The organism is Ruegeria sp. HKCCD7303, from assembly GCF_013111185.1.
Lineage (GTDB): Bacteria > Pseudomonadota > Alphaproteobacteria > Rhodobacterales > Rhodobacteraceae > Ruegeria.
In genome coordinates this window covers 114,319-229,661 of sequence record NZ_WVRE01000005.1, presented here as the reverse complement: position 1 = coordinate 229,661, position 115,343 = coordinate 114,319, and the positions used below count along the sequence as shown (strand labels likewise).

General features: G+C 57.2%; 103 protein-coding genes (2 of these 103 only partly in view). 62 read left to right on the top strand and 41 right to left on the bottom strand.

Annotated features, from left to right (window positions below; all coding sequences use genetic code 11):
* From GS630_RS14815 to GS630_RS14800, 4 genes are all read left to right on the top strand, one after another.
* Nucleotides 1-3,550, top strand: the 3' portion of a protein-coding gene (locus GS630_RS14815; protein ID WP_171712095.1) for a PA14 domain-containing protein. The gene continues 26 nt to the left of window position 1, outside the view; the window shows 3,550 of its 3,576 coding nt (coding positions 27-3,576); its start codon lies off the left edge, out of view; it ends in the stop codon at nt 3,548-3,550.
* 747 nt (nt 3,551-4,297) lie between these two features.
* Nucleotides 4,298-5,188, top strand: coding sequence for a dihydrodipicolinate synthase family protein (locus GS630_RS14810; protein ID WP_171180659.1), 891 nt, complete (start codon nt 4,298-4,300; stop codon nt 5,186-5,188).
* Nucleotides 5,189-5,221: 33 nt separating this feature from the next.
* A complete protein-coding gene (locus tag GS630_RS14805) occupies nt 5,222-6,184 on the top strand; it encodes an isopenicillin N synthase family oxygenase (RefSeq protein WP_171712093.1) in 963 nt (320 codons plus the stop codon).
* A gap of 62 nt (nt 6,185-6,246) precedes the next feature.
* Nucleotides 6,247-7,503: an Hsp70 family protein gene (locus GS630_RS14800; protein WP_171712091.1), complete on the top strand. Its 1,257-nt coding sequence runs from the start codon at nt 6,247-6,249 to the stop codon at nt 7,501-7,503.
* Between the two features lie 278 nt (nt 7,504-7,781).
* On the opposite strand, the gene GS630_RS14795 is transcribed toward GS630_RS14800, so the two are convergent.
* Nucleotides 7,782-8,012, bottom strand: coding sequence for a hypothetical protein (locus GS630_RS14795; RefSeq protein ID WP_171712089.1), 231 nt, complete (start codon nt 8,010-8,012; stop codon nt 7,782-7,784).
* A gap of 2,223 nt (nt 8,013-10,235) precedes the next feature.
* Between GS630_RS14795 and GS630_RS14790 the strand changes: the two genes are divergently transcribed.
* Together GS630_RS14790 and GS630_RS14785 are read left to right on the top strand one after the other, a co-directional pair.
* Nucleotides 10,236-21,242 carry an autotransporter outer membrane beta-barrel domain-containing protein gene (locus GS630_RS14790; RefSeq protein WP_171712087.1) on the top strand — a complete coding sequence of 3,669 codons (11,007 nt, stop codon included), beginning with the start codon at nt 10,236-10,238 and terminating at the stop codon, nt 21,240-21,242.
* A gap of 18 nt (nt 21,243-21,260) precedes the next feature.
* Nucleotides 21,261-21,740 (top strand): invasion associated locus B family protein, encoded by a 480-nt coding sequence (locus GS630_RS14785; protein ID WP_171238725.1) that lies wholly within the window; start codon nt 21,261-21,263, stop codon nt 21,738-21,740.
* A 168-nt stretch (nt 21,741-21,908) separates the two neighbouring features.
* Here the strand turns inward: GS630_RS14785 and GS630_RS14780 are convergent, their stop codons facing one another.
* Entirely contained in the window at nt 21,909-22,169 is a 261-nt protein-coding gene (locus GS630_RS14780; RefSeq protein WP_253740683.1) for a helix-turn-helix domain-containing protein, read from the bottom strand.
* Between the two features lie 54 nt (nt 22,170-22,223).
* Between GS630_RS14780 and GS630_RS14775 the strand changes: the two genes are divergently transcribed.
* Nucleotides 22,224-23,162 carry an NAD(P)/FAD-dependent oxidoreductase gene (locus tag GS630_RS14775; RefSeq protein WP_253285954.1) on the top strand — a complete coding sequence of 313 codons (939 nt, stop codon included), beginning with the start codon at nt 22,224-22,226 and terminating at the stop codon, nt 23,160-23,162.
* Nucleotides 23,163-23,305: 143 nt separating this feature from the next.
* Here GS630_RS14775 and GS630_RS14770 read toward each other — a convergent pair whose 3' ends face one another.
* Both GS630_RS14770 and GS630_RS14765 read right to left on the bottom strand, forming a co-directional pair.
* Nucleotides 23,306-25,180: an adenylate/guanylate cyclase domain-containing protein gene (locus GS630_RS14770; protein ID WP_171621387.1), complete on the bottom strand. Its 1,875-nt coding sequence runs from the start codon at nt 25,178-25,180 to the stop codon at nt 23,306-23,308.
* Between the two features lie 237 nt (nt 25,181-25,417).
* A complete protein-coding gene (locus GS630_RS14765; protein ID WP_171180665.1) occupies nt 25,418-26,296 on the bottom strand; it encodes a LysR family transcriptional regulator in 879 nt (292 codons plus the stop codon).
* A gap of 163 nt (nt 26,297-26,459) precedes the next feature.
* On the opposite strand from GS630_RS14765, the gene GS630_RS14760 reads away from it, so the two are divergent.
* Nucleotides 26,460-26,723, top strand: a complete 264-nt coding sequence (locus GS630_RS14760) for a DUF4242 domain-containing protein (protein WP_171180667.1) — start codon at nt 26,460-26,462, stop codon at nt 26,721-26,723.
* 346 nt (nt 26,724-27,069) lie between these two features.
* Here the strand turns inward: GS630_RS14760 and GS630_RS14755 are convergent, their stop codons facing one another.
* Nucleotides 27,070-28,413: a lipopolysaccharide assembly protein LapB gene (locus tag GS630_RS14755; RefSeq protein WP_171621386.1), complete on the bottom strand. Its 1,344-nt coding sequence runs from the start codon at nt 28,411-28,413 to the stop codon at nt 27,070-27,072.
* A 440-nt stretch (nt 28,414-28,853) separates the two neighbouring features.
* Here GS630_RS14755 and GS630_RS14750 point away from each other — a divergent pair, with 440 nt between their 5' ends.
* The 3 genes from GS630_RS14750 to GS630_RS14740 all read left to right on the top strand — a co-directional run bounded on the left by GS630_RS14750 (nt 28,854) and on the right by GS630_RS14740 (nt 32,683).
* Nucleotides 28,854-30,107: a DUF3179 domain-containing (seleno)protein gene (locus GS630_RS14750; RefSeq protein ID WP_171621385.1), complete on the top strand. Its 1,254-nt coding sequence runs from the start codon at nt 28,854-28,856 to the stop codon at nt 30,105-30,107.
* A gap of 20 nt (nt 30,108-30,127) precedes the next feature.
* Complete coding sequence (locus GS630_RS14745; RefSeq protein WP_171621384.1) at nt 30,128-31,795, top strand: sulfatase-like hydrolase/transferase; 1,668 nt, start codon at nt 30,128-30,130, stop codon at nt 31,793-31,795.
* A gap of 69 nt (nt 31,796-31,864) precedes the next feature.
* Nucleotides 31,865-32,683 carry a hypothetical protein gene (locus GS630_RS14740; protein WP_171180676.1) on the top strand — a complete coding sequence of 273 codons (819 nt, stop codon included), beginning with the start codon at nt 31,865-31,867 and terminating at the stop codon, nt 32,681-32,683.
* 87 nt (nt 32,684-32,770) lie between these two features.
* On the opposite strand, the gene GS630_RS14735 is transcribed toward GS630_RS14740, so the two are convergent.
* The 3 genes from GS630_RS14735 to comD are packed head-to-tail and all read right to left on the bottom strand — an operon-like array spanning nt 32,771 to nt 34,984.
* Complete coding sequence (locus tag GS630_RS14735) at nt 32,771-33,916, bottom strand: alpha-hydroxy acid oxidase (RefSeq protein ID WP_371809128.1); 1,146 nt, start codon at nt 33,914-33,916, stop codon at nt 32,771-32,773.
* A gap of 10 nt (nt 33,917-33,926) precedes the next feature.
* Nucleotides 33,927-34,481 carry a sulfopyruvate decarboxylase subunit beta gene (gene comE, locus GS630_RS14730; protein WP_171180678.1) on the bottom strand — a complete coding sequence of 185 codons (555 nt, stop codon included), beginning with the start codon at nt 34,479-34,481 and terminating at the stop codon, nt 33,927-33,929.
* On the bottom strand, nt 34,478-34,984 hold the full coding sequence (gene comD, locus GS630_RS14725; RefSeq protein WP_171095649.1) for a sulfopyruvate decarboxylase subunit alpha: 507 nt from the start codon (nt 34,982-34,984) through the stop codon (nt 34,478-34,480). Before comD ends, comE begins: the two co-directional genes overlap by 4 nt.
* Nucleotides 34,985-35,108: 124 nt before the next feature.
* Here comD and GS630_RS14720 point away from each other — a divergent pair, with 124 nt between their 5' ends.
* Nucleotides 35,109-36,002 (top strand): LysR family transcriptional regulator, encoded by an 894-nt coding sequence (locus GS630_RS14720; protein WP_171621383.1) that lies wholly within the window; start codon nt 35,109-35,111, stop codon nt 36,000-36,002.
* An 18-nt stretch (nt 36,003-36,020) separates the two neighbouring features.
* Here the strand turns inward: GS630_RS14720 and GS630_RS14715 are convergent, their stop codons facing one another.
* Entirely contained in the window at nt 36,021-37,289 is a 1,269-nt protein-coding gene (locus tag GS630_RS14715; protein ID WP_171180682.1) for an MFS transporter, read from the bottom strand.
* Nucleotides 37,290-37,764: 475 nt separating this feature from the next.
* On the bottom strand, nt 37,765-38,367 hold the full coding sequence (locus GS630_RS14710) for a helix-turn-helix domain-containing protein (protein WP_171180684.1): 603 nt from the start codon (nt 38,365-38,367) through the stop codon (nt 37,765-37,767).
* A 147-nt stretch (nt 38,368-38,514) separates the two neighbouring features.
* Between GS630_RS14710 and glyA the strand changes: the two genes are divergently transcribed.
* The 15 genes from glyA to GS630_RS14635 all read left to right on the top strand — a co-directional run bounded on the left by glyA (nt 38,515) and on the right by GS630_RS14635 (nt 54,506).
* Nucleotides 38,515-39,768 (top strand): serine hydroxymethyltransferase, encoded by a 1,254-nt coding sequence (gene glyA / locus GS630_RS14705; RefSeq protein WP_171712085.1) that lies wholly within the window; start codon nt 38,515-38,517, stop codon nt 39,766-39,768.
* 11 nt (nt 39,769-39,779) lie between these two features.
* Complete coding sequence (gene lpdA / locus GS630_RS14700; protein ID WP_171621381.1) at nt 39,780-41,159, top strand: dihydrolipoyl dehydrogenase; 1,380 nt, start codon at nt 39,780-39,782, stop codon at nt 41,157-41,159.
* 14 nt (nt 41,160-41,173) lie between these two features.
* A complete protein-coding gene (gene lipA, locus GS630_RS14695; RefSeq protein WP_171236655.1) occupies nt 41,174-42,118 on the top strand; it encodes a lipoyl synthase in 945 nt (314 codons plus the stop codon).
* A 24-nt stretch (nt 42,119-42,142) separates the two neighbouring features.
* A complete protein-coding gene (locus GS630_RS14690; protein WP_171236656.1) occupies nt 42,143-43,561 on the top strand; it encodes a sodium:alanine symporter family protein in 1,419 nt (472 codons plus the stop codon).
* 79 nt (nt 43,562-43,640) lie between these two features.
* Complete coding sequence (locus GS630_RS14685; RefSeq protein ID WP_171236657.1) at nt 43,641-44,063, top strand: universal stress protein; 423 nt, start codon at nt 43,641-43,643, stop codon at nt 44,061-44,063.
* A gap of 16 nt (nt 44,064-44,079) precedes the next feature.
* Nucleotides 44,080-45,174, top strand: coding sequence for a glycine cleavage system aminomethyltransferase GcvT (gene gcvT / locus GS630_RS14680; RefSeq protein ID WP_171712083.1), 1,095 nt, complete (start codon nt 44,080-44,082; stop codon nt 45,172-45,174).
* An 18-nt stretch (nt 45,175-45,192) separates the two neighbouring features.
* Nucleotides 45,193-45,558 carry a glycine cleavage system protein GcvH gene (gene gcvH, locus GS630_RS14675; protein WP_171181988.1) on the top strand — a complete coding sequence of 122 codons (366 nt, stop codon included), beginning with the start codon at nt 45,193-45,195 and terminating at the stop codon, nt 45,556-45,558.
* 149 nt (nt 45,559-45,707) lie between these two features.
* Nucleotides 45,708-48,563 carry an aminomethyl-transferring glycine dehydrogenase gene (gcvP, locus tag GS630_RS14670; protein WP_171621555.1) on the top strand — a complete coding sequence of 952 codons (2,856 nt, stop codon included), beginning with the start codon at nt 45,708-45,710 and terminating at the stop codon, nt 48,561-48,563.
* 198 nt (nt 48,564-48,761) lie between these two features.
* Nucleotides 48,762-49,916, top strand: coding sequence for a phosphoserine transaminase (locus GS630_RS14665; protein ID WP_171180411.1), 1,155 nt, complete (start codon nt 48,762-48,764; stop codon nt 49,914-49,916).
* Between the two features lie 99 nt (nt 49,917-50,015).
* Nucleotides 50,016-51,611: a phosphoglycerate dehydrogenase gene (serA, locus tag GS630_RS14660; RefSeq protein WP_171180410.1), complete on the top strand. Its 1,596-nt coding sequence runs from the start codon at nt 50,016-50,018 to the stop codon at nt 51,609-51,611.
* 121 nt (nt 51,612-51,732) lie between these two features.
* Complete coding sequence (locus tag GS630_RS14655) at nt 51,733-52,461, top strand: metallophosphoesterase family protein (protein ID WP_171180408.1); 729 nt, start codon at nt 51,733-51,735, stop codon at nt 52,459-52,461.
* A gap of 35 nt (nt 52,462-52,496) precedes the next feature.
* Nucleotides 52,497-53,375 carry a phosphoserine phosphatase SerB gene (gene serB / locus GS630_RS14650; RefSeq protein ID WP_171236134.1) on the top strand — a complete coding sequence of 293 codons (879 nt, stop codon included), beginning with the start codon at nt 52,497-52,499 and terminating at the stop codon, nt 53,373-53,375.
* Between the two features lie 42 nt (nt 53,376-53,417).
* Complete coding sequence (locus GS630_RS14645; RefSeq protein ID WP_171620122.1) at nt 53,418-53,747, top strand: helix-turn-helix transcriptional regulator; 330 nt, start codon at nt 53,418-53,420, stop codon at nt 53,745-53,747.
* Nucleotides 53,735-54,163, top strand: a complete 429-nt coding sequence (locus GS630_RS14640; RefSeq protein ID WP_171620120.1) for an SRPBCC domain-containing protein — start codon at nt 53,735-53,737, stop codon at nt 54,161-54,163. Before GS630_RS14645 ends, GS630_RS14640 begins: the two co-directional genes overlap by 13 nt.
* Nucleotides 54,164-54,185: 22 nt before the next feature.
* Complete coding sequence (locus tag GS630_RS14635) at nt 54,186-54,506, top strand: YciI family protein (RefSeq protein ID WP_171180399.1); 321 nt, start codon at nt 54,186-54,188, stop codon at nt 54,504-54,506.
* Between the two features lie 5 nt (nt 54,507-54,511).
* On the opposite strand, the gene GS630_RS14630 is transcribed toward GS630_RS14635, so the two are convergent.
* Complete coding sequence (locus GS630_RS14630; RefSeq protein WP_171180397.1) at nt 54,512-55,510, bottom strand: asparaginase; 999 nt, start codon at nt 55,508-55,510, stop codon at nt 54,512-54,514.
* 178 nt (nt 55,511-55,688) lie between these two features.
* Here GS630_RS14630 and GS630_RS14625 point away from each other — a divergent pair, with 178 nt between their 5' ends.
* The 4 genes from GS630_RS14625 to GS630_RS14610 all read left to right on the top strand — a co-directional run bounded on the left by GS630_RS14625 (nt 55,689) and on the right by GS630_RS14610 (nt 58,834).
* Nucleotides 55,689-56,225, top strand: a complete 537-nt coding sequence (locus tag GS630_RS14625; RefSeq protein WP_171180396.1) for an invasion associated locus B family protein — start codon at nt 55,689-55,691, stop codon at nt 56,223-56,225.
* Nucleotides 56,226-56,393: 168 nt separating this feature from the next.
* Complete coding sequence (locus GS630_RS14620) at nt 56,394-56,561, top strand: hypothetical protein (protein ID WP_171180394.1); 168 nt, start codon at nt 56,394-56,396, stop codon at nt 56,559-56,561.
* Nucleotides 56,562-56,736: 175 nt separating this feature from the next.
* The gene (gene rlmN, locus GS630_RS14615) at nt 56,737-57,924 is read left to right on the top strand and encodes a 23S rRNA (adenine(2503)-C(2))-methyltransferase RlmN (RefSeq protein WP_171180392.1); all 1,188 of its coding nucleotides are present in this window, start codon (nt 56,737-56,739) and stop codon (nt 57,922-57,924) included.
* 286 nt (nt 57,925-58,210) lie between these two features.
* Complete coding sequence (locus GS630_RS14610) at nt 58,211-58,834, top strand: cytochrome P460 family protein (RefSeq protein ID WP_171180390.1); 624 nt, start codon at nt 58,211-58,213, stop codon at nt 58,832-58,834.
* Nucleotides 58,835-58,840: 6 nt separating this feature from the next.
* Here GS630_RS14610 and GS630_RS14605 read toward each other — a convergent pair whose 3' ends face one another.
* From GS630_RS14605 to GS630_RS14595, 3 genes are all read right to left on the bottom strand, one after another.
* A complete protein-coding gene (locus GS630_RS14605) occupies nt 58,841-60,499 on the bottom strand; it encodes a U32 family peptidase (RefSeq protein ID WP_171236128.1) in 1,659 nt (552 codons plus the stop codon).
* Between the two features lie 63 nt (nt 60,500-60,562).
* Nucleotides 60,563-60,901 (bottom strand): hypothetical protein, encoded by a 339-nt coding sequence (locus GS630_RS14600; protein WP_152459322.1) that lies wholly within the window; start codon nt 60,899-60,901, stop codon nt 60,563-60,565.
* A complete protein-coding gene (locus tag GS630_RS14595; protein ID WP_171620118.1) occupies nt 60,898-61,818 on the bottom strand; it encodes a DnaJ C-terminal domain-containing protein in 921 nt (306 codons plus the stop codon). Before GS630_RS14595 ends, GS630_RS14600 begins: the two co-directional genes overlap by 4 nt.
* A gap of 159 nt (nt 61,819-61,977) precedes the next feature.
* Between GS630_RS14595 and GS630_RS14590 the strand changes: the two genes are divergently transcribed.
* Nucleotides 61,978-62,361, top strand: a complete 384-nt coding sequence (locus GS630_RS14590; RefSeq protein WP_171180384.1) for a hypothetical protein — start codon at nt 61,978-61,980, stop codon at nt 62,359-62,361.
* Here the strand turns inward: GS630_RS14590 and GS630_RS14585 are convergent, their stop codons facing one another.
* Together GS630_RS14585 and GS630_RS14580 are read right to left on the bottom strand one after the other, a co-directional pair.
* Nucleotides 62,362-63,459: a cystathionine gamma-lyase gene (locus GS630_RS14585; protein ID WP_171180382.1), complete on the bottom strand. Its 1,098-nt coding sequence runs from the start codon at nt 63,457-63,459 to the stop codon at nt 62,362-62,364.
* Nucleotides 63,460-63,462: 3 nt separating this feature from the next.
* The gene (locus tag GS630_RS14580) at nt 63,463-64,305 is read right to left on the bottom strand and encodes a TIGR00730 family Rossman fold protein (protein WP_171180380.1); all 843 of its coding nucleotides are present in this window, start codon (nt 64,303-64,305) and stop codon (nt 63,463-63,465) included.
* A gap of 79 nt (nt 64,306-64,384) precedes the next feature.
* Between GS630_RS14580 and GS630_RS14575 the strand changes: the two genes are divergently transcribed.
* From GS630_RS14575 to dapD, 3 genes are all read left to right on the top strand, one after another.
* Complete coding sequence (locus tag GS630_RS14575; RefSeq protein WP_171180378.1) at nt 64,385-65,296, top strand: threonine/serine dehydratase; 912 nt, start codon at nt 64,385-64,387, stop codon at nt 65,294-65,296.
* A gap of 44 nt (nt 65,297-65,340) precedes the next feature.
* The gene (locus GS630_RS14570; protein ID WP_171180376.1) at nt 65,341-65,940 is read left to right on the top strand and encodes a GntR family transcriptional regulator; all 600 of its coding nucleotides are present in this window, start codon (nt 65,341-65,343) and stop codon (nt 65,938-65,940) included.
* Between the two features lie 109 nt (nt 65,941-66,049).
* On the top strand, nt 66,050-66,877 hold the full coding sequence (gene dapD, locus GS630_RS14565; protein ID WP_171105853.1) for a 2,3,4,5-tetrahydropyridine-2,6-dicarboxylate N-succinyltransferase: 828 nt from the start codon (nt 66,050-66,052) through the stop codon (nt 66,875-66,877).
* Nucleotides 66,878-66,934: 57 nt separating this feature from the next.
* Here dapD and GS630_RS14560 read toward each other — a convergent pair whose 3' ends face one another.
* A complete protein-coding gene (locus GS630_RS14560; protein ID WP_171180425.1) occupies nt 66,935-67,270 on the bottom strand; it encodes a cupin domain-containing protein in 336 nt (111 codons plus the stop codon).
* Nucleotides 67,271-67,386: 116 nt separating this feature from the next.
* On the opposite strand from GS630_RS14560, the gene GS630_RS14555 reads away from it, so the two are divergent.
* Nucleotides 67,387-67,731, top strand: a complete 345-nt coding sequence (locus GS630_RS14555; RefSeq protein ID WP_171180372.1) for a hypothetical protein — start codon at nt 67,387-67,389, stop codon at nt 67,729-67,731.
* Here GS630_RS14555 and GS630_RS14550 read toward each other — a convergent pair.
* Nucleotides 67,728-68,786 (bottom strand): transporter substrate-binding domain-containing protein, encoded by a 1,059-nt coding sequence (locus tag GS630_RS14550; RefSeq protein WP_171180370.1) that lies wholly within the window; start codon nt 68,784-68,786, stop codon nt 67,728-67,730. The genes GS630_RS14555 and GS630_RS14550 overlap by 4 nt on opposite strands.
* Nucleotides 68,787-68,996: 210 nt before the next feature.
* Between GS630_RS14550 and dapE the strand changes: the two genes are divergently transcribed.
* Genes dapE through rnr form a run of 3 tightly spaced genes read left to right on the top strand, consistent with a single transcriptional unit; the run spans nt 68,997 to nt 73,021 of the window.
* Entirely contained in the window at nt 68,997-70,136 is a 1,140-nt protein-coding gene (dapE, locus tag GS630_RS14545) for a succinyl-diaminopimelate desuccinylase (RefSeq protein ID WP_171620116.1), read from the top strand.
* 3 nt (nt 70,137-70,139) lie between these two features.
* The gene (locus GS630_RS14540; RefSeq protein ID WP_171180366.1) at nt 70,140-70,715 is read left to right on the top strand and encodes a TIGR04282 family arsenosugar biosynthesis glycosyltransferase; all 576 of its coding nucleotides are present in this window, start codon (nt 70,140-70,142) and stop codon (nt 70,713-70,715) included.
* Nucleotides 70,716-70,762: 47 nt separating this feature from the next.
* Nucleotides 70,763-73,021, top strand: coding sequence for a ribonuclease R (rnr, locus tag GS630_RS14535; RefSeq protein ID WP_171712081.1), 2,259 nt, complete (start codon nt 70,763-70,765; stop codon nt 73,019-73,021).
* Here the strand turns inward: rnr and GS630_RS14530 are convergent.
* The gene (locus GS630_RS14530) at nt 73,012-73,398 is read right to left on the bottom strand and encodes a DUF1801 domain-containing protein (protein WP_171620112.1); all 387 of its coding nucleotides are present in this window, start codon (nt 73,396-73,398) and stop codon (nt 73,012-73,014) included. The genes rnr and GS630_RS14530 overlap by 10 nt on opposite strands.
* Entirely contained in the window at nt 73,395-74,090 is a 696-nt protein-coding gene (locus GS630_RS14525; protein WP_171180359.1) for a glutathione S-transferase family protein, read from the bottom strand. Before GS630_RS14525 ends, GS630_RS14530 begins: the two co-directional genes overlap by 4 nt.
* A gap of 84 nt (nt 74,091-74,174) precedes the next feature.
* Here GS630_RS14525 and GS630_RS14520 point away from each other — a divergent pair, with 84 nt between their 5' ends.
* Both GS630_RS14520 and GS630_RS14515 read left to right on the top strand, forming a co-directional pair.
* Nucleotides 74,175-74,888 (top strand): YafY family protein, encoded by a 714-nt coding sequence (locus GS630_RS14520; protein ID WP_171620110.1) that lies wholly within the window; start codon nt 74,175-74,177, stop codon nt 74,886-74,888.
* Nucleotides 74,889-74,975: 87 nt separating this feature from the next.
* Nucleotides 74,976-76,268 (top strand): lytic murein transglycosylase, encoded by a 1,293-nt coding sequence (locus tag GS630_RS14515; RefSeq protein ID WP_253285882.1) that lies wholly within the window; start codon nt 74,976-74,978, stop codon nt 76,266-76,268.
* 399 nt (nt 76,269-76,667) lie between these two features.
* Here GS630_RS14515 and GS630_RS14510 read toward each other — a convergent pair whose 3' ends face one another.
* Together GS630_RS14510 and GS630_RS14505 are read right to left on the bottom strand one after the other, a co-directional pair.
* Nucleotides 76,668-78,065, bottom strand: a complete 1,398-nt coding sequence (locus GS630_RS14510) for an aspartate aminotransferase family protein (protein WP_171620106.1) — start codon at nt 78,063-78,065, stop codon at nt 76,668-76,670.
* Between the two features lie 74 nt (nt 78,066-78,139).
* A complete protein-coding gene (locus GS630_RS14505) occupies nt 78,140-78,823 on the bottom strand; it encodes a GntR family transcriptional regulator (RefSeq protein WP_253285881.1) in 684 nt (227 codons plus the stop codon).
* A 140-nt stretch (nt 78,824-78,963) separates the two neighbouring features.
* On the opposite strand from GS630_RS14505, the gene GS630_RS14500 reads away from it, so the two are divergent.
* The 5 genes from GS630_RS14500 to GS630_RS14480 all read left to right on the top strand — a co-directional run bounded on the left by GS630_RS14500 (nt 78,964) and on the right by GS630_RS14480 (nt 84,256).
* A complete protein-coding gene (locus GS630_RS14500; protein ID WP_171620102.1) occupies nt 78,964-80,049 on the top strand; it encodes a polyamine ABC transporter substrate-binding protein in 1,086 nt (361 codons plus the stop codon).
* A 76-nt stretch (nt 80,050-80,125) separates the two neighbouring features.
* The gene (locus GS630_RS14495) at nt 80,126-81,253 is read left to right on the top strand and encodes an ABC transporter ATP-binding protein (RefSeq protein WP_171620100.1); all 1,128 of its coding nucleotides are present in this window, start codon (nt 80,126-80,128) and stop codon (nt 81,251-81,253) included.
* The gene (locus tag GS630_RS14490; protein WP_171236111.1) at nt 81,253-82,143 is read left to right on the top strand and encodes an ABC transporter permease subunit; all 891 of its coding nucleotides are present in this window, start codon (nt 81,253-81,255) and stop codon (nt 82,141-82,143) included. Before GS630_RS14495 ends, GS630_RS14490 begins: the two co-directional genes overlap by 1 nt.
* Nucleotides 82,140-82,958, top strand: a complete 819-nt coding sequence (locus tag GS630_RS14485) for an ABC transporter permease (protein ID WP_171180347.1) — start codon at nt 82,140-82,142, stop codon at nt 82,956-82,958. The genes GS630_RS14490 and GS630_RS14485 overlap by 4 nt, the downstream gene beginning before the upstream one ends.
* Complete coding sequence (locus GS630_RS14480; RefSeq protein ID WP_171712074.1) at nt 82,955-84,256, top strand: FAD-binding oxidoreductase; 1,302 nt, start codon at nt 82,955-82,957, stop codon at nt 84,254-84,256. Before GS630_RS14485 ends, GS630_RS14480 begins: the two co-directional genes overlap by 4 nt.
* 9 nt (nt 84,257-84,265) lie before the next feature.
* Here GS630_RS14480 and GS630_RS14475 read toward each other — a convergent pair whose 3' ends face one another.
* The 3 genes from GS630_RS14475 to GS630_RS14465 are packed head-to-tail and all read right to left on the bottom strand — an operon-like array spanning nt 84,266 to nt 87,075.
* Nucleotides 84,266-85,135 carry a phosphotransferase gene (locus GS630_RS14475; RefSeq protein WP_371809141.1) on the bottom strand — a complete coding sequence of 290 codons (870 nt, stop codon included), beginning with the start codon at nt 85,133-85,135 and terminating at the stop codon, nt 84,266-84,268.
* Nucleotides 85,136-85,185: 50 nt separating this feature from the next.
* A complete protein-coding gene (locus GS630_RS14470; protein ID WP_171620096.1) occupies nt 85,186-85,848 on the bottom strand; it encodes a flagellar hook capping FlgD N-terminal domain-containing protein in 663 nt (220 codons plus the stop codon).
* A gap of 3 nt (nt 85,849-85,851) precedes the next feature.
* Nucleotides 85,852-87,075 carry a flagellar hook-length control protein FliK gene (locus tag GS630_RS14465; protein ID WP_171238709.1) on the bottom strand — a complete coding sequence of 408 codons (1,224 nt, stop codon included), beginning with the start codon at nt 87,073-87,075 and terminating at the stop codon, nt 85,852-85,854.
* Between the two features lie 111 nt (nt 87,076-87,186).
* Between GS630_RS14465 and GS630_RS14460 the strand changes: the two genes are divergently transcribed.
* Together GS630_RS14460 and GS630_RS14455 are read left to right on the top strand one after the other, a co-directional pair.
* Nucleotides 87,187-87,462, top strand: coding sequence for a rod-binding protein (locus GS630_RS14460; RefSeq protein ID WP_171236107.1), 276 nt, complete (start codon nt 87,187-87,189; stop codon nt 87,460-87,462).
* A complete protein-coding gene (locus GS630_RS14455) occupies nt 87,452-87,811 on the top strand; it encodes a flagellar export chaperone FlgN (protein ID WP_171620093.1) in 360 nt (119 codons plus the stop codon). The genes GS630_RS14460 and GS630_RS14455 overlap by 11 nt, the downstream gene beginning before the upstream one ends.
* Before the next feature lie 67 nt (nt 87,812-87,878).
* Here the strand turns inward: GS630_RS14455 and GS630_RS14450 are convergent, their stop codons facing one another.
* Nucleotides 87,879-88,031 (bottom strand): hypothetical protein, encoded by a 153-nt coding sequence (locus GS630_RS14450; protein ID WP_171236105.1) that lies wholly within the window; start codon nt 88,029-88,031, stop codon nt 87,879-87,881.
* Between GS630_RS14450 and GS630_RS14445 the strand changes: the two genes are divergently transcribed.
* The 4 genes from GS630_RS14445 (at nt 88,021) to GS630_RS14430 (ending at nt 90,876) form a co-directional block, all read left to right on the top strand.
* Nucleotides 88,021-89,232: a flagellin gene (locus GS630_RS14445; RefSeq protein ID WP_171236104.1), complete on the top strand. Its 1,212-nt coding sequence runs from the start codon at nt 88,021-88,023 to the stop codon at nt 89,230-89,232. The two genes, GS630_RS14450 and GS630_RS14445, sit on opposite strands and share 11 nt — an antisense overlap.
* A 77-nt stretch (nt 89,233-89,309) precedes the next feature.
* Nucleotides 89,310-89,684, top strand: coding sequence for a flagellar biosynthesis regulator FlaF (gene flaF, locus GS630_RS14440; RefSeq protein ID WP_171236103.1), 375 nt, complete (start codon nt 89,310-89,312; stop codon nt 89,682-89,684).
* A complete protein-coding gene (gene flbT, locus GS630_RS14435; RefSeq protein ID WP_171238705.1) occupies nt 89,684-90,085 on the top strand; it encodes a flagellar biosynthesis repressor FlbT in 402 nt (133 codons plus the stop codon). The genes flaF and flbT overlap by 1 nt, the downstream gene beginning before the upstream one ends.
* Nucleotides 90,082-90,876, top strand: coding sequence for a DUF1217 domain-containing protein (locus GS630_RS14430; RefSeq protein WP_171620091.1), 795 nt, complete (start codon nt 90,082-90,084; stop codon nt 90,874-90,876). Before flbT ends, GS630_RS14430 begins: the two co-directional genes overlap by 4 nt.
* A gap of 80 nt (nt 90,877-90,956) precedes the next feature.
* On the opposite strand, the gene GS630_RS14425 is transcribed toward GS630_RS14430, so the two are convergent.
* The 3 genes from GS630_RS14425 to GS630_RS14415 all read right to left on the bottom strand — a co-directional run bounded on the left by GS630_RS14425 (nt 90,957) and on the right by GS630_RS14415 (nt 93,598).
* On the bottom strand, nt 90,957-92,531 hold the full coding sequence (locus tag GS630_RS14425; RefSeq protein ID WP_171236100.1) for a DUF427 domain-containing protein: 1,575 nt from the start codon (nt 92,529-92,531) through the stop codon (nt 90,957-90,959).
* A 106-nt stretch (nt 92,532-92,637) separates the two neighbouring features.
* Nucleotides 92,638-93,339 (bottom strand): helix-turn-helix domain-containing protein, encoded by a 702-nt coding sequence (locus tag GS630_RS14420; protein WP_171238703.1) that lies wholly within the window; start codon nt 93,337-93,339, stop codon nt 92,638-92,640.
* Entirely contained in the window at nt 93,311-93,598 is a 288-nt protein-coding gene (locus GS630_RS14415) for a hypothetical protein (RefSeq protein ID WP_171180322.1), read from the bottom strand. The genes GS630_RS14420 and GS630_RS14415 overlap by 29 nt, the downstream gene beginning before the upstream one ends.
* A gap of 176 nt (nt 93,599-93,774) precedes the next feature.
* On the opposite strand from GS630_RS14415, the gene GS630_RS14410 reads away from it, so the two are divergent.
* The 4 genes from GS630_RS14410 (at nt 93,775) to GS630_RS14395 (ending at nt 97,691) form a co-directional block, all read left to right on the top strand.
* Nucleotides 93,775-94,233 (top strand): hypothetical protein, encoded by a 459-nt coding sequence (locus tag GS630_RS14410; RefSeq protein WP_171238702.1) that lies wholly within the window; start codon nt 93,775-93,777, stop codon nt 94,231-94,233.
* 109 nt (nt 94,234-94,342) lie between these two features.
* Nucleotides 94,343-94,960: a ribonuclease HII gene (locus GS630_RS14405; protein WP_171620161.1), complete on the top strand. Its 618-nt coding sequence runs from the start codon at nt 94,343-94,345 to the stop codon at nt 94,958-94,960.
* 107 nt (nt 94,961-95,067) lie between these two features.
* Nucleotides 95,068-96,168: a site-specific DNA-methyltransferase gene (locus tag GS630_RS14400; RefSeq protein WP_171188606.1), complete on the top strand. Its 1,101-nt coding sequence runs from the start codon at nt 95,068-95,070 to the stop codon at nt 96,166-96,168.
* Nucleotides 96,169-96,308: 140 nt separating this feature from the next.
* Nucleotides 96,309-97,691, top strand: coding sequence for an adenylate/guanylate cyclase domain-containing protein (locus GS630_RS14395; RefSeq protein ID WP_171238701.1), 1,383 nt, complete (start codon nt 96,309-96,311; stop codon nt 97,689-97,691).
* Nucleotides 97,692-97,770: 79 nt separating this feature from the next.
* Here the strand turns inward: GS630_RS14395 and GS630_RS14390 are convergent, their stop codons facing one another.
* Together GS630_RS14390 and mutY are read right to left on the bottom strand one after the other, a co-directional pair.
* The gene (locus tag GS630_RS14390) at nt 97,771-98,907 is read right to left on the bottom strand and encodes an alkane 1-monooxygenase (protein WP_171620089.1); all 1,137 of its coding nucleotides are present in this window, start codon (nt 98,905-98,907) and stop codon (nt 97,771-97,773) included.
* Nucleotides 98,908-98,968: 61 nt separating this feature from the next.
* A complete protein-coding gene (gene mutY / locus GS630_RS14385; RefSeq protein ID WP_171620087.1) occupies nt 98,969-100,024 on the bottom strand; it encodes an A/G-specific adenine glycosylase in 1,056 nt (351 codons plus the stop codon).
* Between the two features lie 81 nt (nt 100,025-100,105).
* Between mutY and GS630_RS14380 the strand changes: the two genes are divergently transcribed.
* The gene (locus GS630_RS14380; RefSeq protein WP_171188610.1) at nt 100,106-100,612 is read left to right on the top strand and encodes a DUF721 domain-containing protein; all 507 of its coding nucleotides are present in this window, start codon (nt 100,106-100,108) and stop codon (nt 100,610-100,612) included.
* A 13-nt stretch (nt 100,613-100,625) separates the two neighbouring features.
* Entirely contained in the window at nt 100,626-101,288 is a 663-nt protein-coding gene (locus tag GS630_RS14375) for a DsbA family protein (protein ID WP_171236093.1), read from the top strand.
* A 37-nt stretch (nt 101,289-101,325) separates the two neighbouring features.
* Here GS630_RS14375 and lpxK read toward each other — a convergent pair whose 3' ends face one another.
* From lpxK to GS630_RS14350, 5 genes are all read right to left on the bottom strand, one after another.
* Nucleotides 101,326-102,327 (bottom strand): tetraacyldisaccharide 4'-kinase, encoded by a 1,002-nt coding sequence (gene lpxK, locus GS630_RS14370; protein WP_171620085.1) that lies wholly within the window; start codon nt 102,325-102,327, stop codon nt 101,326-101,328.
* The gene (locus GS630_RS14365; protein WP_171620083.1) at nt 102,314-103,552 is read right to left on the bottom strand and encodes a 3-deoxy-D-manno-octulosonic acid transferase; all 1,239 of its coding nucleotides are present in this window, start codon (nt 103,550-103,552) and stop codon (nt 102,314-102,316) included. Before GS630_RS14365 ends, lpxK begins: the two co-directional genes overlap by 14 nt.
* Nucleotides 103,549-104,349, bottom strand: a complete 801-nt coding sequence (locus GS630_RS14360; RefSeq protein WP_171620081.1) for a 3'(2'),5'-bisphosphate nucleotidase CysQ — start codon at nt 104,347-104,349, stop codon at nt 103,549-103,551. The genes GS630_RS14365 and GS630_RS14360 overlap by 4 nt, the downstream gene beginning before the upstream one ends.
* Nucleotides 104,336-105,682 carry a TldD/PmbA family protein gene (locus tag GS630_RS14355; RefSeq protein ID WP_171620079.1) on the bottom strand — a complete coding sequence of 449 codons (1,347 nt, stop codon included), beginning with the start codon at nt 105,680-105,682 and terminating at the stop codon, nt 104,336-104,338. Before GS630_RS14355 ends, GS630_RS14360 begins: the two co-directional genes overlap by 14 nt.
* A gap of 164 nt (nt 105,683-105,846) precedes the next feature.
* On the bottom strand, nt 105,847-107,361 hold the full coding sequence (locus tag GS630_RS14350) for a DUF2125 domain-containing protein (protein ID WP_171712072.1): 1,515 nt from the start codon (nt 107,359-107,361) through the stop codon (nt 105,847-105,849).
* 142 nt (nt 107,362-107,503) lie between these two features.
* Between GS630_RS14350 and GS630_RS14345 the strand changes: the two genes are divergently transcribed.
* The 3 genes from GS630_RS14345 to GS630_RS14335 are packed head-to-tail and all read left to right on the top strand — an operon-like array spanning nt 107,504 to nt 109,586.
* Nucleotides 107,504-108,247, top strand: coding sequence for an SDR family oxidoreductase (locus GS630_RS14345; RefSeq protein WP_171236087.1), 744 nt, complete (start codon nt 107,504-107,506; stop codon nt 108,245-108,247).
* The gene (locus GS630_RS14340) at nt 108,244-108,852 is read left to right on the top strand and encodes an enoyl-CoA hydratase/isomerase family protein (RefSeq protein ID WP_171620075.1); all 609 of its coding nucleotides are present in this window, start codon (nt 108,244-108,246) and stop codon (nt 108,850-108,852) included. Before GS630_RS14345 ends, GS630_RS14340 begins: the two co-directional genes overlap by 4 nt.
* The gene (locus GS630_RS14335) at nt 108,849-109,586 is read left to right on the top strand and encodes a VOC family protein (protein WP_171620073.1); all 738 of its coding nucleotides are present in this window, start codon (nt 108,849-108,851) and stop codon (nt 109,584-109,586) included. Before GS630_RS14340 ends, GS630_RS14335 begins: the two co-directional genes overlap by 4 nt.
* Here GS630_RS14335 and GS630_RS14330 read toward each other — a convergent pair whose 3' ends face one another.
* Nucleotides 109,587-109,883: an HNH endonuclease gene (locus GS630_RS14330; protein ID WP_171180292.1), complete on the bottom strand. Its 297-nt coding sequence runs from the start codon at nt 109,881-109,883 to the stop codon at nt 109,587-109,589.
* A gap of 48 nt (nt 109,884-109,931) precedes the next feature.
* Here GS630_RS14330 and GS630_RS14325 point away from each other — a divergent pair, with 48 nt between their 5' ends.
* Nucleotides 109,932-111,116, top strand: coding sequence for a TIGR03862 family flavoprotein (locus GS630_RS14325; RefSeq protein ID WP_171236084.1), 1,185 nt, complete (start codon nt 109,932-109,934; stop codon nt 111,114-111,116).
* Between the two features lies 1 nt (nt 111,117).
* On the opposite strand, the gene holA is transcribed toward GS630_RS14325, so the two are convergent.
* From holA to GS630_RS14305, 4 genes are all read right to left on the bottom strand, one after another.
* Complete coding sequence (holA, locus tag GS630_RS14320; protein WP_171620071.1) at nt 111,118-112,146, bottom strand: DNA polymerase III subunit delta; 1,029 nt, start codon at nt 112,144-112,146, stop codon at nt 111,118-111,120.
* Nucleotides 112,143-112,646 (bottom strand): LPS assembly lipoprotein LptE, encoded by a 504-nt coding sequence (gene lptE / locus GS630_RS14315; protein ID WP_171180286.1) that lies wholly within the window; start codon nt 112,644-112,646, stop codon nt 112,143-112,145. The genes holA and lptE overlap by 4 nt, the downstream gene beginning before the upstream one ends.
* Nucleotides 112,633-115,167: a leucine--tRNA ligase gene (leuS, locus tag GS630_RS14310; protein ID WP_171620069.1), complete on the bottom strand. Its 2,535-nt coding sequence runs from the start codon at nt 115,165-115,167 to the stop codon at nt 112,633-112,635. Before leuS ends, lptE begins: the two co-directional genes overlap by 14 nt.
* Before the next feature lie 72 nt (nt 115,168-115,239).
* Nucleotides 115,240-115,343, bottom strand: the final stretch of a protein-coding gene (locus GS630_RS14305) for a DUF3576 domain-containing protein (RefSeq protein ID WP_171180282.1). It continues 382 nt past the right edge of the window; the window shows 104 of its 486 coding nt (coding positions 383-486); its start codon lies beyond the right edge, outside the window — the gene reads right to left on this strand; the stop codon is at nt 115,240-115,242.

Below are 115,343 nucleotides of genomic sequence, written 5' to 3'. Positions count from 1 at the left end.
GGGGCTGACTTCTGCCATGTCAAAGGACCCGAGCGACAAGGAGGCATTTGCTTCCGAAGTTGCCAAAACCGGACAGATCACACCCCAAGATCAAAGCCGAAGCACACTGCATACCGGCGACCACCAAGAGGGCAGCCTGCCAGCACGCGGAGCTACCAAAGGGGCTCAGTCGCAATCGACGGATCATGGCAGTACCCAGGTGCGCGAAAGCCAGAATGCGACGGAAAACCCAAAGACTGATTTATTGCCCGAGGCATTGGTGCCGGACGCGCTTCAGGACGCTCACGTCGAAAGTCCAAAAGCCACAAATACCGTTCTCCGACAAAAGGATGGTGACATATCTGGTCTTGAGCAGAAGGATAGGGTTTCAATCGATGCGTCAGAGTCAGCCCGCAGCACGCCCGCTCAGCGCGCGAAGCCGGTTGAACTGGAGAGCCACGAAGGCGCCGAAGAACCTTTAGCGGAGATCAAGCCATCCGATACTACTTCCCCCGGAATTTCGCTTGGCGGCAATGTTGTCGCTGAAAATGCTGATGGCGCAGTGGTGGGCGTTCTGTCCTTATCAGATATAGGGGATCACCACAGCTTGTCTGTCTCTGATAACCGGTTCGAGGTTGTTGATGGTGAATTGAAGCTTAAGGATGGTATTTCGCTGGATTACGAAGTCGAAGCGCAGATTGGCATAGAGATCACCGTCACCGACAAGGCAGGTTTTTCGCGTACGGAAAATTTCACGGTCCAAGTCACAGACACCAATGATGCGGTCAGCGGCGTGACCCTTTCAGACGCTTCAGTTGATGAAGCCGTCAAGGGGGCCGTCGTAGGCACTTTATCACCGCAGGATCAGGATGAAGGGGACAGCCACATCTATTCCGTTTCCGATGAACGGTTCGAAGTTGTCGATGGCACATTGAAACTGAAAGACGGGATCGCGCTGGATCATGAAGCCGAAACGCAGGTCGATGTTCTGGTCACCGTCACCGATTCCGGTGGAGCTTCGCATACTGAAGAATTGACCATCGACGTAAGTGATCAGAACGAAGCGCCAACTGGTCTGAGACTGAACATAATCACTGACAACCTAGTTCAAGACGGCAGCTTCGAGGAGTTTGACCTTGATCCAGGTCGATGGAGCACCTTCAGTAATAACGGTTCAGGTCCCTGGGACAGCCAGGCTGGAATGGAAATTTGGGATAATCTGGCAGGGACCAAGGCTTCGGACGGTCAACAGCTTCTGGAGATGGACGCAGGCCGCGGCGTCGACAGCTTCAGCCAGACGATCCAGACCAGTAAAGGTCAGGTCTATGACCTGGGGCTTGATCTAAGGGAACGTCTGGCCAACGGGACGGATACAGTAGAAGTCTACTGGAACGACGTTCTAGTGGCCGAGCTTAATCCGGATACCACGGACTGGACCTCGTTTGACATGCAGGTGATTGGTACCGGCGAAGACCAGTTGGAGCTGCGAGAGGCAGCTGACGAGAATGATACATACGGAGCGTTGGTCGACAACATTACCCTGACTGCAACACCAAATACCATTGCCGAGAATACCAGCAGTGTAATCGTGGGTGAGTTGCGCTTCAATGATCCGGACGTGAATGACATCCACACCTATACAGTGTCCGACGATCGGTTTGAAGTTGTCGATGGTGTCTTGCGCCTTAAAGACAGCGCGGCATTGTCCTACGAAGACGACAGCACTGTGGAGGTCACAGTGACCGTAACGGATGCAGGCGGCTCTTCCACGTCCGAAACTCTTGAAGTGAACTTGGTGGACACGCCTGAGTTGCTCATTTCGACCGGATTTCAGGCGCAGTATTTCGACGTGGATCATCGATTGTCTTCACTGGAAGATATCGATTGGGCGTCGGAACCTACGCATCAGGAACTGGTTGCTGAAATTGACTACAAAAACAGCAGTCATTCATTTTGGGAGGACGGTTCCCGAGACACTTTTGGTGTCCAGGTCAGCGGCGCGGTTCAGGTTGAGCAAAGCGGAACGTATCGGTTCGACCTAAGCGGAGACGATGGAGCGCAACTGGTGGTCAATGGGAAGGTTGTGGTCGAAAACGATGGATTACATGCCTATCAGACCAAATCAGGTGAAGTTCACTTGGATGCAGGGGCGCATCACATCGAGGTGCGGTATTTCGAAAACTACGGCCGCGCTGGGCTGAAGCTGGAATGGGACGGTCCAGGCATGAATGGCCCGGAGCTTGTAGCACCTCCGGATATGGTTTCGGCTCAAACGGTTTCAGGCATGCCCATTGCGATAAATGTTGCCCACCCTGCTGCTGATCAGCATGCGGTTTCAACGCTTGCTTTGAAAGGGTTGCCTGAAGGTTCTGTCGTGGCATCTGGTCATCAGAGCGTGGTGGTGGGTGACAATGGACACGCCGAAATCACAGGGTTTGGCGCAGAAACGCTTTCCATCACTCCACCTTTCAATTTTGTTGGTCAAATTGACGTTCTCATTGTCATGTCGGGCGATGGACTGACCGAAATCAGTCAACCTGTCAGTTTCAATGTGGATGCGGCGCAGATTGCCGAGCCTAGCGCGGCTTTGAAAGGGGGATTCCACGCAGAGTTTTTCGACACAGACCATCGGATCGGGAAACTGGATGATGTGAACTGGGACGCCGATCCGACCCATTACGAGGTCACGCCGAACATCGACTACGATAATGGGCACGGGTCTTTCTGGGAAGAGGGTTCAACCGACACGTTTGCGGCCCGCTTTCAAGGGAAAGTGTCGGTTGAAGAGGAGGGTACCTATACCTTTTTCACGTCTGCGGACGACGGTGTCGTGCTTTATGTCAATGGGCATGAAGTTGTCAAAGACGACGGAAACCACGGCTATCGGACCGAATCTGGCCAGGTCGCATTGGAGCCCGGCACACATGACATCGAATTGCGATATTTTGAGAATTACGGCCGCGCTGGACTAAAGCTGGAATGGGACGGTCCAGGTCTAGATGGTCGCCAACCTGTTCGGGCAGATCAAGAGATCGCGGTTGATGTGAACGAAACAGCTTGGGTTGCAATCGATATTGGCCCCTCCAGCGAAGACACGACGGTTAGCGTTGAAGGCTTACCAGCTGCCACAATACTAAGCAGCGGAGAGGATGCCATGGTTACAGATGGGGGGCCTGCTGATCTGTCCGGCTGGAATCTGGATGCGCTGGAAATCTCTCCACCCCCCGGTTTTGCCGGAGTGATAGGCGGCGAAATCACGATTGATTCTACAGCTTTTAACGGTGCTCCTGTTACGTCCACATCAAACTTCGCAATTGCGGTTGGAGACATGCAATCCAACCCAGAGGCCGACGTTTCAGGTGAAACCGAAACTTTGCCAGACACGGGTGTCGCTGCGTCTCATGTCGGTTCAGAGATTGCTTGGGATGTCGCATTGGACGACACCGACGCGGCAGTTCAAAAAGCTCTGGATGGATCGCAAACGGACGTCATGGCGGAACCGGTGCTGGTTCAAGAGAGTTCCGACGTTCTGCAAATCAGTACAGACACGTATGAACGCGTGGAGTGGTAGGAACAGAGCCGCCGAACAAGATCGAACCTTTAACCGCTTAGCAAAACAGGTTGTCTCTTTGAGTCGGTCGCTGACCCATTTGAGTTTGACAGTTATCCCTCAAACGGATGTGCAGGCGTTTGTTGCCTGTCTTGCGAGCAATGTCAAAAACGTACCTGCCTCTTCAAATAAGGGTCGGTCAAATTGCGTTCAATCGACAGCTACAAATGGATCGGCAATGGCAACATTCGATGGTTTGATCCCGCAGATTGAAACGGCTCTCGCACTCAAAACAGACGCAACTACGTTCAACTGCTGTGCCGGGTCTGGTCAGCAGGGCCAAATCGATTTATCTCGCGCTATAAGCATCGCAAGTTCGATGCGGGTGGATGCAACTCATCCAGCGATTTTCTTTAGTTGGTTACGATCAGCATGCCGAGCTTTAACGTCAATGCGGATGCCCCCGTATTCGAGTAGCGAGAGCGACCATGACCATTCCGATTTCAGCGCTTTCAATCGGTTCTACAGGTGGGCGAGTGCTGCGCTAACGTTCTATTGCTTCTTCCTCTTTAACTCTGGCCGAATTGCTTCCGTATTGTTTGCGGGGTCCTGACTGGTCGTTTCAGTGTCAGCCAGTTGGCTTGTTCCAGCTACATCTGTGGCTTGAGCCCTGATCCGCTTGAGCTTACCAATCAAACTGTGAGCGGTAGGAAAATGCGCAAATCCCAGGTTGGATGATCTGAAATACAAGGAATGAAGGAGGCGTACATGAGCTTTAACGTCAAACTGTCTGGCGTTATGCCAGCGTTGGTCACCCCCTTTGGGGCAGATGGCGGGATCGATTTTGTTGCTTTCGAAAACCTGCTGTCTCATTTTCGCGATGCGGGTGTCGCGGGTTGGGTTCCGAACGGCTCGACCGGCGAGTATTTCAGCCAATCGACACAAGAACGTCGTCAGGTGCTGCAATTTGTGAAGGATTTCGCGAACGCAGATGAGATTTTGATCGCGGGCACCAACGCCCCGGCCACCCGCGAAGTGATTGAGCAGACGGCGATTGCCAAGGATATTGGCTATGACATCGTTTTGCTGGCGCCACCGTTCTACACAAGACCTACTCAGGACGAACTGATCGATCATTATGAAACAGTCTTGGCCGAGGTAGATGTCAACATTGTGCTTTATAGCTATCCGTTGAAGGATGGGGCGGATATTTCTTTCGATCTGATGGACCATTTCGCTGACAACCCGCGTGTCATCGGCATCAAGGAAAGCTCTGGTGTTTTGCAGCGGGCTATTGACATCGTGTCGCGGTATGAAGGCAAGATCCAATTGATCTCGGGCTCAGACGACATTGCGCTGGATTTCATGTTCTGGGGTGCCGACAGTTGGATTTGCGGCCCATCTAATTGCATGGCCAAGGCTTGCTGCGAGTTAGACCGTCTGTACAAAGCAGGCGAGCTTGTGGCGGCCAGAGACCTGATGAAAAAGCTATACCGGGCCATGAACATTCTTGAAAGCGGCAAGTTCGTACAGAAAATCAAGTTTGGGGCCGAATTGCAGGGGTTGGATGTGGGGCAATGCCGTGCGCCGCTGGGGCCGCTGACCGAAGCGGAAAAGGCCGAGTTCACCGAGGCCATGCAGCCCATTCTGGCGATGTGAATCTTGTACGGGTCGAAGGACCAAAAACCTGAGATGACCGAATTTACAGAAATACCGGTGCTTGATCTGGCACCGCTGATCCGTGGCAAAGACACAACCCAACTGGCGCAGGCATTCCTTGAGGCCTATGGTCAGACCGGGTTTGGCTATGTGATTAATCACGGCGTGGATCCCAGTTTGCGCGCCGCCATCTTTGATGCGTCAAAGCGTTTTCATGCTTTACCAGTGGATGCGAAACAGTCGATCGCACTGGACAAAAACCATCGCGGTTATATTGCGATCAACACGTCAACAGATGTGAATTCCGATCTGGCCGAGGTCACAAAGCCTAACCAGTCGGCATCATTCATGATGATGCGCGAGGATGCAGAGGTTGACCCCGATGTCTACCTATCGGGGCCAAACCAGTGGCCCGATCTGGAAGGGTTTCGCGAAACCTGTGAAGCCTACGCGCGGGCTATGACTGAGTTGGGTCACAAGCTGCTGGGATTGGCGCTGGCTTCAATTGGGTCCGCAGATCGTTCGATCATGGCCGCGTTTGAAGAGCCAACGATTTGGTTGCGGCTTTTGCACTATCCGCCGCAGTCTGCGCACGCTCCGGAGGATCTTTTCGGATCGGCGCCTCATAAGGACTTTGGGGTGCTGACGTTGCTGGCGCAGGATGATGTTGGTGGCTTGCAGGTTCAGACTCCGGCGGGCCATTGGGTCGACGCGCCGCCGATGGAAGACGCGTTTGTGGTCAATGTCGGAGACATGTTGCACCGGTTATCCAATGGCAAGCTCTTGTCTACGCCGCACCGAGTAATCAATTCCAGCGGGCAAGAGCGCTATTCGATTCCATTCTTTTTTGACCCGCATGTCTCCGTTAATATCGCACCACTCGCCGGGACCGGTGCGCCCAACTTCTCGGCTTTGAACTTTGGCGATTTTCTGAAGAACGAACTGGAAGCCAGTTATGAGGCGCATCAAGAGGGCGCCCCTGGCACATCGGGTTGACCATGGCTTAAGAACACTTTACGCCCGGCGTCCTTTGCTCAGACAATTCGGAGATAAGCGCCATGGCACCTTTCCGCCCGTGGATTGGCATTGACTTTGGTACGTCAAATTCAGCCGTTGCTTACGTTGTCTCAGATGTGCCCCGTCTGGTGCATTTCGATGCCAAGGCGCAAACACTTCCAACCACTTTCTTTTTTGATTTCGAAACGCGCGAAAGCCTGATTGGCGAACCCGCCAACAGGGCGCTTCTGGATGGTCTCGAGGGGCGTTTCATGCGGGCGCTCAAACGGGTATTGGGCACCACGCTGATGCATGAAAAGCGACAAATTCTGAATGAGCGCCTGACATTTGTTGAAATTATTGGGTCATTTCTGCGCAAGCTTAAGGAACGGGCCGAGGCCGAGCTTGGCGTGTCATGTACCCGCGTCGTCTCTGGGCGTCCCGTGGTCTTTCACGGGCAGAACGATCCGCGCGAGGAGCAAGCCGAAGCCGACCAGCGAGCCTGCTACGATGCCGCTGGGTTCACAGAGGTTCGTTTCTGCCCGGAACCCGCTGCGGCGGCCATCGCAACTGGTGTGGCAGGGCATGGGGCTTTCACTGGCTTGGTTGTTGATATTGGTGGCGGAACATCCGACTTTTCGGTGTTTCACAGCAGCACTGCGGGGATTGAGATTCTCGCCAATCATGGCGTGCGAATTGGAGGCACCGATTTTGACCGTGCGATCAGCATAGACCACGTGATGCCCCTATTGGGCAAAGGCTCGATGATCCGGGATGTTTTTGGAAGTGGGAGTTCACAAGCCCCCAATGCTATTTTCAACGACCGTGCAACTTGGGAGGTGATCCCGTTTCTGTACACGGCGCAAAACCGACGCATGGTCGAAGATATGCTAAAACTGGCCGAGTCCCCTGAACGGTTGGCCCGGCTCGCCACAGTGCTTCAGCACGAGCTGGGGCATGAACTGGCTTTTGCGGTCGAGCGTGGCAAAATCGCGGTGAACGCAGGGGCGCAGGATCCTGCAATCAAACTTGATATGCTGGAGGCCGGATTGGCGGCTCGGCTCAGTGATGCTTTGGTGGCCGAAAGCCTTTCAGATCATGCACGGCGGCTGGCGTCTGGTGCGCATGCAGTGCTGCTTCAAGCTGGAGCGACCGCCGCCCAAATTGATCGGGTGGTCTATGTCGGCGGCTCCAGTCTGATGGGGGTCGTGCCGGAAACGATGCGAAACATTTTCCCTGCGGCTGAGCATTCCTTTGCCTCAGTTTTTACCGCCGTTGCGGAAGGGTTGGCCATCATGGCTGCTCAAGAAGCGGCATAGCTGTGACAGCAAGATTGCCTTGCAAGCGAAGATCCGGTTTGAACCAGACAACCCGCAATTCTCGAAGTTGGCACTGAGTTCTAAGTCTAAACCAATTGTCATCCAGCCCCGGAGGCAAAGTCAATCTGTGGTTGTGGACAGAAAGTAGTTGAGGTTAAAGCATCGCTTAGCGCTCGGGCCCCAAAGCTCTGAGAAATCGGAAAATATCAATTTGATATTAAAGATGTTGTAATTTCGCAATTGTATTAACAAAATGTATATGCGTGAACTAATTCACATTAATCACCTTTAAATTGTAGATATTCTTCACGAAATGGTGATGGGGAGCGCTCGATTTGCAGGTGTCTGTATTTCGGGAACGCACTTGGTCGCCGTGTTAATTGATTGCGATGGTTGTGAGGCTCCAGGGTGACTAAGAAATCGAATTTGCTGGTTGCCGTTTCGTTTTTAGCATTGATTTCAAATCCTTTGTTTGCTGCACCGACAGCATCATCAAAAGTTGGTGACACAGTCGCAAACCCTGTGACGGGTAAAGATACAACCGTAAGTGCACTGATCGTGGACCCTGCATCCAAGCCAACAGCGGGCACAACCGCTTTTGTTGAAACGGCGGACGGCTACGTTTTTTTAGTCAAAAGCGCCGGTGACACGATTTACAATTCGGACAATCCTCCGCTTGCTTTTAGCATTGTTTCTATAAGCGGAACGACTGCTCAAATCAGCGGTGGCGGGGCAACAGGAACGGCAAGTCTTTCCACCCAACTGACGTTGTCGCAGTACAACAGCAACTTCAACAGTACCGGCACAGCAGGCACCGTTACGCCACCCGTGAATGTCTCTGGCCCCAACGGAGTGAGCCAAGTTGTTTATGGCCAGAATGGCAGCAATGGGCGCGACGGCGCATTGGTGGTTCCACCAGGCTCCGGAGGCGATGGCAAGGATGGCCCGCTTCAGTCTCAATCCTTAAGTAGCGATGTCAACGCCACCAGCAATATCGGGTGGGAAATCGGAAGCGTTGGAGGAGATGGCGGAGACGGTGGAGATTCCTACCTGAGCTTCTGGGATGGCCGTGATGGTGGTGACGGTGGAAAGGGTGGGACGGTTAATGCCACGCAAACCTCGAGCAGCACAATCCAGACGTCAGGTGTTGGCAATGAAGGTATTTTTGCGTTCAGCCGCAGCGGTCAGGCCGGTAATGGCGGAAGCGGCTTTGCAGCGCCCGGTGGCGGCACTGGAGGGCACTCGGCCGATGGCGGAAATGTGACACTCACCCAAAGCGGGTCGATTTCGACCAGCGGAGACTTTGCCGACGGTATCTATGCGCTGAGTGTGTCGAACAATGGCGGCAATGGCGGTTCGCAATGGGGATTGGTTGGATCCTCTGGCAGCGGCGGTTACGGCGGCAGTGGTGGCAACGTGGTGGTTAAAACGACTTCCACGGGTAGCATCCTGACCACGGGCAACTTCGCTAATGGTATTCTGGCGCAATCAGTCGGTGGTTCTGGCGGCTCTGCCGGGACAAATGGCAACCTTTTGGTCTCGTTGATTGGTGGCGCGGACAACGGCGGCAACGGCGGGCAGGTGTCGGTCTCGCATGGAGGGGCCCTTGAAACACGGGGCAATTTCTCTCGTGGGATCGTTGCCCAGTCCATCGGTGGCGGTGGCGGTTCCGGTGGAACAGCAGGGGGCCTTGTGTCCCTGTCGCTGGGTGGTGTCGGATCAAATGGGGGCAGCGGTAGCGCCGTCAGCGTGTCGGTGCTGGGTTCGGGCAGCATACTGACACTTGGTGCCGGAGCTGACGGGGTGATGGCACAGTCGATTGGCGGCAGCGGTGGTACCGGTGCAAATTCTTACGGTTTGGTGGCGATCGGCGGCACTGGGTCTCGCGGCGGTACAGGTGCGGCTGTCAGCGTCAGCAACTTCGGGCGCATCGTCACCCAAGGGGATGGCGCGCGTGGCATCATCGCTCAATCCATTGGCGGCGGTGGCGGTGACGGGGGATCGTCCGGCGGCATGGTGTCTGTTGGCGGCAACGGCAGCGGCGGCGGCAGCGGTTCGACCGTGACCATTGTAAACGATGGAATCATCACCACGGGTGGCGACGATGCGATGGGCATCTTGGCCCAGTCTATCGGCGGCGGCGGCGGTAATGGCGGTTCGTCCGGGTCCGTTGGGGCCTTTGTAGGCGTCGCCATCGGTGGCGATGGCGGAGCTGGTGGCAAAGGTGGTGACGTCAACGTCACCCTTTCCAACACAGACGGCAGCCAGCCTTCGGCGATCCAGACGTCGGGCGCGCGATCCACAGGTGTTTTTGCGCAATCTGTTGGTGGCGGTGGCGGCAACGGCGGCGGGGCCGTTTCGGTTGCTGTAGGCGCTTTTGGCGCTGCCTCAGTTTCCGTCGGCGGATCGGCGGGCAGTGGTGGGGACGGCGGCAATGTAACGCTTGCTGGCGGCGGTTCGGCTTCGGTGCAAACCGGAGGAGACGATTCAACCGGCATCATGTTACAGTCTGTCGGCGGTGGTGGCGGTAATGGCGGATACGCGGTTTCGGTTGCGGTATCCGGCGGTCCGGCGGTCCGGTTTCTGGCTCTCTGGCAGTTGGCGTTGGAGGTGACGGCAGTACAGGTGGCAAAGGCGGTAACGTCACGGTTGGTCAGTTTGACAGCAGTGGCGCAGCCGTTGCCGCGGGTTTCGAAGGTACGGTTGTCACAACAGGGAACCGGTCAACCGGCATGCTGTTCCAGTCTGTTGGCGGTGGTGGAGGCAATGGCGGTTTGGCTGTTGCGGCAACCGGCGGTGCGTCAGCGCTGTTTTCCGGCAATGTCTCGGTCGGAATTGGTGGCCAGGCTGGCAGTGCTGGGAATGGCGGGATCGTAAAGGTCTCGACCAGTGCGGATGTGACGACGACCGGCACAAACTCAAGCGCGATTATTGCGCAATCCGTCGGTGGCGGCGGTGGTAACGGTGGCGGTAGCATCGCGGCCGGGATCAGTGCCAGCGGCGGAGCATCCGCTGGGGTCAAAGTCAGCGTTGGTGGAAATGGAGGCGGGGCCGGGACCGGGGGCAAGGTCACTTTGGTCGCGGGTGGCTCATACATCGAGACCAACGGCGCGTTTTCCAGCGGTGTTGTTGCGCAATCCGTCGGTGGCGGCGGTGGTAATGGCGGTTACAGCATCGGGGCCAGCGCCAATATCGGCGGCGCAGCTGCCGGGTCCGTGAACGTCGGCCTGGGTGGCAAATCCGGCGGTGGCGGCATCGGCGGCACCGTGACCGCGCAGGTCGGTGCAAATGTTACAACGCGTGGAAACGATTCCGGGGCGGTTGTCGTTCAGTCCATCGGTGGCGGTGGCGGCAACGGTGGGTTCAGCGTCGCGGCAGGTTTGGCGGCTGGTGGTGCGGGTGCTGGAACAGTCAACGTCGGGCTGGGAGGCTCGGGTGGCAACGGGGGCAACGGTGGCACTGTTTCAGGTATCCGTGTCAATGGAGATGTCCGAACCGAGGGTCTGCGTTCGACGGGTGTGGTGGTGCAATCCATCGGCGGCGGTGGTGGTAACGGTGGTTTCAACGTCACCGCAGGTGTCGCCGCGGCGGGGGCCGGAGCCGGTACGATTGGAGTCGGGCTGGGGGGCAATGGTGCCTCGGGCGGTGATGGCGGTATCGTAGAAGGCCAGGTTGCTGGAAACGTTACAACACTGGCTGATGCGTCAAGTGGTGTGGTGTTTCAGTCCATCGGCGGCGGTGGCGGTAATGGGGGTTTCAACGTCACAGCCGGAATAGCGGGTGCTGGTGCGGGTGGCGGTGCCGTTTCCGTTGGCTTGGGCGGCGGCGGCGCAGGCGGCGGTGTCGGTAAAACCGTGACCGGGCAAGTTACGGGTACAGTCCGCACAAGCGGCGAGGATTCTACTGCGGTTCTGGCGCAATCGGTCGGTGGCGGCGGCGGCAACGGTGGTTTCAACGTCAGCGCGTCCCTGGCAGGTGCAGGTGTGGGCAGCGGTGCTGTAAGCGTTGGTTTGGGCGGTGATGGTGGCACTGGTGCGATCGGTGGCACTGTCACCCTGACCACAACCAATTCAATAGAAACGGCTGGGGATCGTTCCTCGGGCGTGGTCGCGCAATCGATCGGCGGCGGCGGCGGCAATGGCGGCTTCAACGTTTCGGGCACCGGGGCTGGTGCGGGCGTCGGGTCAGGCGCGGTGAGCGTTGGCTTGGGTGGTACCGGCAGTGGCGGTGGCAACGGTGGCGCAGTTACTTTGACTTCTGGCGGCACGGTATTGACGCGGGGCAACGGATCAACGGCCATTCTGGCGCAGTCTATCGGCGGTGGCGGCGGCAATGGCGGCTTCAACGTCAGTGCGTCAGTCCAGGGATCGGGCACCGCTGGCGGCGGAGTGTCTGTCGGCTTGGGTGGAAATGGTGGTGGTGGAGGCGACGGCAGCACCGTCAAAGCCACGTCAAACAACGCTGTTGAGACGCGCGGAGATCAATCTTCGGGTGTCGTCGCGCAATCCATCGGTGGCGGTGGCGGCAACGGCGGGTTCAACGTGGCTCCTGTTCTCTCGGGTGCGGGTACCGCCAGTGGCGCGGTCAGCGTCGGTCTGGGTGGATCGGGTGATACCGGCGGCAATGGTGGTGCTGTCACTTTGACGTCCAACGGCACCATTTTGACCAAAGGTTTCGCGTCCAGCGGGTTTGTTGCGCAATCGCTTGGAGGCGGCGGCGGCAATGGTGGTTTTAACGTTTCTCCAACCGCCTCAGGCGCTGGCACCGGCGCGGGGTCGGTTTCGGTCGGTCTTGGGGGCTCTGGCGCGGGTGGTGGTGACGGTAGCACTGTCACGGCCAGTTCCACTGAAAACGTGGTGACCATGGGTGCTGCTTCGGTAGGTATCCTTGCACAATCCGTCGGTGGCGGCGGTGGCAATGGCGGCTTTAACGTCTCACCAGCACTGGCCGGAGCAGGCACAGGCGCAGGTGCGATCACCGTTGGATTGGGCGGATCCGGCGGCAGCGGCGGCACCGGTGGGGTAGTCGGGCTTACAGTTGCCAACAGTGTCCGCACCGAAGGCAACCAATCCAGCGCGGTTGTCGCCCAATCCATAGGTGGCGGCGGTGGCAACGGCGGTTTCAATGTTTCAGCTTCTGTAGGTGGCGCAGGTACCGGTTCTGGCGCGGCTGCAGTGGGCTTGGGTGGTCGCGGAACCGGTGGCGGCAATGCTTCATCGGTCACGGCGAACGTCACTGGTAACCTTGTTACCTTAGGCGAAACCTCTTCCGGGTTATTGGCTCAATCCGTTGGCGGCGGTGGCGGCAATGGCGGCATGAATATCTCGGTCGCGGTGGCTGCGGCTGGAACGGGTTCGGGTGGTGCATCTGTCGGTCTGGGCGGTGCGTCCGGCACTGGCGGCGATGGCGGAACGGTACAGGCAACGCTGACAGGCGACGTCTCGACCCAAGGCAATGAATCCGGAGGGTTCATTGCGCAAAGCCTTGGCGGCGGCGGTGGCAATGGCGGCATGAACGTCTCAGCGACAGTGACTGTCGCCGGAAAAGGAAGCGGGGGTGCATCCGTAGGGCTTGGCGGCAGCGGTGGAAGCGGTGGTGATGCCAACACTGCTACGGGCACTGTTGTGGGCAACGTGAATACGGCGGGCAACAACTCGGGCGGTGTTCTGGTGCAATCTGCTGCTGGTGGAGGCGGCAACGGCGGGCTGAACGTCTCTGCGGCTGTCAACCTCTCGGGCACAGGCGGCGGCGCTGTTGGCGTCGGCATTGGCGGGTCCGGTGGCAGTGGCGGAAATGCCAATGCTGCAACCGGTACGGTCACGGGCGATGTGACAACGACGGGCGACACGTCGACCGGCGTTTTGGTGCAATCCGTTGGCGGTGGAGGCGGCAACGGTGGCGTCAATATCTCGGGCGCGCTTAGCATTGCGCGTACAGGTTCTGGTGCTGCAGGCATCGGCGTTGGCGGCTTTGGGGGCAGCGGCGGAACAAGTGGCACAGTTAACAGCACGGTTGCGGGAAACATCAGCACCTCTGGCACACGGTCTGCGGGTGTCATCGCCCAGAGCCTTGGCGGCGGCGGCGGCAACGGCGCAACCAACGTTTCTGGTGCGATTTCAGTGGCCAGCAACTATTCGGGCGGCCTCGGTGTTGGCGTTGGCGGATTTGGCGGCAACGGCGGTGCGGCGGACAATGTCACGCAGCAGGTCACGGGCAATGTGACAACTGCTGGGGATGATTCAGTTGGTATCCTGACGCAGAGCCTTGGCGGCGGCGGTGGCAATGGCGGTGTGAACATATCATCCGCGCTGTCCCTGTCCCGGTCGACCAACGCGGCCGTGGGTATCGGGGTGGGCGGCTTCGGCGGCGGCGGAGCAGACGCAGGGGTATTGACTCAATCGACTGTGACGGGCGGCGTGCGCACTGACGGCGACCGTAGCACTGGTGTTTTGACCCAAAGCCTTGGCGGTGGTGGTGGCAATGGCGGCACCAATGTTTCGGCATCCGTGAGCATTAGCCAGCAGAACGGAGGCGGGATCAGCCTTGGCGTTGGTGGCTTTGGCGGTGGTGCTGGGAATGCCGGAGATGTGATCAGCTCCCTGCGGTCCAGCACAAACGCTGGCGGAACCAGTTCGATTGTCACAACTGGTGCGGATAGTATCGGGGTTATTGCGCAATCCGTTGGTGGAGGCGGCGGCAACGGCGGTCTGAATGTTTCCGGCGCGGTAAGCTTGTCAGGCAAATCCGGCGCGGCCGTGGGTCTGGGCCTCGGCGGTTTCGGCGGCGGCGGCGGAGACGCAGGCACCGTTAAACTGGACGTGCAAAGCGACGTCGTCACGGCCGGAGACGGCTCGCATGGTCTGTTTGCGCAAAGCGTTGGCGGTGGTGGCGGAACCGGTGGCACGAATGTCTCGGGGACGCTGTCGCTGACCAAACCTTCGGGTTCCAGCACGATCTTTTCGGTCGCGGCGGGTGTTGGTGGTTTTGGTGGCGCGGGCGGCAACGCACAATCTGTCGATCTGGATTACACCGGCAATGTTCAGGCGGTGCCAATGGTCATATCCAACGGCACTTCGACTGTTGATCAAAGCAAAGGAGCCAGTGGCATCATTGCGCAATCGCTTGGCGGCAGCGGCGGCGATGGCGGGATAAATGTATCCGGCGGTTTGGCGATTAGCGGCAAACCCGGCGCGGGTCTGACCGATCAAAGCAAGTCCTACGCTGCTGTTGTTGGGGTTGGCGGTTTTGGCGGTGGCGGCGGCGACGCTGGGGGCGTCTCGATTGATATTGGCGCCGGCAGCACGATCCGGGCGCATGGTACGGGGCAGTCCGGTCTGCTGGCACAATCCGTTGGCGGCGGTGGCGGCAATGGTGGCATGAACGTTTCGGGTGGGATCGTATCAGACAGTTCCCTGATCGTGGGTGTCGGCGGGTTCGCGGGCAATGGCGGCAAAGCGGGTGACGTCACTGTCACGTCGCAGGCAAACATCACGGTCACGACAAACCCTGATGACATCTCGATCCCCAACACAACGACGTTCGAGGACAAGCTGCGCGATTTCCTGGGCAACACTATTGTCGATCAAACTCAGGAACTGACCTCGACTTTCGGGCTTGAGCGTCTGTTTATCGACATGGGTGTCTTCAATGAAGAAAAGCAGGATACAGACGGGTCGGCTGGTCTGCTGGCGCAATCCATTGGTGGCGGCGGTGGCAATGGCGGCTTGAACGTCTCGGGCGGTATCGCGCTGAGCAAAGACGGCAAGATCCCCTCGGTCACATTCGGGGTTGGCGGCTTTGGCGGCAACGGCAATATCTCTGGCAATGTAGCGGTGGATCATGCGGGCGCGGTTTCGGTTGCGGGCAACTGGAAGCACGGTGTTCTGGCGCAATCCATTGCGGGCGGCGGCGGTAACGGCGCGCTGAACGTGACCGGGCAGTTGAACTATGGCGATTCCAACAATTCCAGCGGCAAGACCGATCTCAGCATCGTTGGCGGCCTTGGCGGCCACGGTGGCACCGGCGCAGATGCGGGCGACGTAACTGTCACGCAAACCGGCAATATCTCGACAAACGGGTATCACGCACGTGGCCTTTTTGCGCAAAGCATTGGCGGCGGTGGCGGAACCGGCGGGATCAACGCGACGTTCGTGGGCACCAAGGATAGCTCGCCAATCGCGATGGGCATTGGTGGTTTTGGTGGCGGCGGCGGTGACGCGGGCAATGTCACCGTAGCGCGCGGAACGTCGACAGCGGCAGCGGGTACCATCACAACCGATGGGGCCGGATCGCACGGGATCGAGGCGTCCAGCATCGGTGGCGGCGGCGGTGACGCCGGGATCAACGCGGTTGTTGGTTTCAGCAAGACTACCGGCAGTCAGAGCAACGGCGGCACGGGTGATTCAAGTGGCCGTAAAACGCCCACGAACACAGGTGTCGATGACTCAGTCATCGCAAACTACAATGCGGTACTTGATGAGCTTGAGGGAAAGGTGAACCCGGCGGATTCCTCGGGTAATAAGACGGGTGTGTCGGCTGTGGTGGCCATTGGCGGGTCTGCCGGAACTGCGGGCGATGGTGGCACGATTGATGTGGACCATTACGGCAATGTCCTGACCAAGCAGGACGGCAGCCACGGGATTTTTGGGCAATCCATCGGTGGCGGGGGCGGTAACGCAGCCCTGAACCTGGGGATGACCTACGAGTTGGCCTCGGACGCGACCAACAAGGGCTTTGGGCTAGCGATTGGCGGCGGGGTCGGCAACGGTGGCGACGGCGGCACGGTTGATCTGCGCCATACCGGTGACATCACAACACAAGGGGCAAATTCCCACGGTTTGTTCGCCCAATCAGTTGGTGGTGGGGGCGGCAACGCCGGATACAACTCTGCCTCTACCTCGGTGGACGGAGGCAACGTCAACATCCAGATCGGTCGCGTTGGCGGCACGGGTGGAATGGGCGGCAACGTCTATGCCAGCTCGAACGGAATCATCGCTACGCAGGGCAACAGCTCTTATGGCTTCTTTGCACAATCGATCGGTAATGGGGGCGGAAACTCGACCTCGACCTCGGTCAGCATCGGTACGCCCAAAACCGGCGACAGCAAAGGCAACAAGGCCAGCTTGTCTGTCGGGCTTGAAGGCGGCACCGGAGGTGAAGCGGGCGATGTCACGGCTGTTGTGGCCGGTACGGTCTCAACCCAAGGTACGGATGCCCATGCGGTGTTTGCCCAAGCCGTAGGCGGCGGAGGCGGCACCGGCGGCAAGGCCAGCAACTCGGCTGGCAAGGGCACATCGATTGCCCTGTCCATCGGCGGCAGCGGCGGCACGGGTGGCCTGGGTGGCAAGGTTGACCTTACCAATACCGCGCGGATCGCAACCTTCGGCGACCGGTCGAACGGGCTGTTGGCGCAATCCATTGGCGGCGCGGGCGGCACCGGCGGTATGGTTCAGGCAGGGCAGTCGAACCTCGACACCATCAAGGCTGTGGTCAACCCGTCGACGGTTGGCACAACCGCTTCGATCAACGTCGGCGGCACCGGCGGGGACGGTATGACCTCGGACACTGTAACTGTGGACAGCGATGGGATTATCACGACCCAAGGCACAATGTCTCACGGCATATTTGCGCAATCCGTCGGCGGCGGCGGCGGTATGGGGGGTGTTGTCGAGAACCGCATCATCAGCCTGCGCAAAGACATCGGCAACACGGCAACGCTGTCAATTGGCGGCAATGGCGGTACTGGCGCGACCTCGGCGGCGGTTGCGATCACGAACCGGGACCTGATCCAAACCGTTGGTGACAAATCCGTTGGTGTCTATGCACAGTCGGTCGGCGGCGGCGGAGGAGACGCGCAACAGGTCCGCAACATCATATTGGGCCGATCCTCGGATGGGGCAACGACGAATGCCATTCTGATTGGTGGCACAGGCGGTACTGGGGGCGCTGGCAGTACAGTAACGGTTGTGAATACAGTCGATGGTACGATCCTGACTGACGGCGCTGAAAGCCACGGAATATTCGCTCAATCCGTTGGCGGCGGCGGCGGCACGGGCGGTTCGACCATTTCGGTTGACGGCCGCTATGGCGGTGCCGAGGCCAGCACACGAAGGGCACTGCAATTCGGCCTGGGCGGATCAGGTGGCACGGGCGGCATTGGCAGCACCGTTTCGGTAACCAATGCGGGTACAATTTTGACCAAGGGTGCGGGCGCACACGGAATTTTTGCACAGTCCATTGGCGGCGGCGGCGGTTCCGGTGGCAGCTCGATTACGGGCACGCTGCGGCTGAAAACCGGGAGCAACAGCTCGCCGACAGCACAGCTGAATATTGGCGGTTCCGGTGGCAGCGGTAATGTTGCGGGCAATGTGATCGTCAGCAACAGCGGTGACATTCAGGTCGATGGCGCAGGGGCTTATGGTGTCAAGGCGCAATCCGTCGGCGGCGGTGGCGGCAGCGGAGGGCTGGCCGTTTCCATAGATGTGAATGACCTCAACAACACTATGACCGGCAAGTCTTATTCCAAGATTGCCATTGGTGGCTCGGGCGGATCGGGCGCCGATGGAGGAGATGTCACGGTCAACCATACCGGCACCATTGTGGTGAACGCCCAAAACGGGTTTGGCATCCATGCGCAATCCGTTGGCGGCGGTGGCGGCAATGCGGGCTATTCGGTTTCCTCCCCACTGATTTCGGCACTGGATTACACCATCTCGCAGGCGCTGGGTGCCCGCACGGGAACGACCGGTTCCGTCGGCGCTGTAACGGTAAATTCAACCGGAGATATTCTAGTCAACGGTGAAGGCGCGCAGGCGGTGTTTGCCCAGTCGGTGAACGGTGGCGGAGGCAATGCCAACACTACGGTCGATTTCACAGCGCGGACATCGGGCGCGACTGGCTCGGTCGTGCATAGCGATATCGCTCTTGGTGGTGACGATGTGTCGGGCACGTCAGGCAATCAGGTTGCGCAGACGCACAACGGCAACATCGCGACGACGCGTGACAGATCGACGGCCTTGATGCTGCAGAGCGTTGGTGGTGGTGGCGGAGCCGCAGCAACCAATGTGGATGTCGAAGACGGCGACGCCATAGACATCTCGGCACGTCTGGGTGCGATAAACACTAATGATGCGAGTGGCGGTGATGTGACCGGCAGCAGAACCGGCGATGTTGGCACCGGTGGGGCATTCTCGTCGGCGGGCACAGTACAGTCCATCGGCGGGGGCGGTGGTAAACTGGTGCTGAACAGCAACGGCAGCGGTGTGGCAGGCACCGAGAGGGCCGCTTCGGTAATCCTGGGAGCGGATCCCAGCTTCAACAACGATGGCGGCGCGATCAGCCTGTCGCTGGACGGTGACGTCTTTACCAGCGGAGACCGCGCGTTTGGTCAAACAATACAAAGCATCGGTGCGGGCGGTGGCGAGGTTGTGATATCAGGGCTTGGTGCCACCGATGTGACCCTGGGCGCGCAGGATGGATCGACCGGGGACGGCGGCAATGTCGATTTCACCAATATCGGCGATATGACCACAAGCGGCCAAGGCTCTCATGGCTTCGTCATTCAGAGCATTGGCGGCGGCGGCGGTATTGTCTCGACCAACATGGCGCAAAGCCGGATCACCGTGGGTCTGTCGACTAACAATGGCGGCAATGGCGGCGATATCGATTTCACGCAGACCGGGAGCATCGTGACCACCGGTCAAGACGCGATTGGTGTGCTTGCTCAGTCTCTGGGCGGCGGTGGCGGCATGGTGGACTCGGTCTTCCGTGGTGCCGCAGGCGGTGCAGGTTCCGGTGGGGCCATCGACATGGCGTTGAGCGGCAATATCATGTCGGTTGGCGCAGGCGGTATCGGTGTTCTGGCGCAATCCGACGGGCGGGATGGTGCAGGTGCCATTACCCTCGGCTTGGATGGTGTGGTCATGGGTGGCACTGGGCAGGCGGATTCTGTTGCTTCGATCATTGTAGATGGCGGAACGAACAACACGCTGTCACTGTCGGCGAACAGCGTCCTGTTGGCCGGGAACAACCAGTTGCTGAATGGGGGTGATGGGAACGATCTGGTCACGCTCTCGGGCGCGGCCCTTGGCAACCTGAACCTTGGCGCAGGCTCTAACGGACTGACCCTTGCAAATGGGGGTGCGCTTTATGCGCTGGATGTAATCGATCTGGGCTCCGCTGGGTTCATGCAAGTGAACGGCGATTTCGTTCTGGGTGCCAACTGGGGGCTGAACACAGCCTTCACTTCGTCCGTGCAAGCCAGCAACTTTGCCTTTTATGGAAATGTCAGCCAAACGCTGGACCTGATCGGCAGCCTAGCCTTCGGCAACACTGCAACGTCGACCTTCGATGTGTATTTCCTGACCTCAGGCGCGTCAGGCGGCAACAGCGATCTGATCAACGTGACCGGAAACGCAACAATTGGAGGTACGTTGACGCCGCAGTTGAACACGCTGCAACGGGCCTTGCCTTTGGTGATCATCAACCCGAATGGCGCCGCAGCAGATGCGGGGACAACAATTCGGGACACTGTGGTTCTGGACTATTCAATTGGCCTGAATGGTTCGACGTCTGACGGCAGCTCAATCGATTTGGTGGTTACGCCCGATTACTCGACCCAGGGAATGAACGTCAATCAAGCGGCCATTGGTGACTATATCAACCAGGTACTCAACGGGCAGGGTTCGGTTGCACAGGGCGAGCTGTTCGCCCTAATCGGGAACATGCAATCCGAGGCCAACGTCATCGCCGCGATAAACTCTCTGTCGACTTCTGATTATGCCTCTGATCTTGTGGATGCCTATTACGGTACCCGCGTGTTTGCCGACACGCTGCACAATTGCGAGCGGTTTACCGATTATCAAATCGGAAATAACCCGCGCAATTGCGCATGGTTCTCAGGCGGGAGGTCCTTTTTGGACCGAAACCAGACTGGCGTCTACGATGCTCTGGACATCAATGCGACCAACCTGTCCGCCGGGGTTCGTATGCCCGTGGGTGATGAGCTTTATGCGGGTTTTGCAGTGGGTCACGACCAGATGAGCCTGAGCAACGGATCGTCTTACAACGCAACCGGCGATCGATTCAATCTGGGTGCGTCGCTGACCAAATACACCGGCGCGTGGTCCTTCGCGGCGCAGCTGTCTGCCGGTTGGTCAGACTACGATACGCTGAGCGCAGGCGGGATTGTTGGAGTGCTGCCCGGTGGCACGGTTGTCAACACCACTGGGGTCAGTGAGATCACCCATAAGACCAACCACCAAAACCTGCGGTTGAGCTTTGCCTACGACCACCGGTTTGACGGTGGTCGGTCTTACCTGCGGCCCGAACTGTCTTTTGATGCAATGCGTCTCGCAACCGAAAGCAACGGCCAGGCGACCCTGTCTGGTGTTACTTTGCAAGACGACAGCAACATGATCTATTCGTTGATGCCGACAATTGAGTTGGGGACCGAGCAGATCCTGAGCGGTACCCAAAAACTGCGTGCTAGCCTGCGCGCGGGTGCCATTCTGTCGTCAGATGATACAGTCTCGGTTACGGCTGGGTTCGCGGGGGCCAGCGCGGCTGATGGCGGATTTGTCAATACCAGCTATGTAGGGGACAGCCATGGGGTGATCTCGGCCCGGCTGGGATTGTTTGCCTTGGATGACAGCCGCTTTATCAATCTGAGCGTCGATCATATGTTAGGTGATTCAACCGAGGCCTTACAGGTTGGGCTTGGCCTTGGAGTACAATTCTAATCCATGAGGAACAGAAGAATGAAAACTTGGATTTGCGCTTTTGGTTTCTCGCTGGGGCTGGCGTTTCCGCTCGCGGCGCAGGAAAATGAAGCACCGCTTTGGTCGGTCAATTGCAGCAATCTGGTCAGCGATGGTGAATTGGTCTGCGAAATGACGCAGAGCATTGTTCTGACCGAGAACAATCAGCGTCTGACTTCGATCGCTTTTGTAAAATCCGCTGGAAAAGACGAGGTTGAAGCTGTGTTATCCTTGCCGTTTGGCCTGCTGTTTGCCGAAGGATTGGTGGCAAGCGTGGATGGTTCCGAAGTTGCGCAGCCAGCGTTTTTGACGTGTGAGGCGCAAGGGTGTTTTGCCCGGTCGCCCGTGTCCTCGGACTGGATGTCCGCTATGCGCGCCGGGGATCAGTTGACGATTGCAGGTGTCAATCGAGTTGGCGAGCCTATCTCGTTTACCTATGATCTGGCTGGTTTCAGCGCGATTTCTGATCTTTTGCCGTAGGATCAGGACGCATTGATTTTCAACGCGCTGCAAGCCTGACGGCTGGGAAACCAGAGCTGTGACAAAAACGATCTTTTCTGGCCGACCGGCGAGCAGATGGCTAGGTTTTTCCTTTCTTCCTACAGCCGCCCTCGCAGGAACTGTCATCTATTGGTTTAGATCCTGACCTTAACTTGGAATGGTCTTTGGGTTCGGTAGTTTGTCTGCATTCTGCGCAGCCCACTCGTGCATTTCATGCAGCAACGGGATCAGGTTTTGGCCCAGTTGTGAGAGGCTGTATTCTACGTGTGGCGGAATAGTCTTAAAGCCTTTCCGCAAGACAAATCCTGTCTCCTGCAACTCGGTGAGTTGGCGCGTCAATGTGCGATGCGTGATGCGCCCGAGGTTGCGTTGAAGCTGGTTGAAACGGCAGCTACCCTGATCGAGCAACGCGAAGCCTTTGTGCAGCCTCCGGCAGCAATCCGTGCGCTGGTAGAACCCACCTTGCTGGATCAGATCATTTTACCTTACGACAACTTGCTGAAATCAGGCAATGTTGTGCGGGGTCGTGCAGTGTCAATCTGTCAATCAGAGGTCACGTTAGACTCTGGCACATCCTGTCCGGCGGACTTGATCGTGATTGCCACCGGATCGTCATATGCCGCCCCTTTTAAACCATCGGGCGACAGTATCGCTGATTTTCTTCAAGCCAGCAAAGAGGTCATTGCTCGTTTGGCCAAGGCGAATTCAGTGGTTATTGTCGGGGCGGGGGCCGTAGGAACGGAACTTGCGGGCGAGATTGCCTCAGCGCAGCCAGGTAAACTCATTACATTAATCGCGTCAGACGATGCCTTGTTTCCAATGTATCCAATCAAGTTTGGCGCACAACTCAAACGCAAGCTGGAAGGCCTTGGTGTCACGGTCATTCTTGGCCAAAGAGCGCAAGACCTTCGCCATTTGGATAGGCCTTACGAGGGATCGGTGACACTTACGGACGGCCGGGTGATTGCGGCTGATCTTGTATTTCCGGTGATCGGATCAAAGCCTCAGACGTCATTGGTGCAATGCCTTCCGGGGGTGACTTCGGGATCTGAGGGTAGGGTCAGGACTGATAAGTGGCTGCGACCGTCCGACTATCCGAACGTTTTTGTGGCAGGCGACATCGCCGACGTGGGAGACGGCATGACGATTGTAGCCACGACTAGGCAAAACCCATGGCTTATCAAAACACTGAAAAAGGTGTCGGAGGGTTCAGCCGTTGAAAACCTGAAACCATACAGCCCTTGGAAAAAAGCCCCAATTCTGGTGCCTTTGGGTCCAATGATCGGCAATAGCTGGCTGTTTGCAACAGTTGGTGACTGGATAACTCGTAAAATGAAGGGGCAAAATCTTTTCATTCCCAAATATCGAAAGGCATTTGGTGTTGTTAATACGAGAAAGTAGTTCTGATTATTGGAAACGAATTGTCCGCTCGCTCATAAAAAAACCGGCATGCCAAGCCAACGAAATTAGGCAAATCGTGTGCCACGAAGACCTCTTGAGGTTGCGTGCTATGGCGTGCCCGCACGGAAGAGCTCAAAAACGAGTCATTCCTTCGATTCAGGCACACCCAGTTTTCGCAGATCTTCTACCCATCGATTAAGATACGCCTCACTCTCGAATGGCGCATTTTTCGCCTCTTGGATAGTGAATTCTGGATTGGCCGTCAGAAACTCATCGATAATGATCTGCGCATCACTGGAAAGACCAAGACGCAAAAGAACTGGCGCGTAGGTGCGCTTCAATCCGTCCGGTATTTCGTTCATCTGTTCAATCGAAGCCTTTGCCTCTTCATACCTTTCAGCGAAGTACTGGGCCCAACCCAAGTTCCAAAGATACCAGTCTTGGTGGTGTGGGTTCAGTCGGATCGCCAGTTTCATGCGCTCAACGGCCTCAGGTGCTTTGCCGTCATAGACGAGTGGGTCAATGGAATCTGCAAGAACGGATGCCGAATTTGGATTCAGCGATATGGCCTTGTCATAAAGCGAAGCAGCCCGCTCGAGGTTCCCACTCTGAGTAGTTGCATTGGCCAAGACCCAATGACCCTTGAAATTGAAGGGTTCCAATTCAATGGCTTTCCGCGCCATCTCAAATGCGCGGTCCAGCGACTCCTCGCGTGTCAAAGAGTTCGTCCATCCCCAACGATACCCGTTGATGTGGGCCCAAGCGTTTTCGACATACGCCCCGGCAAAGTTCGGATCGAGCGCAATCGCTTTTGCACTGAGCTCCTCTGCCCTGATGTTTCCTTCTTTCGTGAAGGTAAACCACTCTTCTTGTGCGCGTTTGCGCAATTCATATGCACCAAGGCTTTCGGTTGGTTGATGCTTGAGGCGGCTATATTCCGCAAGATCAATGTTCGTAGAGAGAAGCGAAGCCACCGTTCGCGTTATCTCATCCTGTACTGAAAAGATGTCCTGTAGGTCTCGGTCATAGCTGTCTGCCCAGATGTTCTGGCCTGTCGTCGCATCAATGAGTTGGGACGTTACACGCAAGCGATCACCAGCAATCTGGACGCTCCCCTCAACGATGTAGCGGACACCTAATTCTTCTGACACTTTCTGTATATCTGCCGGAGTGTCCTTGTACGAAAACGTCGAGTTTCGGGCGACCACGAAGAAATCGGAAAAACGGGACAAAGCGGTCAGGATGTTCTCACTAAGTCCGTCGCTCAGGTAATCTTGGCTCGGGTCGTTGTTGAGATTGTCGAACGCCATGACCGCGATGGAGGGTTTGCCAGACAGGGCCACGGCGTGTTCATTCGAGTCCGGAAATTGCACCGCGGACCAAGGTTGCAGCCATGCGGTGACCAACAACGCCAGGAAAATTACGGCGCAACCCAACATGATCAGGCGATTTGTTGGCCTGTTCGAAAGTGGCACGATAGGAGAAACGATGGCTTGCGCCTTGTCATCCAGTTTTAGGCTGTACACGTGAACGGGGTCCGAGATGTTCTTGACCTCTCGCTTCCCCAAATCTTCGATAGTGAGATCAAGCTTGGAATGGACTTGTTCGAAAATACTGGCTGACATGTAAATGCCATCCGGAACAGCCAGACTTTCAATGCGTGCGGCGACATTTACACCATCCCCGTGAATGTCATCCTGATCTACAACGATATCGCCAACATTGAGACCGATCCGGTATCGCACTTGTGAGTCTTGAGGCAGGTCCGCGTTGGCGATCCCTATATAGTGCTGCATGTCCACTGCACACCGAACGGCCTCAACTGCACTTGCAAACTCAAGGAGCAAGCCATCGCCCATCAATTTAACGATGCGCCCATGTCGTGCAGCAACAACTGGTTCAAAGATCTGCTCGCGATGGGCCTTGACCCTTGCAAGCACACTCGCCTCGTCATTTCGAATAAGACGACTATAGCCAACCACATCGGCGGCAAGTATCGCTGCCAGACGTCTTTCCAAAGACTGAACTCCCAGAGTGGGCATCACGCTAAACAGGTTATTACATCTATGCCAGACGCACTAGTCGAACACATATCTCCGATGAGGCGATTTTTCAGTCGTTTGCAGAATTGTCGGCCGCAAAGTTGCGCCTGATAACGACGAGCGGTTATTCAATGAATGTCGGTTTCGGGACTGCCTATAGTCTATGACGGGAGGCAGTCGAGAACGGTGCTGCCGAGACCAAAGCCAACGTGCTTACCCCGGCCAAGCGAAAGTTTGCGACGACCTCATTAGGGCTTCAAGTGCGGGCGAGTGTTTTCGACCTGGAACTGTGAAAGCTGCAATCGTTCTTGAAACTTCCGGCTCTACAAGCGGGCGCTGTAACAAGCCCGGTAAACTAACCGAGTACTCAGGCATAAAGGCAAAACCAATGCCTGCAGCGACCATCGCTTGCACCCAATCTTCTCGCTCAGAGCGGAAGCGAGCGTACAGTTCCACGCCCTTCGACTGGCAGACCGACATCACCATCTCACGCAGCTCACAGGCCAGGCGATCCACGTAGTTTTCTTGCGATAAGTCTTGCAGCGAAACCGAATTGAGTTGTCCAAGACGGTGCTCGGGAGGGAATACAACCACATATCTTTCGACGTATAGTGGTCTCGCCCTGAACTCTTCTTCCAACTCTTCAGTCAGCGTCATCAAAGCGACATCGATATCGCCATCTGAGAGTTTTTTCTTTAAGTCAGGCGCGCTTGCTTCATTGACTGACAACTCCAAGCCGCTGTGGTTTTTCTCGAATTGAGCCAGAAACCGAGCCAGGCGAACATGCCCAATTGTGGATAGGACACCCAAGCGCAATGGCACCTTTTCGAGTAAGCGAAAATTCTGAGCCAGTGCTTGTGTAGCTGCTGCTTCGTCAACGATGTGCTGTAGATGCGGCAGCATTGACTTCCCAAAGTCGCTGACCAAAATTTTTCGACCTTCCCGATGAAAAACCTGTGCACCTAGTTCTGCTTCCAGAGACTTGACGCCCTTGGTCAACGCTGGTTGGCTCACGTTGCACTCTGCGGCAGCTTTGGTGAAATTCAGGTGTTTTGCCGCGGATAAAACGTATCTAATCTGAGACATCTCCATTTTGAGGCACCTCGTCACTTATGGCGATAGTCAACTATACCGCAGAATACACCGATTTATCCAAACCTGGAGTTATTAAGTCATAAGGTATCGATAGTTCCCTGCGTTACAGACCCGTGATGCAATAGACGCACTGGTTTTGACAGTTTGGAAAGGGAGCGAGATGTCTGTTTTTATGGTCGAAAGAAACCTCAAGGGTATAAGCATGGATGACTTGGGTGCTGCCCAGAAGGCAGCGATAGCGACAGCACAAAAAATGACCGCAGAAGGGGATAAGATAAGCTATGTCCGCTCAACTTTTGCCCCGGAAGACGGTCGTTGCATGTGCTTGTTTGATGGCGAAAGTGCTGAACAAGTTCGTCGACTGAACGATACCGCAGGTCTGCCATACGAGAGTGTTGTTGCAGCCATGGACTTGTCTGCATAACGACCATTTGGGTGTAAAATTCTTTTTTGATTGGGCCCAGAGCAAATGCTCTGAGGCCCTTAGAAAAGTTTAAACGGCTCGACATAGTACGGCAGGTTCGTCCGCTGAGCTGCTCGTCCCTGAACTGTAAATTGAAGCCGTCGTGTCATCCATTCTCATACGGGTTACCAGTTTCGACGTAAGTCGTCTTGGCGCTGACGGCGGCAATCCAGTCGCGGACAGCCTGGATAACAAATTCCGACCGGTGACACTTTGGGAATGAAGTTGTGTCAGAGACCATGGCTGCCTGCGAATGCATTTGAACCTTACGGGGCGGGGAACTGTTCTGAGAAAATATTCAGTTCCTTTATTTACCTGCTTGCTGCGTCGCAATCTGGGCAAGCGCACTGATAATGTCTTCGGCGTGGCGCTGATCTGCAAACAGCGCACGAAGCAAAGACGGCAAAGGGTAGTCAGGCCAAGCCTCCTCCAACAGAAGGACTGTTGCCCTTGCGCGGTCGTGTTCTCCCATCTTTTGATAGGCGGCGGCGAGGTACCCGATTGATATGGCGCTGACAGGATCACCCAGCCTGATGGACGTGTTGAACTGGTCAACGCAGCCCTGATAGTCCCCTAGATGAAAACTCGCTGACGCCAAAACGCTTCGGTAAGGGAACCTCCGATTGGTCGTATCGTCGTTTTGCGCGCGTCTGGCTGACGCGATGGCGCGTTCGAAGTCGCCGCCAAACAAGGCAAACAACGCGTCAAAATTTGTGACATGGATGTCTTCAGGTGCAAGGCTGACCGCGCGGTTTGATTGGGCGAGGGTCGTGTCGAAATCCCGCTGGGCAAAGGAGATAAGTGCAAGGGCAGAGTGGCTCCACCCTTCATCCGGTGCCAGTTCGACGGCTTTGTCGGCATGCGTTTTGGCCAGATCCAGCAAAGTGCGCCTTTCTTCGCTGGGCGGAGTGGTAATCGCAAGAATACCCAATGCTTGTGCTGACCCCGCGTAGCCACCAAAATACGACCCGTCCAGCGCAATGGCGCGCTTGAACATACCGCTGACGGCCTGCAACCGTGCGCGATCCAGAACCGGAAACATCAAGGGGCGCGCTTCTTCAGCAAGGTTAACCGCCTGTAGTTTGATGGGATTGGTGGAAAACAGCGCTTCTCGGACTGCTTGCTGTTTCCTTTCGGTTTCAGATTGGGAAGTGGTCACCGTTGATGCCTGAGGTTTGAGCTGAAGGTAAAGGCCGGTTGCGCACAAAGCGAATACGGTTGCTACAGCGGCGCCGTGCCACCAATAGCGTCGTAAAGGACGTGGCGATCCGTTTTCCTGATCAGGTGAAAGTACCTCAAATCGGGGTACATACCCTCCGGGATCAACATGAATGCGCAAACACTCATCCTTGCCGGAGTTCGAATAATAGTTGGCTAATCGTCTGCGCATACGACCGGCATCGACACGTACAACGGCCATTGGATCGCCGCGCCCACCCAATGTTCTGCCATATACGTCCTCGGCCACAGACTTGGCCCGGATGTCGTCGGCGTGGCCAGCTAACATAGTTTCAACAACATAGCGCAGAAAGGACTGAAGACGTTCAGCGCCGTCAAACTCCGGGCTGTTCAAAATCGAATCCAACGCCTGTTGGATCTGGATTTCAGTCAGGTTTTTCGGGATGGGATTGGGCCCCGATTCTGAACGCAAGCCTCTTGAAGTCATCGCATCTGTCGCTGTTGATTGTTTCGTAAGCACCTGAAAATAAACATGTTACGTCGTAACATACGTTAAGATACCTGAATATGTAAATGAATTTTGTGTATACTCCTTTTTAAAGGAGGGGGATTTGCCTTTTCGCTGAGGCCTGACCGAGATCAGACAGCTTGGGGATGGATATGAACTCATTGACATTAGTATTTCCAAACCAAGCGAATGAAATCGGTCGATTGCGCAGTTCGGACACGGTGTTTGCTCAAATCTGTGCAGATTATGAGAGTTTGATAGCACTGCTGCCCTGTGATGCTAGCGATCCAACTTATGCAGACTTAACCGATAGCCTTCGGGGGCTTGAGGACGAAATTCGGCTTTACCTCGCGTCCAAGTCCAAATCTCCCGAGGGCTAACCACACGTAAGAAAGGCGATCTGAATGCTGGCCAACATTTTGTTTTATTTGGGTCTTGTCGTTTCGCTGACCATTGGGTTCATGTATTTTCGCGACCTTGGAGACATCAGCCAGATGGTTTTGAAGGTAAAGCGGAACAACATGATCCGTTTCATTCGAAACGAAAACGCCTATATCGCTGCGGGCGTAAGTGGGTTGGCTTTGATGCTGGTTGGCCATTTTATGGGCGGCGGACCAGGCTGGTTGTTCTTTCTGGGTGTGCCTGCAGTAACTTTATTAATTTTATTCCTGTTCGTCTTCCCGTGGGTCTGGGTTCACGTCGGTTTGCGTAACCAGCAAGACAGCGCCCGGTATTATCCGATCTCGGAAGCTAAGGACTTCATTAATCCGTCGGCCAGCGTTTTGGTGATCGAAAACAACGGCCATGCCCGCGCGCATTCCGACGGGCAGTTGATGCGCCCCCACCTGGCTGGCAATGCCGATGGACTTGGAGGCGATGACATCGTCATGACGTATTGCGCCATGGCGAACCTGGGTCTGGCCTACAAACCGCAGATAAATGGTAAGCGGCTTGATCTGGAAGTCATGGCCCAGCACGGCAACAACCTGATCCTGCGCGACAACCTCACTGGCGAACCCATTCAGCAGATCTATGGTCACTTTGATAGCGATACGTCCAAACAATCCGCCATGCAGCCCTGGCCCACTTTCCGGATGAGTTTTCGGGGATTTCAAAAGGCTTTTCCGGACGGCGAGGTGTTTTTGAACAAGCCTTCTTCGAACCCGTTTCTAAAACTCTTCGATCTATTCACAGAAACTGTGTTCGCCTCGGGCATTGCGAAACAGCATCAAGAGGCAGCGCCGGTCATGGATAACATGAGCCACAGCGACGACCGGTTGCCCAACAAGACCTATGTCTGGGGTGTGACAGTGGGTGACGATGCTGTGTGCTGGACCGATGAGTTCATTGCCGAGCATAAGGGGTTGATCAACGCTACCGTGGGCGGTCGTGATCTCGTCGTTGCCTATGATCCAGCCTATGAAAGCGTAGGGGTCTGGTACAATGACAGCGGAGAACCGGTAACCGAAATCGACTTCTTCGGAAATTCGGACCAAGGAAATCTCAGTCGTGTCGAGACTCTAAGATCCGGAATGTTCTGGCATGTCTGGGTCGAGTTCTTCCCGGATACTGACATCAATCGCATCGGACCTCAGACCTTGGATGCAGAAGAGATGCAGAAACCCCCAAAACCCGAAACGCACACAGAACCGGAATAGAGCCAATGAGCAGGAGCGACATGAGAAAAGTTATTTTTCTTTCGGCAAGCCTTTGTTTTGCAGCCCAAATGGTGACGGCGCAGGAAGCGCCCATCATTCACGACGCTGAGTTTTACATACTGCAAGCCCAGCACGCCGAAAAATGGGCCGAGGATGATGCTGCGGTTGACGCGCTACTTTCCGAGTTTCGGGAGCGCAATAAAGGCAATCCGCCAAATATCGTTTCCATCCTGATTGATGATCTCGGTTTCGGGGATATGGGCATACCGGAACTCAACGCAGTACGCGGCATCGAAACTCCGAACATCAACCAATTCTCGGACGAAGGTATGCGGATGGTGCGAATGTACACCGAACCATCCTGTACTCCGACACGGGTTGCTCAAATGACTGGGCGTCTTCCAGTACGCATGGGAATGGGGAACACGACTGTGGATATAGCTGGCTTCGGTCTTCCAGGAAAGGAAGTCACTCTTGCTGAGGTTCTTAAAGAAGCTGGCTATGCTACCAGCCATGTAGGTAAATGGCACATGGGTGACATCGCTGAGAGCTGGGCGATGAACCAGGGTTTCGATTACGCACAACATGCGATCCACCAACAAGGTCAGCTTACGATTTTCAACGACGATGCCATTCGCGAGCAAGTCTCAGTTGGTATCGGAGATTTTGTCCCTGAGTACGTGCTCGACGAATGGTTCCGCCCAGACGCTTCAGCAATGATGACCGTCATCGAAGGCGAGGCAGGTGGACCAATCCGGGAGATTAGAATGCAACCTGGTGAACGTTGGGGCGCATTGAAATACGATGAGATGAACCAAGCGTATCAAGACAAGACGATAGAAGAGCTAAGACGTCTTGCAACCGGTGAGCAACCGTTCTTCCTTCAATACTGGCCGATGATCCCACTACATAACACGCGCACCGGAAGAACTGGGCCAGAGTCACCCAATGGTGGCCTCTACGCCGATAAGCTCCAGTTGCTCGATGAATACCTCGGGGAAATCTTCGCCGAAATGGAAAATCTGGACGTCGCGAATAACACTGTCGTTGTTGTCATGGGTGATAACGGACATTTCACCAAATACTCACCTCAATCCGGCTTCACGCCTATGATCTACAAAGGTGGCAAAGGCGACACCACCGAAGGCGGGGTTCGAGTTGACGCCTTTATTCGCTGGCCTGGTGTTATCGGCCCAGATTCAATGGTTAATAACATCTTACACGTCTCCGATCTCTATACGACACTGTCACGTATCGCTGGCGCAGATGGGTTCATCCCGCGCGATCGGCTGGTAGATGGCGTCGATCAGTCAGCTTCGATTTTGTTCGCTGATGAATCCAAAGGTCGCCGAGACTCGTTGATTGTGTATAACATTGATAAACCCGGAGCCATCATTAAGGATAAATTCCGAATGAACCTGCCGAAGGACCTCACAAACGGTATTTTGGCAGACTTCATAGACATTTATCGCGACACTCATGAAAAGTACCCTGTCTCGACTGAAGTCGGTGCTTGGGGAGGTCAGGAATTCGTTCGAATTCTCGCTCGTCACCAAGCCCGGAAGGAAAAATTCCCTGACGAGAAACCCGCATTCGGCATACCTTACGAGGGGATTGAAAACATTCGCCCTGAAACCGCCGCGGCAGTTGAGGCATTCAAAATCAAGCAATCCTCGGTCAGCAAATGAGGTGCGATTTGTCGAAGCATCACCAGCGTGGCCTGTTCCTGTGGAAGTGAAAAGCTAGGAGATTGGCACATGAACTTCAAAAAATCTGCTTGCGGCGCAAGCACAATTACTCTGACCTGTCTGCTGGCTTCTGCAGCGTCCGCTCAATCCTTGCCCCCGCCAGGGCAGGATGACGAGGGTTGGCGGCACACGCTTGGCTTTTACCTATTCACACCACTCAGGACCACCGGAACGTCCACCGTTGCGGGTGTCTCGGCTGATCTTGATCTTGATCTGGGTGATGTTTTGGAGGTTCTCGATTTCGCCGCCGCCGGGCGTTACGAGTCATGGAATGGCGATTTTGGTATCATTGTTGACGCCAATTATGTGGGCATAGAAGAAGACGCGACACTGCCCGGACCGATTGGGGCCTCGGTGAACGTAGATGTACGTCAAAAATGGTTCGGAATCTTGGGGGCTTATCGTATTGCGGATGGCACCTATGGCGCGGCCAATCAACGCTATACCATCGATCTTCAGGGGGGCATTCGGTACAACTCGATCCGGCAGGAGATTGACATCACAACACCGGGCCCAACAACACCACCGGTATTGGGCGGTGATCCGGGATGGGTCGAGCCCGTTATCGGTGCCCGCGGCATGTGGAGACTGAACGACCGTTGGACGGCTATCACGTCCCTTGATCTTGGTGGCTTCGGTGCGGGTGGTAACGATCTGCAGATCGGGGCGAATATCGGTTTTGACTACCAGCCGTGGGAAAGAACAGCGATCACATTTGGCTATCGGTACTTCAGTGTTGACTTCAGCGACACGCTGAGCACCGGTGCTTTCGCCTATGATGTTACCCAACATGGACCGTATTTTGGATTGAAAGTCTTCTTCAATTAAACGCCAAATGGCGAGGCCGACACGGCATCTTGCCTATTCATTTCACAAACCGCGCGGGGCAGGTGTATGGACTGGCGCCGCGTGCAGTTACGTTTTGCTCTCTTGAAGCAAAAATTGCGAACGATCCAGGCTCTGGCCAAGCTGAGCCGGTCTGGGTGTTGTTGCGCCAATCTGGGCAAGGGTCAGGCTCGTCTCCTGCGACAGCACATCCCAAAGGGTTCGCAACCCAGTCTCTCCTCCAGCAGCGATTGCATATAACAGAATGCGCCCCAGAAAGGCAAAATCAGCACCTGACGCCAGCACCTTCACAACGTCTTCACCGCTGCGCAGCCCACTGTCGTAGAACAATGGAAAATCCGAGCCAACCGCCTGACGAATGGCGGGCAGCGCGAGAGCGGGAGGGATTGCAGCATCTAGCTGCCGACCACCGTGGCTGGACACCTGTATGGCATCCACTCCCGCTTGTTTGAGGCGCTGTGCATCTTCGGCATCCAGAACGCCTTTGACGACCAGCTTGCCTGGCCATCGGTCACGCAACCGACTGAGATAGTTCCAATCGGCACGCGCGCGGGATTCGGTGCGATCAAAGGTGCCGTCTGGAAAATTTGCCATCTGTGGCTTGCCGCGGAACAAAGTGTTCAGCGACCAGCGTGGATGCAGCGCGAAATCGAAAAACTGCCTGGGCCCGATCCGAAACGGCATCTTGAAACCGTGGCGCAGTTCGCGCGGACGTCTGCCAACTTCTGGTACATCCAGTGTCAGAACTAGTGTGCGATAGCCTGCCGCTTCGGCCCGGTCCACAAGACCCATAGCGCTGCTGCCGTCGCCGCTGAAGTACAGTTGGAACCAGGCGTGCCCTTCAGCCACTTCGATGATCTTTTCCAACGGCGTCGAGGCTACGGTCGAAACCCCGTGCGGGATTTCGTAGTCAGCTGCCAGGCGCGCCAGCATAAGGTCCGCGTCGGGCGCAGCCAGATTGCACATCCCCATTGGAGAGATACCAAAAGGCCGTTTGGCAGCATGGTCAAAGACAGCCAAATCCAGGCTGCGCTGGCTGACATCCACCAGAACCCGCGTGCGCAGGCGAATGTCCTGCAAGGCGCGCCGGTTTAACTCCGCGCCGTGTTCTTCACCCGCGTTGCCATCCATGTAATCAAACACCATCCAAGGCAGACGCCTGCGGGCTATCCGCCGGGCATCTGCGCTAGAATGGATCTGGCCGGACGGCAACATGTTCGGGACCTCAGGCCTGAACAGCTTTCATGAACCGATCACGGATTACCACCGGGTCCATGGTGATGACGGGCATCTTGGCATTGCCGCTTTCGCATTTGGCCACGATGATGGTCATCTTGTTCCCGGCCAGAGCGTCTTCGATCGCCTGTTTTGTATCCTCGGCCCGGCATTCGACAACGTTTTCGCAGCCGCAGGCCGAAGCGACTGCCGCTAACGAGGTTTTCTGCCCCGCATAGGTCGGCTGATCACCGGTCGAACCATATGATCCGTTATCAACGATCAGCAGGATGAAATTGTCGGCCACGTTGTTCGCGATCGTGGGTAGAGTGCCGAAATTAGTCAGAACCGAGCCGTCACCGTCGATGGCAATCACCTTTTTGTCCTGAGCCAGCGCCAAACCCAATCCGATGCTTGAGGCTAGTCCCATTGTGCCCAGCATGTAGAAATTGGTGGGCTGGTCGTCGATGGCGTGCAGTTCCTGACTGGGGATGCCGATATTGCAGACCACCAACTGGTCGCGGATAACAGGGGCGATTTCTTTCAGAATCTCAGAGCGGATCATTGGTCTCCGTAGCCTCCCCAGAAGGACGCGTCGGTCAGGATGGCGACCGGCTTGTTGCACATGAAGGTGTATTTCAGGATTGTATCCAGCTCATCCGCGTCACTTTCCTTGTGGAAGTGATAGGTCGGGATGTTGAGTTGGGCCAGCAGAGCCTTGGTGTGCACCGCCATTTCAACCTGGCAGGCTACCGGTTCGCGCAGTTCACCCCGGTATGAGATCAGCATCGGCAGCGGCATCCGGTAGTACTGGATCAACGTGGCCAGCGTATTGATTGTCACGCCGATCGCGGTGTTCTGCATGATGATGGCGGGTCGCTTGCCCCCCATCCAGGCCCCGGCGCACAGACCCATGCCTTCGTCTTCTTTGTTTGAGGGGATGTGAAAGATCTCGGGGCGCGCTTCGACCTCGTCGATGACACCGGCCAACTGCTTGCAGGGCACGGTCGTCACGAAACTGATGTCATTGGCCACCAGATCATCAACGATTTTGCTGTGGATGGACATTCTCGATTCCTCTGTTCACTGACACTCATATCGCCCAAAACCTATGCTTTACTCAATGTAATAATACTTTATTATGAATAAAGTTTTGGTTTAGTTTAGTCATGCGCCGCGAAGAAATGGTTTCATGAGCATCACGCTGTACAAAACCCTGATTGCAATTGCTGACACAGGCAGTTTTGCTGCCGCCGCCGACAAGGTCTATGTCTCTCAGGCGGCGGTTGGTCAGCAGATGAAGCGGCTTGAAGATCACTTGCAAATTGCCTTGTTCGACCGAGGCGAGCGCACTCCCAAGCTCAATCAAACCGGCTGGGCGCTGGTACCCAAGGCCAGAGATCTGGTGCGCGCCTATGACACAATCCTGGACGGTGTGGTTGGTGACACGGCTTTCGGCGGTGAGTTTAATCTGGGCGCTGTGTCATCGACCATTCGCAGCTTGATCCCGGTCACCGTCCGGCGATTGCTGGAGGCCTATCCGGAGCTACGAGTCCATGTGACGTCGGCTCTATCCGGAGATCTTCAGACGCAGGTAGAGCGTGGCGTGATCGATGCGGCGGTGCTGAGCGCGCCAGAAACTATGACCCCGGATCTGGAATGGCATCCTTTTGCGACCGAAGAACTGGTTCTGGTGACATCGCCCGAGGTGACCGAAACTGATCCGATCCAAATCCTTGCAACACAACCTTTCGTCCGACACGCCCGGGATGGGATGGTCGGTGTTCTGGCCGACACGTGGCTTGCCCAGAGCGGAATCCGGGTGAGCTATGCCATGGAAATGAAATCGCTCGAAGACCTCACGAGTATGGTGGCGCATAACTTGGGTGTCTCAATCGTGCCCAACCTGTGTATGCCCGATCCGGAATTCGGCCGATTGCGAAAAATCCCGCTAGGTGGCAAACCCGTTTCCCGCGCGCTGGGCGTTTTGCTGCGCGCCGACAGTCCCAGAAAGCGGTTGATTGATCTGTTCGTTGACGAAATCCGGACCTCTGTCGCGTACCATCCGGCTGTGTCCAAGGATTAGCCAAACTTTCTAATTGTATTAAGCACGGCCCTCTATGCCAGCTTCCTCATTAAAACTTGCTTCCTCTTCCTGTACCAAGGTTTCCGCTTGCAAGACGCCGGGTTGTGTCGCGCCGATGATGCCCACAACCTGCACTTCTCCGGTCTCGGCAGGCGCGGCAACCTTGACGCGCCGGATCAATGCGATCACGGCAACAGAAAGCCCGATGCCGGCTAAAAGAAACTGCAATCCCCTGCCTCCGAACAGGGAAATGGCGTTTGGACCCAATATGGTTCCGATGAGAAGTCCGATGTTCAGCAGCAAAACCATGGTGCCACTGGCGGGTACGATCTGAGACAGGCGGAGCTGATCATTCGCATGAGCGGTCAGGATTGAGTAGGTCGGGTACAAACCGATTGCAATCACGACAAAGCCGAAGACAATGTATTCGGGTGATGTGTTGGCTGCCATCCAAAGACCCGACACCAAGACGATAACGCCCAGACCAATAACAACATAACGCCTGTCGGTGTGGTCTGAAATCCAACCCACCGGATATTGCACGACGGCACCGGCAATCAGGGCAGCCACCAAAGCGCCTGATGCCTGCGCAGCCGAGAACCCCTGTTGCAGTGCATACAAGGGCAGGGTGATATAGTGTGCGGAAACACCGATACTGACCAACACAATCCCAATAACCGCGATGGGAGAGACCTTGTACAACCGTGTGACTGGCATGCGCTCAGGGACGGTATAGTCCGGTGCTTTGTTGCCTGACAAAAGCAATGGCACGATCGACAGCGAAATCAGGATCGAGACGGTTCCGAACAAGAGATTGCCAGTAGGATCAGGAAAGCCAACAAGAGCCGTACCCAACGCTGGTCCCGCAAGTTGGATGATGAAATAGAGCGACAGCACCTGCGCCCGCGTATTGTTTTCGGATTTGGCGTTCAGCCAGCTTTCGGTGATGACGTAAAGACCCGGGTAACAAAACCCTCCCAAAAAGCGCATCACGCTCCAACTGATGGCATCGCTGGTCAGCAGGTGTACGATCGCCGCGATAGAAACCAGTGACGCAAGTGCGGAAAATGCCCGGATGTGCCCGACGTTTTCCACCAGACGCGGCGCCATGGCCGTTCCGGCCAGCGCGCCCAGCGGATAGCTTGCTTGCATGACCGAGATGGTAAAATCACTGAACCCAAGACTTGCGCCGCGAATTGTAAGCAAGGTCGCCAACAGGCCATTGGCAACCATCAGCATGAGCATCCCCAAAAACAGGGCCCAGTTTTCATTTAATGCGCGTATCATGCCCCATGCCTATTGCGGGCCGGATCAGCAGTATATCAATCCCGCGACAAGCTGATGTCGCGACAAGCCACAGCAAGGCACCTGAAACGGGCCTTGCGAGATTGCCGATACTTTCAAAGAAAGTTCAGGCTGGCAGACAGCAGAGATCTAGGTGTCTCTTGAAACCAGCACTGCCCAAACCGTTGAATCGAGGCGGGGACCTCGCGCGCTGGCGAGAAATTCGGTGTCTCACATTGTGTCGGGAAAGGATTGGCGCGACGCCCAAAGCGCCACTACGGGCAGATTTTCGCATCGCAATTCCATGGCGAACGCGTCAAAGCGCTGGCGCAAGCGTTGGTGCCCTCGAACATACAAGCCATGGCAGAGCGACCGTTACTGCGCGCAGACCGGTAGACAAGATTTCTTTTGTCAAAAAGAGCGGCAACCGGCACTGATCTGAATTGCGCGTCCTGCACCTTGGCGGGCCAAGGTGGGTTCACTCCAGCGAGACCCAAAGCACCTTTGCGTCTTCTTTGCTGGTCGAAATGCAACCATGCCCCATTCCGCTGTCATAATAGAGCGAATCCCCGGCCTTCATTGGAAGTGGACGGTAATGCTCGGACAGGAAAATTAGCTCGCCGCTGAGGACATACATGAATTCTTCGCCCGAATGGTGAACCAGCGGATCGAATTCTGATATGTCTCGCGCCCGGATTGTTGCGATATAGGGCAACATGCGTTTGCTGGTCAGATCCGAGCACAAAAGTTCGTGCAGGTAAGTGGCGGTTTCTCGCGTGTCGCCCTGACCTTTGGCGGTGAAATCGCGCCGCCCTGCTATGCCTGACTGACCCGACTCCAAAAACAATTGTGGGGGGTTCATGTCCAGCGCCTGGGTCAGACGGCGCACGATCTCGAAACTTGGTTTGGTCTGGTTGTTTTCAATCTTCGACAGAGTCGAGCGACCGATTCCCGCAGCGCGCCCGGCCTCTTCCAAAGTCCAGCCTTTTTCCCGCCGTGCATCGCGAATGGACCGGCCCAACGCCGCGCCTTCGTCCTCTTCGTCTTGGACAGAACCTTCATTCCAATGGTCGTCGCCCATCATTTTCCTCCCAATTTACCACAGGTTACAGGTTCTCCTATACGCACGCAATATCGCGAATATGAGAAATATGTTGCCATTAAGAGCGTAGTTCCACTATAGGAAACAAAGTTTCGAATACAGGATTCGAAAGTGGAGGAAGAAACCATGTTCAAAACGTCGCTGAAAGATGCTGATCCTGTCATCGCTGCGTCGATTGACCGTGAGGGCGTGCGCCAGGCCGAGCAGATTGAGCTTATCGCATCCGAGAACATCGTCTCTCAGGCCGTGATCGAGGCGCAGGGCTCGGTCCTGACCAACAAATACGCCGAAGGATATTCGGGTCGCCGCTATTATGGCGGGTGTGAATATGTAGACGAGGTCGAATCCGAGGCCATCGACCGTTTGAAGAAACTGTTCGGGTGCGAATACGCCAACGTGCAACCGCATTCCGGTGCGCAGGCAAATGGCGCAGTCAAAATGGCACTGTTAAGCCCGGGCGATACAATTCTGGGCATGTCTCTGGATGCTGGCGGTCATTTGACCCACGGGGCGAAGCCGGCGCAATCAGGCAAATGGTTCCGGCCTATCCAATATGGCCTGACCGAGGCTGGCCTGATCGACTATGACCAAGTCGAAGCCTTGGCCAAGGCTGAAAAACCGCAGTTGATCATCGCAGGTGCGTCGGCTTATTCGCAAAAGATCGACTTTGCCCGTTTCCGTTCCATCGCGGACGAGGTCGGCGCATGGCTACTGGCCGACATGGCCCATATCGCGGGTCTGGTTGCAACCGGTTTGCACCCTTCACCTATTGGTCATGCGCATGTTGTCACGTCGACCACGCATAAAACCCTGCGCGGCCCGCGCGGAGGCATCATCCTGACCAATGACGAAGCGCTGGCGAAAAAGATCAACTCGGCCGTGTTCCCCGGTCTTCAGGGCGGCCCGTTGATGCATGTGATCGCGGGTAAGGCGGTTGCGTTTGGCGAGGCGCTGAAGCCTGAATTCAAAGAATACATGCAGCGCGTGGTCGATAGTGCTTCGACGTTGGCCAATGTGATGATCGCACGGGGATGTGACATCGTTTCTGGTGGTACCGAGAACCACCTGATGCTGGTCGATCTGCGCCCAATCGGCGTAACCGGCAAAGATGCCGAAGCCGCGTTGGAGCGTGCCGGGTTTACCTGCAACAAAAACAGCGTTCCGGGTGATCCTCAGAAGCCAACCGTTACCAGCGGTATTCGACTGGGTACCGCTGCCGGATGCAGCCGTGGCTTTGGGGCGGAAGAATTCAAACAGATTGGCAACCTGATTGGCGATGTTCTGGACGCATTGGCTAAGTCGCCCGACGGTGATGCCGCTGTCGAACAGGCGACCCATGCAAAAGTCCGCGCGCTCTGCGCCAGCTATCCGATTTACTGAAAGACGACGAAATGACTTACGACCTGATTGTCATCGGCGGAGGGCCAGGCGGCTATGTCGCCGCGATCCGTGCGGCCCAGCTGGGTATGAAAGTGGCTTGCGTCGAGGGGCGCGGGGCTCTGGGTGGCACTTGTCTGAACGTCGGGTGCATACCCTCCAAAGCGTTGCTGAACTCCTCGGCGAAATTTGCCGAACTCTCCCATCTCTCCTCCCATGGCATTGCGGTCGGGGAGGCCAGCATTGATGTACCCGCGATGATGGGGCGCAAGGACAAGATCGTTGGCGATCTGACTAAGGGCATTGCGTTCTTGTTTCAGAAAAACGGAGTTGATCTGATCGAAGGCTGGGCCACCATTCCCGCAGCCGGTCAAGTCAAGGTGGGCGACGAGGTTCATGAGACTAAGAACATCCTGATTGCTACGGGGTCCGAGCCTACCCCATTGCCCGGCATCGAGATTGACGAACAGAACGTCCTGAGTTCGACCGGTGCGATTGCGTTGGACAGCGTGCCGGATCATCTGGTGGTGATCGGAGCTGGCGTTATTGGTCTGGAACTGGGTCAGGTCTGGGCACGTCTGGGAGCCAAGGTCACAGTTATTGAGTATCTGGACCGCATCATGCCCGGCATTGACGGTGAAATAGCCAAATTGGCGCAGCGCGCGCTCAGCAAGCGCGGCTTGAAGTTCCAGTTGGGGCGTGCGCTGAAATTCATTGAAGAAACCACGACTGGTCTGAAATTGACCGTGGATCGTGTGGGCAAGGACAAAAAAGAGGTGATCGAGGCCGACAAGGTTCTGATCGCCGTCGGTCGCCGCCCCGTTACACGCGGGCTGGGTCTTGAAGACCTTGGCATCGCTGTGAGCCCGCGCGGCTTTATTGAAGTTGACGGCACGTTCCAGACCTCGGTTCCTGGCGTCTATGCGATCGGTGACTGTGTTCCCGGCCCGATGCTGGCGCACAAAGCCGAAGAGGACGGCGTTGCCTGTGTCGAAATGCTGGCCGGTGAAACGGCTCACGTCGATTACAACACTGTTCCGGGTGTGGTTTATACCGACCCCGAGGTCGCCTCGGTGGGCTTGACCGAAGAAGCGCTGAAAGACGCGGGTACCGAATACTCGGTTGGCAAATTTGCCTTCATGGCCAACTCGCGGGCGCGTTCGACCGGCGAAACCGATGGTGCGGTCAAGGTTCTGGCAGGTCCCAACGGCAAAATTCTGGGTGCACATATCTGCGGTGCACATGGTGGTGATCTGATCGCCGAACTGGTTCTTGCGATGACCAAAGGCGCCACCGTGTCCGAGGTCGCCTCAACCTGTCATGCACACCCGGCTAAGGGGGAGGCGGTCAAAGAAGCCTGCCTGGACGCCCTGGGCCGCGCAATCCACGCGTAAGAAAGAGCAGACAGATGACTATCCAGCTTCGCCCTCGCCACCCTGAAAAGGCCAAAAAGGCTGACAGTGTCATCCCGCGCAAACCCAAGTGGATCCGCAAGAAAAAGGGCGATAGCGCCGAGTATTACGAAACCCGCCGCCTGATGCGCGAACATAACCTGGCGACCGTTTGCGAAGAGGCTGCCTGCCCCAACATCGGCGAGTGCTGGTCCAAGCGTCACGCCACCATGATGATCATGGGAGAGGTCTGCACACGCGGTTGCTCCTTCTGCAACGTGTCCACGGGCCGCCCGGATGCTTTGGATGCGTTCGAGCCCGGTCGGGTTGCGGCAGCGGTCAAGAAACTGGGCCTGCGTCATGTGGTCATCACCTCGGTCGACCGCGATGATCTGGACGATGGCGGGGCTGAACATATCGCGCAGACCATTCGCGCCGTGCGTCATCAGAACCCGGGCACCACGGTCGAGGTTTTGACCCCTGATTTTCTTGGAAAAGGCACTGCTTCAGATATCGTATTTGACGCGGCACCGGATGTTTTCAACCACAATCTGGAAACTGTGCCGCATCTTTATCCGACAGTGCGTCCCGGTGCGCGGTATTATACTTCGCTGCGTCTTCTGGATGATGCGAAACGCGCCAATCCCGAGATTTTCACAAAATCCGGCCTGATGGTGGGCTTGGGTGAAAGCCTGAATGACGTGCGGCAGGTCATGGATGACCTGCGCGCCGCTCAAGTCGATTTTCTGACGGTTGGCCAATACCTGCAACCGACCCCGAAACATCATCCAATTGACCGGTTCTGGTCACCGGAGGAGTTCGCCCAACTGGAACAGATCGCACGTTCCAAGGGCTTCCTACACGTGTCGGCAACCCCGCTGACCCGTTCATCGTTCCACGCGGACGAAGACTTCGCTGCTCTTAAGCAAGCCCGCCAGCGGGCCATCGCAAACAGGGCGTAACCAAACGCAAATGGGAGGGAAACCATGGAAGCGTTAACTTCAATCACAGGGGCTATTAATGGCGTCGTATGGGGGCCGTGGATGCTGGCGCTCATCCTTGGCGTCGGCTTCTTCCTACAGGTTGGTCTGAAATTCATGCCGATCCTGCGCATCGGCACGGGCTTCAGCCTGCTGTTCAAAGGCCGTGAAGGTCAGGGCGAAGGGCAGATTAGCCCGTTCAACGCGCTGATGACCTCGCTGTCGGCGACCATCGGTACAGGTAACATTGCCGGTGTGGCCACTGCTGTCTTCCTGGGCGGTCCGGGCGCCTTGTTCTGGATGTGGATGACCGCCCTGGTGGGCATGGCCACCAAATATGCCGAGGCTGTCTGCGCGGTGAAATACCGTGAAAAAGACGAGCTGGGCAACTATGTCGGCGGCCCGATGTACTACATCAAAAACGGTCTGGGCGCGAAATGGGCCTGGCTGGGTGTTGCCTTCGCTTTGTTCGGCGGCATTGCGGCCTTCGGCATCGGCAATGGCGTTCAAGCCAACGGTGTGGCGCAAGTTCTGGAAACAAACTTCGGCATCAATGAATCGATTACTGGTATTGTGCTGATGATCCTGACCGCCGCCGTTATTCTGGGTGGTATCACTCGCATCGGTGCGGTTGCAGGTAAACTGGTTCCGTTTATGGCCATCGCCTACATCGTTGCGGGCCTGCTGGTTCTGCTGATCAACATCGGTTCAATCGGCGCCGCGCTAAGCGATGTGTTCACTTATGCGTTCACGCCTTGGGCTGCCAAGGGCGGCGCAGCTGGTGCAGCAGTGTGGCTTGCCATCCGCTTTGGTGTGGCGCGCGGTGTCTTCTCAAACGAAGCCGGTCTGGGTTCTGCCCCGATCGCCCATGCCGCAGCCGAGACCAAGGGACCTGTAAATCAGGGCCTGATCGCGATGCTGGGGACATTCATCGACACGATCATCGTGTGCTCGATCACAGGTCTGGCGATCATCGCTTCGGGCGCATTGGATGCGTCGGTCGCGGATTTCGTCGCGAATGGTGAAACCGAAGGATACAAGGCGATTTCCGGCGCAGCTCTGACGTCGCTGGCCTTTGAAACCACTCTGCCGGGTATCGGTGGGTACCTGATTGCCATCGCTCTGTCGATCTTTGCGTTCACCACTATCCTGGGCTGGTCCTTCTATGGCGAGAAATGCGTTGAGTTTCTGCTGGGTGTTAAATCCCTGCTGCCTTACCGCATCCTGTGGATCGTCGCGATTTACTTCGGCGCAACAGCAGATCTGGGTTTTGTCTGGCTACTGGCGGATACACTTAACGCCATGATGGCTATCCCAAACCTTATTGCACTGGCCTTGCTGAGCCCGATCGTCTTCAAGCTGACGAAAGAGTTCTTCGCATCGAACGGTCAATCGGAAGAGCCCGGCGGTCAAGCTGCCGAATAAGCTCGGCCCTGACGAATGCGGGGGGCCAAACTGGCCCCCCGGTTTTAAAACAGAAATCCATATCTCGAGGAGAGACGTGATGGCCACGAAAATCCTGCTGCCCATTGATCACACCGACGACCGCTCGTGGAAGAACGCCCTGCCGCTCGCACTGGAACAGGCCAAGTTCTATGGTGCCGAGCTGCACGCAGTTGCCGTCATCCCCGAGATCATCCAGCTGCCGAACCTGCCCGCCAACTATGGCGCGGGTGCTCGGGATCATGTGCGCAATGAAGTTCAGGCTATCCTAGATCATGGCAATGCCTCGGACGTGAACGTTCACATCGAAGAAGGCAGCGTATACCGCGAAATCCTGAAACTCGCTTACAAGGATGGCTTTGACCTGATCATCATGGCCTCGACCAAAGGCGATTTCCCGAATTACGAGATCGGCCCGAACCTGGCCCGTGTGGTGCGCAATGCGCATTGCACAGTCACAGTCGTTCGCGACCAATCCCGCTGATCGAAAGGTGAGAACTATGTCCGACATTAAACGCACTCCCTTGTATTCGTTGCATGTTGAGTTGGGAGGTAAGTTGGTTGATTTTGCTGGCTGGGAGATGCCTGTTCAGTATCCTTTGGGGATTATGGGGGAGCATAAGCAGTGTCGTGAGAAGGCGGCGTTGTTTGATGTGTCTCACATGGGTCAGGTGATTTTGCGCGGCGAGAATGTGGGTGAGAAGCTGGAAGCTTTGTGCCCTCAGGCTTATGCGACGCTGAAGGAAGGCAAGGCGCGGTACGGGTTCTTTACGAATGCGGATGGCGGGATCATGGATGACCTGATCGTGTCGAATGCGGGCGATCATTTCTTTGTGGTTGTGAACGCGGCGCTGCGGCATCAGGACATTCCGCATATGCGCGCGCACCTCGAAGGCGTCGAAGTGACCGAGATCTTCGAGCGGGCGCTGGTGGCGGTGCAGGGTCCCAAGGCCGAGGATGTGGTGGGGGAACTTTGCCCTGCTGCCCGCGATCTGAAGTTCATGGAAACCACAGTGGCCGATATCAACGGCGTTGAATGCCGCATCTCGCGCCTGGGCTATACCGGCGAGGATGGTTACGAGATTTCGATCCCCGAGGACAAGGCGATCGAGATCAGCAAGGCCTTCCTGGCGCATGAAGATTGCGAACCTGCGGGTCTGGGCGCGCGCGATAGCCTGCGGCTGGAGGCGGGTCTGTGCCTGTATGGCAACGACATCGACCAGAGCACCTCGCCGATCGAGGCCAGCCTGGGCTGGGCCATTCAAAAACGCCGCAAGGAAGAAGGCGGCTTTCCGGGCGCGGATCGCGTGCAAAAGGAACTGGCCGAGGGCGCGGCGCGCAAGCTGGTGGGCATCAAGCCCGACGGCCGGGCACCGGCGCGTCAGGGCGTTGAAGTGCAATGCCTTGAGGGCAACACGATTGGTCAGATTACCTCGGGCAGCTTTGGCCCCACGGTGGGTGGTCCGGTTGCGATGGGCTACGTGTCGAAGGGCCATGGTGAGCCCGGCGAGAAGGTGAACCTAATCATTCGGGGCAAGGCGCAACCGGCGCAGATCGTGGCGCTGCCCTTTGTCACACAGAATTACAAGCGTTGAAGTCAGGAGAGAGACAAGATGGCAACCTATTATTCCGAAGAGCATGAATGGCTGACCGTTGAGGGCGATACCGCCACGCTTGGCATCACCAAGCACGCGGCTGAACAGCTGGGTGAGGTGGTGTTTGTCGAGCAGCAGGAAGCGGGCGACGAGTTCGAGAAAGACGGCGAGATCGGCGTGATCGAATCCGTCAAGGCCGCGTCCGAGCTTTATGCTCCGGTGGATGGCGAGATCGTTGAAGTGAACGAAGCGCTGGCCGACAACCCCGGCGCGCTGAACGAAGACCCCGAAGGCGAAGCCTGGATCTACAAGATCAAGATTGCGGACGCATCGCAGCTTGAGGACCTGATGGACGAGGCCGGATACAAAGCCTTCATCGGCTAAACCAAACCGGGGGCCCGCGCCTGGGGTTCCACCGCTTTATCCGGAGCTTCTGCTTTTGGGGCTCCGCCCGCTCGGGCCGGACTGGCCCGCCTTCCACCGGAGATCTGCGCGGTCTCTGCCGGACCTGACTTATTCATAGGAGCGCTGCAATGGCCTTCAAACTGACCGACTACGAAGCCTATGACTTTGCCAACCGCCGCCACATTGGCCCGTCGCCCACCGAGATGCGCGACATGCTCAAGGTGATCGGCTTCAAGACATTGGACGAACTGATCGACGTCACCGTCCCGCCCGCGATCCGGCAGAAAGAGCCGCTGGACTGGGGTCCGGCGATGACGGAACGTGATGCTCTGTTCCACATGAAAGAGGTGGCGAGCAAGAACACCGTTCTGACCTCGCTGATCGGTCAGGGCTATTACGGCACCACCACACCTGCACCGATCCTGCGCAACATTCTGGAAAACCCGGCCTGGTACACGGCCTACACGCCCTATCAGCCCGAGATCAGCCAGGGTCGTCTTGAGGCGCTGCTGAACTTCCAGACCATGGTCAGCGACCTGACCGGGCTGGACGTGGCCAACGCGTCCTTGCTGGACGAAGCCACGGCGGCTGCCGAAGCCATGGCCATGGCCAAGCGCGGCGGGCGGTCCAAGGCGAACAATGCAGCCTTCTTTGTCGACAAGAACTGCCACCCGCAGACCATCGCGGTCATTAAGACGCGTGCCGAGCCTTTGGGCATCGACGTGCAGGTGGGTGATCCCGACAGCCTGGATGCGGGCGCGGTCTTTGGCGCGATCTTCCAATACCCCGGCACCCATGGCCATGTGCGCGACTTCACCGCCGAGATCGCGGCACTGCATGAACACAAAGCCATCGCCATTGTTGCCGCCGACATCCTGTCGCTGGCGCTGCTGAAGTCACCGGGCGAGATGGGCGCGGATATCGCCATCGGCTCGACCCAGCGCTTTGGCGTGCCGATGGGCTATGGCGGCCCGCACGCCGCTTACATGGCAACCACCGACAAGCTGAAGCGCTCGATGCCGGGCCGGATCATCGGTGTGTCCATCGACAGCCGTGGCAACAAGGCCTACCGCCTGTCGCTGCAAACCCGCGAACAGCACATTCGTCGCGAGAAAGCCAACTCGAACGTTTGCACCGCGCAGGCGCTGCTGGCGGTCATTGCCTCGATGTATGCGGTCTATCACGGCCCCGACGGCATCAAGGCCATCGCGCAATCGGTGCACCGCAAGACCTCGCGCCTGGCCGCTGGCCTGGAAGAGGCGGGTTTTGCCGTTGAGCCGGAAGTGTTCTTCGACACCATCACGGTCGAGGTCGGCCATCTGCAGAAGACCGTCATGGAAGCTGCCGTGGCCCGTGGCGTCAACCTGCGCAAGGTCGGCGATACGAAAGTGGGCATCAGTCTGGACGAACAGACCCGGCCTGAGACCATCGAGGCCGTCTGGGGTGCTTTCGGCATCGACCGCACCGATGACAGCTCGAACAAGCAGTACCGCCTGCCGGACTATGCGCTGCGCGAAAGTGCCTATCTGACCCACCCGATCTTCCACCAGAACCGGGCCGAGGCCGAGATCACCCGCTATATGCGCCGTCTGGCCGACCGCGATCTGGCGCTGGACCGGGCGATGATCCCGCTGGGCTCCTGCACCATGAAGCTGAACGCCACGATCGAGATGATCCCGGTCACCTGGCCCGAGTTTGGCAATCTGCACCCGTTCTGCCCCGAAGATCAGGCGCAGGGCTATCACGAGATGATCGCCGATCTGAACGACAAGCTGTGCCAGATCACCGGTTATGACGCGATCTCCCAGCAGCCCAACTCGGGCGCGCAGGGCGAGTACGCGGGCCTTCTGACCATCCGCAACTATCACTTCGCCCGCGGCGAAGGGCAGCGCAATGTCTGCCTGATCCCAACCTCGGCGCACGGGACCAACCCGGCCTCGGCCCAGATGGTGGGCTGGCAGGTTGTGCCTGTGCTGGCGGATGAGAATGGCAACATTGATCTGAACGACTTCCGCGCCAAAGCTGAGAAGCACAGCGATCATCTGGCCGCCTGCATGATCACCTATCCCTCGACCCATGGCGTGTTCGAGACCACCGTGCAGGAGGTCTGCCAGATCACCCATGATCACGGCGGTCAGGTCTATATCGACGGGGCCAACATGAACGCTATGGTCGGCCTGTCGCGCCCCGGAGACATCGGCGGCGATGTCAGCCATCTGAACCTGCACAAGACCTTCTGCATCCCGCATGGTGGTGGCGGCCCCGGCATGGGTCCGATTGGCGTCAAGGCGCATCTGGAAGAGCACCTGCCCGGTCACCCGGAATACGGCACCGCCGTGGGTCCGGTCTCGGCAGCGCCCTTCGGCTCGCCCTCGATCCTGCCGGTCAGCTGGGCTTATGTGCTGCTGATGGGCGGCGCGGGTCTGACGCAGGCCACGAAAGTGGCGATCCTGAACGCCAACTACATCGCGGCGCGGCTCAAGGATGCCTATCCGATCCTCTACACCTCGGAAACGGGCCGGGTGGCGCATGAATGCATCCTCGACACCCGCCCGCTGGATGCCGAGGCGCATGTCACCGTCGACGACGTGGCCAAGCGCCTGGTCGATTCAGGCTTCCACGCGCCGACCATGAGCTGGCCGGTGGCCGGAACCCTGATGGTGGAGCCGACCGAGTCTGAGCCCATGGCCGAGCTGGACCGCTTCTGCGACGCCATGCTGTCCATCCGCTCGGAAGCGCAGGACATCATCGACGGCAAGATCGACGCGGAAAACAACCCGCTGAAAAACGCCCCCCACACCGTGCGCGATCTGGTCGGCGAATGGGACCGCCCCTACACCCGTGAACAGGCCTGCTTCCCTCCGGGCTCCATGGGTGTCGACAAATACTGGTCCCCCGTCAACCGCGTCGACAACGCATATGGCGACAGAAACCTCGTCTGCACATGCCCCCCAATGGACGCATACGCAGACGCCGCAGAATAATCCCATAACAAAACCCCGCCAAAACATAGGCGGGGTTTTCGCCAATCGGAAACTCGCGTTCCGATTTGTAGCCTTTTCAGATGTCGTTTTCGCCTGACGAAGTGTCTTTTCCGCTTGCTGCAGGTGCAAAGGCCCCATAGCTCTGTGCGTGGGACACCCCTCCCCAACGAGGGGCGTGTATCTGAAAGGGTAATACAGATGACGATTGAACGACCGGCAGCGCGGCCGGCAAATCCGCGTTTTTCCTCTGGCCCCTGTGCCAAACCCCCTACATTTGATCTGACTAAATTGGCCGATGCCGCGTTGGGTCGTTCCCACCGGGCCGCTGTTGGCAAGGATAAGCTGAAAGCGGCCATTGAAGGCACGCGTGAGGTGCTGGGTATTCCGGCAGATTACAAAATCGGGATCGTTCCCGCCTCGGACACCGGTGCGGTTGAGATGGCGTTGTGGTCGCTGCTAGGTGAGCGCAAGGTCGAGATGCTGGCTTGGGAAAGCTTTGGCGCGGGCTGGGTGACGGATGTGGTCAAACAGCTGAAGATCGATGCCGAGGTGAAAACGGCGGATTACGGGCAGATCGTGGATCTGGCTTCGGTCGATTTCGCCAATGACGTGGTGTTCACCTGGAATGGAACAACCTCGGGCGTGCGGGTTCCCACTGGCGACTGGATCGCTGATGACCGTCAGGGCCTGACAATTTGTGATGCGACCAGCGCCGCTTTTGCGATGGACCTGCCGTGGGACAAACTGGATGTCACCACCTTTAGCTGGCAGAAAGTGTTGGGTGGCGAAGCGGCCCACGGCATGTTGATCCTGAGCCCACGTGCGGTTGAACGGCTGGAGAGCTACACCCCCGCATGGCCGCTGCCCAAGATTTTCCGTCTGACCAAAGGCGGCAAGCTGATCGAAGGTATCTTTACCGGAGCCACGATCAACACGCCCTCGATGCTGGCGGTTGAGGATTATCTGTTCGCGCTGGACTGGGCGCGCTCGGTCGGTGGGTTGCAAGGGCTGATCGCCCGTGCTGATGCGAATGCCAATGCGGTTCATACGTTCTGTGCGAAGAATGATTGGATCGCCAATCTGGCCGAGGATGCGGCGACGCAATCGAACACATCTGTGTGCTTGAAGTTTACCGATGCACGCATTCAGGACGGTGCGACTTTTGCCAAGGCTGTGGCCAAACGGTTGGAGGTCGAGAATATTGCATTGGATATCGGTGCCTATCGCGACGCGCCTGCGGGTCTGCGTATCTGGTGCGGCGGTACGGTTGAGACCTCGGATATCGAGGCGATGTTGCCTTGGTTGGCCTGGGCCTTCGAGGCCGAGATCGCAGCGCAAACCGAAGCTGCCTGATGACCCGGTGCCGGGCTGAAGCCCGGCCTACTCACATTTGAAATCGTAGGGCGGGCTTCAGCCCGCCAACCCCCAGAATTCTTCAAAGGACCAGAGAAAATGGCCCCCAAAGTACTCGTATCTGACAAGCTCAGCGAAACCGCCGTGCAGATTTTCCGTGATCGTGGCATCGACGTGGATTTCATGCCTGATCTGGGCAAGGACAAAGACAAGCTGGCCGAAGTGATCGGTCAGTATGACGGTCTTGCCATCCGCTCGGCCACCAAGGTCACACCGACCATCCTGGAGAAAGCCGACAAGCTGAAGGTCATTGGCCGCGCTGGTATCGGCACGGACAATATCGACAAGGATGCGGCTTCGAAGAAAGGTGTGATCGTAATGAACACGCCGTTCGGCAACATGATTACGACCGCTGAACACGCGATTGCGATGATGTTTGCCGTGGCGCGGCAAATCCCCGAGGCCTCTACCTCGACCCATGCAGGCAAGTGGGAGAAGTCCAAGTTTATGGGGATCGAGCTGACCAACAAGACCCTCGGTGTTATTGGTGCAGGGAACATTGGTGGCATAGTTTGTGAACGCGCCCTTGGACTCAAGATGAAGGTCGTCGCCTATGATCCCTATTTGGGCGAAGAGAAAGCCGCGCAAATGGGCGTGGAAAAAGTTGAACTGGATGAGTTGCTGTCGCGCGCCGACTTTATCACGCTGCACGTACCGCTGACTGATCAGACCCGCAACATCCTGAGCCGCGAGAACCTCGCCAAGACCAAGAAGGGGGTTCGTATCATCAACTGTGCCCGTGGTGGACTGGTAGACGAAGACGCTCTGGCCGAAGCGCTGCAATCCGGACACGTCGCCGGAGCAGCCTTTGACGTGTTCAGCGAAGAGCCGGCGAAGGAAAACGCGCTGTTCAACCTGCCCAACGTGGTCTGTACACCGCACCTTGGTGCGGCAACGACCGAGGCGCAGGAAAACGTGGCTTTGCAGGTGGCCGAACAGATCTCGAACTATTTGCTGACAGGCGCGGTCGAGAATGCGCTGAACATGCCCAGCGTGACGGCGGAAGAGGCCAAGGTCATGGGGCCTTGGATCAAGCTGGCCGGGCATCTTGGCGGCTTTATTGGTCAGATGACGGATGAGCCTGTTAAGGCGATCAACATCCTTTACGATGGTGTGGCCGCTGAAATGAACCTTGCCGCGCTAAACTGCGCAGTGGTCGCGGGGATCATGAAAAAGTTCAACCCCGAGGTGAACATGGTTTCGGCCCCGGTTGTCGCGAAAGAGCGTGGGATCAAAATCTCGACCACCAATCAGGACAAATCGGGCGCGTTTGAGGGCTATATCAAAGTCACCGTTGTGACCGACAAGCGCGAGCGTTCGATCGGGGGCACTGTGTTCAGCGACGGCAAGCCGCGCTTTATCCAGATCAAGGGCATCAATATCGACGCTGAGATCGGCGCTCATATGCTGTACACGACCAACGAAGACGTGCCGGGCATCATCGGTGCATTGGGTCAGACCATGGGTGAGAACAACGTCAACATCGCCAACTTTACCCTTGGTCGGTCCGAGGCAGGCGGTGAAGCCATTGCGCTGCTTTACGTAGACGAACCGGTTCCAGCGGAGGCCCGCGCCAAGCTGGCGGAAACGGGTCTGTTCACGCAAATCAAGCCATTGGTGTTTGATGTCGCCTGACGCGGCCTGTTGAGTTTGAGAAACAGTTCAGGGCCCGGTTTTGAAAAGACCCGGGTCCTTTGTTCTCTGGAACCGCGATCTGGGGCAAAAGCGTGCTGAACATTACCGGCGGAGGATGTCTATGACACAGCCTGTCTATGTAATCGGGGATCTGCATGGGCAGGTGGCCGAACTGGAGCGCGCACTGTCTTTGATCCAAAGTGACGGCGGACCTGATGCTCAGGTTGTGTTTCTGGGTGATTACGTGGATCGCGGTCCCGATAGCCGGGACTTGATCGATCACCTGATCGCCGGGCGTTATGCAGGTCGGAACTGGATCACCCTGCTGGGCAATCACGACCGGATGTTTGCCTGGTTCATGGAAGACACCCCACGCCACGATCCGCATCTGCTCGTGGGGTACCACTGGCTGCATGATCGGTTAGGCGGGATTGAGACTTTGCGCAGTTACGGGGTGGAGTTTGAAGGTCAAATCCGGCTGGAAGACTTGCACCGGATGGCGAAGGGGGCGGTGCCAAAGTCTCACCTGACCTTCCTGCGCGATTTGGCGTTGATGCACCAGACGCCCGAGCTTGCCTTTGTTCACGCCGGTATCCGCCCGAACGTGCCGCTCAATGAACAACGCGCAAGTGATCTGGTCTGGATCAGGCAGGTTTTTCACAACCATCGAGGTCCGCATCCCAAGCTGATCGTGCATGGTCACACGCCAGTGGATAAGGCCACGCATTATGGAAATCGCGTCAACCTGGATACAGGTGCGGGCTATGGGCGTCAGGTGGGTGTGGCCGTATTCGAAGGGCAGACTTGTTGGGAATTGACGGCACGGGGCCGTATCCCATTGACGCCTTAAACCACCTGACGCAGGCACGACATTGGAGATTGAATATGTATGTCGCAACTTTGCTGACCAATCCTGCAGCGCCTTCGCTGGACCGCGCCCTGCCCGAGTCGCTGCGCAACGCGTGGGGCGGTGGGGATGTCATCTGGCTCAGCCCTGATGAGGCGCTAGAGTTTGAATTGAGCGACATGCCCGACAATCGCTGGGATGTCTGGGCGGACTTGCAGGGCATGGGTGTCGACCTGATCGTGCAACCTGCGGATGGGCGGCGCAAAAAGATGCTGCTGGCTGATATGGACAGCACGATGATTCAGCAAGAATGCATCGATGAACTGGCGGATGAAGCCGGTGTTGGAGACAGGGTCAAGGACATCACTGCCCGTGCCATGAACGGAGAGCTGGACTTTGAGGGGGCGTTGATCGAACGGGTCGGATTGCTCAAGGATTTGGATGAAAGCGTCATTGGCAAAGTTCTGAACGAACGGATCACCCTCATGCCGGGTGGCAGGGCATTGCTGGCCACGATGCGGGCGAACGGTGCCCATGCGGCGTTGGTATCCGGCGGGTTCACAGCCTTTACGGCACGGGTGGCAGAGTTGCTGGGGTTTGATGAAAACCGGGCCAATACGCTGTTGGCTAAAAACGGGAAACTGACGGGCGATGTTGCGCGCCCCATTTTGGGACGGCAGGCCAAGATCGAAGCACTGGAACAGATCTCTGCCCGGCTTGAGCTGTCTGAAAATGACGTAATGGCTGTTGGCGACGGAGCAAATGACCTTGGAATGCTGGGCCGGGCCGGAACCGGAGTTGCCCTTCATGCCAAGCCTTCAGTTGCCGCCCAATGCGACGTGCGTGTGAATCACGGTGACCTGACGGCGCTGCTTTACCTGCAAGGGTACAGCCGCGCTGACTTTGCCGAGGAATAACCGAGGCTATCTTTTATTTAACATTTGTGTTAAATAGTGGTCATGAGCACGCTTCTGACCGCCTTTTCAGCACTGTCTGACGCCACCCGATTTTCGATTGTCGAACAATTGATGGAACAGGGTGAACTGCCCGCCGGTGACCTGATCGAAGGGCGCGGTGTCTCGGGGGCTGCAATTTCGCGCCACCTAAAGGTCTTGCGAGAGGCAGGGCTGGTGCAACAGCGCGCCCAAGGCACGCAGCGGATGTATTCTGTCCGACCCGAGGGGCTGCGGCTGATTGCCGATTGGACCATTTCCAGGCGCCAATTCTGGGAAAGCAGCCTCGATCGTTTGAGCGAAATTATCGAAAGGGAGAATTCATGGCCGACCTGAAACTGGAACGGGACTTCCCCGTCAGCCCTGAAGACTTGTTCGCATGGATCAGTGACGGCAGCAGGTTGCTGCAATGGTGGGGGCCCGAAGGGATGCATGTGCCCGAACATAATCTGGATTTTTCGCGAACAGGCCCATGGTATTCGGTGATGGAGAATGGCGAGGGCCAACGATACAAGGTTTCAGGCCATGTGACCCATGTCGATCCACCTAAATCCGTGGGTTTCACATGGGGCTGGCATGATGATCAGGACCAGCGCGGCAACGAAAGCCACGTGACTTTGTCGGTCGCAGCAACCGACACCGGATCACGACTGACACTGGATCACCGAGAACTGGCCGATGCCGAAGCGGCAGCGAACCACAATCAGGGTTGGACATCTTCGCTGCGTAAACTCGAAGCACTTTGCAAATAGGTTTTCATCAGGGAGGAGCGACATGCCCCAATTTTTGTTTGTATATCATGGGGGCCACACCCCAACCGACCCCGCCGAGATTGAGGCGACCATGGCCGCCTGGGGTGCCTGGTTTCAGGACATGGGTGAGGCGCTGGAAATCCCCGGCAACCCGGTGGGCCAGTCCTATACCGTCACCAACAGCGGGGTCGTTGACAACGGCGGTGCGAACCCGGCCTCGGGCTTTACGGTGATCAAGGCCGACAGCATCGACGCAGCGACCGCCATGGCCAAGGGTTGTCCAATGGTCGTCAACGGTTCAGGCTCGGTCGAAGTGGCCGAGGTGCATGAGATCGAGATGTGAGGACCTTAGCCGGGGAAGCCCGGCGCAGGTTTGATCACGCCGCATTCCAGCCCGCGCCGGCTGTATTGCGTGGCGTTCATGAATTTGCGGGTGGCCGGGTGATCGGCCTCCAGCACGCCGAGGCTGACCAGTATCGCGGCAATCGCACATTCGCTGGCGCGGGTGGTGCCGTCGGTGATCTTCAACGCAACGCCCATACGTTTTTCCGGTATGATGGCCACAAACACGGCCTCGGCCCCGGTTTTGATGGCAACCCTGCCATTCATGGCGCGCATCAGCTCGGTGCAGGCACGGGTCTCACCGGCCACCAGCTCGGGGTGCTTGACCATTGCCGCAACCAGTTGTGCCGCAGCATCAGAGGAGCGATCCGAGCGGTCTGCGGCACTGGCAAACCACGCCATCGAACGTGCCAATCCCGCCAGCGAGATCGCGAAATTTGGAGCGGAACAGCCGTCGATGCCATATCCCGGGCTGGTCTCTCCGGTGGTTTCTTCAATGGCTGACAGACAGGCTTGTTGCACCGGGTGGTCGATTTCAAGGTATTCCGGGCCTGCGCCCATGTGCTGAGCCAATGTCAGAAATCCACAGTGTTTGCCCGAGCAATTGTTGTGGATCTGGCAAGGCGTGTCGTCAGCTAAAATCAGCCGATCGCGAGCTGCTGTATCTGCTGGTTCCTGTGGGCCGCAGCGCAGATCATGCTCGGTCAGCCCCAGGTGATCCAGCCATGCTGTTACCCGATCGGTGTGGATCGCGGCACCGTTATGTGAGGCGCAGGCCAGCGCAAGATGTTCGCTGTTCAAGCCGTATTTCGCCGCGGCACCCGACGTGACCAGTGGAAGTGCCTGAATCATTTTGGCTGAGGACCTTGGGTAGATCACCGCTTGCGGATCGCCCCAGCTGCGGACGATTTGGCCGCTGTCATCGCAGATCACCGCGTGGCCCAGATGCAAACTCTCAAGCAAAGCACCACGCCACAGTTCTGTCATGGGTATGGGCTGCGTCATCTGGACCTCCGAAATTATGCGCAAAATTCTGCCAATCGCCCTTTCGCCTGTGGCGAAACCTGCGTTAGTGTGTGTATGTCGGCAATCATCGGAATGCGCAACGGAATAGACGGGCCGGAAGGGTTCGCAGCCATGTCCGATGGGTTTGAGGTATGGGTCGAGCTAGGAGGCTGGACAAATGGGATCAATGCTCGTTCGTGTGATCGCGGGCCTGTCTGTGGCAGGTACCGTCGCGACATCTGCAATCGCTCAGCAGGCCAGCAGCACCAACCGTGTTGCGGTCAAGACAGATTGGAGCGTCTTTGTTGAAGAAGACCCCACTGAATGCTGGAGCGTCGCAACCCCGGACGAAACGGTTAACACCCGCGGTGGTCGCGTGGTTTCTGTGCGGCGTAGCGACATTTTGCTGTTTGTGGTGTTTCGACCAGGCGATGACGTGAACGGAACAGTGTCGTTCACCGGCGGCTATCCCTTTGCGGCGGGTTCGACCGTCAACGTCAAGATCGACGACGCCGAATTCGAATTCATTACTGATGGCGAATGGGCCTGGCCTTCGACTCAAGGGCAGGAACCCAAAGTGATCGAAGCGATGAAGCGCGGGAACGAGGCTGTTCTGACGGCCCGCTCGGAACGCGGGACGCAGACGAAAGACACCTTCTCGTTACTGGGCTTTACCGCAGCAATTGACGACGCGAAGCAACGCTGCACTAATTAAGTCAGCGTATTTCGGTGCAGGCCCCGTCGGTATGGCGGGGCTTTTGTTTTTGATGCTGTCCGGCGCGCCAGCATTACGCGACGTCCGCGCCCGCACTTGATCCGTATCAAAGTAAGCCCTCGCACTTTCTGAACTAAATAGTTCAGAGGAAACGAAGGAGTTGCCCCGATGCTGAACAAATTTCTTGCTGCGCTGATGATGATCTCGGCCATGGTGCTAAGCGCTTGTGAAAACACAGGTGAGACATATCCGGTGACTGGCGAACAGTGCGGCCCGGAAGACCCGGTTAAGACTCTGGACGCCGAAGATTGCTACATTCCGCCGGCAGGTGTCTAAGCGGGCTTTGATCCGTACGGATTAAAACAAGACAATGGCCGCAGTGACTGTGTTACTGTGGCTTTTCCATGCATACCCGCCAATTGTGACGAATCCTTTTGATCTTTGCGCAGGTTCCTATATAGAGGCGCATCCCAAGCCAGAATCTTTCGAGATACGCCTCAGAGAGCCCAAAATGTCGCCCAAAGCGCCGATCACTCAAGATGTCCTGACCCTCCCTCGCAAACTGCCCGAGGGAAAGATCAACCTTGTCGGGCTAACCCGCGACCAGCTGCGCGCTGTTCTGATCGAACACGGCACGCCGGAAAAGCAGGCCAAGATGCGCACCGGTCAGATCTGGCAGTGGATCTATCAATGGGGTGTGCGAGACTTTGCCGAGATGACCAACCTGGCCAAAGCCTACCGCGCACAATTGGCCGAGAATTTCGTGATCGAAATCCCCGAGGTTGTGACCCGCCAGGTTTCTGAGGATGGCACCCGCAAGTATCTGTGCCGTATCGCAGGCGGGCATGAGGTTGAGGTCGTCTATATCCCCGAAGAGGATCGCGGCACGCTTTGCATCTCGTCTCAGGTCGGGTGCACGCTGACTTGTTCATTCTGTCATACCGGCACCCAGAAACTGGTGCGCAACCTGACTGCGGCCGAGATCGTTGGTCAGATCATGATGGCCCGCGATGATCTTGACGAATGGCCCACCCCCGGTGCGCCCAAGGATGAAACGCGCCTGCTGTCGAACATCGTTCTGATGGGCATGGGCGAACCGCTTTACAATTTCGAAAACGTCCGTGATGCGATGAAAATCGCCATGGATCCCGAAGGGATTTCCCTGTCGCGCCGCCGTATCACGCTGTCGACCTCTGGCGTCGTGCCCGAAATCGCGCGCACGGCTGAGGAAATCGGCTGTTTGCTGGCGATCTCATTCCATGCCACCACGGATGAGACCCGCGACGTGCTGGTGCCGATTAACAAGCGTTGGAACATCGAAGAATTGCTACAGGCGCTGGCCAGCTATCCCAATGCGTCGAACTCCGAACGGATCACCTTTGAATATGTGATGCTGGATGGCGTGAACGACAGTGATGAGGATGCACACCGCCTGATCGACCACATCAAGCGTTACAACATCCCGGCCAAGATCAACCTGATTCCGTTCAATGAATGGCCCGGCGCGCCGTATAAGCGCAGCTCGAACAACCGTATCCGGGCTTTTGCGAATATCATCTACCACGCGGGCTATGCATCGCCCATTCGCAAGACGCGCGGTGAGGATATCATGGCGGCCTGTGGTCAGTTGAAATCGGCAACCGAACGCGCTCGCAAGTCTCGCAAACAGATCGAGGCCGAAACAGGGTTGAGCCGATAGAGTTTCCGCCGGCGTCCGACCGGGTCGGTTGTATCGCGCATCAAGTGTTTTCGGTCGCCACCTGCACGCCATAAGTGTACTTGTAAACTTAATGTTTCAGGTGCTGAAACAATATGCATAATTTGCTATGTTTCCCGTGTTCATCGCTAGCATGGCCCTTTTCAAATCCATGCACAAGGTGGTGAGCGGACCGGGCCAGAGCTGGCAAGTTATTGCGAGGTCGCTAGACTAAACCGGTGCTGTCAGGCGGTGCTCAGGCGAACTGATTTTCAGGTGGGCCAATATTATGAACACAAGCTTTACTAACACTAACCTTTTCGGAGCAATCTTGTTTGCCTTTGCGTTTGCGGCAAGTTCAAGTTTGGTTTTTGCCGACAGCGAAAATGCTCATATCGCGATCGAAAACCCTGCTGAGCTGAGCAAGGACGAGGCTTTGAAGCACTACCGTTCGCTGAACCGTCGCATGGCGCGCGGGTATGCAGCGGCGCAACTGGACCTGATCCTCAACTACCAAAGCTGGCCGTTATTCAACGATGCACCCTATATTTCGGCAACCCATGGCCGGCGGTTTGTGAACAGTTATGCCAACCGCATGGCCCATAACTATGCGACTTTGCAAAAAGGCGAAGAGCTGCCTATGGGTTCTGTCCTGGCCAAGGACAGCATGACCGTGACGGATGAAGGGCGCATACATCCAGGTGCCATGTTCATAATGGAGAAACTGGCAAACGGGGCGAACCCGGATACAGCGGATTGGCGTTATATCATGGTCCTGCCAGACGGTTCTGTGTTTGGCGATACCTTGGGTGATCGCGCCGGTGAAGTCGCGTATTGCCATGTCTGCCACGAACAGGTGGCGGATCGAGACTACACGTTTTATGTGCCGGAAGAGTATCGCAAGAGCGAATGAACCGGATCAGGCCGGTTCGCCTGGCAGCTTCAGTTCCGTCGCCTCGCGGCGGCTGAGTTGTTCGCCTTGTTTGCGTTTTGACAGAACTTCTCGAGCCAGCGCGTATTTCTCATCCTGCCAGAAGATCAGACACCCGTTACACCCCTTGCCACAGCAGCCTTCGGTTCCGATACGGTTGGTCTTGAACCGGCGTTCATTGCCATCCTCGCCGATCTTTTCGACCAGTTCGTCGCGACGACGGGCATAAGCCGTCGGGTTGTCACGGCCAGTGGTTTCCAGCCCTTGCACCAGTTTGTCGAAACGAATGCGGCTCCAGTGTTCATCGGTCAGGGCGCGTTCCTTGCGCAGAACCGAGTAAACCGGGAAGCGCGCGCGCAGATCGTCAATGTCTTCGTGATCGAACAGGGTGAAAGGCAGCCGGATGGCTGTCTTCGTGCTGCCATGCACCACATCCAGCCGCTTGCCGTCAGACGCGCGTTCGAAATCGTAGACCCGCAGCAGAACCGTATCGCGTGAGATAGGTGAGACAAAATCCAACACGTCGCCCGGTTCCAGCTTGTTCTTCACCTCGACCAGAAAGGCGTCTTCAGTCACTTCGGTGACAATCCCCGCATACTCCCACTGCGCGATCGAAGCGGTGTGTTCATAGTCATGCGCGTAGTTGGTCAGACGTCCTTCGTGGAAGGCGAGCGTGTAGCCGCGGTTTCCTACGGTTTCCAGTTCGCGCATATATGGTCTGGGATCCCAGTTCTCAGGATCGGCATTGTAGTCGTCGATCGCCATCCGATACGCCCGCGCAACGATGGCGGCGTAATACTCCGACTTACCGCGCCCTTCGACCTTGAGGCTGTCGACACCGATCTTCAGGTATTCATCCAGCTTGGGCATGATGCACAGATCGCGGGAGTTCAGGATGTATGACCCGCGATCATCTTCTTCGATTGGCATCAAATCACCGGGGCGGCAGCCTTCTTCCAGCAGGAATTCAAACAGGTCCGCGTTTTCGTCGGTGATGCGCAGTTCCTGATGCGTGCCGTCCTTCAGGCGCAGTTTCAGGCCATAGTTCCAGCGGCAGGAATTGGCGCAATTGCCCTGGTTCGCCCCGCGTTCGGCCATAAAGTTCGAAAGCAGGCAACGACCTGAATAGGTCATGCACATCGCACCGTGGACGAAAGCCTCAAGCTTGATGTCAGGGCACTTCTCGCGGATTTCCACAAGCTCGGGGTACGAGACTTCGCGTGCCAGAACCACCAGTTCAGCGCCCTGATCCTGCCAGAACTTCACCGATAGCCACGAACAGATATTGGCCTGGGTCGAGATATGCAGCGGCAGTTCGGGTGCGCGTTCGCGGACATATTGGAACACACCCGGATCAGCAATGATCAGCCCGTCGGGCTGCACCTTGCGCACCGTGTCGATGTACTCATCCAGTTTCGGGATGTCTTTATTATGCGAAAACAGGTTCAGCGTCAGATAGGCGCGTCGGCCATGGCTGTGGCAGAACTCAACCCCTTCGATCACCTCTTCCAGCGAGAACTCGGATTTCGTGCGCAACGACATGTCGGGCGTGCCCAGATACACTGCGTCTGCGCCGTAAAGGATGGCGAGTTTCAACTTGCGCAGATTGCCCGCGGGCATCAGCAATTCGGATCGGGACTGGGTCATAGAGCCACCTGGCAAAGGATCAAGGCGGCCTTCTACGCCAAATGGGTCGAGTCCAAAACCCCGTTATCTGCGACGGAACCGCGCTGTGCCGATCACTTCAACCAGTTGCTGACGCACCGGTTCGGGTTGAGCCTCGACCGCGTTCAGAACCTCGCGCAGTTCGGCCCGTAGCCCGTGCATCTGATCAATCAGCGAGATCATCATCGACAGCGCATCTGCCTCCATGTCGTACTGTTCGTGCAACTCGCAGGCCAGTTCCAGACGGGCGACGTCGATGCTGTGATAGATCAGCCCTTGGTCTGATTGTTCGGGGATCACAATCTCGGCCGCCAGATATTCGGTCAGCCGATCCGAGGTCAGTCGGGCGACGGTTTCGATCAGTTCCTTCTCGGTCAGGGTCATGACGGCATTCCTTTCCGCGGGTCGTAGCTGTGCGTCTCGCGCCAGGTCTCCATGAACTGTTTCAGATCGTCATCGATTTTCTCGGGCATCGAGACGGTCAGTTCGATCAACTGATCCCCACGCTCGGACGAGCCGCGTTTTTTGACACCCTTGCCCCGCAATCGCAGGGTTTTACCACTGCTGGTGCCCGCCGGTACGCTGACATTCACGCCACCGTCGATGGTCGGAGCTGGGACTTTGCCACCCAGTATGGCCTCGTCAATCGTGATGGGCAGCGTAATATGGATGTCGTCGCCGTGGCGATCAAAGACCGGATGACTGGCCACCGAAACAGTTACCAGAGCATCGCCCGGAGGGCCTTCGCCATATCCCGGGGCCCCTTTGCCCCTCAGGCGGATGGTTTGACCCTCGGTAATTCCAGCCGGGATCTTCACTTCGATCCGGTCGCCGTCTGGCAAGGTCAGTTTCTGACTGGCACCGAACACGGCATCCAGAAAACTGATCTGCAGCGAATAGTTCAGGTTGTGCCCCGGCGCGTGAAACTCATGGCCGCGCTGGCCGCCAAACCCGCCACGCCCGCGCATGAATTCGGCGAAGATGTCGGACATGTCGTCCGGGTCTGCCTGACGTCCGCGATAGGGGTTGCCAGCGGCTTCGGCATATTCACGGTAAAACTGCTGTTGCGGGCGTTCCTGACCCGAGGCGTCAATCTCGCCATTGTCATACCGGGCACGGGTTTCCGGGTCTTTCAGCAAATCGTAGGCTGCGGCGGCGGCTTTGAACTTGGCCTCAGCCTCGGCATCGCCGGGCTTCAGGTCCGGATGGCATTCCTTGGCAATGCGCCGATAGGCTTTCTTGATCTCGGCGGCGCTGGCGTCTTTTGCCACGCCAAGAACGGAATAGGGATCGTCGCTCATCTCACTCTCACGGGTCAGGGCATGTCTGATCTTGATGAATGTCTTCTACCATGCGATTTCAACGGGTCAAAAGGAAGAGACGATTGAATTGCCTCGTAAAATCCTGCAGGTCTGTTAACATCTGCATGTTTCTAATTGTTGATTGACGGAGATCGTCTCATGTCTCGTAGAATTAAGTCGGCTCTGGCCTTGCTGGCCGGGAATGCCATTGGGTTATTGCTTGCCTCGCTGTTGTTGTCAGGATTTGCGATCAAGCCGATCTCTTTCATCGTCGTTGTAATCGTCTTCACCGTGGTGCAGCTGATTGCCGAACCCCTGATCCTGAAGCTGGGTGAAAAGAAAGCGCCTGCGCTGAAGGGCGGGATTGCTTTGATCGTGACCTTTGTAGGCCTGTTGGTGACTGATCTGATAACCGCTGGGCTGACCGTAGGTGGAGTTGCGAACCTGTTGGGAGCAACGCTGTTGGTCTGGCTGGGGGCGCTGATCGCCAGCGTTGTGCTGCCGATCTACGTGTTCAAAGAACTGCGCGAAGCCAAGAAGTAATCACAGCGCGTTCAGGCTGGCCTCGATGGCTTGCCACAGTTCTTCTACAGGTTCGCATCCGACGGACAGGCGGATGAAGGCGGGATCGACATCGTCGCCCCATCGCGCGCGACGTTCGGCTGAACTGTGGACCCCTCCGAAAGAAGTGGCGGGGCGCAGAAGGGGGCAAGCGTTGATGAAGGCTTCGGCTTTCTCTTCACTTTCCAGTGTCAGGGACAGCAGAAACCCGAAGCGTGCCGTCTGTGACTGTGCCAGTTTGTGGGATGGATCGCCCGGCAGACCTGGATAGCGGACCTGTTTCACTGTGGGATGTGACGCCAAACGTTCGGCCAACACCTGCGCCGAGCTGCACATACGGTCAAAGCGTACATCCAGCGTTTCCAGCCCGCGATGCAGCAGCCACGCCTCATGCGGTCCGGGGATTGATCCGGACACTTTTCGCCATTCCTCGACCCGTTCCATGATATCGTTGTTGCGGCTGGCCACATGGCCCATCAGCATGTCGGAATGCCCGCCCATCGCCTTGGTATCTGACGATACAACCACATCGATGCCCAGTTCCAGTGGGCGTTGACCCAGCGGGGTCATCGTCGTGTTGTCGGCAATGGTCACTCCCCCGGCTGCGCGCGCCTGTTCAGCAACCGCTGCCAGATCGATCATATCCAAACCGGGGTTCGAGGGGCTTTCTACAAAGACAACATCGAACCCGTCAAAACCGCCGTTGGTAAAGGCGGCAGTGGGTCGTTCCTCAACGGTCACGCCCAGACCTGAAAGGAAACGATCCGCCAGCAGGCGTGTCACGTAGTACCCGTCCGACGGGATCAGCAGGCGTGATCCGGCCTTCAGGGTCGCGAACAACGCTGCCGAGATCGCTGCCATCCCCGAAGGGAATGTCAGGCAGGGTGCGTCCTCCAGATGGGCCAGAACATGTTCCAGATGCTCCCAGGTTGGGTTGTCGACGCGGCCATAGGTGCGCAAACCTTCCGTCACGCCGGGCAGGTGGTACATGCTGCTTTGGGTCAGTGGCAGGGTTACCGGCTCACCGGCGTTCAACGCGTTGCCGCGCAGGTGCAGCATCTCTCCGGTTTTAGAAGCCATAGCTCAGCGCCCCGGAATTTCGTCGCGGGGCGGGGCGGGTTCCCAGTTCTCGATGATCTCGACCGCCTCTTGCGCGGTGTCGACGAACCGGAACAGGTCGAGGTCTTCTTCCGAGATGGTGCCGGCATCGGCCAGCGCTTCCCAATTGATGACCTTTTCCCAGAATTCGCGGCCAAACAGCAGGAAGGGCACGCGGTCCATCCGCCCGGTCTGGATCAGGGTCAGGGATTCGAACAGTTCATCCATGGTGCCAAAACCGCCGGGGAAGATGGTGATGGCGCGGGCGCGCATCAGGAAATGCATCTTGCGAATGGCAAAGTAATGGAAGTTGAAGCTGAGGTCCGGCGTCACATAGAGGTTCGGCGCCTGTTCATGCGGCAGCACGATATTCAAGCCGATCGAACACCCACCCGCGTCCTGCGCGCCACGGTTTCCGGCCTCCATCACACCGGGACCACCGCCGGTGACGATGACGTTCTCACGGCATCCGGTTTCGTTTGACTTTTCGGTCATTAGCCGCGCGAACTCACGCGCCTCATCGTAATATTGTGACAACCCGGCCAAAGTCTCTGTTCGCGCCGTGTGTTTCTGCGACGGTTCCGGAATGCGCGCGCCGCCGAACATCACAATGGTCGAGGTGATCTCGCGCTCGATCATGATCATCTCGGGCTTCAGCAATTCCAGTTGCAGACGCACCGGGCGCAATTCGTCCCGGCACAAGAATTCGTCATCGGCAAAGGCAAGGCGATAGGCAGGTGAACGCGTCTGCGGCGTGTCCGGAACCTCACTCGCGGTCGAGCGGTCGGTCTGCGCGTCGCGGAACGGATTGTGGCGGTCTTCTCTCATAGGTGATCGATCCCTGCTTGCGTGTTCATGAAACAGCTATAGGGTTCGCGATCAGAGCGCCAGTCACGGAAAGACAAGAATGAATTGGAAAAGTGAAATTTCAAAAGCCCGCGACCGTATCGCCGGATATGCACAAGTGACCCCAGTGATGGAAAGCCGCATTCCGGGCTATCCGATCGAGCTAAAACTCGAGCACATGCAGCACACTGGCAGTTTCAAGGCACGGGGCGCGTTCAACACATTGCTCAGCATGGACGTGCCACAGGCAGGCGTTGTGGCCGCGTCCGGGGGCAACCATGGTGCGGCGGCTGCTTATGCTGCGCAGACGCTGGGCTATCCCGCCAAGATATTCGTACCGGAACTGGCAGGTCCGTCGAAAATCGCGCTGATCCGGCAAACTGGCGCGGATCTAAGCGTCGTGTCCGGCGAATACGCCAACGCGCTGACCGCGGCGCAAGAACATGAGGCAGCTACTGGTGCCATGCAAATTCACGCCTATGACGCCCCGGCGACAGTGGCGGGGCAAGGGACCTGTTTTGCCGAATGGGATGCTCAGGGGTTGCAGGCCGATACGGTTCTGGTTGCTGTGGGTGGCGGCGGTCTTATTGCCGGTGCGCTGGCGTGGTTTGACGGCGCGCGCAAGGTCGTTGCAGTCGAACCTGAAACCTCGTGCGCGCTGAACGCTGCGTTACAGGCGGGTAAGCCGGTGGATGTATCTGTCTCGGGTATCGCTGCAAATGCGCTGGGCGCGCGGCGGATCGGACAGATCTGTTTCGATCTGGCGCAAGGCATGAGCTCGGTTCTGGTATCGGATGACGCGATTGCGGATGCGCAAAAGGCGCTTTGGCAGAGCCACCGCATTTTGGTGGAGCCCGCAGGCGCAGCAGCCTTGGCTGCATTGGCGTCGGGTGTCTACCAGCCTGAACCGGATGAGCGTGTTGCCGTTCTGCTGTGCGGCGCAAATATTGCACCGGACCCGTTTGCAGGGTGAATTATCGGCTTGTGAACGGGTAGGGCGGATTTTATCTATAATCCATGTCCGCTACGATTTCCGACACGATCTACCAAAACCTGAGCCAGCAAATCATCACCGGAGAGCTTGAGGCCGGGGAAAAGCTGCGGCAAGACCATATTGCCCGCCAATTTGACACCAGTCACGTCCCTGTACGTGAAGCCCTGTTGCGGCTTGAGGCGCATGGATTGGCCCGGCATGAGCCTCGCCGCGGGATGCGCGTCACCGCGCTGGACCCGGCAGAAGTGCGTGAGGTGATAGAAATGCGAGTGGCGTTAGAGACCCTTGCGTTGCAGCAATCCGTGCAGAACATGTCTCCGGTCGCGTTGGACAAGATCGATCGCGCACGCATCGCCTGTGATGAGGCGCAGACGATGCCGCAATGGGAAGCTTTGAACCGAGCGTTCCATCGTGCCATTCTGACACCTTGTGGCCTACCCCGGCTTTTGCACGCCATTGACGATCTGCATATCGCAAGCGCGCGCCACCTGTTCGCACATTGGCGGTCAAAATGGGTGCAGCAGGTAGACAAGGATCACGCCGCGCTGGTTCAGGCCCTCAGGCGCAGGGATCTGAGCACCGCCAAGGGCATCCTGACCCGCCATATACGCCGCGCAAGCTGACGAAAGGCCGTTTCAGACGCAAAATGATCCATGTTCGTCGCATTGCACCATTGTTTCCACTTGCGTATAGGCCAAACCGACACGAACAGATTCTGTAGGGAGACGCCCCATGTCCAACGCGCAACTGGAAGCCGCCATCGAAGCCGCCTGGGAGGCGCGCGACACAATCACGCCCGCCACCACCGGCGAACAGCGTGAAGCGATCGAGGATACGCTGAACGCGCTGGACAGCGGATCGCTGCGTGTTGCGGAAAAGCTTGAAAATGGCGACTGGCACGTGAACCAGTGGGCCAAGAAAGCGGTTCTGCTGGGCTTTCGCATCAAGGATATGGAAATCCAGTCCGGTGGTCCGCAGGCTGGCGGCTGGTGGGACAAGGTGGACAGCAAGTTCGCCGGTTGGGACGCAAGCCAATGGCAAGCCGCCGGGTTCCGTGCTGTGCCGAACTGCGTTGTCCGCAAGTCTGCCTATATCGCACCCGGCGCTGTTCTGATGCCGTCTTTTGTGAACCTGGGCGCTTATGTCGATGAAGGCACCATGGTTGATACATGGGCCACCGTTGGATCCTGTGCGCAGATCGGCAAGAACGTTCACCTGTCGGGGGGCGTCGGCATCGGTGGTGTCCTTGAGCCCATGCAGGCCGGACCGACCATCATCGAAGACAATTGCTTTATCGGTGCCCGTTCCGAAGTGGTCGAGGGTTGTATCGTACGCGAAGGTTCGGTTCTGGGCATGGGCGTGTTCATCGGCAAATCCACCAAAATCGTGGACCGTGAAACCGGCGAAGTCACCTATGGCGAAGTGCCGCCCTATTCGGTGGTTGTTGCCGGTTCGATGCCTTCCAAGAACAACATCAGCCTGTACTGTGCCGTGATCGTGAAACGGGTGGATGAAAAGACACGCTCGAAAACCGGCATCAACGAATTGCTGCGCGACTAAATTGCCGTATATCCTCCAAGAAGGGCTGTAGCTTGCGCTGCAGCCCTTTTTTGAGCCTTATGCCTTCACCGGATAGCGGTCTGGTTCTTCAAAAACGTCAATCACACGAGAACCCGCTTTGATCTTGCCACCGTGTTCGACACCCGAAGGGATCGAATAGCTGTCGCCCGGGCGGTATATTCTGGTCTCGGTGCCGATGGTCAGTTCGACCTCACCCTCGACGACAGTGCCCCATTGGGCTTTGTGAGAATGTGCGGGCAGTTCAAAATCCTTGAGAAAAGTAAAAAACGCCACCAGCCCAGCATCCGACCGGATCACAGCGGTCTGAACTACATCTTCGGGGAAAGGGACGTCGAGGCTGGGAAATGCTGTGATGAAATCGGGATATGTCATGAAATGGTCCTGTGTTGTCATGGTTCGGCTGTTTACCGGTACTATGGACGCCAGATTGCCCGTCTGCAATTCTGGGCTTCTTGACCGTCGGCGGGCACGCAGCTATGGCCCTGCGCATGGAAAAGCAAAAGAAACCTTCGCGTCAGCAAGTTTATACTCTTCTGGTCCAGATCGGTCGCAAGGATGGTGACGGGCTGCCCGAAGGGGCGACCGGCGCGGCGTTGATCTGCTATGCCAGCGGAGTCGACGAGGCCGAGGCCGTGCGCGAAACGGTGGCCATTCTGAAGCAAGCCGATACAGCGCCGCTGGATGTCACCGGGTATGGCACTTTGGCGGAACGCGAAGCGCAAGGGCATGACATAGAGCCGGACGAGCGTGCCCTAATGCAACGCGCATTGGACGAAAACGCCGTGATCGTCGCGCAGATGACACCGTTTTATGGCGACGAGGCTGAAGCCTAGTTTCGTGTACCGAACCACTTGCGGTAAATTTCGTCGTAAGTTCCATCTTCGCGCAGTGACAGTAAAGCCTGATTGACGTCCTCGACCAGCGGCGATCCTGTCGGGAATGCGATGCCATAGTTTTCGCGCAGGAAGATGCCGCCTGTCATGGACGCAATACGCCGCCCCTCATGCGAGGCGAAATAGGACAGGACTGGCGCGTCAAATACGACTGCGTCAAGTTCCTCGGCCTTGAAGGCGTCCAGCATCTGCTCCAGTCCGGGATAGCCGGTGAATTCGATCTCACGCCGGTTTAGAAAACTTGCCGCGGTCGAGTTGGAAATGGTGCCGACATTTTTGCCGTAAAGATCGTTGACCGAGTTCACGCTGCCGGTAATCGCGTCTACCGTCATGACCGAGGTTATGCGTGCGGTGAAAACCGACACAATGAACAGCGACGACACAACCAGCACGACCCCCAACATTCGCCCAAATGGGGTGCGGGGCATCCGCTCTTCGAAGCCGCCATTCACAACCAAGTTGAGCGCCCACCAGAATGACGGGAACCAGGCTTCGTTCAGTTTGCGGTCGAAATAAGGTTGGGCGCGGCGCTCAAAGCTCCACATCAACATGCCGCCGCCCAGTAGAATGGCAAAGGCCAGACCGATAGCAATGAAGAGTTCTTTGGACAGCAACGCCTGCAACAGCGAGGGCCGACGAACCGCGTCTGACGGCACCATGATCTGCAGCCCGGCCTCAAAGATCGGCTGACTGAAATCCATCTGTGTTTCACGCATCGCCGTGATCGAGATATTGGCGATGGCTAGGTCGGCAGACCCGTCTTGTACGGCACCCAGCATTTCGGAAAAGGCGTCCACACGGTTGACGGAATAGTCCCAGCCCAGCGACTCGGCCAGTGCCGCAAGCAAGTCCATCGAGAAACCCGTTTCATCCCCGTCCTCGACATAAGAAAACGGGGGGCGTGTCACGGTCGTGACGGAAAGGGTCTGTGCCAGGCTCTGCTGTGCGATGACGGCGAAAGTCAGGCAGATCAGAGCGTAAAACGCGCGTTTCATTTTCTTTTCACCTGTTTCGCGGCCCTGTAACGCGATTGTGTGACACACGGCAAGGTGGTCGCTGGGTAAATTGCCATGTTTTGTTGGGGTCTCGCTTTGACACGTCCGGCGTCGGAAGATTGATTTTTTTGTGGATTGGGGTTGGAAAACCGGGCAATTCGTTGAATCTGTGCGCGAACCCGCGAAAGACAAAGCTCCAGAGGCCTCCGCATGACCGACCCCGTTCAATTGACAGCCGACCTGATTCGTTGCCCATCGGTCACACCGGAAGAGGGCGGCGCGCTTGAATTGCTCGACTCGGTTCTGACTGGCGCGGGCTTTGAGTGCACACGTGTCGACCGTGGCGGCATCAGTAACCTTTTCGCGCGGTGGGGCCAGAAAGGCCACGCGCGCAGCTTCGGGTTCAACGGCCACATAGATGTTGTTCCGGTAGGCGACGAAGAGGCTTGGACGATGCCGCCTTTCGGGGCCGAGGTGCGGGACGGTGTGATGTACGGGCGCGGTACCACCGATATGAAATCCGGGGTCGCGGCGTTTGCTGCGGCTGCGATAGACTTCGTGCGCGACACACCGCCGGACGGGGCCGTCATCCTGGCGATTACCGGCGATGAAGAAGGTGATGCGCTGGATGGCACCACCGCCTTGCTCGACTATATGAGCAGCGCAGATGAGCGCATGTCGGTCTGCCTGGTAGGTGAGCCCACATGCCCGAACACGATGGGCGAGATGATGAAGATCGGCCGTCGCGGTTCGATGACGGCATGGTTCACGATCACTGGCGTTCAGGGGCATTCGGCCTATCCGCATCGGGCTAAGAACCCACTGCCTGCGATGGCGCGGCTGATGGATCGGTTGGCAAGTCACGAACTGGATCAGGGCACGGATCACTTCGACGCCTCAACTTTGGCAGTGGTCACGATCGACACGGGGAACGCTGCCACCAACGTGATCCCAGCCCGGAGCAGTGGCGCGGTCAATATTCGTTTCAACGATCTGCATTCCGGTGCGAGCCTAAGCGATTGGTTGCAATCAGAGGCGGATCAGGTGGCTGCCGAGTACGGCGTTGAGGTGGACGTAAGAATCAAGATTTCTGGGGAAAGCTTTCTGACCCCGCCGGGGCCACTGTCTGATCTGGTGGCCAAGGCGGTCGAAGCGGAAACCGGTGTCACGCCCGAGTTGTCCACAACAGGAGGCACATCGGATGCGCGTTTCGTCAAAAATCACTGCCCGGTGGTTGAGTTTGGGCTGGTCGGGCGCACCATGCATCAGGTGGATGAATGCGTCGAGGTGGCACAGGTCGAACAGCTCAAGTCGATCTACACGCGCATCCTGACGGAATACTTTGCCTGACCCATGCCGCGCACATTGGTGATCATGGTCAAGGAACCCCATCCGGGTCGGGTGAAAACACGGTTGGGTCGCGACATCGGCATGGTGGGTGCAGCATGGTGGTTCCGGCATCAGACCCGGTCGTTGATCCGGCGTCTGCGGGATCCACGCTGGCAGATCGTATTGGCGGTGTCCCCGGATGCAGAGGGTCTGAACAGTCGGGTCTGGCCGGCTGATTTGCCGCGCGCCGCACAGGGGCGTGGCGATCTGGGGGATCGGATGGGGCGAATGCTGCGGGGCATGCCCAAAGGTCCGGTTTGCCTGATCGGTGCCGATATTCCGGGAATTTCGCGGGCTCACATTGCCAGCGCTTTTGGTGCACTGGGGCGGTCTCAAATGGTCTTTGGCCCTGCACCGGATGGCGGTTACTGGTTGGTTGGCGCGCAACGCTATGCGGCTTTGCCAGCAGGTCTGTTTCGCAATGTGCGCTGGTCGACGGAACACGCTTTGGCGGACACGTTGGCCACGGTTCCCGGCGCGCGGGTCTCGTTGCTGGATCACCTGCGCGATGTGGATACGGTGGCCGATCTGAAAGCCTGAAGTTTTTTGATCATGACGCGGTCGCAAACGCGTGATAGGCCGAAGATATGACTCGCATCCCCACCAAGCAGGAGGTCCTGGACTGGATCTCGGCGAACCCCACTCTGACGTCGAAACGCGATATTGCCAAGGCCTTTGGCATCAAGGGCGCAGATCGGATTGATCTCAAGCGCATCCTCAAAGAACTTGAGGCCGAAGGGCATCTTGAAAAGCGCAAGCGCAGCTATCGCGACCCGGATCGCCTGCCGCCGGTCAGCGTTTTGCAGGTCAAGGCACCGAACCAAGATGGAGACCTGTTTGCCCGTCCGCTGGAGTGGCATGGTGAGGGGGTCGAGCCCATCGTGCTGATCATTGCCCGCGCCAGTGATCCGGCGCTGGGCGAGGGCGACCGCATTCTGGCGCGTCTGACCGTGGTGCATGAAGAAGATCATAACTATGAAGCTCGCTTGATCCGCCGCATCGGAACCAACCCGCGCAAAATCGTCGGCATCTTCCGCAAGGGCGCCGAAGGGGGGCGGATCGTGCCCATCGACAAGGCCGGATCCACCGAATGGCTGGTTGCCGACGGGGCACTGCTGGGCGCTAAAGACGGCGAATTGGTCGAAGCTGAGCAGGCGGGACCCAAAAATCGCATGGGTCTGCCGCGTGCGCGCATTGTTGAACGTTTGGGTGATCCGACCGCGCCCAAGGCTGTGTCACTGATCGCGATTCATCAGCACGGCATTCCGGATGACTTCCCTGACAAGGTGATTGCCGAGGCGGACAAGGCCAAGCCAGTTGGTTTGAAGGGCCGCGAAGACCTTAGGGAAATGCCTTTGCTCACCATCGACCCTTCGGACGCGCGGGATCATGACGATGCATGCTATGCGCACGCCGATGACGACCCGAAGAACCCGGGCGGGCACGTGATCTGGGTCGCCATTGCAGATGTCGCCGCTTATGTGCAGCCCGGAACTGCCCTGGATCGTGAGGCGCGAAAGCGGGGCAACTCAAGCTATTTTCCTGATCGGGTGGTTCCGATGCTGCCGGATCGTTTGTCGGGCGATTTGTGTTCCCTGCACGAGGGTGTGCCGCGTGCCTGTATCGCTGTGCGGATGCAGATCGACGGAGATGGGAACAAGATTGGACATCGCTTTGTCCGCGGACTGATGCGGTCGGCTGCCTCGCTGAATTACTCAGAAGTACAAGAGGCCATTGACGGCACTCCGAATGATCGCACCGGGCCGTTGCTGGAGCCAGTGTTAAAACCGCTCTATGCCGCGTACGCTGCCTTGAAAAAGGCCCGCGCGGTGCGGCAGCCGCTAGAGCTTGATTTGCCCGAACGTAAGATCGTTCTGTCAGAAACCGGCGAAGTGACGAGCGTGGCGTTCCGCGACCGTTTGGATGCCCATAAGCTGATCGAGGAGTTCATGATCCTCGCCAATGTCGCCGCTGCTGAAACCCTGATTGCCAAGCGCCGCCCGCTATTGTTCCGTGTGCACGAGGAACCCGCGCCTGAGAAGCTTGAAAGCTTGCGGGAAACAGCACAGGCGGCGGGTTTGAACCTGGCCAAGGGGCAGGTATTGCAGACCCGGCATCTGAACGCATTGTTGAACGCGGCTGCGGGGACAGAGGACGCCGAACTCATCAATCTGACCACTCTGCGGTCAATGGCGCAGGCTTATTATAACCCCGAGAACTTCGGGCATTTCGGATTGGCGCTGCGGAACTATGCGCATTTCACATCACCCATCCGCCGCTATGCCGACCTGATCGTACATCGCGCTCTGATCTCGGCCCATGGCTGGGCCAAGGACGGGCTGACTGAAGATGAAATTATGCGCTTGGACGAAATCGCCACGCACATCTCGGACACAGAGCGCCGTTCGATGATGGCGGAACGGGACACAACCGATCGTTATCTGGCCGCCTATCTAAGCGAGCGGGTGGGCAATGAGTTCTCTGGCCGGATCAGCGGCATCGCCCGTTTCGGGGCCTTCGTGAAGATGGACGAAACCGGCGCGGACGGGCTGGTGCCGGTGCGGTCTTTGGGGCGCGAGTTCTTTCATTTCGACCGCGAGGCCGGGACACTGATGGGGTCGGACACCGGCCTGATCATCGCCATCGGTCAGCGTGTCACCGTTCGCTTGACCGAAGCAACACCTGTTACTGGCGGTCTGGAACTGGAACTTTTGTCGATCGACGATCAGGCGCTGCCGCGCGGACGGGGTCATTCCAAGCGGGCGACCCGCCGAAAGGCTGTCAGCACCAAGCGCAAGAAGGACAAGATCAAGCGCAAGGTGGAACGCAAGCGCCGTCAGAGGTGATAGGTCAGCGCCCGGGCGATCAGCCACCCGTGGCGGTTCGGATCTATCTGATGCGGGTCGTCGAACAGAAGGGCACGGGTCCCGTCAATGCGATCTTCATTCGGGAAGGCAGAGGTGAAATCACCCATCAATCGGCTTTGACAATGCACGAACAGTGCAAAACTGGCCGACTTGTGTGCCCCCAGCCGGATCGTTGATCCTTTGGGCGCAAGATACGCAGGTTGGCCCCAGCGCAGCTCCTCTCGCAGCGGGGTGGCCGCGGGCAGAGTTGTTGCCGTATCAATGATCAGGTCACGCAGCGCAAAGGCCCCTTCGCGCGCGGGCGGTGCCAGGGCCTCGAATGCTGCGGCGACTTTGGGGTTATCAAAAGGTTTCAAACGGGTATCGCCTGTTCCATCCGGTCCACGTAACTGTTCAACACCTTATCCTGTTTGATGCGCTGGGTCAGCGGGGTATCCGCAGGCGTTACGCGCATTGCAGCCAGCATCGGACCGACGCTCATATCCGCAGACGTCGGCCTGTCCCCCAGCAAGAACGAGGATTGCCAAAGATAGGCCGAGATCGCCTCAAGATCGCGTTCAACCCTGTCCAACCGTTCGGACAGCGAGAACCGCCCAATCCCTTGAGACGTAATCCCCTTCAGAACAGATTTTCGGATTGCGTTGGACGCAGGCTTGCGGATCAGGGCCGGTATCCCGGTAAAGAAGGTTTCGCGTAGGATCGGCCACACGTCGTCATTGCCCCAACGGTCCAGAACGATGTGAAAATACAGGTGTTCTTCGGCCATGCGCACCAAAGCGCGGGAATGCGCCTTTTCCACATCGGTCAGCCCCTGATCGAAATTTGCGCCGTTGGTTTCCAGCCAGTCGCGGATCAGGTCGCTGTCGGGGATCAGACGCTCGGGTGTGCGCAGAACGGGTAGTTTCTGATGCGGCATCTTTCGGGGATCAAGCATGTCAGAGCGCTGCCATTTCCGGCCGGAATGTTGCAGCATCAAAGCCGTCTTGACGCAGAACGGGCTGGCACTGAACAGGCCGAAGGCAGAAGGATAGGTGAGAAGGGTCAGCATCACTGGGCTCCGTTTGTGGGGATGCTTGATACGTAGTCGGCACTGATGACAGTTTCTGACATTAGGTTTAAGCTAGGGTGCATCATGTCTCGCACCGCCCGACTCTTCCAATTGATGCAGGCCCTGCGTTCTGGCCCGTCGCCCAAAACCTCAGCGCAACTGGCGCAGGATCTGGATGTGTCTGCCCGGACCATCCATCGCGATATCGATGCGCTGCGTGGTCTGGGGGCCGTGATCGACGGCGAAGCGGGGTTTGGGTTTACTCTGATCGAGGATGCAACATTGCCCCCGCTGGGCTTCACCGATGATGAGCTTGAGGCGCTGGTTCTGGGCCTGCGTGAAGTTCAGGTTATTGGTGATCCGGCTTTGGCAGAAGCTGCCAATGCTGCCCTTCGAAAGTTGCAGGGCCGCTTGCCCGCGCGTCAGTCGCACCGATTGAGTCACGCAATTTTGGCGGCCACCCGGTTTGACCGACCCCCGGCACCGACGATTGACGCGGCAACACTAAGACAGGCGGCTTGGGATGAGCGTGCAGTAGAGTTTTCCTATACCGACGCAAAGGGAGAGGCCACGCGGCGGCGCGTAGATCCGCTTAGCATCGTCTATATGGACCGTTCGAACGTGTTACTCAGCTGGTGTCATCTGAGGCAGGATTTCCGCGTTTTTCGCCTCGACCGGATGCAGGATATGTGTGTGACGGATCAAAGCTTTAGGCCAAACCGGGTGCCGATGCTGCGCGATGTGCTGGCCCGCATACGCGCAGACCGGGAAGCACAAGACTGCGAGGCAGGTACCTGAGCGCTTTGTGATTTACCGATTTTGCGCTACCCTAAGGGTGAGCAGTAATCAGGAAAAATCGGTATGCATAAATGCGTAGGCGGCGTCATGACCGTCGCATTATGGGCATCCATGGTGCAGGCGGACACAACAAAAACTGGAAAATGGTCGGGCGGCAATATGCTTGGCGAAACGATAAAGCTGGCCTCGGCAGACTTGGCTGTTTCGCTTCGACCCGTTCCGCGACCATCAATCGAGGCGCTGCAGGTGTCTGCGGCGGCGGCAGCGCGGTTTCAGGTTTGGCTGAGCGCGTTTCAGGATAGGGCGCGACAGCAGGGCATATCGCAAGGAACGCTGTCTAAGGTGTTTTCGGACATAACGTTTGACGAAGACATTATCGCGCGGGATCGAAATCAGGCGGAATTCTCGAAACCGATCTGGGAATATCTCGATTCCGCCGTCTCGGATACGCGCCTGTCCAATGGTCGGGCCGCAATGCAACGGCACCGGCAGGTGCTGAAGCAGATCGAGGCTGAATACGGAGTCGAGAAAGAGGTGGTCACGGCAATCTGGGGGCTGGAAACCTCGTTTGGGTCCTACCGTGGCAGTAGCCGCACGCTCAGGTCTTTGGCGACACTGGCTTTTGATGCACGGCGTGCTCAGTTCTTCGAAACTCAGTTAATCGCTGCCCTAAGGATCGTGCAGGCAGGCGATGTAAGCGCTGCAAATATGTTGGGCAGTTGGGCGGGCGCGATGGGCCACACGCAGTTCATGCCGACCTCGTATCTGGATCATGCGGTCGACTTTGACGGAGATGGCCGTCGCGACATTTGGTCAGATGACCCAACGGATGCGCTGGCTTCGGCGGCGTCGTATCTGGCGCAACACGGCTGGACTAAGGGGCAACCTTGGGGTGTCGAAGTGCGATTGCCTGCGGATTTCGATTACGCTTCGGCCCGGCGCGACTTCACCCGGATGCCGTCCGCATGGGCTGCACAGGGTGTCGTGGGAACTGACGGCAACGCTGTTGCGGATCATGGTCAGGCCGCGATTCTGCTTCCCGCAGGCGGGCGGGGTGTTGCCTTGATGATCTTCGACAATTTCAAAGTGATCGAGGCGTATAACGGGGCCGACGCGTATGTGATCGGAATCGGGCATCTGTCCGACCGGCTGGCCGGAGGTGTACCGTTTCGATCCGACTGGCCGCGCGCTGACCGCGTGTTGAGTTTCACCGAAAAAAAGGAACTGCAAACCCGCCTGACCAATGCCGGGTTTGATACAAAGGGTATAGATGGGCGGGCTGGGCCGAACACGATCAGCGCGGTGCGCGCATACCAACTGGCGCAAGGTTTGCGGCCAGATGGGTATCCAACTGAGGAACTATTGGAGCGGCTGCGATAAGGCAGTCGTAAAACCCAAGGCCGGCTCAGTTTCAAACCCAGGCGCTGACTGCGTCTTTCACGATTTGGCATTGTGAAGCCTCCTGTCTGCCACCACTCACACGGCAGACAGGAGGTAGACCCTGCGGGATGGCAGGTTGCGATACAGGCCGAGGTAATATTCTTCCGAAGCGCATTCGAATATTTGAAGTTGACGTGGGTGAAATCAAGTTTTTTGTCGCGCGTAAACTTATGGTAGCTGTTGGCAAGAGGTCTCGTAACTATTGACGACTGTCTTCTCAAAGGTGGCAACGTGCAGAGTTCTACGTCTGGGTTTGCAGTAAGAAACGTAAGTTTGAAGCCAAATAAGAAAAGGGACGCTGTTCAAAGCGTCCCCTGACTCTAATAATTTCGAAATGGCTTACGAGGCCGCTTTCATCAATCCTTGTGCGATGATCTCGGCCTGCGCCTCATCTAGCGATTTGTGGATTCGCACAAACATCTCGTCGATATCTGCGGGGGTCAGGATCAGCGGGGGTGATATGATCATCCGGTCGCCGACATGGCGCATGATCAGGTTGTTGGCAAAGCATCGGTCGCGACAGATATAGCCGACAGTGCCTGGCTCGGACGCGAATTTGGCGCGGCTGGCCTTGTCTGGTGTCAACGCGATTGAGGCCATCATGCCGACAATCTTTGCCTCACCGACCAACGGGTGTTCGGCCAGAGCCTCCCATTTTTCCTTCAGGTAAGGGGCAGCTACATCGCGTACATGCTCGACGATTTTCTCTTCTTCAAGAATGCGCAGATTTTCCAAAGCTACGGCAGCGGCGACCGGATGGCCGGAATAGGTGTAGCCGTGGTTGAACTCGGTGCCGCCGATCACTTGGGCAATCTCGTCGTTCACGATTGATCCACCGATGGGCGCATAACCCGAGCTCAGGCCCTTGGCGATGGTCATGATGTGCGGCTTGATCCCGACGGTTTGCGAACCGAACCAATTGCCGGTACGGCCAAATCCGCAGATGACCTCGTCGGCGATCAAAAGGATGTCGTACTTGTCACAGATACGCTGGATTTCCGGCCAATACGTATCCGGCGCGACGATCACGCCGCCTGCGCCCTGCACGGGTTCGGCGATAAAGGCTGCAACGCGGTCTTCGCCCAGTTCCAGAATGGCTTCTTCCAGTTCGCGTGCGCGGGCCAGTCCGAATTCTTCGGGCGACATGTCACCACCTTCGGCCCACCAATTGGGTTGGTTGATATGGTGAATGTTTGGAATCGGGATGCCGCCTTGCGCGTGCATTCCTGCCATACCTCCCAACGAGGCCGAGCCCACGGAAGACCCGTGGTAGGCATTATGGCGGCTAATGATGATGTTCTTATACGGCTGGCCTTTTTCGGCCCAGTAAGTTCGGACCAGACGGATATTGGTGTCGTTGGCCTCGGACCCGCCCGCCGCAAAGAAGACGTGGTTCAGATCGCCAGGCGCCAACTCGGCAATCTTTGCGGCCAGTGCTATGGCCGGAACGTGGGTCGTTTTGAAAAATGTGTTGTAGTAGGGCAGTTCACGCATCTGACGTGCGGCTACTTCGGCCAGTTCGTCGCGACCGTAACCGATATTGACGCACCACAAGCCAGCCATGGCGTCAAGAATCTCTTCGCCCTCGCTATCGGTCAGATAGACCCCCTTGGCGCGAGTAATCACGCGTGCGCCTTCCTGACCCAGCGCGCCGTTGGCAGAAAATGGATGAAGGTGATGCGCGGCGTCCAGTGCCTGTAGTTCGGCGGTTGGCATATGGTTGGTGATGGTGGACATCTGAGGCTCTCCCACAAAAGCAGTGGTGATCACAATATGATCAAATTTTGGACTGTCAATCGAATCGGACGAAATCAGCCTGATGTGAGCGACTCCGAGATCAATTCCATACCCTGTTCAATGTCCTGAGCGGTAGCTTTTGCCGCCTTTTCAGCGTCTCCGTTTCGTAATGCGCTGATGATATCCTTATGCCGATCAGGCAGGCTTTGCGTGCCAAAGCGACCGCACACCACACGCAGAGACGGGCCAAATCGCAGCCACAGTCTTTCGGCAAGATCACTGAGAATCGCTGCATTGGCGTGGGAATATAGCGATTCATGAAAGGCCTGGTTCAAACGCAGATAGCCCCCAACGTCGCCATCTGCGATCATATGATCCAGCTGTTTGTCGATATGCTCAAGATGATCTATGTCGTCTGCCTGTAAATTCGCAGTGGCGAGTCTGGAAAGCTCTGATTCTATTGAGATTCTGGCGAAAATCATCTGCTCAATGTCGTCGGAGGTCAAAAGCGGAACGCTAACGCGGCGGTTGCCTTGAAATACCAAGGCCCCGTCCGAAATCAGCCTACGGATTGCCTCGCGGACCGGGGTCATTCCAACACCCAGCGAATCAGTCAGACCCTGGATTGTGACGGGTTGCCCAGGGACCAATTCCCCAAACAGGATCTGCGACCTGAGGGTTTGATAAACCTGCTCGTGCGCGGGCTGTTTCCCGCTTTCGGCTTGCGGCGAAGATGCCTTATTTTTGATCAAATCCAATTGGTTCATCCTATTTCGACTAACCCTGACTTGTCAGGTGACAGGCCTCGTGAAACCATACGCTGGATCGGGGGAAAACGCAAAACTTGATCAAATCCAAAAAAACGGGAAAATAGCCGTACACTTGCAGGGAGAAGAATATGACAATCAAAACGCTGACCATGACAGCGGTCATCGCATTGGGGACTTCAGCGGCTTTCGCTGAAGAGGTGCGTGTCTACAACTGGTCCGACTACATCGACGAAGAGCTTCTGAGCAAATTCGAGGAAGAAACTGGTCTGACCCTCATCTACGACGTGTTTGACAGCAACGAGGTTCTGGAAACCAAGATGCTGGCTGGTGGTTCGGGCTATGACGTGGTGGTGCCTTCTGGCACGTTCCTTCAACGTCAAATTCAGGCAGGGGCGTTTCAGGAACTGGATGCGGCCAAATTGTCGAATGCGGGCAACCTTTGGGACGTTATTCAAGAGCGAACTGCTGGATATGACCCAAACAACGCCTATTCGATTAACTATATGTGGGGCACCACGGGCATTGGTGTGAATGTCGACAAGGTCAAAGAAGCCTTGGGCGACGATGTGGCACTGAACAGCATGGATCTGGTTTTGAAGCCAGAGAACATGGAAAAACTGGCGTCGTGTGGTGTTCATTTCCTTGATGCGCCAGCCGAAATGATACCGATGACCTTGCAGTATATCGGTGAAGACCCGGACAGCCACGACCCGGATGTGATCAAGAAAGCCGAAGACGTTCTGATGAGCGTTCGTCCGCACATCCAAAAGTTCCACAGTTCGGAATACATCAACGCGCTGGCGAATGGCGATATTTGCGTTGCCGTGGGTTGGTCAGGTGACATCCTGCAGGCACGAGACCGCGCAGCCGAAGCCGAGAACGGTGTGAACATCGAATATCATCCGTTCGCGGAAGGATCGCTGATGTGGTTTGACCAAATGGCGATCCCGGCGGATGCACCGAATCCGGAAGGCGCGCATAAGTTCCTGAATTTCATCCTGGATGCCAACAACATGGCTGCCGCGTCCAATTACGTCTACTACGCCAACGGCAACGAAGCTTCGCAGGAGTTCCTCGAGGAAGACGTGATCGGCGATCCGGCGATTTATCCGGATGAGGCCACGATGCAAAACCTGTACATCACGACGCCATATCCCGCGAAAACGCAGCGCGTCGTGACTCGTCTTTGGACCAAGATCAAGTCAGGTACCTGATCGGAGTGAACAAGCGCGGGGCGGTCAGGAAACCGCCCCGCTGCAATATTGTCCTTTAAGACAAGCGGGGGCTGCTTTGAATTCTGACGTCTTTGAGCCATGGGAAGACCCACAGGCGAAACCTTTGATCCAGTTCCAGAATGTGACCAAGCGCTTCGGCGAGTTCACAGCGATCGACAACCTGTCGCTGGATATTTTCGAACGTGAGTTCTTTGCGCTGCTCGGCCCGTCAGGGTGCGGCAAGACAACGATGATGCGGATGCTTGCCGGGTTCGAGACCCCGACCGAAGGCCATATTCTACTGGGCGGTCAGGATATCGACCCGATCCCACCGAACAAGCGGGCCGTGAACATGATGTTTCAGTCATATGCCCTTTTCCCGCATCTCAGCGTCTGGGAAAACATCGCGTTTGGTCTGCGCCGGGACAACATGCCGAAACATGACCTGGATGAGCGTGTTGAAGAGATGTTGCGTCTGACACGGTTGGAGCAGTTTGCCCGCCGTAAGCCGCATCAGATTTCAGGTGGACAACGACAGCGCGTGGCTTTGGCGCGCTCGCTGGCGAAGGCTCCAAAACTTCTGCTGTTGGACGAACCGTTGGGCGCGCTCGACAAGAAACTGCGCCAAGATACGCAGTTCGAATTGATGGATATTCAAGAGAAAACGGGCACGACTTTCGTGATCGTCACCCACGACCAGGAAGAAGCCATGACCGTTGCTAGCCGCGTGGCAGTGATGGATCAGGGGCAGCTGATGCAGGTTGCCACGCCCGACCGGATTTATGAAAACCCGGCTTCGGTCTATGTCGCTGATTTCATTGGAGATGTGAACATTATCGAAGGCCGTGCAGCCCCATCGGGGGAGGATACTTATCAGATTGATTGGGCCGAAGGTCAGGCCCCTTTGACGGCGTCATCGTCAACCGGATTCTCGAACGGTCAGTCTTGTCATCTGGCGATCCGCCCTGAAAAAGTGACTATCTCTGCCGAGCGGCCGGCCGATGCGGTCAACGCCGTTCAGGGCAAGGTTCATGACATTGCCTATCTGGGCAATCTGTCCACCTATCACGTCGAACTGCAAAATGGCACAATCATCAAGGCGCAGACGGCCAACACCCGCCGCATCTCGCGCCGTTCGTTCACCTGGGAAGACCCGGTCTGGCTGTCCTGGACAGCGACGGCTGCGGTTTTGTTGGCCCACTGATGCGCCGCGCTGTTCTGATCGCCATCCCTTATGTCTGGCTGTTGGCATTGTTTCTGGTGCCGTTCTTCATTGTCTTGAAGATTTCACTGTCGGACACGGCGCTTGCCATTCCGCCCTATACTCCGACTTTGGACTTTTCAGCCGGTTGGGCGGGGATCAAAGATTTCTTCAGTCAGCTGGATTTTGAGAATTATGTCTGGCTCACCGAAGACGATTTGTATTGGAAAGCCTACCTGTCCAGCGTCAAGATCGCTTTGATCTCGACCTTCCTGACGCTGTTAGTTGGCTACCCTATTGCCTATGGCATGGCACGTGCACCCCAGGAATGGCGTCCGACGCTGATGATGCTGGTTATCCTGCCCTTCTGGACCTCATTCCTAATCCGGGTTTACGCGTGGATGGGTATTCTTTCGAACGAAGGGTACCTGAATCAGATTTTGCTTTGGACGGGTCTCATCTCGACCCCGCTGACGATCCTGAACACCTCGACCGCTGTCTATATCGGCATCGTTTACACCTATCTACCCTTCATGATCCTGCCTATCTACTCGGCTTTGGAGCGCTTGGATGGATCACTGATCGAGGCAGCCGAAGATCTGGGATGTTCCCGTTTGCAAGCGTTCTGGCTGGTGACGATTCCGCTGTCCAAACCCGGGATCATCGCGGGTTGCTTCCTTGTGATGATCCCAGTGATCGGTGAGTTTGTGATCCCCTCGCTTCTGGGCGGTTCAGGTACGCTGATGATCGGCAAGGTTCTGTGGGAGGAGTTCTTCTCGAACCGAGACTGGCCGGTGGCCAGTGCTGTGGCCATCGTGTTGCTGTTGATCCTGGTGATTCCCATTGTGCTGTTCCAGCGGAACCAGCAGAAACAGGCGGAGGCCGACGGATGAACAGATTAAGTTGGTTCAATACGGTTTCGCTGACGTTGGGATTTGCGTTCCTGTACATCCCGATGATCATCCTGATCGTTTTCAGCTTTAATGAAAGCAAGCTGGTCACGGTCTGGGCCGGGTTTTCTACCAAATGGTACGGAGAGCTTCTTCAGAACGAGGCGTTTTTGGATGCTGCCTGGGTCACGATCCGGGTCGCGGTGTTTTCGTCGACACTGGCAACGATTCTGGGAACGGCTGCCGCTTATGTGCTTGTCCGAAGCGGGCGGTTCTTTGGCCGGACGCTGTTTTCCGGCATGATCTATGCACCGTTGGTGATGCCCGAAGTGATCACCGGTCTGTCACTGTTGCTGCTGTTTATCGGAATTGGTCTGGATCGCGGTATTCTGACCATCGTGCTGGCCCACACGACCTTTTCGATGTGTTTCGTTTCGGTTGTTGTGTCCTCGCGCCTCATCACTTTCGATCGCTCGTTGGAGGAAGCTGCGCTGGATTTGGGATGTTCACCGGCGCAGGCGTTCCGCCTTGTCACCCTGCCGATCATCGCACCGGCGGTGATCTCAGGTTGGTTGCTGGCCTTCACCTTGTCGCTGGACGATCTGGTGATTGCCTCTTTCACCTCGGGGCCGTCGGCCACGACATTGCCGATCAAGATCTTCTCGGCCGTGCGCCTTGGCGTCAGTCCGGAAATCAACGCATTGTCCACGATCATGATTGCCGTGGTGACAGTTGGGGTGATTACGGCCTCGCTTGTGACCAAACGGGCGATGGTCAGGCAGCGGCAGGATGAGATGGCCGCGGCACGCACCGAATGAAGCGGGTATTTCCCGACTACGCTTATAGCGACGCACCACGCGACGGCTGTTGGTGGGACGAAACAGTGCCTGCCTTGGATTGGCCAGAGTTGCAGGGCGACACGAAGGTGGATGTCGCGGTTGTTGGTGGCGGGTTTACTGGCGTTTCCGCTGCCCTGCATTTGGCTGAAGCCGCTTCAGTTGCGGTCTTCGAAGCTGGTCCGCCGGGGTGGGGTGCGTCGGGGCGAAATGGCGGTTTCTGCTGTCTCGGTGGGTCCAAACTTAGTTCAGCGATGATGGAGCGTCGCTACGGGCGCGCTGCGGCGCAAGCCTATGCTGCGGCGGAAGAAGATGCGGTGAACCTGGTCGCCGCTCTTCTTGACCAGCATGGGATAGCAGCAGACAGACATTCCAGCGGAGAAACCCAATTGGCGCATTCGAACCACGCCATGGACGTGTTGCGCAGAAACCAAGATGAGATGGGCGTGCTGCATGATGCAGCAGACTTACCCGGGTTGGGATTGGGCGGTCCCTTTTTGGGTGGGTACACGCACCCGGTTGGCTTTGGCCTGAACCCTCGCAAATACTTGTTTGGGCTTGCGAAAGCAGCGGAAGCTTTGGGTGTGCGCCTGTTTCAAAACAGCCCGGTGCAGCGTATCGACAAAACTGCATCAGGATTTGCTTTGAAAACACATACTGGGCAGGTCCACGCAGAAATCGTGCTGATCTGCACCAACGGGTATTCCAGCGAAGACATTCCGGATTGGATGTCGGGGCGGTACATGCCTGCTCAGTCTACGGTTATGGTTACGCGACCGCTCAGCCAGGCCGAGCAAATGGCACAGGGCTGGACGTCGGACCAGATGTGTTACGACACACGTAACCTTCTGCATTACTTCCGCCTGATGCCGGACGGGCGATTTCTGTTTGGCATGCGGGGCGGGCTGCGGTCCTCAGTGCAGACAGAAGCATCCATACGGGCAAAGGTTCAGCAGGATTTCAAAAAGATGTTTCCGGCCTGGTCACAGGTTGAAGCCACGCATCTTTGGTCCGGATTGGTGTGCATGTCCCGTGCGCTGACGCCTTATGTCGGTCCCATACCTGAGCAGCCGGGCATGTACGCTGGCTTTGCATATCACGGCAACGGCGTCGCTATGGGAACCTATTGTGGTCGAGCCTTGGCAAGGCTGGCCTTGGGGCAGAATGCCGGCTTGCCCACGCTTATGAGTCAAACACCTCAGCGGTTTCCAATGGGACGTTGGCGGCGGGCAATCATGCCGCCAGCCTATGCCCTGATGGCTCTTGCGGATCTTAGATAAAGTCGTCGATCACAGAGCAGCCGTTTCCAGCCTCAGACCTTCTGCATAATCGGGCGCGCCATTCTCCGCGCGCCACAGACAATAGCTTGCCATACGCCAGGCGTACCAGGGTTTGAGGTGCTGATAGCGGGCTACGATTTCCGCATTATCATAGGCGGACAAAAACTGGTCTTCCTCTGCTTTTGAAAGAGGTGCCCCCCGGTACAGCCGTTGCATGGCAGGCGACAGGAACAAGGCAAGGTCTTCGGTTGGGTCGCCACGGGCAGGGCATTGCCAGTCGATCAATGTCAGGCCGTCAGTTGCAACCAAAATGTTGCCTGCAACAGGATCACCGTGGATCAAACATGTCCGTTCCGTGGGCGCAACCTCTATAGTTGGTTGCTGTTCAAACAACCTGTGCCGTGCCTCCGAGGTGCAGCCTTGTAGAATGCGACACCCGTGGGCCTTTAGATCGGTACTGCCGTTACATCCGGACGGGGCCGGGACCGAAAGCACAAGGTCATGCAATCGTCGCAACAACCTGCCAACCGTATCGGTGCCCTTCTGCCAGGGTGTTCCGGGGGCGTGGTCATAAAAAACCCAATGCGCGTCCTTGTGCCGCCCTGCTGCACGCAAACGCGGCACGAAGCCTTCCGGGCCAAGGGCCTCCAGGCACCGCGCCTCGAGTTCAGCGTCATTACGAAACAGCGGATTGCGAAGCGTGGTGCTGTAAAGCTTCAGCACCTTGTCGCCTCCGTCCTCTAGAACTTTCCAAACTTGATTGGTGCGTCCACCATACAGCGTTTCAAAACGCGGGTATGTGCTGACCAGCCCCTGAGCGCAGAGGTGGTCAACCAGATCGCGAGGAGGTGCAGGCGTTTCGGGCAGAGCTTCTGTCACTTTTTTTGGCGAGTCGATTTGCCAAGCTTTGGACGCTCCTGTGCCGCAGATCAAGCACCAGTTCGAACGGCGTTCACCTCGCCTGCGGAAATCACCTGCCCGCCGCTGAGGGTCAATAGCACTGAGTTGCCCCCAACCTGTGCTTCTACAACGCGGTTATAGGCAGCAGCTGGCGTTTGAGACAGCGGTTCTCCATTCTTGTGGCTTTCCAGTGTAGCAGTGTAGTTGCCGGTGCCTATCGGATCGCCCGATGCGGTCACGCCAGCCCACACAAACTTGGATTGTGCTGGGGACACTGTCATTCTATCGAGAACGGTTCCGTTTTCGTCACGTATTACCAGTTTGGCAGTGTCGGCCTTTGGATCAGCCTGAGCAAACAGTGTCTTGGGCTGACCGTCAAAATGGAAAGCAGATGTTGATCGGACGTCCATGCCGACCCAGCTTGCAAGCTCATTCAGATTGACGCTGCCCAAAGTGCTGGCCAAAGACGACAAGTGATCATTGGTTTGAACTTGTTGTTCGACCATCGAGAACTGGGCCAGCTGCGATGCGTACTGAGTCGAGTCCATCGGTTCTAACGGATCCTGATTCTGTGCTTGGGCAGTGAGCATTAGCAAGAAGGTCTCAAAGTCAGATGTGATCGCAGAGGTCCGTGTATTCTCTGCGGATTGCTGAGAGGTCGATGCTTGTGTGGTGGTGACGGGAGTGATCATCGGTCAAAACCTCATGTCGATGCCCCGGCCTGGGACCTGAATTTGTTGCAGAGATACGATTTGAGCATCCGAATCGCTTTGCGGGTCATCGAACGCAGATCCGGACTCTGGTGTATCGGTGCCAACCGCCTGGCCATCCGCATCGGAAGATGTGCCCAGATCAAAGTTCAATTCACCGTATCCCAGTTTCTGAAACTCTTCCGCAAGTACGGATAAATGGCGTCGCATCAGCTCCAGGGTCTCGGGGCGTTCGGTGGCAATTGTCATATGCATGCCGTCGTCGCGCCCGTTCAGAACAATGGAAACTCGCCCCAACTCTTCAGGGTTCAGCGCTATCTCCATTGCTCCGGATCCCGCACGACCCTGAATCGACGCCGCAAGTTGGCCAGCGATTGCTCGTGCGATTTCGGCGCGGGCAAAAGTTGACTGTCCAGAAAGGTGTTGCGTCGTTTCACGCGGAGCGGTTTGGAGTGCTTCGTCCTTGGTAACAACTGTGGTTTCAGCGCTCTGATCAAGGACCGCGTGTTCCTTCTCGATAAGGTCTGCCAACATTTGAAGCTGTGCAACAGGCGGCGCGTGGGCCGGTTTTGTTGATTTGATTGTTGCGGGCGTGACCTCAGACCGTTGCGTGGACTCAATGCTTTGAGATGTTGGGGCGGATTCCGGGGCGTTGAACGTGCCTTTTGCCTTAGTCAGGTGGTCAATCGGTCGGCTCTCCTTTGCGACCGCGACAGGCGTCACGTGCTGGTTCAAAGCAGGCAGTACCTGACCTGTCTTGGATCGCGTTAATGCGGGTGCAGGAGCATCAACCGGGTCGGGCTGGCTTGTTGTCGATGAAAACTTTGGCCGTTCCGGGTCATTTTCAGCGGATGCACTAGGATCACCTGCCGATGCCGGTGTGTTACTTGAAAGCCCTCCTTCAGCCACAGGCTGACTATACGCGACATGTGTTGAAGAGCTCACCAGTTCCACGACACGAAGAGGTTCTAAAAGCGGGGCAGCTTCGGGTTCCGCCATATCTATGCTTTGTGCTTCTGCGTCCGGCGTTTCGATTTCAGGGGCGGCAAGGGACAGGTCGGTATCGGGCAGATCGTCGGCTTTTCCATCTTGGCCCAGGATGTCCTCAAAGCGTGTCACCCCGCTGGCCTGCCCCATTTCATTTTGTGACGAGGTCGGTTTTGCAGGGGCTATTGACGCCGTAGTGGCCAGCATAATTGAGTTGGGCATTTTGCTCCGGCTCCGTGTGATTGGCCAGAACTCTGCACTCAGGAAGTTACGTTTATTTTAACTGCTTTCGCTTTTGATCGAGAAAGTTCGAAGCAAATTTCGGAGAAAGCTATGCAAGTTTCCACCCACGCGCAGGCGGGCCAAATTCCTTTGGCCCAGACCCAACTCAAAGAAGCAGCCGTTGAACTGGAGGCGGCCTTTTTAAGTGAAATGCTAAAATCCGCTGGGCTGGGAGAAACGCGCCAGAGTTTTGGCGGTGGGGCAGGGGAAGACCAGTTTGGCTCGTTTCTTGTTCAGCATCAGGCGCAGCAACTCGCCCGGTCCGGCGGCGTCGGTCTTTCTGAAATACTGCTCAAGTCGTTGATGGAGAAAGCTGATGACATCTGAGGTCAACATGACGCTGATCAAGTCTTTGGAAGAGGTTCTGGATCTTGAGCGCGCGGCGCTAGTGCAAGGGGATCTTGATCGATTGACGCATATGGTTCCGGAAAAAGAGAAGCTGATCGGCGCAATAAATGATCTTCAAGTGCAGGACAGCGACGCATTGATTCGGGTGCAGCAGAAGGTCGCGCGTAATCAGGCCTTGCTGAACAGTGCGGCCGACGGAATCCGCGCCGTGGCCAGCCGCATGGCTGAACTGCGCCGGGTTCGGCAGGAATTCAGTACCTACGGCGCTGATAGTCAGCGCAGCGAATTCGCGATGCGTGGAACAGTGAAATTGGAAAAAAGGGCATAGGCAGGAGTTTGATTCAAATCCGAAATTTCCCGCCTTGAGGTTTTAGCACTCCGTTAGGGGATCTGGTTCAAGAGTGAGGCTGCACCTGAGAATGGCAGGTGGCGCGATTGGCCAAGCGGCGCATCGCATAGGTCAGAACGACACCAATGCCCGCAGGTTTTGCGGGGTGAACACGGGCAAAATGGCTCAAACGGAAAAGGATGACAGCAATGTCCAGCATTCTGACAAACAATGGCGCGATGGTTGCGCTGCAGACACTGAAGTCGGTAAACAAAAATCTGGCGATGACGCAGAACGCGATTTCGACCGGTAAGGATGTCGCGACGGCCAAGGACAATTCGGCAGTTTGGGCGATATCCAAAGTGATGGAATCGGATGTCAAAGGCTTCAACGCCATCAAGGACAGCCTGGCGTTGGGGGAATCGACCGTTGCTGTGGCCCGGAACGCGTCGGAAACCGTGACCGATCTGCTGACACAGATGAAGGAAAAGATCGTTGCAGCGCAGGAAGACAACGTTGACCGCGGCAAAATCAACGATGACGTGACTGCTCTGAAAGACCAGATCAACTCGGTTGTCAGCGCCGCGCAGTTCAACGGTCTGAACCTGGTGGACGGCTCGGCAGGCTCTGCGTCGATCCTCGCGTCCTTGGATCGGGACAGCCTTGGCAATGTCACGGCATCGTCGATCACTGTAACAGGTCAGGACTTGTCCACTGGTGGTTACACCGCAGCCCAGGTATTTGACGGTTCAACCGGGGCGTCTACTGGCAATGACCGAGTTGGTGCGACTATCGACAACGGTGCGACTTCAGCAACCGCTCTGGTTACGGATGAATCCAGCGGGGCCTTCGCGGCGGGTGACAAGGTAGTTGTCGCAATTGACGATCAGGTTGTGTCGTACACAGTTTCCGCAGCCGATGCAGCCGCGACCACAACGGGCGACCTGGTTGCCGTGGGTCTGAAAGCAAAGATCGAGGAGTTGGGGATTTCCGGCCTGACTGTTGATTACGATTCTGGCACTCAAGGCACTCTGTCCATCACCAATTCGACCGGCGACGACATCTCATTCTCGGCTCAATACGTGAACGCTGGTTCGGGTGGTCTGGGTGCGTTGACGGGCATTGACGTCTCGACCGGCGCTGGCGCGACTGCCGCTTTGGCAACGATCGAAACGCTGATCGATACCTCGATTGACGCATCGGCTGCTTTCGGGTCCTCGCAGGGTCGGATCGAGACCCAGAAAGAGTTCATCTCGAACCTGGCTGATTCGTTCAAGTCCGGCATCGGCTCGCTTGTCGATGCGGACATGGAGGAGACTTCTGCGCGGCTGCAGGCGCTGCAGGTACAACAGCAGCTGGCTACTCAGTCGTTGTCGATCGCCAACCAGGCACCACAGTCGATCCTGTCGTTGTTCCGCTAAATCACAAAGCGGGTCGGGGCATGATTTTAGTGCCCCGACCCTGATCGCCTGACGACGGCCCTTTGGAAGGATTTCAAGTGATACCGCAAACGCTCGCCCACCGCGCTTACGCACAAACCGCTGCGCCGACTCGAACGCCCCGCGATACCGAATATGAGGCAATTTCCAGGATCACGCGGCGTCTTAAGGCCGCAACAGCCCGCAAGGCGACAGATTTCTCGGCGTTTGTTCAGGCCGTTCATGAGAATCGACGGCTTTGGGGGGTGCTGGCAACAGGCGTTGCCGATTCCGCGAACGCTTTGCCAAACGATCTGCGGGCGCGGATTTTCTACCTTGCCGAGTTTACCGAACAACACAGCAGTCGTGTGTTGGGAGACGGCGCAACGGTTGAGCCATTGTTGGAAATCAACACGGCTGTATTGCGCGGGTTGCGCCAGATGGGGGCGACCTGATGAGCGGTTTGGTCCTAAAGCTTGCCCCGAAAGAAAGAGTACTGATCAACGGCGTGGTTATTGAGAACGGGGATCGTCGGAGCAGGTTTTCAGTCATGACGCCACAGGCAAACGTTCTGCGGCTGCGGGATGCGATCCATCCTGACGAAGTTAATACGCCTGTGCGCCGTGTCTGTTATGCCGCGCAGCTGGTTTTGTCAGGTGACATGGAGCCGGATCAGGCACGTCAGCAATTGCTGCGTAGCGTGGAAGAGTTGAGCCAGGTGTTCACGGATGCGGACAGTCGCAAGGTGCTGTCTGAGGCCACGGATGCCTTGGTGGCCGAGCATTACTACAAATGTCTTAAGTCCCTGCGTTCGCTTCTACCACGTGAAGAGCGGCTTATGGCCTATCAGCAATGACCTTTCAGCCAGTTATCCCAACCGGTGGAATTGTAGGCTGGCGGTTTCTTCAGCGTACGTACGACAACCAGTTCCAAAGTTTCTCGTCTTCCTCGGTGAATGAGCGGGAGACGCGGTATTTTCTTGAGAATATCGGCAAGGTGGAATCTGCAGAACAGCTGGTGTCGGATCGCAGGTTATTGCAGGTCGCCTTGGGCGCGTTTGGATTAGAAGGCGATTTGGACAATCGGTTTTTTGTCCGCAAAATCCTTGAAGACGGAACGCGAGCCGATGACGCTTTGTCCAACCGTCTGGCGGACAAACGGTATCGAGAGTTCTCTGACGCTTTCGGGTTTGGGCCCGGGGACGTTCGGAAAACAGCGTTGAAAACCAACATGGAAAAGATTGCTCAGGCCAATGTGACGACACGGTTTGAAGTCGCCGTAGGCGATTCGGACGAGACAATGCGTATCTCGCTTTACGCGCAGCGCGAGCTGGCCGATTTGGCCAAAACGGCTTCAAGCGCAGATACCAAGTGGTTTGACCTGATGGGCCTGCCCCCCTTGCGCAGCATGATGGAAACGGCGCTTGGCCTGCCTCGGTCCTTTGCTCAGCTGGATATCGACAAACAACTGGTCGAATTCAAAGACCGGCTGTTGCAGCTGACGGGCTCGGAAGATTTGTCTCAGTTTTCGGATCAGAAAGCACTCGAGCAACTGACCGACACTTACTTGGCCCGAAGTCAGATTGCGCAGCTTCAGAATACGATTTCACCGGGGCAGACGGCTCTGATCCTGCTTGGGGCTGGTTAGAAAGAGTGTTTGGTCCAGAACTGGATCGTCCTTTTTTGGGGCAGGATCATGTGTGTGCAGACAACATTTTCACGTAGGTTTTAACTGTCCAGAATGGCATCCGCCGCAGTACGTAAAGCATATGACACAACAGGTTGAGACACGTTGTGCAGCTCTACCGCACCCAAAGGCAAAGCGTTCGAGCAGGCGGGCTCGATATCTTCGGACACGACAATGCGATGCCCTTTGGTTTTCCCGAACTCTCCTAAACGTGCGGCGATATTGGCGGCTTGACCGATGACTGTGAAATCAAGGCGTTCGCGTGAACCCACATTTCCATAGGTCACGCGCCCGTAGGACACGCCGATCGAACAGTCACAATGCGTGTCAGAGCCGTCCTTACGCAGCTCCCCCAACGTTTCAACGATTTTGACCGCTGATAGTTGTGCGTTCATACGTGCGGTTGCGGCGTTCTCGTCCGCAGCTGGAAAGACGGCCAAGACAGCATCGCCAATAAACTTAAGAACTTCCCCACCGTTTTCATGAACGATACCTGAGACCGTTTCAAAGAACGCATTCAACACATTGATGTAGTCGCTGCGCCCCAGCTTTTCTTCCAGGCTTGTCGAGTTGCGCAGATCGCAGAACATGATCGCCGCGTCGATCTCATCCCCGTCCCCGCGCCGGATCTCTCCTCCTAAAACACGGGCACCCGTGCGTTTGCCGACATATGTTTCCAACAAAACCTGAGCGTTTTCTCGTTGCATGAACACTTCATAGAATCGCGCGATAACCGAAGAGCACTCGAAAACAAGGCCCAGGTTTTCTGTCGTAAACCCGTCTGGGTGATCGCAGGTCAGTGTCAGTACATTTGTCCGCCCATCGGAAAACGGCAGCGGCATGGCGACATAGTCGGTCGCGCCTTTGGCCCGTAAATCCTCCATGATCGGGAAACTATTGTGCGGGTTGTCATCGTTCAGCCGTTGCCGCACGCCCCCCAAACCGTTCGAGACGTGGCGCAGCGGGCTGTTTATGAAGGCCGGGTGATCATGGATTTCGTATGTTGGCGCCCGGGTCAGAATCTCTTCTTCGCCTTTTTCCCAGATATAATGCTTGCCCACGATCAAGGGGTGTAGGGACCATGCCAAAATACTCAGACGCTGTATCGCGATACCGTGCTCCAGCATTTTTTCAGCCAAAGCTTCTGTAAAGCTCTCTGGTGTCGTCGCTGTCGACGCACCGCGCATCAGCCAATCAATCAGAGGCCCGCTGATGTTGCCATCGTCAACTTCGCGCAGGCGGTTGTCGCCCAAATCTATCCGTGTATAGGCGCTGGGCGTAAACCCGATGCAGCCTTGTATCGCTTTGCTTTCTGGCAAAGTGTCTTCGTAGGCCCAAACGGAATTGGTCAGTGTTTCACCGGGCAGGCTAATGTCGTGATAAGTGGCCGTGCCTTTGAACGGGCAAAAAGTTTGCAATTCAGTTTCTGCGCTCAGATCTACGCAAACGTCTGCGCGCGGCACATAAACCGTGGGCGGCAGGCGTGTTTCATACATAACCTTGGCATTTGTGCTTTCAGCCAAAAGGACGTCATCGCGGTAAATCGCAATCCTGCCGCTCAGAGGTTCGACAGAGATTCCATATCCATTCATCTTTGGTGCGGCGTGGACGTTCATAAGCGACCTCCCTTGCCTTTGGTATATTCAGAATGGGCGCTCCCATCCCACTTTCCAAGAGGCCGAAACTGGATTTTACCGGAAACGAGCGTTGGTGTCCAAGTGATCAGACCATCTGAATGACGTCTTTTTCTATGGACAGCATATAGCCTTTCTTGGCGATATTCTTGACCAAAAGTTCACTGACCATTTGATTTCCAAGCGCGTCGCGCAGCCGTTTGATCCGCGTTGCGCCTGCGGCTTCGTCGCAGTCGGCTTCGTCGCGACCGGAAATCACTCCTTCGATCTGGGCACCGGACAGAACCTCGTCATCCAGCCGGGATTCCGCCAGAACGGATAGGGTTTCCATGGCGGCGGGTGTCAGTTTGAAATCCATATTGTTGAGGTAAACGGTGTTCTCCTCGCGACTGATCAGCAGGGATGTCACCTGAATGCCAGTGCGTTCAATCTGAGCCATGCGTCGGTTCAGCAGAACCAGCATCACCAGAAACACCAGCGCCGAGATCATCATCGCGCTGGCAAAAACCAGTAGTACGTAGATGACCATTCGGTAACTGGACAAGGTGTCGGCAAAGGCGGTGCCGGACTGGGCCAGTATTTCAAGCAACCGGATTTCTGTTTGCGAGGTCAGATCGGCCTCGACAAACAGCCGTTCGACCCGCGCGTTGAAGGCGTTTGCGTCTGGCAGCGTCCAGAACAGGAAAACGGCAGCGGTGATCAGGATAGCAACGATGGCAGCGATGCCCAGCACAACCAGCCGGACGCCCGACCGGCGCGCATCAGAAACGGAGATAGAATTGTCCGGCATTGTCCTTCCTCTGATCCAGCCCTTCTGGCCCAAAAACGGATTGCACCTCTAGCAGTGTCCACCCCGATGCGTTCAGGCGCTGTGCGATTTCAGCCCGGGCCCGGCCCTTGTCGCAGGCCGAGACCTGAATGACCCCGTAATGCAGGCGCAGCGGGTTGTCTTTCTTGGCCTTGTAATCCGCATAGCAATCCGCCGCAGACACGGCAGAACCAAGCGATATCAGGGCCGCAAAGGTCAGAGAAGAGAGGATCTGTTTCATAGGCCGCATCCTGCGCATGAGTTGCCGCGATATTCAATAACCCAAGGGGTTTGCGGGCTCTGATATCGGATAACACAGGGCTGTTATTGCCTGTCTGGACCCACCGCCCCCAGTGTCAGGGCAGTCAGGACGCGGTCCGTCATACGGTCGCCCAATCAACGAAAAGGATGCGCATCATGCATAAGAAATTCATCGCTCTGATCATTGCGACCGCTGTTGCCATTACTGGTGTCTCGGCTTCTCAGGCGAAGGCGGCGGATGCCAAGGACATTCTGGGTGGCCTGGCGGCCATCGCGATCATCGGCGCGGGAGTTCATTATTATAACAAAGAAAAGCACAAAGACCGGGCGGCTCGTTATCAGGCATATAACCCGAAACCCTACAAGCCACAGCCCGTGCGCCCGTTGCCGCCGCGCGTGGCGCGGTACGATCTGCCGCAGCGCTGCCTGCGCAAGTATAACGGGTATTCACAGGACCATTTGTTGCTTGGTCCGAAGTGCCTGAAGAAGCACTACAAACATGTCCATAGCCTGCCGAAAGAGTGCAAGGTTGGTTTCTGGAACGGCAAAAAGGTTAAGCGGGCATATGAGCCTGCATGCCTGCGCAAGAAAGGATACCGCGTCGTTTATCAGTAACATCGGTCGAGCAGGAGCGGCGCCCATGAAGCGTCGTGTTAGAGAGGGTGGTTTGGGCCACCCTCTCTTTTTTCTTGCGGTGTCGCGTGAAACACGTTTTTCCAGTGAAATGACAAAGCCGAATTTCGAACTTGAGCAGGCGCTGCTGGAGCGGGGCCATATTCGTATCGCCGGAGTGGATGAGGTCGGGCGTGGCCCTTTGGCCGGGCCTGTTGTGGCTGCAGCCGTGATTCTGAACCCAAAGGATATTCCCGAGGGGTTGAATGACTCCAAGAAGCTGACCGCAAAACGTCGGGCCGCACTGGACGCAGAGATTCGCTCCAGCGCTGAATTTGCCATTGCCGAAGCGACCGTTGCCGAGATTGACGAGATTAACATCCTGAGGGCTTCGCATTTGGCGATGGTGCGCGCGGTTGAGGCACTGACACCTGCCCCTGATTTCCTGCTGATCGACGGCAACATGATTCCGCGTGGCATGAAAATCCCGTCGCAGGCCGTCGTGAAGGGGGATGCCCGTTCGGTGTCGATTGCAGCTGCTTCGATCCTTGCGAAAAACTGGCGGGATCAGGTGATGGTGGATTTGGCGCAACAGCATCCGGGTTATGGATGGGAAACCAACGCCGGTTATCCGTCAAAACAACACAAAGAAGCGCTGCAAAATCTTGGCGTGACCCCACACCATAGACGTTCGTTCAAGCCGGTGCACAATATCTTGTATCAAGAGTAAATCGTAAGTTGCTGATTCAAAAAAGAAATTGACGGCGAATCGTCTTTGACTCATCCTTGTCTCAACCAAATGAGCGCAAAAGCGCCGTGGATACTTGAGGCAGTGATATGACAACGACCACCAAAAAGGGCGCAAAAGCGCTCCCTTTAAACACGATTCTTTCCGGGGACTGCATCGAAGTGATGAACAGTCTGCCCGAGGCGTCGGTTGACCTGATTTTCGCGGATCCGCCCTATAATCTGCAGTTGAAAGGCCAGTTGCACCGCCCGGATAACTCTCAGGTGGATGCGGTTGATGATCACTGGGATCAGTTTTCCAGCTTTGGTGCCTATGACCAGTTCACGCGCGAATGGCTGAAGGCGGCACACCGTCTGCTGAAGCCCAATGGCGCGATCTGGGTTATTGGGTCTTATCACAACATCTTCCGCGTGGGCTCGGCCCTGCAGGACGCGGGGTACTGGATTTTGAACGACGTTGTATGGCGTAAGTCGAATCCCATGCCGAATTTCCGGGGCAAGCGCTTTACCAACGCGCATGAGACTATGATCTGGGCCAGCAAGCGCGAAGGTGCGAAATACACGTTCAACTATGAAGCTTTGAAAGCGCTGAACGAAGGCGTGCAAATGCGCAGCGACTGGGTGCTGCCGATCTGCACCGGGCATGAGCGTCTGAAGGACGAAAACGGCGACAAAGCGCATCCGACGCAAAAGCCGGAGTCGCTGCTGCACCGCGTGTTGATTGGCTCGACCAATCCGGGCGATGTGATTTTGGATCCGTTCTTTGGCACAGGTACAACCGGTGCAGTCGCCAAAATGCTGGGTCGCGAGTTCATCGGAATCGAGCGTGAGGAAAGCTATCGCAAAGTGGCCGAGAAACGCATCGCCAAGGTGCGCAAGTTCGATCGCGAAGCGCTGGAAGTCAGCGCCAGCAAACGCGCCGAACCGCGCGTACCCTTTGGCCAACTGGTCGAGCGTGGAATGCTGAGACCGGGCGAAGAACTCTATTCCATGAACCAGCGCCACAAGGCCAAAGTGCGCGCCGATGGCACGCTGGTCGGTCAAAACGTCAAAGGCTCGATCCATCAGGTTGGCGCACATCTGGAAAACGCTCCATCTTGCAACGGCTGGACATACTGGTGCTTCAAGCGTGATGGAAAAACGGTTCCGATCGACGTTCTGCGTCAGCAGATCCGGGCCGAGATGAACTGATTTCACGAACACCGCCGGTGCCTGTGGCCTGACACAAGGCACTAAGCCTTGCCCCGCCGATCCTACGGCGGGGTCTTTTGTTTTGGCATCAAGAGTGGTTGCATGACAGTGACCCTGACACTGCAAGAAAGATCACGGCCATGACCGAGACGACCGCGCAGCCCCGCCGCAGCCTGTTTTTTACACAGCCTGATACATATGATTTGGACAACAAGTATACCGAGGCGGCGTTAGAACGGCACAAGCGCGAAGGGTTGGAACTGGCCGTGCGTGCCCGTTGGGTGGCGATGGCGCTGACTGGGGTTCTTCTGATTTTCCTTAACCCGCAGTGGGAAGTGCTTTGGTATCACTTCATCCTGTTGCTGATCTGCGCCAACGGGTGGCTGATACGCCGTGCGGGTCGCGTTGGGCAGTCGCGGGTTGAGTTGCTGCTGATCTTTGTCGACCTGCTGATCATGACGCTTGGAATGATTGTGCCTAACCCGTTCAGCGAAGATGTTCGACCGTTGGCGATGCAATATCGGTTCGACAACTTCCAGTATTTTTTCATCATTTTGGCAGCTGGGACTTTGGCCTATTCTTGGCGGACGGTGATTGCCATCGGCTCCTGGACCGCGATGATGTGGACGGCGGGGTGGATCATTGCCTGGTGGGTGGCCACCCCCATTCCAGGTATCAGCGAAAAGGTTGCGACGGCCTTGCAAGGGTATCCGGATGTGGCGGAATTGCTAAATCCCAACAGCTTCATGGCCCCGCAGCGTATCCAGCAAGTCGTCGTTTTTATCATGGTTGCGGTGACATTGGGTGTCTCGATGCGGCGATTGAACCAGCTGTTGATGAGCAACGCCGGTTTGGAGCGGGAACGGGCCAACCTGTCGCGATATTTCTCTCCTAACGTGGTGGATGAACTCAGCCAGAACGACGAGCCGCTGAAACAGGTCCGTAAAGAGAATGTGGCAGTCTTGTTCATCGACATCGTGGGTTTCACCAAATACGCCGCCGGGCGTGATCCCTATGAGGTCATCGAGGTGCTGCGAGGTTTCCACGCCCGTATGGAGACCGAAGTGTTCCGGCACCATGGAACCCTGGACAAGTATCTGGGTGACGGCTTGATGGCGACTTTTGGTACGCCGGTGCCGACGCCCTTGGATGCGAGCAATGCCTTGGGCTGCGCGCGCGCGATGGTAAAAGTGATCGACCGCTGGAATCTGGATCGTCGGCGTGCCGGAGAACCTGAAATCCAAGTTGGGATTGGGGTGCACTATGGCTCGGTCGTTTTGGGGGATATTGGCGCCAACCGGCTGGAATTTGCAGTGATCGGTGATGCGGTTAATGTGGCTGCCAAGCTGGAGGCACTGACGCGCGAGTTTCAGGCAAACATAGTTGTCAGCGATGCTGTGCGGGAACGGGTAGCCGAAGAAAACCCCACTGTGCCAGGTGCGATGGAAGGCTTCACTGCACATCGCGATCAATCTGTCCGCGGGGTAGAGACGCCGATGAATATCTGGGTGATGAAGAACTGAAACCCTCCCGCCCATCAGAACAGCATCGAAGATGCCGTGCTGACAGTTGGGCCAGACAGCGCGCAGACGCGCGCTGCGGTCACGCTTTGGGCATCGGGTTCAAAGCCTTGTTGTAGGGGTGCCAGTCCTTAATCTCGGGGTAATAATGGCGTCGCCATTCCCGAACACGCGGGTTCATCACCCGCTTCCAAAGCGGAGGGATCATCGCTGCGACTGTCATCACCGGATAGCCATACGGCAATTGCGGGGCTGAGTCTGGTCTGTGATGTTGCAACAGCGGAAACCGGCGGTTGGGTTTGTAGTGATGGTCGGAATGGCGCTGCAGATTGATCAGCAACCAGTTTGATGCCTTATGCGCCGCATTCCAGGAATGACACGGCAAGACATGTTCGTACCGACCGTCGCCCAGATATTTTCGTGTCAGGCCGTAGTGTTCGACGTAGTTGACCAGCTCAAGCTGCCAGATCGCGACACCGGCTTGCAGCAGAAACAGGGCCAAACCAGCCCACCCTCCGATCAGCGCAGCCAGCGCCAGCATCGCGCCTTGCAGGGCCCAGTATCGCCAAAACGGGTTGGAACGATCCGTCCATGGCCGGTCTTTGCGGGCCAGCTTGTCGCGTTCGGCGTTGAAGGCTGACATCAGACATTGCCATAGAACGCGGGGATAAAAGCGGTGGAACCCTTCATTGTAACGGGCTGTCACCGGATCGCGTGGTGTGCCCACGTAACGGTGATGGACCAGCAGATGTTCGGACCGGAAATGAGAATACAGTACCATGGCCAAAAGGATATCCCCCAGCCATCGCTCGCCCCGACTTTTCTGGTGCATAAGCTCGTGACTGTAGTTGATCCCGATTGTACCGGACAGGACGCCCATACCGAAAAACAGGCCAATCTTTGCGGGCGTCGACAGATGGTTGGTGTGGGTTGCATACCAGATCAAACCAAACAGCGTCAGGAATTGAAGCGGCACCCAAAGCTTGGTCAGCAGGATGTACCAGCGCAACACATCATCAGATGTCTCCGGATCGGCGTTTTGCTCGTTCAGGCCGGTGATCCGGTCCAGAACCGCAAAAGCCCACCACGTTGAAAGTGGGATCAACAGGACCCACCAGCCTCCGGCAATTGCGGTGAACCAGATCAACGGGATCAACAGCAGGGACACCCAGAAAGGGGAGGCGGATTGCCAGCGGGACAATGTGCCTGTTGCGATCATTTTTTCTGCTCCGACGTTATGGGCCTAGCCTATCCGCGACCCGGCGGATTGCACAGCGGTCTTAACGTTCTCTCCACAGATCGTAGGCTTTGCGCATCACTGTCGGCAGGTCGCTGGGTTTGAAACTGTGCTTGTCTAGCACGGTTAGGTGTTCGGGCACGAATTGATCCTCTAGATCGACAGTCCAAACTCTGAGAATCAAATGGAAATGCGTAAAGGTATGGCGCACTTCTGCGGGCAGGATCGTCCACTCTGCCGCGAACGGGGCGCGTTCGGTTGGGGCATCGTTCCACTCTGATCCGGGCCAGCCTAGCATTCCGCCCAGCAGCCCCTTGTCCGGTCTGCGTTCCAGCACCATGGCCCCGTCTGCCTTGCGCGCAATATAGACGTGGCCATAGCGGGTGGGCTTGGGTTTTTTCGGTGTCTTTCGGGGCAAGTTGATCATGGTACCCGCGATGCGGGCCTGACAGGGATCACGCAACGGACATATGCCGCAGGCCGGAGATTTCGGCGTGCAGATCGTGGCCCCCAGATCCATAACCGCCTGAGCATAGTCACCGGGTCGCGTGGTCGGTGTCAGGGCCTCGGCTTTTTCTTTCAGCAAAGGTTTGGACCCTGGCAAAGGATCGTGGATGTCATAAAACCGGGCCATGACCCGTTCGACATTGCCATCCAGCACTGTTTCGGGCTGATCAAATGCAATGGCCGAGATCGCAGCGGCGGTATACGGGCCGATGCCGGGCAGTTTCAGCAATGCATCATAGGTGTCAGGAAACTGGCCATCGTGGTCTTGCGCCACAGCACGGGCGCATTTCAACAGGTTGCGGGCGCGGGCATAATATCCAAGCCCAGCCCATTCCCCCATCACCTGTTCATCCGGCGCTGCGGCCAGCGCGTGAACTGTTGGCCAGCGGGTTGTGAAACGCAGGAAATAGTCTCGCACTGCCGCCACGGTGGTTTGCTGCAACATCACTTCGGATAGCCAGACCCGATAGGGGTCAGGGCGCACCCCGACCGCCCGATCCGCAGGGCTGACGCGCCATGGCATGTCGCGCGCGTGGCGGTCATACCACTCCAAAAGCGGGGTGCTGACGATGAATTCAGGGGAGTCACGCAAGTTTTATTCATCTCCTTGTCGGGTTTCGCTGGCACCCGATGGTCTGCCTATTACAATAGCGGTGTAGGAGTGGGAAACCAGATGCAACGCAGACGTTCCTCGACCCGCGGGTTCAAACGCACCGCGTCCTTGCTGAATGATCAGATCCGGCGCGCCGGTGAAAGCCGTGGCTTTGCCGTGTCGCGGTTGTTGACCCATTGGGCCGAGATTGTAGGTCAGGACACCGCTGCCATCGCGCGCCCGGTCAATGTGGGCTATGGCAAGGGCGGCTTTGGTGCGACCCTGACCGTGCTGACCACCGGCCCGCAGGCACCGATGCTGGAAATGCAGAAGGAACAACTGCGCGGTAAGGTCAACGCGGTTTACGGATACAACGCCATCAGCCGCATCCGCATCACCCAGACTGCTCCGACCGGTTTTGCCGAGGGGCAGGCCAGTTTCGACCACAAGCCGAAGCAGGCAAAACCCCAGATTGCTCCAGACGTTGCCGCCGAAGCCGACAAAGTGTCACGCGACGTGAATGATGAAGATTTGCGCGCAGCCCTTGAACGTCTCGCTTGCAACGTTTTATCCAAACAGAAACGCTGAGAAAGGGCCGAGAATGAGCCGTATTGCAACCGTAATCTGTGCGGCCGTCGCCGTAGCCGCTGGAGGCTATTGGCTGTCGCTGTCAAATTCCAATTCGTCCAACCTGTTGGTGAGCACTGCTGAGGCGCAGGAGGCTGAGATTGATACCTCGACCGTTATCGAAATGGTGCAGGGTGCCGAAGACGCACCGGTCGAGATCATCGAATATGCTTCTTTCACCTGCCCGCATTGTGCGAGTTTTCATCAGGGCGCGTACAAGCAGCTCAAGAAAGACTTTATCGACACCGGAAAGGTCAAGTTTACCTATCGTGAGGTTTATTTTGACCGCTACGGTCTGTGGGCGTCGATGGTCGCACGCTGCGCCGGACCCGAAAAGTTCTTTGGCCTCACCGACGTGATCTACGAGAAGCAGTCCGAGTGGACACGCGCGGGCGGTCCGACTGAGATCGTTGACGAGCTGCGCAAGATCGGCCGTTTGGCCGGGATCGACGGCGATCAGCTGGAAGCATGTCTACAAGACGGCACCAAGGCGCGTACACTGGCCGCGTGGTACCAGGAAAACGCTGAGCGTGACGGCATTCAAGCCACCCCGTCCTTCATCGTGAATGGCAAGAAGGTCGACAATCAATCCTACGCGGATTTCAAAAAGCTGATCGAAGCCGAGCTTGGCAGCTGATCTTTTGCCGGTCGGCTCCCGATGGGGTCGGCCGGATCTACTTAGGTGACGGGGCCGCGGTCAACAGCATCTCTTTGACCTTTTCGCCTTCTGGTATCTGAAGCCGGACCGGCAGCGTGATCACCTTACTTCGGAATGCAGGTGGCAGGCGCACGGCGTCTTTTTCTGTGGTCACCATCTGAGCACCCAGAGTGCGTGCGTCGTTTTCCAGCCGGGTCATCAGGGCCTGGGTTAGGGGCTGGTGATCGTCCAATGCTTCGGCCCGTATCAAATCGGCACCCATACGGCGCAGAGTTTGAAAGAACTTTTCTGGGTGTCCGATACCGGCAAAGGCCAGCGCCCGGGTTCCTGTCCAGTCCATACCGGTTTGCAGCGGTTCGATTGCCCCAGTGACATGAGGCACCATCAGGTGGTCTTGCCATTGTTCAGCAAAGGTCTTTTGTGCGGTCTCGTCGCCAAGCGACAAAACCAGATTGGCGCGTTTCAGGCCCACATCCACGGGTTCGCGCAAGGGACCGGCGGGCAGACACAAGCCGTTTCCAAACCCGCGCTGCGCGTCGACGACGATAACCGAGAAATCCTTGCTGACCGAAGGGTTTTGGAACCCGTCATCCAGAACAATCACGGTCGCGCCTGCAGCCGCAGCCGCACGTGCGCCTGCAGCCCGGTCCTTGGCCACCCAAACCTCGCCGAACATTGCCAGCAGCAGCGGCTCATCTCCGACCTCGGCGGCTGTGTGTTTGGCCGGATCGACCTGCACCGGGCCTTCCAAAGACCCCCCGTGCCCACGCGTGACGACATGCGGCTCGTGCCATGCGTTTCTTAGTTGTTCGAGCGTCCAAATCACCGTGGGAGTCTTACCGGTACCACCTGCATTTAGGTTGCCGATACAGATCACTGGTACCCCGGGCTGCGCACCAGTTTGCGAGGCGATCCGGCGGGCTGTTGCTGCCGCATAGAGGTGACCGAGCGGCGCCAGAAGGCGCGCCCTCAGATCCCGTTGCTCAGGGGAAGTGTTCCAGAAATCAGGTGCCCGCACGTTCTGCACTCCGCTGATCCAGAATATCCTGCACCATGTCGATCAGGGCGTCCGCCTGGGGTGCGCCTTCGGTTATCATCTGCCATCCCGCCAGCGCCATCCCGGCCGCAAGATCCGGTGCCAAAAGTTCGATAAGTGCATCCCCCAATTCGGTCGCTGTCTTGACCTGTTTCGCAGCGCCCGCCCGCTGCAGCTGAGAATACAACGCGTCATGGCGGTGCACAAAGGGTCCGTGAATGATGGCTGATCCCAATGCAATAGACTCGGACGGATCACGCCCACCGGCGCCACGTTCCAGAGAGCTGGCCATAAAGGTCACAGCGGATACACGGCACCAAAGGCCCAGGTTTTCTGGGTCAGCGGTCAGGATCACTTGGGTGCTGTCTTCGATTTCGTCGCCGTCGTCCCAATTGACGCAACGCAAATCCATGGTCTCAAGCCGCCGCTTTAGCGGCCCTGCTTCCGTTTCGTCAGCGACATGCAGAACCAGAACAAGACGGTGCAGCATCCGAAGCACCTGCCGATGGGCCGTTAGAACCGAAATGAATTCTTTGTCTTGTACCCAAGCCGCCAGCCAGACCGGACGCCCTGCAAGGGTGTGGTTGGTTTCAATCAACTCGTCTTCGGGCCAGGGTCGCGGGTTTGGGCTGATACGCAGGGGTGGAGCCTCGTGGACCTTGGACGATTGAACACCAAGTCTGCGTATATGGCGTGCAGTCTCTGGCGATGCCGTCATGATTTCTTGAAAACAGTCAAAGGTTGCCCGGGTGATGTCCGGTAACCAACGTGCACTTCGCGGCAAGGAGACGCTGAATTCGGCATCGAATAATATCAGCGGGATGTCCTGATCACTTGCTCTGATTAAAATGTTGGGCTTCAGATCACCGCCGACCCAAAGACCCATTGTCGGATGCCAATGCTCCAGGAAACCACGCACAGCCCCGCTTTGGTCCTGAGGCAGGTTGGTCAGATGGAAATCACAACCTGGCCAACTGTCCAGATCTGCGTCCGGTGGACCGGTCAGGACAAAGCTCAGTTCGGATCGAACCTGAAGCAAGCGTTGGCAAAAGTCGCTCACAGCGCGCAAGTGACCTGGCGTGGCGACTTGAATCCAGAGCAACTCACCTTCAGGACGAGGTAGGTCGATGCGCTGACCGACGGTGTTGCGCATTCCCCAGGACAGAACCCTGTAGGCCGCCAAGCTCAGGGATCCCGGCTTGCTCATGCCCCAATCCCGGGTCCGCTCGGATCCAGCCGCTGTGAAAGCTCTTCATGCAGCGCCGCGTTCGCTGCGATTACTCCGTTCAGCCGAGGAGTGGCGTTGTTGAACACCAAAGATTGCCCAGCCCGGTCGGTACACACGCCACCGGCCTCTTGGATAATCAGATCACCGGCGGCAATGTCCCATTCCCAGCTTGGGCGCAAAGTCAGCATCGCGTCAAACCGCCCCTGTCCAACCAGAGCCATGCGATAGGCCAGAGACGGGCGATATGCGCGCCCGAAGTCAGGCACATGCCCGTCGCGCCAGTGCCGTGTATCGAGATTCGGCTTAGCTGCCAGAACTTCCGATTGCTGCAAGTCGACATAGGCCGAGGTTTTGATTTCCTCACCATTCAGCGTTGCCCCCATTCCCCGGGCGGCAGCATAAAGCAAATTCCGCATCGGCAAATAGATGACAGCGGCCGTCACTTTGCCTTCATCGGCGACGGCGATCGAATGCGCCCATGTGCGCGCACCCTCGGCAAAGCTGCGCGTGCCGTCAATCGGATCGATGATGAAGGCGTTGCGGCGCTCCAGCCGCTCGGACGTGTCCTCGGACTCCTCGCTCAACCAGCCATACCCCGGTCGTGCGGCACGCAGCCGATCCCCAAGCATTGCGTTCACGGCCAAATCGGCCTCGGTCACTGGACCGGCGCCATCGGGTTTATCCCAGCGCTGCGCTTGCGTCCCGGAATATCGTGTGGCGATCTTGCCGGCCTCGAGTGCTGCGTCAATGAGCAGGGACAGGTCAGTTGCCGGCAAGTGTCATTCCTTCGATCAGCAACGAGGGGACCACGCGTGACAGATATGGACGGGCGTCATTCGCCGGAATAATCCGTCGTAACATGTCCCGCAAATTACCTGCGATAGTGCATTCATTGACCGGATGTTTGATCTCGCCGTTTTCCACCCAGAACCCAGAAGCCCCGCGTGAATAGTCACCGGTGTTGGGGTTGATCGTCGACCCGATCATGGATGTGACCAGCAAGCCGGTACCCATATCACGCACCAGATCAGCACGGCTTTTGTCGCCCTGCGTCAGGCTGAGGTTCCAGTTGCTGGGAGAAGGCGGGCCGGACACGCCACGCGCAGCGTTGCCTGTTGACACCATGTCCAGCTTGCGTGCGCTGGATAGATCCAGCGTCCACCCGGTGAGGACACCGTTTTCAACAATTGCCCTGCGTTGTGTCGGCAAACCCTCGGCATCAAAAGGGCGAGAGCCCGAGATGCGCGGGCGGCGCGGGTCTTCGATCAGCGACAAATGCGCGGGCAGAACCTCTTGCCCCAAGCAATCCTTGAGCCAAGACGCGCCGCGTGCGATCGCTGCACCATTGCTGGCAGCCAATAGATGGCCGATCAGTGAAGACGAGATGCGTTCATCAAACAACACAGGGAAACTGCCGGTTTCAGGCTTGCGCGCGCCCACCTGCTGCACGGCGCGTTCACCTGCGGTGCGCCCGATCTCAACCGCGCTGCGCAGGTCGGATTGAAACGTCCGACTGTCGCCGTCATATTCCCGTTCCATCCCGGTGCCTTCGCCCGAGATCGCAACGCAAGACACTGACCGGCTGCTGCGCTCATAGCCGCCGGAAAAGCCGTTTGTGGCGGCCAGATGCACGCGGTGGGTTCCATAGCTCGCGGCCGCATCTGAGACCTGAGTGACACCTGATACAGCCAATGCCGCAGCTTCGGCTGCCAGAGCGTCCTGCATCAGGGTTTCGGCGGATGGGGCCGGGGTTGGGTCAATGAGTTCCAGTGACTGCGCATCCCAGTTGCTCAGCAGCTGGTCGCGATCAGCCAATCCTGAATACGGGTCTTCGGGGGCTTCTTTGGCCATTGCAACGGCGCGTTCCGCCATAGCGTGCAGGGTTTCCGGGCGGCTGTCGGAACTGGATACGATGGAAGACCGTTTACCCAGAAAGACCCGCAACCCCAAATCCGTGCCTTCCGAGCGTTCTGCATGTTCCAGCGCGCCGCCCCGCACCTCGACCGCAACCGAGGAGCCGTCAAGCACGATGGCATCCGCCGCCTCTGCGCCTGCTTTGCGGGCCACATCAAGCAATTGCTGGCTGATTTCTTCTGGTGTGCGGGTCATAAGGCCTCCGGGTTTATTTCCAAGGACCTAGCCTTGGACTGCCCGTCTCGCAAGACCCGTGACCGGATTGTGTGATGGGGATTTCGACAGACCCACCCCGGTTCAGAGATTTGGGCGAGGAACGGTGGAAAGAGGGCCGCAAGATACGCGGCCCTTTTCAAACATTATTTGATACGCTGGCCATTCGCTAGGATCTGACCATCCTCGGTGAATTCGATGGTCGAATTCAGTGTGTCCGGTTCTTCGCCCGGAACTGCCATCAGGCCCATCATCATCCGAGCCCCCAAGGCGTCATTGTCTGAAATGATACCCATGCCGATCAGGGTGTCGATCAACTGGTTGGCACCAACAAGTTCCAGGTTCGCAACGCCGCTTGGGCTGGGCAAGCCATCGAATTCTTCGGTGTTCGAGTTGTCGAACGCAAAATCGCCGTCACCTGTCAGTTTCGTACCGGCCAGAGACACCAGCAGTTCATTGATTTTCAGAGAATGCAGCTCACCCGGAGCTTCCTCGGACTCGAGGTCAATTTCCGGGTCGAAGATGTTCATCAGAACCTTTGCCGTGCCGGTGGCATCCAGCGCGATTGTCGCGGGATCACGCGGAAGTGCGCCTGCAGGATCGAATATACCCCACAGTACGTCCGACATCGTGAAATCGGTCAGATTAAACCCCAGACCAAACGGCTGAACTTCGTCCGACTGCTGAACCGGGAACTCAAAGTTAAGCCCGGCATTGGCCATTGAGATTTCAATCGGGAAGGGCAGGTCTGCTGTAGTCACTGCCAGCGTCGTGCTGTTTTGGTCGATGTCATAGACCAGCTTTTCGGCATCGATGGTGGCTGCAAAGCGCCCACCTTCCGAAGTACTGTTCATCGAAAATGCCTGGCCTTCGCTGGTTCCACTCAGATCCGTGTTGCCCGACGCGTAGGTAAAAACTCCGTCGAACGCAAAACCGGCTTCGTAAAAGGACTGCGGATCCGAAAGATCAATGTCTTTCGGAAACACGTTTTCGCCTTCAAATGCCAATTGGTCCAACTGCCCATTGATCAATCCGGTTTCACCGCTTTCAGGGTCCTGAAAGTTCATGTTGTAGGTCAGGCTGGCTGCATTGAATGTCTGTGTGAGATCGCGGTTTTCGCCGATCTGCATCCGCGAGCTGCCGTTCAGATCATTCGCCGCGACCGCCAGGTCAAAGACGTCATCCGGAACCGTTTCGCCGTCAACTGCGATCGAGTCCAGTGAAATACTAAGCATATCGGCATTGTAGTCATAGGTCATGTCTTCGGGGGCGCCCGATACGACCATGTTCAATTGGCTATGAGAATAGGTCACCGTAGCTGCAAAGTCGCCTTCTTCGGCCTGACCCGTGATTTTCATGGGAAAGTTCTCGGGTATGCCGACCGACACAGTCCCGTCGCCGTTTTCGGTCAGCGTCATTTCGGGCATGACCATTTGGAATTGCCCTTCCTCTTCGGGCAGTGCCATTGAAAGCGTCATGTTCGAAATCGTGGTCACACCGTCCGCCGAGCTTTCGTCGCCCGTGATGGTATAGCCCATCGAGGTAAAATAGCCTTGCCAGTTGGACCAGACATCATCAGCCGTCAGGTCGGCAAGCGCGCCCTGAGTGGCAACGGCATAAGCCAAAGCTGCACCGCAGCTGCGGCGGAGAAAAACGGACATAAGGTAACCCTTCTTGATCAATTTGTGGCGCATGGTCGGGTTTGTGACGGGTATCGTCAAGGGGGGGCAAGGGCTGGACCCTTTCCCCGTTTCCGGGCTACGGCTGTAGCCGAAAGCAATTGCAGCGCGTGAGGAGGGGCAGATGCAGGGTAAAACGGTTCTTATTACAGGGGCCAGCCGGGGAATCGGGGCTGAAGCAGGGCGCGTTTTTGCCGCAGCCGGGGCCAATGTGGCTTTGGTGGCGCGCAGCCACGACCAGATCGATGCTTTGGCAGCCGCTTTGGGCGATCAGGCCATCGCTTTGGCGTGTGATGTCAGCGACTTTGCGCAGGTCGAGCAGGCCGTGGCCACCTGTGTCGACCGTTTCGGTGGCTTGGATGTTCTGATCGGAAACGCCGGTGTGATCGATCCGATCTTTCATCTCTCGAACGCCGATACTGAGGCATGGAGCAAGGCCATCGACATCAACCTCAAGGGTGTCTTTTATGGAATGCGCGCCGCGCTGCCGATCATGCGGGCCGCTGGCGGGGGAAGCATTCTGACCATCTCGTCCGGGGCCGCATCAAACCCGGTTGAGGCATGGAGCCATTATTGCGCGTCCAAGGCCGGGGCCAAAATGCTAACGGAATGTCTGCATCTGGAAGAGGCCCATAACGGTATTCGCGCCATGGGCCTGTCACCGGGGACGGTGGCCACGGATATGCAGCGGTCGATCAAGGCCAGCGGCATCAATCCGGTTAGTCAACTGGATTGGGATGTGCACATTCCCGCAGACTGGCCCGCGCGGGCGCTGCTCTGGATGTGTTCCGATGATGCGAATGAGTTTTTAGGCACCGAAATCTCGCTGCGGTTGGAGGATATTCGCAAACGGGTTGGGCTGATATGATCAATTTGATCAAAGAGGATGGCCTGTGGACAGTCACAATCAATAACCCGGGCAAGGCCAACGCTCTGACCGGAGGCATGCTTACCGAACTGGCCGAGATTGCTGAGGCCGCGACCGAGGCGAAGGCGTTGATCCTGACAGGGGCGGGCAAGGTGTTCAGTGCCGGTGCCGATCTTGACGAAGCGCGCGCCGGTCTGGCCACGTCGGATGTCTGGGAACGTCTGTCTGGCGCCATTGCTGCACTGCCCTGCCTGACTGTTGCTGCACTGAACGGAACTCTGGCTGGCGGGGCCAACGGTATGGCCTTGGCCTGCGATTTGCGTATCGCGGTGCCCTCGGCCAAGTTCTTCTATCCGGTGATGAAGCTGGGGTTTCTGCCGCAACCTTCCGACCCCAAGCGGTTGGCGGCTTTGGTAGGACCGGCACGTACCAAGCTTATTCTGATGGCGGGCCAGAAAATCAGCGCACAAGAGGCATATGATTTTGGTTTGGTGGACCGGATTGTCGAACTTGATCACCTGATGCAGACCGCGCGCGATCTGGTGGCCGATAGCGTCAACGCCGACCCGAAGATTGCCGCCGGAATCGCAAGGTTGTGTTCATGAGGCTGTCGGCCCTGCGCCTGCGGGTCGCTGATCCGCTCAATTTGGCGGCCTTTTATCGCGACATTTTGGGTATGTTTGTCAGGGAAGAAGGGGCTAACGTTCGTGTAGGTTATGCGGGCGAGGATGCAGTTCTTCTGTTGCTGCCCGGCGGCGGTGGATACACCCATGACCGAGGCCAGCGTTATTGGAAGATCGGCATAACCGTACCGGATGTTGATCTTGCGGCGACCCATCTGCGCGCGCGGGATGTCCCGGTAAGCGATCCGAACCAGTTCCTGGATATCGGCTACATGTGTCATCTGACCGACCCCGAAGGATTTGTCATCGAGCTGTTGCAACAGGATTTCGAAGGCAACCGGCCTCCGTACGCCGCTGATCCCGATGCGCCGTTCGCGCAGGCGCGGATCGGTCAGATCACGTTGCGGACCGGGGATATCGCAGCTGAAGACACGTTTTGGCGCGGGCAAGGTATGTCATTGTTGTCCATGCAAGAGGTTGCTCCTTACGGCTTTGATCTGCATTTCTATGCCTTCACGCAGGAAACGCCTCCAAATCCCGATCTGTGGTCGGTTGAAAACCGGGAATGGCTTTGGAAACGGCCCTATACAACGCTGGAATTTCAGCACGTTGCGGGGGCTCAGTTCGCGCCTGTACCAGATTATCAGGGCATTGAAATCGAAGGCGTGCCTGAACCTCTGAACGACGCCTTTGGTGATCCGATCCTGCCGGGTTGATCACCGTCCGCGCCGTTTGCCTGGAACCTTTGACCGAAAGCCGGGTGGGCGTTTGCGAACCCAGTTCAGGAACTTTTCAAGCCTTGGATGCGCGCGCAGGGCTTCGACCGTGTTGTAATTGCGCGCCAGTTCGGCCTCGGTCAGTGTGGCATGGACCTCCTTATGGCAGATCTGATGCAAAAGAACGGTTGGCCCGCCCTTGCCTCCTTTGAGTTTTGGGATCAGATGATGCAGGCTGCCGCCTCCGTCGGGGATCGGGCGGTCGCAAAGCGGGCAGATCGGATCGCTGTTCGTCATAATGGTTAGAAACTTGCGCCTGAAAGTGGCGAAGGCAAGAGGATGTGAATGGCGCAGGCAGTGGTAATCGGAGCAGGCCCCGCCGGGTTGATGGCCGCCGAACAACTGGCCGCTGCAGGGCATTCCGTGCTGGTGGCCGAGGCTAAACCGTCAGTCGCGCGTAAGTTCCTGATGGCTGGAAAATCTGGACTGAACCTGACCAAGGAAGAGCCGTTCGATACCTTGATCCGCGCATACGGCGAGGCTGCGGATTGGTTGACTCCAATGGTTTCCGCTTTCGATTCCGATGCGGTTCAACACTGGGCGCGCGATCTGGGTCAGCCGTTGTTTACAGGCTCAACAGGCCGGGTTTTTCCCGAGGTTATGAAAGCCTCCCCCCTATTGCGCGCCTGGCTGGCCCGGTTAGGAAACGCAAGGGTAGAGGTCAATACCCGCTGGCGCTGGACAGGCTGGGAGGGTGAGGCGCTGAAGTTCGACACCCCCGACGGGGTGCGCAGCGTTTCGACTGATGTCACCGTACTGGCGCTGGGTGGGGCAAGTTGGGCGCGCCTTGGCTCGGACGGTCAGTGGACAGAAGCTCTTGCAAGTAGAGGTGTGGCTCTGGCTCCATTCGAGCCAGCAAATTCTGCTCTTTCCGTAGATTGGAGCGATCATATGCGACCACACTTTGGGGCCGCGTTGAAATCGGTCCGCTGGATGGCAGGCGATTCTGAAAGTCGAGGCGAAGCCGCAATTTCTGCAAAGGGGCTGGAGGGCAGCGGGCTGTATTCGCTCACCCCAGCCTTGCGTGTCGGGCAGTCGTTGTTTGTGGATTTGGTGCCCGATCTGGATCACAAAACCCTGCAGGCGCGCTATGCCGCGAAACGGTCGAAAGTTACTCTGTCTCAGTGGTTTAGAAAGTCACTGAACCTGTCGCCTCAAAAAGCCGCAATTTTCCATGAGATGATGAAACGCAGCGGCACAGCTCAACCAGATCAGTTTGCAGTGTTAAAGAAACTGCCCATCCTCTACGCCGGTCTGCGCCCGATGGATGAAGCAATCTCGACGGCAGGGGGCGTTAAAAGCGCGTCGTTGGATGGCGGCCTGATGCTGACCGCGTTGCCGGGTGTGTTCTGTGCCGGAGAGATGTTGGATTGGGAGGCCCCGACAGGGGGTTATTTGCTGACAGCCTGTCTGGCTACCGGACGGTGGGCTGGTCTGGCAGCCGCAGATTGGCTGGAAAAGACCCGGTAGTTCAACGTGATCGCGCCAGCATCGCAAGGCGGATCATGGCGCGTTCCACCAAGGCCATAGCGGGTGCCGTTTGACCTGCAGACCTAAGCGATAAATCCGTGTCGGTCAGAACCGTCAGCGCAGTTTCCAGCTTCGGTGCGCCCCATCCCTGCGCCTGTCGCAGAATACGGTCCCGCCGCTTGCCATAAACCGGCGGGCGCAGCTTGCCGATACCCTGTGCCGCGCCGCCCGGATCCGAGGCGCAGGCATAAAGCGTTCGAAAATGCCGGGTCGCCCCAATGCACAATGTCACACCATTAGTCCCTTGCGCCTGCAAGCGCCGGATCAATGGTCCGATCTCGCCCGCGCGGCCTTCGGCTACCACATTAAGAACATCGTCCAATGCGGCTTCGGTCGAGCGTGGGGCGCATGCTTCGACGTCTTCGATGGTCAGTTCTGAACTGTCCCCACGCTTGTAAAGCGACAGTTTCTCAACGGTTTGGGCGAAATCGCCGGGGCTGAGGCTGACTGCCAGCTCGCTGATGGCAGACATGACATCGCGGGGTATGTTCTTCAGGCCTGACTTGGTCAGAATCCGTTCCACCTCGGCGCGGGATGGCGGGTCGTCATAGATGCCTACCGCATAGGCTGCGGGGTGTGCTTCGAACGCTTTGCGAATTTTCGAACTGGGTTTCAGTTGCCCGGCCGTAACGACGATCTGGGAGTCTCCGGGGGCCCAATCTTCAAGCGCGGCCAGAATCGAAGGTGCTGCGGTTTCGGTGGCCTCTTCGACAAATACCGCGCGGGGGCCGGGAAAGAACCCAACGGCCTTGATGGCATCCAGCAACAACGCGGGATCACCGCGCAGATCGCTGCCGGGCAGGCGTGTCAGGCGCATTTCCTCTTCGGCACCGGGGCCAAGCAAAGCTGTCAGAACCTGCTGACGCTTGAGCGCGACCCGCATCGCATCCGCGCCATAGATCAGCAACCCGGTCTTGTCCGCGTCCGGCTTGGAGAAATATCCATCAGCCTCGCGCGGGCTCAGCTTCATGTGGCCAGATCCGGTTTTGAATTCAATCGGTTCACGATCTGGCTCGATAGAATCACCATCAGGCGGTCTTTGGCGTCGCGCTCATCAGCCAGGGTGGAAACGGTCGAACCCGCGGCGGAATAGGCCACAAAGTCGGTCGCAGTACCCGAAGCTACGATCTGTCCGGTTGCATTGGACCGCAGCGTATACTGGGCCCGCCCGTCAATCGTGTACCGTTGCGTTTCATTCGTCGTGGTAATCGCAGCCCTACGCGTCACGGTTGTGACCCGCACGTCCAATTTGTACTTGCTGACCGCATCAGCGCTGCGGCCCAGTTGCTGTTCCAGATTCTGGACCAGAAGATAGCTGTCGACATTGTTCGGCTCGGACACAGCAACCTTGCCGTAGAGTTGCGAACCCGTTCCCCCAGGTGCGTAGACCGGTTGGAAGCCACAGGCCGCGCCAAGGAAACAGGCGGCCAGCGGCATCAGCAAAAGGGTTCTGCGGTTAAACAACGACATTCACGATCCGACCTGGAACTACGATCACTTTCTTGGGCGCGTTGCCATCCAGCGCCCTTTGCACAGCTTCGGTGCTGAGCGCGATTTTTTCAACCTCGTCCTTGGCCAGATCCTTGGAGACGCTGATTTCCGCGCGACGCTTGCCGTTGATCTGGATGGGAAGGGTAACGGTGTCATCAACCAGCATCGCCTCATCAGCGACGGGCCAGGCTGCGGTGGCAACCAGACCTTCACCACCCAACATGTTCCAAAGCTCTTCAGACAGGTGCGGTGTCATCGGCGACATCAGCTGTGCCAGCGTTTTGGCGGCTTCGCGTTTGGCCCCAGAGCCTGCCTTGGATTTGGCTAGCGTGTTGGTGAAAGCATACAGTTTGGCAATCGAGGCGTTGAAGCCAAAGGATTCGACGCCGCCCGAGACATCGTGGATCGCCTTGTGCATCTCGCGCAGCAGGGTTTCGTCTTCGCCATTGGCCGGAACGTCCGACGCGACGATTTCAGAGGTGATGCGATGTACGCGGCTCAGGTGTTTAAAGGCAGCCTCTGCACCCGAAGCAGTCCATTCCACGTCCCGCTCGGGCGGCGAATCGGACAGTACGAACCAGCGCGCGGTGTCGGCTCCGAAGGCCGAGATGATGCTAACCGGGTCCACCACGTTTTTCTTGGATTTCGACATCTTGGCCGAGGGGATGATCTCGACCTCAGTGCCATCTGCCAGTTTGCCGTCGGTAACGTCCTCGGGCAGGTGATAGACCGGGCGGCCATTGGCGTCGCGGGTCTGGTAAATCTCATGCGTCACCATGCCTTGCGTGAACAGCGCATCGAAGGGCTCGATGGCTTTTTTCGGCAGGTGGCCGGTGATCTGCATTGCCCGGGCAAAGAAGCGGGAATACAGCAGGTGCAGAATCGCATGTTCGATGCCGCCGATATACTGGTCGACATTCATCCAGTATTCGGCCTCGGCCAGATCGGTTGGCGTCTCAGAACGGGGCGCGGTGAAACGGGCGAAATACCACGACGAATCGACAAACGTGTCCATCGTATCGGTTTCACGCTTGGCCGGAGCCCCACATTTCGGGCAGGCGCAATCCCGCCACGTCGGGTGGCGGTCCAACGGGTTGCCCGGTTTGTCGAAAGTGACATCGTCGGGCAGGCGGACCGGCAGGTTTTCTTTTTTCTCGGGCACCACACCGCAGCTGTCGCAGTGCACAACAGGAATCGGGCAGCCCCAATAGCGCTGGCGGCTCAGGCCCCAGTCACGCAGGCGGTATTTGGTCACGCCTTCGCCCCAACCGGCCTTTTCGGCGAAATCGACGGTGGCATTGATGGCCTCGTCGCCGGTTGCCTCGGTTAGGCCCGCGAAATGATTCACCCAGCGGACTTTTTCGGTTTTCGGCGGAACGAACGCGATCTTGTCGACCGGCGTGTTATCGTCCAGGGCAAAGAACGTATCGATCACCGGCAGGTCGTATTTGCGGCAGAAATCAAGGTCGCGCTGGTCATGCGCCGGGCAGGCAAAGATCGCGCCCGTGCCGTAATCCATCAGGATGAAGTTCGCGATCCAAACCGGCAGTTCCCAGTTCGGGTCCAACGGGTGCTTGACGCGAATACCGGTGTCATAGCCCAGCTTTTCGGCGGTCTCGATGGCCTCTTCGGTGGTGCCGCCTTTGCGGCATTCGGCAACAAATTCAGCAACTTCGGGGTTTTCGGCCTCGAGCTGCTTGGCAATCGGGTGATCCGGCGAGATACCAACAAAGGACGCGCCCAGCAGCGTGTCGGGGCGAGTCGTGTAAACCGTGATTGGGTCGCCACCATCGGTGCGTTCGAACCCAAATTGCAGGCCGCGCGACTTGCCGATCCAGTTTTCCTGCATCAGCCGCACCTTGGCGGGCCAATTGTCCAGCGTGTCCAACGCGTCCAGAAGTTCTTCGGAATAGTCGGAAATCTTGAAGAACCATTGCGTCAGTTCGCGGCGCTCGACCAAAGCGCCCGAACGCCATCCGCGCCCGTTTTCCACCTGCTCGTTCGCCAGAACGGTCATGTCCACCGGATCCCAGTTCACCACCGCGTTCTTGCGGTAAACCAGCCCGGCTTCGAGCATGTCCAGGAACAGAGCCTGCTGCTGGCCGTAGTATTCAGGATCACAGGTGGCGAATTCGCGTGACCAGTCAATCGACAGACCCAAAGGCTTCATCTGCCCGCGCATGTCGGCGATGTTGCCATAAGTCCAATCTTTCGGATGGCCACCAATAGCCATCGCGGCGTTTTCGGCAGGCATCCCGAAGGCGTCCCATCCCATCGGGTGCAGTACGTTATGCCCTGTCGCCAGCTTGTGACGCGCAATCACGTCACCCATCGTATAGTTGCGCACGTGTCCCATATGGATTCGGCCGGACGGGTAAGGGAACATCTCAAGCACATAATACTTTGGCTTGTCCGCCTTGTGGTTGGCGGTGAAGATTCCGGCCTTGTCCCAGGCCTCTTGCCATTTTGCTTCGATTTCGTTGGCCGAATAGCGCGACATTGTGCGGTCCTTCGTGAATGAAAACGCCGGGTAGGAACCCGGCGTGGTATTAGTGTGATTTTCGGCGGGTTGCTAGAACTTGTTGTCCGCAATGCGTAGCTGACGCGCACGAGACAGAATAGCGTCCTCTACAGCGCGGGTCGTTGCAGCGCTTACAGGTGCCCCGCCGTTGGCTT

Coding starts and splice junctions, on each gene's coding strand:
- GS630_RS14595 (WP_171620118.1), bottom strand. CDS start 61,818: ATGAGCGACGATCCCTATTCCGTTCTTGGCGTGGCAAAAGACGCCAGC.
- GS630_RS14635 (WP_171180399.1), top strand. CDS start 54,186: ATGCCCCAATTTTTGTTTGTATATCATGGGGGCCACACCCCAACCGAC.
- GS630_RS14600 (WP_152459322.1), bottom strand. CDS start 60,901: ATGACCCTGACCGAGAAGGAACTGATCGAAACCGTCGCCCGACTGACC.
- GS630_RS14375 (WP_171236093.1), top strand. CDS start 100,626: ATGAGCCGTATTGCAACCGTAATCTGTGCGGCCGTCGCCGTAGCCGCT.
- GS630_RS14800 (WP_171712091.1), top strand. CDS start 6,247: ATGGCACCTTTCCGCCCGTGGATTGGCATTGACTTTGGTACGTCAAAT.
- GS630_RS14525 (WP_171180359.1), bottom strand. CDS start 74,090: ATGCTGACCCTTCTCACCTATCCTTCTGCCTTCGGCCTGTTCAGTGCC.
- GS630_RS14410 (WP_171238702.1), top strand. CDS start 93,775: ATGCATAAGAAATTCATCGCTCTGATCATTGCGACCGCTGTTGCCATT.
- comE (WP_171180678.1), bottom strand. CDS start 34,481: ATGATCCGCTCTGAGATTCTGAAAGAAATCGCCCCTGTTATCCGCGAC.
- GS630_RS14460 (WP_171236107.1), top strand. CDS start 87,187: ATGCAAGTTTCCACCCACGCGCAGGCGGGCCAAATTCCTTTGGCCCAG.
- GS630_RS14400 (WP_171188606.1), top strand. CDS start 95,068: ATGACAACGACCACCAAAAAGGGCGCAAAAGCGCTCCCTTTAAACACG.
- GS630_RS14520 (WP_171620110.1), top strand. CDS start 74,175: ATGTCTCGCACCGCCCGACTCTTCCAATTGATGCAGGCCCTGCGTTCT.
- GS630_RS14345 (WP_171236087.1), top strand. CDS start 107,504: ATGCAGGGTAAAACGGTTCTTATTACAGGGGCCAGCCGGGGAATCGGG.
- GS630_RS14760 (WP_171180667.1), top strand. CDS start 26,460: ATGTCTGTTTTTATGGTCGAAAGAAACCTCAAGGGTATAAGCATGGAT.
- GS630_RS14480 (WP_171712074.1), top strand. CDS start 82,955: ATGAAGCGGGTATTTCCCGACTACGCTTATAGCGACGCACCACGCGAC.
- GS630_RS14715 (WP_171180682.1), bottom strand. CDS start 37,289: ATGATACGCGCATTAAATGAAAACTGGGCCCTGTTTTTGGGGATGCTC.
- GS630_RS14735 (WP_371809128.1), bottom strand. CDS start 33,916: ATGTTGCCGTCCGGCCAGATCCATTCTAGCGCAGATGCCCGGCGGATA.
- serB (WP_171236134.1), top strand. CDS start 52,497: ATGTATGTCGCAACTTTGCTGACCAATCCTGCAGCGCCTTCGCTGGAC.
- GS630_RS14395 (WP_171238701.1), top strand. CDS start 96,309: ATGACCGAGACGACCGCGCAGCCCCGCCGCAGCCTGTTTTTTACACAG.
- GS630_RS14500 (WP_171620102.1), top strand. CDS start 78,964: ATGACAATCAAAACGCTGACCATGACAGCGGTCATCGCATTGGGGACT.
- lpdA (WP_171621381.1), top strand. CDS start 39,780: ATGACTTACGACCTGATTGTCATCGGCGGAGGGCCAGGCGGCTATGTC.
- GS630_RS14455 (WP_171620093.1), top strand. CDS start 87,452: ATGACATCTGAGGTCAACATGACGCTGATCAAGTCTTTGGAAGAGGTT.
- GS630_RS14765 (WP_171180665.1), bottom strand. CDS start 26,296: ATGGAGATGTCTCAGATTAGATACGTTTTATCCGCGGCAAAACACCTG.
- GS630_RS14665 (WP_171180411.1), top strand. CDS start 48,762: ATGACGATTGAACGACCGGCAGCGCGGCCGGCAAATCCGCGTTTTTCC.
- GS630_RS14380 (WP_171188610.1), top strand. CDS start 100,106: ATGCAACGCAGACGTTCCTCGACCCGCGGGTTCAAACGCACCGCGTCC.
- gcvH (WP_171181988.1), top strand. CDS start 45,193: ATGGCAACCTATTATTCCGAAGAGCATGAATGGCTGACCGTTGAGGGC.
- leuS (WP_171620069.1), bottom strand. CDS start 115,167: ATGTCGCGCTATTCGGCCAACGAAATCGAAGCAAAATGGCAAGAGGCC.
- GS630_RS14575 (WP_171180378.1), top strand. CDS start 64,385: ATGAATTGGAAAAGTGAAATTTCAAAAGCCCGCGACCGTATCGCCGGA.
- GS630_RS14445 (WP_171236104.1), top strand. CDS start 88,021: ATGTCCAGCATTCTGACAAACAATGGCGCGATGGTTGCGCTGCAGACA.
- GS630_RS14355 (WP_171620079.1), bottom strand. CDS start 105,682: ATGACCCGCACACCAGAAGAAATCAGCCAGCAATTGCTTGATGTGGCC.
- gcvP (WP_171621555.1), top strand. CDS start 45,708: ATGGCCTTCAAACTGACCGACTACGAAGCCTATGACTTTGCCAACCGC.
- gcvT (WP_171712083.1), top strand. CDS start 44,080: ATGTCCGACATTAAACGCACTCCCTTGTATTCGTTGCATGTTGAGTTG.
- GS630_RS14810 (WP_171180659.1), top strand. CDS start 4,298: ATGAGCTTTAACGTCAAACTGTCTGGCGTTATGCCAGCGTTGGTCACC.
- GS630_RS14805 (WP_171712093.1), top strand. CDS start 5,222: ATGACCGAATTTACAGAAATACCGGTGCTTGATCTGGCACCGCTGATC.
- GS630_RS14365 (WP_171620083.1), bottom strand. CDS start 103,552: ATGAGCAAGCCGGGATCCCTGAGCTTGGCGGCCTACAGGGTTCTGTCC.
- GS630_RS14620 (WP_171180394.1), top strand. CDS start 56,394: ATGCTGAACAAATTTCTTGCTGCGCTGATGATGATCTCGGCCATGGTG.
- GS630_RS14690 (WP_171236656.1), top strand. CDS start 42,143: ATGGAAGCGTTAACTTCAATCACAGGGGCTATTAATGGCGTCGTATGG.
- GS630_RS14640 (WP_171620120.1), top strand. CDS start 53,735: ATGGCCGACCTGAAACTGGAACGGGACTTCCCCGTCAGCCCTGAAGAC.
- serA (WP_171180410.1), top strand. CDS start 50,016: ATGGCCCCCAAAGTACTCGTATCTGACAAGCTCAGCGAAACCGCCGTG.
- GS630_RS14605 (WP_171236128.1), bottom strand. CDS start 60,499: ATGACCCAGTCCCGATCCGAATTGCTGATGCCCGCGGGCAATCTGCGC.
- GS630_RS14450 (WP_171236105.1), bottom strand. CDS start 88,031: ATGCTGGACATTGCTGTCATCCTTTTCCGTTTGAGCCATTTTGCCCGT.
- GS630_RS14465 (WP_171238709.1), bottom strand. CDS start 87,075: ATGCCCAACTCAATTATGCTGGCCACTACGGCGTCAATAGCCCCTGCA.
- GS630_RS14340 (WP_171620075.1), top strand. CDS start 108,244: ATGATCAATTTGATCAAAGAGGATGGCCTGTGGACAGTCACAATCAAT.
- GS630_RS14510 (WP_171620106.1), bottom strand. CDS start 78,065: ATGTCCACCATCACCAACCATATGCCAACCGCCGAACTACAGGCACTG.
- GS630_RS14590 (WP_171180384.1), top strand. CDS start 61,978: ATGTCTCGTAGAATTAAGTCGGCTCTGGCCTTGCTGGCCGGGAATGCC.
- GS630_RS14490 (WP_171236111.1), top strand. CDS start 81,253: ATGCGCCGCGCTGTTCTGATCGCCATCCCTTATGTCTGGCTGTTGGCA.
- GS630_RS14570 (WP_171180376.1), top strand. CDS start 65,341: ATGTCCGCTACGATTTCCGACACGATCTACCAAAACCTGAGCCAGCAA.
- rnr (WP_171712081.1), top strand. CDS start 70,763: ATGACTCGCATCCCCACCAAGCAGGAGGTCCTGGACTGGATCTCGGCG.
- GS630_RS14685 (WP_171236657.1), top strand. CDS start 43,641: ATGGCCACGAAAATCCTGCTGCCCATTGATCACACCGACGACCGCTCG.
- GS630_RS14430 (WP_171620091.1), top strand. CDS start 90,082: ATGACCTTTCAGCCAGTTATCCCAACCGGTGGAATTGTAGGCTGGCGG.
- holA (WP_171620071.1), bottom strand. CDS start 112,146: ATGAAGCTGAGCCCGCGCGAGGCTGATGGATATTTCTCCAAGCCGGAC.
- GS630_RS14550 (WP_171180370.1), bottom strand. CDS start 68,786: ATGAAACGCGCGTTTTACGCTCTGATCTGCCTGACTTTCGCCGTCATC.
- GS630_RS14560 (WP_171180425.1), bottom strand. CDS start 67,270: ATGACATATCCCGATTTCATCACAGCATTTCCCAGCCTCGACGTCCCT.
- GS630_RS14720 (WP_171621383.1), top strand. CDS start 35,109: ATGAGCATCACGCTGTACAAAACCCTGATTGCAATTGCTGACACAGGC.
- GS630_RS14740 (WP_171180676.1), top strand. CDS start 31,865: ATGAACTTCAAAAAATCTGCTTGCGGCGCAAGCACAATTACTCTGACC.
- GS630_RS14330 (WP_171180292.1), bottom strand. CDS start 109,883: ATGACGAACAGCGATCCGATCTGCCCGCTTTGCGACCGCCCGATCCCC.
- GS630_RS14710 (WP_171180684.1), bottom strand. CDS start 38,367: ATGGGCGACGACCATTGGAATGAAGGTTCTGTCCAAGACGAAGAGGAC.
- GS630_RS14630 (WP_171180397.1), bottom strand. CDS start 55,510: ATGACGCAGCCCATACCCATGACAGAACTGTGGCGTGGTGCTTTGCTT.
- GS630_RS14350 (WP_171712072.1), bottom strand. CDS start 107,361: ATGTCCGTTTTTCTCCGCCGCAGCTGCGGTGCAGCTTTGGCTTATGCC.
- GS630_RS14485 (WP_171180347.1), top strand. CDS start 82,140: ATGAACAGATTAAGTTGGTTCAATACGGTTTCGCTGACGTTGGGATTT.
- dapE (WP_171620116.1), top strand. CDS start 68,997: ATGACCGACCCCGTTCAATTGACAGCCGACCTGATTCGTTGCCCATCG.
- GS630_RS14390 (WP_171620089.1), bottom strand. CDS start 98,907: ATGATCGCAACAGGCACATTGTCCCGCTGGCAATCCGCCTCCCCTTTC.
- GS630_RS14585 (WP_171180382.1), bottom strand. CDS start 63,459: ATGGCTTCTAAAACCGGAGAGATGCTGCACCTGCGCGGCAACGCGTTG.
- GS630_RS14425 (WP_171236100.1), bottom strand. CDS start 92,531: ATGAACGTCCACGCCGCACCAAAGATGAATGGATATGGAATCTCTGTC.
- glyA (WP_171712085.1), top strand. CDS start 38,515: ATGTTCAAAACGTCGCTGAAAGATGCTGATCCTGTCATCGCTGCGTCG.
- dapD (WP_171105853.1), top strand. CDS start 66,050: ATGTCCAACGCGCAACTGGAAGCCGCCATCGAAGCCGCCTGGGAGGCG.
- GS630_RS14415 (WP_171180322.1), bottom strand. CDS start 93,598: ATGAAACAGATCCTCTCTTCTCTGACCTTTGCGGCCCTGATATCGCTT.
- GS630_RS14655 (WP_171180408.1), top strand. CDS start 51,733: ATGACACAGCCTGTCTATGTAATCGGGGATCTGCATGGGCAGGTGGCC.
- GS630_RS14335 (WP_171620073.1), top strand. CDS start 108,849: ATGAGGCTGTCGGCCCTGCGCCTGCGGGTCGCTGATCCGCTCAATTTG.
- GS630_RS14555 (WP_171180372.1), top strand. CDS start 67,387: ATGGAAAAGCAAAAGAAACCTTCGCGTCAGCAAGTTTATACTCTTCTG.
- GS630_RS14405 (WP_171620161.1), top strand. CDS start 94,343: ATGACAAAGCCGAATTTCGAACTTGAGCAGGCGCTGCTGGAGCGGGGC.
- GS630_RS14515 (WP_253285882.1), top strand. CDS start 74,976: ATGACCGTCGCATTATGGGCATCCATGGTGCAGGCGGACACAACAAAA.
- GS630_RS14785 (WP_171238725.1), top strand. CDS start 21,261: ATGAAAACTTGGATTTGCGCTTTTGGTTTCTCGCTGGGGCTGGCGTTT.
- GS630_RS14420 (WP_171238703.1), bottom strand. CDS start 93,339: ATGCCGGACAATTCTATCTCCGTTTCTGATGCGCGCCGGTCGGGCGTC.
- GS630_RS14625 (WP_171180396.1), top strand. CDS start 55,689: ATGGGATCAATGCTCGTTCGTGTGATCGCGGGCCTGTCTGTGGCAGGT.
- comD (WP_171095649.1), bottom strand. CDS start 34,984: ATGTCCATCCACAGCAAAATCGTTGATGATCTGGTGGCCAATGACATC.
- GS630_RS14610 (WP_171180390.1), top strand. CDS start 58,211: ATGAACACAAGCTTTACTAACACTAACCTTTTCGGAGCAATCTTGTTT.
- GS630_RS14580 (WP_171180380.1), bottom strand. CDS start 64,305: ATGAGAGAAGACCGCCACAATCCGTTCCGCGACGCGCAGACCGACCGC.
- GS630_RS14645 (WP_171620122.1), top strand. CDS start 53,418: ATGAGCACGCTTCTGACCGCCTTTTCAGCACTGTCTGACGCCACCCGA.
- GS630_RS14750 (WP_171621385.1), top strand. CDS start 28,854: ATGCTGGCCAACATTTTGTTTTATTTGGGTCTTGTCGTTTCGCTGACC.
- GS630_RS14470 (WP_171620096.1), bottom strand. CDS start 85,848: ATGATCACTCCCGTCACCACCACACAAGCATCGACCTCTCAGCAATCC.
- rlmN (WP_171180392.1), top strand. CDS start 56,737: ATGTCGCCCAAAGCGCCGATCACTCAAGATGTCCTGACCCTCCCTCGC.
- lipA (WP_171236655.1), top strand. CDS start 41,174: ATGACTATCCAGCTTCGCCCTCGCCACCCTGAAAAGGCCAAAAAGGCT.
- lptE (WP_171180286.1), bottom strand. CDS start 112,646: ATGTCGTTGTTTAACCGCAGAACCCTTTTGCTGATGCCGCTGGCCGCC.
- GS630_RS14790 (WP_171712087.1), top strand. CDS start 10,236: ATGCTGTTCCAGTCTGTTGGCGGTGGTGGAGGCAATGGCGGTTTGGCT.
- GS630_RS14540 (WP_171180366.1), top strand. CDS start 70,140: ATGCCGCGCACATTGGTGATCATGGTCAAGGAACCCCATCCGGGTCGG.
- GS630_RS14745 (WP_171621384.1), top strand. CDS start 30,128: ATGAGAAAAGTTATTTTTCTTTCGGCAAGCCTTTGTTTTGCAGCCCAA.
- flbT (WP_171238705.1), top strand. CDS start 89,684: ATGAGCGGTTTGGTCCTAAAGCTTGCCCCGAAAGAAAGAGTACTGATC.
- GS630_RS14325 (WP_171236084.1), top strand. CDS start 109,932: ATGGCGCAGGCAGTGGTAATCGGAGCAGGCCCCGCCGGGTTGATGGCC.